Source organism: Shewanella woodyi ATCC 51908, assembly GCF_000019525.1.
Classification (GTDB): domain Bacteria; phylum Pseudomonadota; class Gammaproteobacteria; order Enterobacterales; family Shewanellaceae; genus Shewanella; species Shewanella woodyi.
Map to the genome: position 1 here is coordinate 5536465 of NC_010506.1, position 115343 is coordinate 5651807.

A 115343-nucleotide genomic window follows, 5' to 3' on the forward strand; every position below is an offset into this window, starting at 1 on the left:
ATCCTAAGTGAGTCTGCACAGCTTGTTCAGGCTGCGCTATTGGAGCGTGGTTTAGAAACACCGATGCTACCGAGCGAGTTCAGCGCCGAAGATCGCAAAGTTAAGATTGAGCAACATATGCGTGAGATCTTAACTTTGATGTCTCTTGATCTCACTGATGATAGCTTGGCAGATACCCCAAAGCGTATCGCTAAAATGTATGTGGATGAGATCTTCTCTGGCCTAGATTATGCCAACTTTCCAAAGATCACTGTCATTGAAAATAAGATGGGATTCGATGAGATGGTTAAGGTCAATGACATCAGTCTAACCAGTACTTGTGAACATCATTTAGTGACCATAGATGGACTCGCCAGAGTGGCTTACTTGCCACGGAAAAACATCATAGGTCTATCGAAGATTAACCGTATTGTGCGATTTTTTGCCCAGCGTCCTCAAGTTCAGGAGCGGCTAACACAACAAGTTTTAGTCGCCCTACAGACACTGCTCGAAACTAAAGATGTCGCCGTTAAGATGGACGCGGTTCACTACTGCGTGAAATCCCGCGGCGTGATGGACTCAACCAGCTCAACCACAACCACAGCATTGGGTGGCATTTTTAAATCCAATCCAGCGACAAGAGCAGAATTTCTTAGTAACTAAATTTAAAAGAAGGTACTAGGTTCTAGGACGCTTCGCTCCGAGAGCGGCCTTCGGCCTGCTAGGTAAAGCAAAAGACCGAAGACGGAACACTCGCAGGCTCGTTCACAGATAACAGAACGGCCTTCGGCCTTACGGTAAAAGTCATAAAAAATGCCGCGATTATATTTAACTATAACAGCGGCATTTATCTTTTCAGTAAGCGTAGCGTTCCGTTATCCGTGAGCGCAGCGTTCAGTCATCTGTATGCTTTAAATCCCATACTGATCGCGATAAGCACTAACAGATTCAAGCTGAGCTTCCATACCAGGCTTTTCAGATAAGTAGTTGATCAAATCGCCTAGCTTAATAATAGAGACAATATCACAGCCGAAATCACGCTCAACTTCCTGAATAGCAGAAAGCTCGCCTTTACCTTTCTCTTGACGATCCAGCGCAATTAACACACCGGCAAGCTTAGCTTCATGGGCGGCAATAATCTCCATCGACTCACGAATAGCGGTACCAGCAGTGATCACGTCATCAACCAACATTACACGGCCTTTTAGCTCGCTCCCTACTAGGCTACCGCCTTCACCGTGATCTTTCTTCTCTTTACGGTTAAAGCAGTAAGGAATATCGATATCATGATGCTCACACAGAGCTACAGCCGTTGTCGTCGCAATCGGGATCCCCTTATATGCAGGGCCAAAAAGTAGATCATGCTCAATACCAGAATCCACTAAAGCAGCAGCATAGAAACGACCAAGGCGAGCCAGATCACGCCCCGTATTAAACAGGCCAGCATTGAAAAAATAGGGGCTTGTACGGCCTGATTTTAACGTAAATTCGCCAAATCTAAGTACCTGACGCTCTAATGCAAACTCGATAAACTCACGCTGATAGGCTTTCACAATCTCTCCTTAAAAATGTAGGGGTAACTCTTGTTCAATTTCACTTACAAAAAGGACCCCGTAGGGCCCTAATAACAAAAACAATGATTAGCTCAATGCAGCTTTCTGTACATCAACAATCTCACGAATACCGTGCTTAGCCAGCTCAAGCAAGCTAAGAAGCTCTTCATGGCTAAACGGCTCACCTTCAGCGGTACCTTGAATCTCGATCATCTTGCCAGTTTCTGTCATCACGACATTCATATCGGTTTCAGCTTCACTATCTTCGATATATTCGAGATCACAGATAGGCTCACCTTTATAGATACCAACACTAACCGCGGCAATCAGGAACTTAAGTGGGTTATTCTTCAAAATACCTTTGCCACGAGCCCAGTTTAGCGCATCAACTAGCGCAACGCAGGCACCTGTAATCGCTGCAGTACGCGTACCGCCATCGGCTTGAATCACATCACAATCGATCACTATGGTATTTTCACCAAGTGCCTTCATATCCACAGCTGCACGAAGAGAGCGACCAATAAGACGTTGGATCTCTTGAGTACGGCCAGACTGCTTACCGCGAGCCGCTTCACGATCCATGCGGCTATGAGTAGAACGAGGCAACATGCCATATTCAGCCGTTACCCAACCTTGGCCTTTTCCTTTTAGAAAACGTGGCACCCCTTCGGTGAAACTTGCAGTACACAGCACTTTAGTTTCGCCAAACTCTACCAAAACAGAGCCTTCAGCATGGGCTGTAAACTGACGTGTAATTGTCACTGGGCGAGATTGTGCTGGCGTTCTGTCATTTGGGCGCATAGGAAATTCCTGTATTCATAAATCTAATGGCAATTGAGCTACATGATTTTGAGTGGGTGATTTTGGATCGATATTATAGGGGGTTGTGCCCTTGGATGCCACGATATTCCGATCCATAACGTAAAGCTCGCCGAGATTACTTTGACGCACAAGTTTAGGGGTCTATAATCCCTGTTCACTTTGCCGTTTTAAACAAATTGGAATACAGACCCATGATTCAAAGCATGACAGCCTACGCTCGAATCGAGCACAAAGCAGAATGGGGCACAGCCTCTTGGGAAATCCGTTCAGTCAATCAGCGCTATTTAGAGACCTACCTGCGCCTGCCAGAACACTTCCGAAGCCTTGAACCTCTGCTAAGAGACCGTCTGCGTAAGCGCCTTAATCGTGGCAAAATTGAGGTGAATCTAAGATACGATCTTGCTGATAATAAAAACAGTGAGCTACAGCTAAATCAAGACTTAGCAAAGCAACTTGTCAATGCAGCCAACTGGGTGAAACAGGAAGCGGGTCAAGGTGAATTAAACCTAGTTGATATCCTAAAGTGGCCTGGCGTTATGTCTGGCAGCGAGCAGGATATGGATGCTTTAGGCAAAGAGCTACTTACCGCTTTTGATAGTGCTATCGATCAATTTATCGAAGCCCGTGGCCGTGAAGGTGAAGCGATTAAAACCATGCTACAAACCCGTCTCGACGCTATCGTTGAGCAAGTGGCTATCGTTCGTGAACATATGCCAACCGTCATGCAGTGGCAACGTGACAAGCTAACCAATCGTCTAGCTGAGATAACAGGTGAACTCGATCCAGCCCGACTCGAACAAGAGATGGTTATCCTAGCGCAAAAAATGGATGTTGCCGAAGAGATGGATAGGCTCGATGCCCATGTCGCCGAAACACAACGCATCCTCAAAAAAGGTGGCGCACAAGGCCGTCGACTCGACTTTATGATGCAAGAGTTCAACCGCGAATCAAACACCCTAGCGTCTAAGTCAATCAGTGCAGAAGTGACAGCAGCAGCGGTAGAGCTTAAGGTACTTATCGAGCAGATGAGAGAACAAATTCAGAACGTGGAATAACTACTTCTGAGCTTGTGAAAGTCGCTTTAAAAGACAAGCAGTAAAATATTAGAGAGCCCAGCTAATGCTGGGCTTTTTGTTTGCCCTTTTGGAGCATTGTTGTAAGCCCCTAATTTCTTAGACACTTATATTGTTTCTCAAAGTACTGATTTTCGAACTGCGCATCAAAAAGTGTACCTTGTTACACGTTTAAAGAGCGCAACCGCATACTTTCGCTAAATGTGTACGATCATTCTCTTTTAAGTAAAACAGTTGCCACCCGCGCCAATGGTGTAGGTTGTTACACTTTCATCTTGATTCATGACATACAAAGTACTAAAGTAACCATAAGTACACTTTCAATGGCGGTAACATGGTCACTCAACTCAATCCAAACACTTTAGGCAAACGAATCAAAGACCGCCGAAAGGCCGCGAACATGACTCAGGAAGTAGCCGCATCATTCTGTGGTGTTACCAAGAAGACCTTGATCAGAGTCGAAAAAGGCGAAGATGTATACTTTTCAACGATAGTGAAAATCCTCAATGGCCTTGGTATAAAGTTGACCTTCGATACTCCCAATAGCGAAAACAAATTAGGTGGCAGTAATGAGTGGTTCTAACTTTCACACACTTGAGATGCACTTTAGAGGCAGGGTTATTGGGACGATAGGTTTTGACATAGACACTGAACGATTCTCTATCGAATACACTAAAGCTTGGCAGGAAAATGGTTTTCCTATTTCACCAAAGCTCCCACTTGATGGCCAAGCTAATAGTTCTCAAATTTCCATTTATCTGACTAACCTACTGCCCGAAAATAAAGGGCTTGATCACCTTATTGAAGCCCTAGGTATTGCCAAAAGTAATACATTTGCTTTGATCAAAAGCATTGGATTCGATACCTCAGGTGCAATATTGTATCTGCCTGTGGCCACCAAGCCACCAGTAACCTCTTTTACCCCAATTAGTAAAGCAGATCTTATCAAGCGAATCGAAGATCCTGAACATTGGCCGATGGAAGTCTGGGACGGAAAACCACGCCTTTCCGTTGCAGGGGTTCAATCAAAATTAAACCTGTTCCACACCGACACAGAATACGGATTTGGTGAAGGTGAGCTGTGTTCAACCCACATCATTAAATTTGAAAAAAGCAATCAGCAGCACCTCGTACTCAACGAATTTATGACCATGACACTTGCCGACCTCATTGGTATGCAGGTGGCCAAAGTAGAGATATTGCCAATAGGGAAATACAAAGCGTTATCCGTCACCCGCTTCGATCGCATGTACGATCCTGAGCGTCATATTGTAATGCGTCGTCATCAGATCGATGCATGTCAAGCTCTGGGCTTTTCCGTCGCAAGAAAGTATGAACGATATCTTGGTAGTGGTCGTGACGTACGAGACATCCGTGAAGGAGTAAGCCTAGAAAAACTGTTTAGTATCGCAGAGCACTGCGCTAACCCTGCACAAGCCAAGTTTGACATGCTTCGCTGGACAATCTTTAACTTACTCGTCTGCAATGCGGATTCACATGGCAAAAACTATTCATTCTATGTCACTCCGAATGGGCTTGAACCGACCCCATGGTATGATCTTGTCAACGTGCAGATGTACCCTGATTTTGATCAAGAGCTTGCTATGGCTATTGGGGATGAGTTCGAGGCTGATAAGATCCACGCCTACCAATTAATGACATTTGCTGAAGAGTGCGGCATTAAGCAAAACATACTTGAATTAACCCTCAAGCAACTAGCGAAAGCAATTATCGGTAACCTGGATAAAGCGGCAAACCAAGCTGGGGAGCTTACGGATGCAGAATCCGAGTATGTTGGAGCTTACAAAGCAACGATTCAAGCACGATGTGAATACTACCTAACTCAGGTTGAAGAAATGAAGCACATTGAGCTATAGCGAAGTAACAACGCTAATATCAACACCATGCTACAAACCCGTCTCGACGCCATCGTTGAGCAAGTGGCTATCGTCCGTGAACATATGCCAACCGTCATGCAATGGCAACGTGACAAGCTCACCAATCGTCTAGCTGAGATAACAGGTGAACTCGATCCAGCCCGCCTTGAGCAAGAGATGGTTATCCTAGCGCAGAAGATGGATGTTGCCGAAGAGATGGATAGGCTCGATGCCCATGTCGCCGAAACACAACGCATCCTCAAAAAAGGTGGCGCACAAGGCCGCCGACTCGACTTTATGATGCAAGAGTTTAACCGCGAATCAAACACTCTAGCGTCTAAGTCAATCAGTAGCGACGTCACCGCAGCAGCGGTAGAGCTTAAAGTGCTAATTGAGCAGATCCAGAACGTAGAATAATCTGTCCAATGTTCGAGCAGCAATCACAACCAGAGATATGAAAGAAAAATCAAACAAATGAAGCCCACTAGGAATGCACAAAGCTAAATAGCTGCAGTAGTACTTTCTTTAATTCTCGAGTAAACAGCTATTTACCTCAACGAAACTTGATAACCTACTAACTAGAAACACTAATCAATCCGAAAATCTGGTGATAATCTTTGCCAATGGTTTTGCAAAGCTTCTTTATGCTCATTCAGCATTGGCAGTTCTTCAAGCATCTCAGGCCACATAGAGCGAGCCTTCTCCATCGTATCTAAAAGATGTGGTTTAATTGCTACCCATGGAACACCTACACTATTTGACCAATTTTCAAAATGCTCCATTGTCATTTCATACCACTGCTTAGATTTTGTCATATTCAAAGCAAGGTTATCATGCTCAATATATGGGGCTGTGAACACCACATCATAGAGCGGCGACAAGCGAGGAGAACGCTGATCTTGGTAGATAATGGTCCAGTTCTTTAAATGAGCATCGCCATTACCCAACAGTATATTAATCAGTAATCTTCTCGCCATTTGCTGCACATCATCTAAGCGATCATTACTAGTACGAAATAACACCTGCCCTAGCTGTTCATAATTAACTTTCTGATATTTATCTGAAGGGTATAAGCCGAAGATCTGAGCAAAATCTTCAGTATGCACTCGTCCTTCATGAGTACGATCAAAACGCTTTATACCATAAGCATATGTTTCATCGGGGAGCCTGATATTCGGTAGGCCTTCTAATTCATCGAGTTTAATCAAACGTATCTCTGGAATATTAGCACCAGCGGCTTCGGCTAACCTCATACAGGTATACTCATTAACAGACACACCTTTATGCACCGTTGAAGGCGTTTTAATAATCCACATATCTTCAGAGATTTCCTGATCAATGTGATAGTGCCCATCTACATGAGAAGATGAGAATTTCATCTGCACACCAGCAAGTGAGAATTTAGTATCTGCATGTTTAACGTTAATCTGCTGTGGCTCAGTAACTAAACGTTGCTCTAATGCCCAACTGGGCATATCTCCCGCCTTAATTGGCAACGCCACTAATGCACCTGGTAAATTAGTCCCTAAATAGGCCAAAATCGAGAACTCATTATTCACGTGACATTGAAGCGCTTTCGCCACAATCTCTCTTAAGATCCCCTCTGGTAATAAATTCGATAATACAGGGGGGATCTTTTCACTGCGGATTTGAGGCTTATTAAAATAATTAGGATCTTGAAGCTGCCTAAGTGTCAGCACTGGTCGCTCATGCTGACACATTGCAATATATACAGGGTTAAAACTAAGTATGTTCTTCCCACCAGCATAATGAGCAACAACGCCAATATCGATACCGTGTAGCTGAATATTCAACCCTTCAACTTGTTCTATTTGTTTGCTCATTTTTGATCCTCAGATCCAAACCAAAACCCTAAATCATCTGAATCATCTTCTAGCGATTCAACACTGGCATCGCTAGAAGCGGCCTCTAATTTCGGTTGTTGAATATTGCTTTCTTTAGGGGCAATGGTTAATTCCATATTCAAACCATCTAGAACACGTAACAGAGTAGACAACTTCATATCGCTACCTGCTTCGATACGCTGGTATTGCTGCTGCTTCATACCAATGCGCATATACATATCTTTTTGTTCCATCTGAAGCTGTTTACGTCGAGATGAAAGTAGTTTGGAAATTTGCTCAATCGTCATCACACCCAACCTTAAACAATAAAAAAGTTGTACACAAACGCATAAACAACATATTAGTTGTAAATAGTACCATAAACAACTTATTGGATGTATTTGACTCGTAGTACAACTTAAGAGTTGTATCGATACTTTAAGACTCGATAGTCAAAGCTTTTAAACTTTGGCAAGGTAGTTATGAAATGAAGCAAACTCTCCTTCACTGATAAACCAATCAGTGAGTATGTTGGAATAATTGAGAAAGTAGTAAAGCTGCCTTATCGGTAATATGTATAGATAATCGCATTTTCTATACATATTCGCCGTGACATGTATAGATTGAAGCATTTTCTATATATGTGACTAGATTGCCCATCCCACATGTCGATAAAAAGGCATTATTTAAACATGTATATTTTACATGTCGATAGAATCAACATAAAAACCAACTACAACACCTTTAACATCGGCTTTTGTGGGTAGGGGCAAGGAAAATCCCCGGGCTTAACATCGAGAAAATCATCAGGACTAATGCCACTACCAAAGCGGTAAAGGATGTCATGGATAAAACGATCTACAGGAAAAAACTCATGTTTTTTCCCACGATTCCCCCCTACTTTTTTAGGCTGCTGGTTAATGAAATGACTCAACTCCCACGCCTCCTCGCTGTCAAAACAGCTTGGATTGTAATCATCAAATAGTGAGCGTAGATAGTACTGTATCTCTGAAATGTGGGTTGCTATGCTGCGATCTAAGTTACGAAAAACATGAACCTTAGTTTGATCAAAATACCACTCTATGTTGTCGAGCACCTGCATACCGTCATCATCGTTTCGAATAAAGCCATTAGCCCTAAGACAGCCAACGGTGTGAAGTTTCCACTGGTTGTAAAAATCTTGCTGTAGCTGCTCCCAGTCAGGTTTCAGAGGATAATGAGTCATCATGCAGTAACGACTATTGGACTCCATAAACACCACCAGCCAACTGCCGTCATCATAGGGTTGCCAATGACGACCCGTTAACTGAATCACCTGCCCTTGCCAGCTCACACGATTAGCATTAGTAGTAATGGGTTGTACACCTGGGTTATTACCCTCAGCATCGGTTATCCGCTCAAATGGCTGTTTCAACATTTTGCACATAGAATTGGATAAACTTAAAAATAGCGCCATCAATGTTCACCAAAGTAGAATAGGTTTACCAAAATTACTCTTAACTTTAGCGATATTTACAGCTAACTCAACACGCAATAGCCAATTGCAGAACAACAGCCTATCCGCTAAGCGTTACACATACTGAAACACCTTCCTATTAAAAGTTTTTGGCACAAGTCTGAGCTTACTTCTACGCTTAATAAGCCAATAAATCGAAGAAAAAACTTGGCTCAGTTTTCGAGTGTGCCGTGCCTAAAGCCCATGCTCATAAAATGTTCATGACCCTTCAACTCATAAAATGGATCCTATATCCCATCAAGATCAATGGAGCGATTTGATGAATACCAAACACTTACTTTTCCTAGCATTCCCTCTTCTAACTCTTAGTGCCTGTGGGGGCAGTGACAATAATGACTCCACACCACCGCCAGAGCCGACACCTGAACCTGCTCAGATAGTGATGAGCGGTAAAGTCGCCGACGGCTACCTTGTGGGAGCTAAGGTCTGCCTAGATCTGAATGAAAACAAACTATGTGATGATGGAGAACCTAGCGCGATCAGCAGTGCAGGTGGCGATTTCTCCATTACTGATGCAACGCAAGAGCAGATAGACACCTTTCCACTTCTGGTTGAGGTAACTGCCGGAGTGGTCGATGAAGACACTGGTGAGGCTATCACCCAACCTTACACTATGACGGCTCCAGTGGGTTATGAGTTCGTCAGCCCCTTAACCACTATGGTTCAAAACGAAGTTGAACAGGGTAGTGAGCTAACCGAAGCTGAAACCAACTTACAAGCCCTTTTAGGCACCAGTTTAGAGCTCAGCCAAGACTATGTCGCCCAGCAGCTTAACGATGAACTAGAGGGAGATGTCCAAAGTGAATATGAGCGTCTTCATCAAGTCGCACAGGTAACTGCCCTGCTTATCGCTACCAATTTGGAGGCGATTCAAACGGCGGCTGATGATGCGGGCATTACAGCTGACGATATGGTTGGGCTAATTGTCGATCAGATCATTGAGGCCCTAGATGAGATAGTCACTGAGGTAGAGTTTGTTAACGAGCAAGGTGGGGAGTTTGATCCCACTGATGTTGTTGAGTCAGAAACTGTTACCGATGCGAGCACAGTATCGACGGACGATCTCGAAGGCCAAGTGCAGATCCGTGATACTGAAGCGACTGCGGCAGCCGCAAACTTAACCGAGCTTGTTAGTGGCGATGGGATAAACTTCTTCGATGATGGCTATTATGACAACATGCTACACCTTTCATATGGCACCTTAACCTATGACGCTGATACCGAAACAAGCTCCGAAACACTCTTCGAGCTAATTAACGGTGAGTTTGTCGAAGAGACAGAGATCAGTGATGAAGACGACCTTATCCTAACCGAGTCAGGCTGGATAGCCAGCAGTGATAACTTCATCATTAGCTCACTCAATGATGACGGCAGCATGACCTTAGTCAATTCAGAGCTACCGATACTGAGCGAGCTTATCTTCGCCGAGCAGATCTCTGTCACTGACCTTAAAATTAAACTCTTTCTATCGGAACAAGCAGACACAGATGTCTGGCATAAAATCATACCTGAAGCCGTCACCTTTAGCGCCGAAGCAGAGGCTTTCGAGTTAAGTTTCAGCAACATTAATGATGTCTACTCTATCTTCAATTGGGATGACTGCTTAGAGGATGACCTGTTTGAAGGTATGTGCAACAGTGTTTGGGCACATACAGCAGCAAGTGAAATAGATGGCCCAGCAACGACATTAAATAGCCTGATCTCAGCCAGCGCATCGGATGGCATGGTCAATAATATTGTCGGCCCTCATGTCGGCTGGGATGGCAGTCGCTCTATCATCGCCGAGATGGTCGAAGGTGGCGAAGTTAACTACTACAAAATTGAGTGGCAAGCACAAAGTGACTCAGGCGAAGTCAGTAGTGTCGCCTCCCTATTTGCAACAGGAACTTGGCGTGATGAAACCGTTATGGAGCAAAGATTGCTCCTATTAGCACTGCCTGAAAGTGTGCGCAATTTTGGTGACAATGATGATGGGGATATGGGAGAGCTACTATTCGCCGAATATGAGGGGGCAGTCAGACGAGGCGAGTTTATCGCAGCAGGTCTAGTATCCGATGACGACGAGTGGGTGTTTAACCTCACCGCTAAAAATGACATTTTAGAAAACCTAGATCTAACCTTACTCGACAATGTGATGCCACCAGAGCCCGACAACAGTGACTTTGTTTGCCGTGATGGCGATTCAGATTGGGATGAAGAAACCGACCAACCTAAGGAGGGAACCACACGTTCATACAGTGAATACCTCGCCCTCGTCGCTAACTGTAGAGATGGCGAACCTCAGCTGTTTAATACCGAGATGTTAGCGGGTAACAAGCTCAAATCTTTTGATTCGGATGGCGAGATAGAAACAATTCTGACATTCAACGCTGATGGCACTGGTAGCCATACTGATAATGACGCAGAAGAGCCTATGGTTGAAGATTATCAATGGACGGTCAATGACACAGGGGAGATAGTTATTGAAATTGGTAACTCTGCTGGCACCAATGATACTAGGGCGGTCATTAGTCTGATTAAACAAGATGGGGATCATTTCTCAGTCAAAGGTTTTCTTGAAGAGAGTGAATGGAGCCCAATGGACGGCACAGTAGGTGAAGTATGGAGCGACAAGTTGAAGTTATTCCCCCTTCCAGAACCTGATACTAGTCTCTTTGTATGTGGTGAAGGTGACTCAACTTGGAATGATGAAACCGATCAGCCTGTTACTGAAACCTTAGCGTCACTCACTGAGTACCAAGCCTTAGTCACAAGCTGTCGTGATGGCAATGAAGCTTCATTTAATACCGACATGTTAAGTGGTAAACAGTTAAAGAGTTTCGACTCAGACGGCAATGTTGAGACAATATTGCTCTTTAATAGTGATGGCAGTGGCACATTAACGGAAATGGATGATGGTGAAACAACAGTCGAAGAACTCACTTGGGAGGTGAATTCAATGGGTGAGCTCATCATCGACGTCCCCAATACTAGTGGCAGCAGCGACCTTAGCGTTGTGATAAGTCTCATCATTCAAGATGGCGATCACCTCTCGGTTAAAGGCTTTACCGAAGAGCCGGAATGGTCGCAAATGGACGGCACTGCTGGAGAGGTTTGGAGTGACAGTATGAAGTTATTTACCCCTTCCTAGTCATTCCTGAAAAGCTTACTAGCCCGTACTCAGTGCGGGCTTTTTTATGTTACTGTTTCTTTTTTACGATTCTTGGAGCCTTTATGTGCGGCCGCCTCAATATGATAGACGATCTGTTTATGCGCGCACTGATGCAAGACTTAAGCGTATCCAACCCCAACGAAATGCTCTTCGATCGCTTTAAGATGCCCACCAATGAAATAAGCATAGTCAGAGAAATTAACGGGATCAGACAGCTACAAACCGCAACTTGGTGGTTACTTCAAGATATGGGGTATGCAGGCTTTAAGCCCAGTAAATATACCTCATTTAATACCCGTTATGACAAGCTTAATCAGTTCGGTTCAGCTGGTTATGCCCCCTTTCGTGAAAGCAGGTGCATTGTTATTGCCAAAGGCTTTGGAGAAACAGAAAAGCGAGGGAGTACTGTAGAGTATTATGATTTTATCGCTCAAGACTCAGCGATCACATTAGGGGGGCTATTTCAGGAGTGGCAACACCCTAAAACTGGTGAGCATAAGATCTCATGCTCTATTATCACCAACCCGCCTCATCCTGATATGCAAGCTTTTCACAGTAAAGCGAGTCCATTGATATTACCGCAATCAACTTCTGTTCGTGATGCCTGGTTAGATCCTAACAATCATCAGGTCGAAATGTTCGAGCATTTACTAACACCTGCACTTCGGCATAACTTTTTAGTTCAGCAAATTGAAAAACCGAGCCTTTATAAAGTCATAGGTGAAGCACAACAGCTTCACCCATATGATGCTTAGCTTAAGGAGGGCTAATTAAAATACTGTGTTAATGCCTGCTCTTGGGCTAATAAACTTTGATACAAGGTAAACTGATTGGCCGCACGTTCAAGATTATGATTTTCATGATGAATATGAAAATATACGTCGCCATTAAGATGATCGGTTAAGAAACGAATCCCAATCATTAAACAGATAACCCGAGCGCCTAACCAAAGGCTTCTCTTCTCATCTTCACTGAGCACAGAGCCCAACTCACTCAAATATCCTCGACAGATAGCAGCGAAGATAGATTCTCGCACATGTACCTTATCCAGCGCCTTAGAGTCCTCCTCTTCCGGTGAGGTAAAGGTTCGCACCATATCACCGAAATCATACATCAAGTGACCCTTCATGCAGGTATCGAGATCAATAATCGCCAAGCTACTCATATCTCGCTTGTCATACAGCATATTGTTAATCTTAGTGTCGTTGTGACAGGTTCTTAGTGGCAAACTCGGTGAGATCTCGGCTAATTCTTGCAAAAGCGATTGCTGAGCAAACACCATATCAACCCAATCACTACAGGTATCTAATCGTTTATGTGTATCTTTGCTAACCGCTAACTCTAATTGAGCGATACGTCCTGGCAGGTGATGAAATTGAGGAATCACATCTTCAAGTACAGTAGCATCAAGATCGCTCAAGGCTGAGGAGAAATGACCAAAAGCCTTAGCTGCAGCAAACGCCTCCTCCTCATTGGTTACCACTTCAATACTATGACTATAAGGCAGGTAGTTAATTGCGCGCCAAAAACCATGCTCTTTAAGATCGACAGCTAACGCTTCATCTTGAGTCCGCAGTGGCCCAACGACTTTTAGTTGGTACTCATTACTCTCACATTTTTGCGTAAGATGAGCTGCAATCTTATGTGCGTTCTCTACTAAAGCATTAGGAGTCTTGAAAACATCAGTGTTGATCTTCTGCAGAACCAGTTCGCCTGAACTCCAACGAACCAAAAAAGTCTCATTAATGTGCCCATTACCTAACGGAGACACACTTGCGTCCAACGCTGGGACGCCAAAATGCGGCAGTACTAACTGCCTAACAAAATCAATCACTAATAACTCCATTACTCTTATTATTTAATAGCTTAGACAGTTTCTGTCTTACCCACACTGCATCCTGAGGGTAGGTCACACCAAACCAAGGCTCCTGAGCCGTCTTAACTCTGACACGCTTAGCGTCAGGCAAATTATTTATTAATGCCGCTTTAGACATACTATGCTGAACCACATCTGGGAGAAAGCACTCAGATTTGGCCTCCTGACCATAAACGGAAATAAACTGTATTAATTCCGCTTCAATCGCTAAAAAAATATCTTGGGTGAATCCCCAGCAGGTCATAGAGACGGGCACTGAAGGCGACAAGACTCCCCGCTCTCCTTTAGAGGTTCCAACTAACCCCTCATCAGAGCTCTGACGAATATCGGTCCATTCTGCGACACTCTGAAGTAGTCCCTCTTTGACTAGGCACACACCTCGATTAACCCCGCCATGCTCAGAGAGAGTCAAGCTAAGGGGATAAGCAACCAGCATCCAATCCTCTTTTGACTCATTCAGCCCAGATGCAAGCAGTTCAAAAGCCGTGTCACCATAGTAATCATCGGCATTAATCACCGCCATTCGACCTTTGACTTTCTTACGCGCACTCCAAAGTGCATGCGCCGTTCCCCAAGGTTTTTCCCTATGGTTAACATCGGAAAGATGAGCTAATGCAACCTCAGGTAAGTCGTCCATAGCCTGATAACAAAAATCATGGCTAAAGCCTGCATCAAGTTTATCATTTAAGCTGTCATTAAAAAGCGCTTCGATATCAGACTCTAGCTCAGGCCTTATCACTAACACTACGCCAGAGAAGCCAGCTCGACAAGCGGATACAATAGCGAGCTCCAACATAGTTTCATCATTAGGTCCTAGCGCTGCTAACTGCTTATCACCGCCGAAACGACTGCCTAACCCAGCAGCCATAATTACTAAAGTTAGCGCTTCATTTTCACAATCTGTTGTCATTCACTTAAATCATCATTATCAGTCAAAACATGACTGTGGCTCGCATTGAGCCGTGCAGTCTAAAGAGAAAATCTTGCTTTATCCAGTTATAAATAGGGGATAAATGCATCGCTTTTTGATAAAGCAGACTGGCTTCCCTTCAAACTGAATTCATAGCCACACAACTTAACCTCTCCTCTCAATGCAATATCGGTAATAATCTTCCCAGTATCAAGAGGAGTAAAGCGCGCTTCAATGCTGGTGTCAGCCATCATCTCAACAATCATAGGGCGATACTCACTGCCATTATTAAACACTAAGTTAGCACAGCTTCTATCTCCCTTGGCCGTGGCCAAAGACCAGATAACACCTGGATTATCAGCCTCGCCCAGCCAGCGCATAATAAGTAACTTATCCTCTAACACTAAACTAAATCCATCGGGAAGTGTCACCTCATCGCGTTCAACTGGATTTTGGGCTGGCATTTCAACCTGCTCTGGCTCAACAGACTCCTCATCAGAGCCGCCCCATATTGACCATAAACTGCTTAACACCATCAGAAAAAGAGCGCCGCCAAGCACAGCTGTTAATAGTTTCTGGTTTTGCTTAGCCCAAGTAAGCCAAAGCTCGAATGTCGCCCTGCTCTTTTGAGGCGAAGCATATTCCGTTTCTTGATAACTTACTTGCTCTTGCTCCTCCTCATAAGCCCCACCTCCTAAGGTGGGCTCAACTCTGGAGCGGCTGCGCTCTCTGCGCGGCACAACTAAAGGGCCAGAGTAACCCTGTTGATACAGTCCACCGCCAACCTTTGACTTTTGAGCCGATAAAAACACCGTCATTAAACCAGCTATCACGCCACAGGTCAGCGACGCCATAGCACTACCGCTATAGGCCAAAGAGAGAGAGAAAAACATAAATGGAAGCAAGGTAAGCGCTGCAAGCCAACTCGGACGCTCTATATCCCTAACCCGCCTTAATGCACTCAAACCAAGTAAAGGGGCAAGTAGCAGAGCTAAAAATATCAACGCCCCACCGCCACCTATCAGCACGAACCCCAAGAGCAAAGTTAGATAAAGTGAGCCGCTTATGGCTGAGAATCTCTGCCAATTATCCCGGCCTTTTATACAAAAAAGAGACTTATACTGCATTAAATTCAACACCTAAGAGTTAGTTCACGGAGAAAGGGACTAGTATTACTGCTCCCAGTAAATAGCTATTTAACCATTAGCCCAGGGGGAGCATTACTAATACACCTTAACTGAGGATATATTTCAGCTGACAACAGCCTAACTAATTTACCCATCAAAGTCAGTGCTGGTATAAGGTATCCTTAGCTAAGTTAGTCTTAATCACTGCCAAGAAGGCAAAATAGCGCAACAGAGACTAGGCCAAAGAGACGCTAACTTGTATAATGTCTGTACCCAAACTACTTCAAGATACAGAATTCAGCATGTCGAGAAGTGACAGAGTTCAAGGCATGAAATAGCAGTACTAGTAATTCTAATTCAATATTTCATAACGTAGAAGCATGTTGCTTCTCGCCTTTCCCTTCGGGAGCTCCCGTAGAATACCTGCACTGTGTTAGTGATATCGACAAGGGAACACCATTCTCTCAATCACTGTCTTGTTCAGCTATCCTACGGTAGCTCTGAAACGGGCATATTGAGGTAGCTTGGGTACAACTCTCCCAATGACGGGTGAACCTAAATCTTTTTGTTTTAGCTTTTGGATACTTTGCAAATGACCGCACGCGGAAACCTATTTATCGTATCGGCGCCAAGTGGCGCGGGTAAATCATCACTCATCTCCGGACTGCTAAAAGACAAGCCGGCAGATAAGCAGGTATCGGTTTCTCATACGACCCGACAACCGCGTCCTGGTGAAGTTAATGGCCAACATTACCACTTTGTCAGCGTTGAGGAGTTTAAGGCGTTAATCGCCGAAAATGCCTTTTTCGAATGGGCAGAGGTGTTCGGTAACTATTATGGCACCTCACGTAAAGTCATTGAACAGACGCTAGAGCAAGGTATCGATGTATTCCTCGATATTGACTGGCAAGGAGCTCAACAGGTCAAGAAAGTGATGCCTGAAGCGATCGGGATCTTCATTCTTCCCCCATCAAAAGCTGAGCTTGAGAGACGCTTAACTGGCCGCGGCCAAGATAGCGCAGAGGTGATTGCTGGGCGTATGGCTCAAGCCGCTTCAGAGATATCTCACTATGATGAGTATGATTTCATCATTATTAACGATGATTTTGATACCGCACTTGGTGATTTTATCGCTATAATTCGCAGTCAACGCTTAACTGGCGCTGGTCAAATTCATACTCACAATGATATGCTTAATGATCTATTGGCAGAATAACTGTCTTAGTGTACAATTTTGCGTCATTTTTTCATCCTAACACTGGAGTTCCATACATGGCTCGCGTAACTGTAGAAGACGCCGTAGAACAAATCGGCAACCGTTTTGATATGATCCTGGTTGCAGCGCGTCGTGCTCGCCAAATCGCCGTGCAGGGCAAAGACCCTATGGTTGAAGAAGAGAACGACAAGCCAACGGTTATCGCTTTACGCGAAATCGAACTTGGTTTAGTCACAGCAGATACTCTGGACGCAGATGAGCGCCAGACTGTTCGTGAACGTGAGGCGGCTGAAATAGCTGCTGTTGCTGCGATTGCTGAAGGTCGTAACAACGTAATCTAAGGAGTATTACCACTTGTATCTGTTTGAAGGTCTCAAGGAGTCTGCATCAGGGTATTTAGAACCTGATCAGGTAGAATTACTCAAGCAGGCCTATCAGGTGGCGCGTGATGCCCATGAAGGTCAAATGCGCACAAGTGGTGAACCTTATATCACACACCCGGTTGCGGTCGCCCGCATTCTGGCCGATATGCGTCTCGATCATGAGACGCTTATGGCTGCTCTCCTGCACGACACCATCGAAGACACCCCTGTCACCAAAGAGGAGCTGGCTGAGTTATTCAGTGAATCTATTGCCGAACTGGTTGAGGGCGTCTCAAAACTCGATAAGCTAAAATTCCGCGATAAGAAAGAGGCCCAGGCCGAAAACTTCCGCAAAATGATGATGGCCATGACCCAAGATATTCGGGTTATCCTTATCAAACTAGCCGATCGTACCCACAATATGCGCACCCTTGGGGCTTTAAGGCCTGACAAGCGTCGTCGTATAGCGCGGGAAACCTTAGAAATCTATGCCCCGATTGCCAACCGTCTCGGTATTCATAACATCAAGACCGAGCTCGAAGATCTTGGCTTCCAAGCCTACTACCCAATGCGTTATCGCGTACTTAAAGAGGTAGTTAAGGCCGCACGTGGCAATCGTAAAGAGCTCATTCAAAGTATTGAAGCTGCAGTTCACACTCGCCTCGAAGACACTAAGATCCCAGGTACAGTGAAAGGCCGAGAGAAAAACCTCTACTCCATCTATAACAAGATGTGCAGTAAGGAGCTTCAGTTCCAAGAGGTCATGGATATCTACGCGTTTCGCGTCATAGTGGACTCCATCGATACCTGCTACCGAGTCTTAGGTGCAATGCATGCCCTATACAAGCCTCGTCCAGGTCGATTTAAAGATTATATTGCTATCCCTAAAGCCAATGGCTATCAGTCACTCCATACGTCACTGTTTGGTCCTCACGGCGTTCCTGTTGAGATCCAGATCCGTACCGAAGATATGGATCAGATGGCAGATAAAGGGGTTGCAGCGCACTGGATCTACAAAAAAGGCAGCTCAGCTGAGCAAGGCACAACGACACAAGTTCGTGCACGTAAGTGGATGCAGAGCCTGCTTGAATTACAACAAAGCGCCAGCACCTCATTTGAGTTTGTTGAAAACTTTAAGACAGAGCTTTTCCCAGAAGAGATCTACGTATTCACCCCTGAGGGTCGAATTTTAGAGCTTCCTGTTGGCGCAACACCCGTCGATTTTGCTTACGAAGTGCATACCGATGTGGGTAATACCTGTGTTGGCGCACGAGTCAATCGTCAAGCATACCCGCTAAGCCAACCTCTGATTTCAGGCCAAACCGTTGAAATTATTACGGCTAAAGGCGCCCGCCCTAATGCGGCATGGCTAAACTTTGTGGTCACAGGTAAGGCTCGCGCTAAGATACGTCAACTGCTGAAAAGTTTAAAAGAGGATGACGCAGTCATCTTAGGTAAACGCCTACTGAATCATGCGCTAGGTGATACCAAACTAGATATGATCACACCCGAGCAGATTGAGAAAGTTGTCAGTGACACCAAGCACGACACCCTCGAAGAGCTACTGGTCGATATCGGTTTAGGTAATGCCATGAGCATAGTCATTGCCCAACGACTTAAAGGCGATCAGGAACAGATCGAGCCCCATGAGCATAAAGAATCTAACATGATGCCGATCCGCGGTGCAGAGGGGATGTTAGTCACATTCGCCAACTGCTGCCGACCAATCCCAGGTGATGCAGTCATCGCCCATGTGAGTCCAGGTAAAGGCTTGGTTGTTCATATGGAGAGCTGCGCGAATATCCGTGGCTATCAAGGTGAGCCTGATAAATATATTCCTGTGCAGTGGGATAACGCCGAAGGTGTTGAGTTCCAAGCTAACTTACGAGTTGAGATTGTGAACCATCAAGGTGCTCTGGCCAAGATCACCTCGATTGTAGCTGCTGAAGGTGCCAATATTCATAACCTAAGCACAGAGGAGCGAGACGGCAGAGTCTTCCTCATCAATTTACGAATCTCGGTCACTGATCGAATTCATTTAGCCAACGTGATGCGCCGTATCAGGGTACTACCTGAAGTATTACGTACATCCCGTAATCGATAATCAAATATAAGAGAGAGAGTTATGGCGAACAAAAGCATCATAGCAACCGATAAGGCACCACAGGCGATCGGCACATATTCTCAAGCGGTTAAAGTTGGCAGCACCGTCTATCTTTCAGGTCAAATCCCGCTAGATCCTGCAAGCATGCAGATCGTAAGCGGTGAGTTTAATGCCCAAGTTGTTCAAGTTTTTGAAAACTTAACTGCAGTATGTGAAGCGGCTGGCGGCTCACTCAATGATATCGTCAAGCTCAATATTTTTATGACAGATCTCAGTAACTTCGCTACCGTGAATGAGATAATGGAGCGTTACTTTGACCAACCTTTTCCGGCACGTGCTGCCATTGGTGTAAAGCAACTTCCAAAAGATTCTTTAGTAGAGATGGATGGAGTCATGGAGCTCTAACCTCCCGACTCATTCATACTTTTGGGCGCTACGGCGCCCTTTTCTATTTTTTACTCTTTAGCAAAAGATAACACCATGAGCCCAGAACGTTTTGCCCGCATCAATAAGATGCTAGATAATCGCCAACCCGATCTCACTCTCTGTCTCGATAAAGTTCACAAGACGAATAATATCGCCGCCGTTATCCGCACAGCAGACGCTGTAGGCGTTCATCAAATACATGCAGTCTGGCCAGATATTGAGATGCGAGTATCAGGCAACACAGCCTCGGGCAGTCAACAGTGGGTCAAAACCATCAAGCACTACCATATGGATGATGCCCAGCAGGCCTTTCGTGCCCAAAATATGCAAGTTCTAGCCACCACATTTTCAGAAACCGCAGTGGATTTTCGCGAGATAGATTACACCCGCCCAACCGCCATCATTTTAGGCAATGAGCGTGATGGCGTCAGTCAAGAGGGAATTGCTGCGGCAGGTCAGCACATCATTATCCCTATGATAGGCATGGTACAGTCACTCAATGTATCTGTTGCTTCAGCACTGGTGATGTATGAAGCCCAAAGGCAGAGAACGGCTGCCGGCATGTATGGGACGCGCAAGCTAGATGAGGCTTATTGCCAGAAGATGCTATTCGAGCAAGGCCACCCAATCTACGCCAAGGCTTGTCGACGTAAAAGCATTCCCTACCCAGCAGTCGATATGGAAGGCCAGATTGTCGCCAGTGATGAGTGGTGGGAGAGAATGCGTGCACCAGAGGTTGAGTCAGCTTAAATAGCCTAAGCTGGTCTGGTCTTTCTTTAGGGGTTAAACACTTGTCGGATAACAAGTTTCAAGTATCTTTGTGGTTGGTTTCATTGGGCTGATTTGGTACTTGCTACTGTGCTAAATACCATAGCTTCATGTTTATCTATCACCTGCCGTGGGCTTAAGTGCAAACACTTCTGTGACACGCCGCAAGCACAATCCCTGTGGGCTCTGCCGTGACATCCCTGTCACGGAAGGTCACAGCCGCGTTTACACCTGAATGTTTGTCTCTTCGATTTAGGATCAATTGGCTACGACCCCTTTATTGATTTATAAAATGAATAACTCTACAGCCTCAACACCCCTGTTCAACGGTGAGGGGCTTCTTCCGAATCCGTTGCAACGGTTTGTTAAGTTCCTTATATGTAAAAATTAGCATTGGCCAACTCGACATTCGAACCTGACAGATCAATTATTTCACCACATACCCACATTGGATGACCTTCATCAAGGAATTTTAACTTTGAGATATCCTTTTCTTTGCTAACCTCGATATATGCACCGTATAGTGGTCGTTCTGTATCCAGGCGAATTCTGTAACAGTCCTCTTTTTCAGCAATTCCTTTATATGCACATTTCCACTGTACTTTTAGACCAAAATAGCTTTTCTCTCGGTGCTCCTTATCAAAAGGCTTTGCGCTTGAGATATCTGCATCAATTTCCGTATAAGAAGGAGAAGTATTGTATTCATCAACATCAAAAGGAGGTGGCGTGTCATATTCATCAATGCGGGCAAGAAAAGGATACATTTGATGCATAAAGTCTTTACTTGGGCTAGATGAAGAGTCATCTTTTCTCGCGCAAAGCTCCGCTGTATTACTGTCAATTTCTTTTACTGTAAGAAAAACCTTAGACTCTAACTCAGTAAGGCGGTTCTCGAAGTCTTCAACATTAAGATTCTGTTTTCCACTTTCCGGCTTCAAACCAAATATTGAGTAGAAAAGCGCAACGATACAAGCAGCAACCTCTAGAATAAGTCCTTTTACAAGCCACTCTCTTTCAGCCTCAGTTGGAGTACCAAAGCCAAGAAATACAACACCTAGGGTACCTAGAACCGCTAAGGAAAAGAGAACAATGAATACCCAAAACAGTATCCATTTCATTAGTTGAGTTGATTTATCCACATTACCTCTATTGAACTTAACATTTGTATATACGGCTTGCGCGTTTTGCCAAGCCATGTTGAGAAAGCGTGCACAGTAAAAAACCTAAAAAATTCATTAATAACAGATCATTAAACACTTACATGCAAGATTGCATCCGATACACTCTCGGACAAAACTTAGTCGCACACTTTGCTGTCTTGTTATCTCAGCAACTCAAGCTCGCACGCTTTCATCTAACTGAATTTACGCCTCTTTATCTTTTCACTCAATAGCAAACCGTGAACTGATTGGGCAAAATTTAGAGATTAACCGCACAAAACCGATACTACTGTATAAAAGTGCAAACACTGATGAACTTAGAGGTTTTCGCTAGACAGAACCCATACCTTTCTAACTGATGAGGAAAAGTATTACAAAGAGGTCAGTACTGCATAGGGCAAATTATTTGAGGTAACACAAAGGGACAGAAATGATTTACGAAGCCTTACCTAATACAGCTAAATCGAAGAGAAAAATTTCCAAGTGCAGATGCGGCTGTGACCGTCCGTGACATGGACGTCACGGCCGAGACTATAGGGATATACTTGTGTCGTGTCACAGAAGTAACTGCACATAAGGTCGTTCTTTCACATCCATGTGATCACGACATTGGTGCATCTGACCCATAGGGATATGGGAAATGTCTTATGTATGTAGGGAACATTCAAGACCATGCACGGCACCCGCAGGAGGCGATAGATCACAATGAAGGTATAAGCTTCAAGCACACCTGCAAATATCAACTAATCCAAAATCTTCAAGCTGGAGCCTGAAACTAGTTCAGGATGACGGTTCACCTTACAGAATGTATTCAACCTTCATTCCAAGGCTGACACCCATTTGTATCGACTCCCTTCACAATTATTCAAACCATTTGTCATAGATCACATTTTTCGCCATACTCAAAGCGGCTAATCAATAAAAACTAAAATCAACAACATTCCCTTTGAAAGTAACTAATTAATCATGGAGTCGCTGATGGAATCGACAATGAAAACCCCTGTTGAGATGCTATCCCAGTGGGTCGACAAGCAGGGTGATAAAACCTATCTAAGGCAGCCCATCAACGGCCAATATCAAGACTTTACTTGGCGAGATGTGCAAGAGCAGATGCAGAAGATTGCAGGGGCGCTAAGGCATTTAGGCCTAGAACCCGGTGATAAAGTTGCAGTGCTGTCAAAGAACTGCGCCGAGTGGTTTATTACAGATCTTGCCCTTATGCATGGCGGATACATCAGTGTCCCTATCTATCCAACTGCCAACGCCGACACTATTCGCTATGTGCTTGAACACAGCGAAGCCAAAGCCATCTTTATCGGTAAGTTAGATTACTGGGCCGATCAAGAAGCGGGCGTCGGTGGTGATATTCTCAGAATGGCGATGCCATATGAGACTATGCCGGCACAATACTCTTGGCAGAGTTTGCTTAAACTAGGCCAACCATTGATTGATGCTCCCTTTGCAACACCAGAGCAGATCATGACCTTAATCTATACCTCAGGGTCAACGGGTAAGCCTAAAGGCGCCATACAGACATTTGCTAGCTATGGCTGGACCTGTAACGCCGTTGTACGCGATCTTAAAACCGATGTCGAAGACAGACTCATCTCCTATCTGCCACTCGCTCATATTACTGAGCGTGTCGCGATGGAGGGCTCATCCTTCTATTCAGGCAGCAGCGTGGCCTTTGTCGAGAGTCTAGACAGCTTCGTTGCTGATGTGCAGCGAGCAAAACCAACGGTATTCTTCTCTGTGCCACGACTCTGGAGTCTATTCCAGAAAAACATTATCGATAAGATTGGCTACGATAAGCTAAATTTCCTGCTTAAGCTGCCCATCATCAGCGGTATAGTGAAGCGGAAAATTCATGCAGGTTTAGGCCTTGAACATTGTCGTCTGCTCGGTTCTGGCTCTGCACCTATCCCACCTTCATTGATCGCTTGGTACCACAAAATTGGTCTCAACATCAGTGAAGCCTGGGGCATGACAGAGAACAGCGCCTATTCCATCATCAACTACCCTTTCGATGCCAGCAAAATTGGCACCGTAGGTCGGGCCGTTGAGGGAAGTTTTATCAAGCAAGCCGAAAGTGGTGAGCTGCTGGTGAAGAGCCCAGGCTTGATGACGGGATACTATAAACAAGATGAGGTTACCGCGGCGTCATTCGATGAGGAGGGCTTCTTCCGCACAGGCGATCTCTGCTCCATCGATGCCGATGGCTGCGTCTCTATCACAGGGCGAGTAAAAGATAACTTTAAGACCTCCAAAGGTAAGTATGTTGCCCCCGTGCCTATCGAGCGCAAACTAGCCCAAGATCCACATATCGAACTGTTATGTGTTATCGGCTCTGGTCTGCCCCACCCTATTGCTCTGGTGCAACTCTCCGAAGGTGCAAGGCTGCAGCCCAGAGAGGAGGTTCGCAGCTCACTTAAGGCTACGCTTGAGAGTATCAATCCTAATCTCGAGTCCCATGAAACGGTCGACGCCATTATCGTCGTGACTGAGCCTTGGGATGTGGACAACGATATACTCACACCGACACTGAAAATTAAGCGCCATGTTTTAGAGAAGAAGTTCAGTGACACTGTCGATGGTATTCGTGGCGGTAAGGTACGCTGGGAGGAGGAGCTTTAGGCTCTAGCAAGTCGTTAATTTTAAAGCACGCTTTAAGCGTGCTTTCTCTTTTAGCTTATTAACAATATACCTTAATGAATTAAGATTAATGCTGGCTTAGCTAAAGTTTATTGCCTTGTTATCAAAAATCCTTAAGCTAGCGTATCCCAAATTCTATCCTGCTTAAAGATGAACCAAATATGTTAATTTTACTCGCTATTGTCGGTGGCTTTGTCATCCTAACTTTAGGAGCAGAAGCACTAGTTCGTGGTGCTAGTGCTATCGCCCTAAGGCTTGGAATTGCCCCGCTTATCATTGGCTTAACTATTGTAGCTTTCGGTACAAGTGCACCAGAATTGGCCGTTAGTTTAAAATCGGCAATTGCAGGTAACAGCGGTATTGCACTGGGTAATGTCATAGGTTCAAACATTGCCAATATTGGCTTAATCTTGGCCATTACAGCCTTGATCCGTCCAATACAGGTTCAATCTCAGATGGTAAAGCGTGATATCCCAATTATGATCGCAGCTTCGATGCTGTTCTGGGGACTTCTGCTCGATGGTCAATTGAGCTTCTGGGACGGTGCATTACTGACAACACTGCTAGTGTGTTACCTCAGCTTTAGTTACTTCAGTAGTAAAAACAGCAATGATGGTGAGGAGTTAGATACGAGTCCACAACACCCTATGCTATCGGTACTGTTTATCATAGCTGGTATTAGCATGTTAGTTGGCGGCGGCATACTCTTCGTCGATGGCGCCGTAGACTTAGCAAAAACCTTTGGGATCAGCGAAGTCATTATCGGCTTAACGATTGTTGCTATCGGTACTAGCATGCCTGAACTTGTTACCTCTATTGTTGCGGCTCGCAAAGGGGAGAGCGATATCGCCATAGGCAATATCGTTGGCTCTAACCTGTTTAACATTTTAGGCATATTGGGTATTACAGCCCTTATTCACCCTATCGCAGCGGCAGGCATTCAAGACTTTGATCTGCTTGTGATGTTACTACTGGCACTAATAGTCCTTCCCTTTGCCTGGACCGGATTTAGAATTGGTAGACGTGAAGGCGGGATCCTTTTACTGGGTTACCTCTCCTACATTAGTTATCTGGTCGTTCAGGCTTCAGCCTAAACAATACCGCTCCAGTAATACAAAAAGCCATCGACATACCGATGGCTTTTTTAATTCTGTCAGTTAATGACATTTGTCATACCGATCTCATGACCTTTGTATCTGCAATAAAACCTCGCCTATCTCCATAATTGTTCTGTACCCAACAAAAGGAGATTGACATGAAAACATCTATTATTATCGCTAGCATCGCCCTACTACCAAGTCTGACTCACGCTAATGAGATCCCAGCTATCGATACAGCTTCAAACACCATGAATGTTGCAGCGCTGCAAAATCTCAGTCAGCAGACACAAAACTATGACAGAGCTTATGCAAACTATCGGTTAGCCATTACTGCTAACATTCTCGGTCAAAGTGAAACTGCTATAAACGCACTAACATCAGCACAAGCAACACTGGAGAACTTGGACCAAGCTGATGCTGAGAACTTAGCCCTTCTCGCCTCTGTCTACGGCATGCAGATAGCATTAGATAACTCTCAAAGCGCCCATTTAGGCCCTAAAATTGGGCAGATGCTTGCACAAGCTCAGTTACTGGATCCTACCAACCCTCGTGTTGTACTAGTGCAGGCGATATCCGCCTTCAACACACCGATTAGTTTTGGTGGTAGTATGAAAAAAGCAATGGAATTAAGCAGTAAAGCTATAGCACTTTATGAGGTACCCTGTGATGAGATCTGTTGGGGCCACGCCGAAGCTTACACTTGGCGTGGACTAGCAAAACAGAGCACTGGAGATAGCCAAGGCGCGATCGCCGATTGGCAAGCGGCAATTGAGGTACAAGCTGATTACGGCTGGGCAAACTTTTTACTTAAACAAAATCAAATCGCCGCCAATTAATAATAACGATAAACACCGCTAAGGCGGTGTTAATTGCACCCAGCTGAGTGATCCGGAAAAAACAATGAACAATACAGATACCGCCTCAACAAAAACGACTCAAACCAGCGAAGATAAACTGTCTTGGGTCTACCTGATCAATCTGGTTTTCTACCTGATTCCGATTATCGTCGGTAATATGCAAATCTGGGAGATTGGAGTAAGCCTGCTGACCTTAATCCCCTTTGTCTACTGCTACTTTTGGGCATATCGTAGCCCAAGAGACAAGGCTCATATTCCAATCTTGGCGATGATCGCCTTAGGTATATTGATTACGCCAATCAACACAGGTTCCTTATCCCTGTTTACTTTTGCGGGCTTTTTTATCGGTTTCTACTATCCACTTAAGACCGCTACTTTCTGTTTCTTTGCCCTGGTAGCCGCCCTCGGTGCACTTAACTTATATATAGGGATAGAGCACTACTATTTTGTGACCTATGGCAGCTTACTCATCGCGGGCGTGGGCCTGTTTGGTATCGCTGAGCGAAAACGAGTTGAAGCCAAGTGCCGAGAGCAGCAAAGCCAATCAGAGATAAGTCAGTTAGCCGCTATGTTAGAGCGTGAACGTATCGCCAGAGATCTGCACGACATCATGGGCCATAACCTCTCCAGCATCTCCCTTAAGGCTGAATTAGCCCAGAAACTGCTGGATAAAAATCAACAAATTCAAGCGCAGGAGCAGCTCAAGGAGTTAAACCAAATAGCCAGAGAGAGCCTAAGCCAGATACGTCAAACCGTCTCTGGCTATAAACATAAAGGGCTGACATCAAGCGTCATGCTGCTGTGCCAAACGCTACGTGACAAGGGCTTAAGTGTGAGTTTAGAGGGCGATGTACCTCAGTTAAATTCCAAAGTGGAAACACAAATTATTTTAAGTTTAACCGAGCTTTGCAACAATATTATTCGCCACAGTCAGGCCGACCTCTGCTCCATCTGTTTCAGTGAATCTGCAACAGATATCACCCTAGAGGTTATCGATAACGGCAAGCTTAAGCAGCTCACTGAGGGCAACGGATTAAACGGGATTAGAGAGAGATTAGCTGAATTTCAAGGTCGTTTAGATTACGATCTAACACAGGAGTGTCGTTTCAGCATAATATTGCCCAAACAAGGAAACCTAATCGAATGAGGATATTACTGGCAGAAGATCAAGCTATGGTCAGAGGCGCACTGGCTGCTTTACTCAGCTTAGATGGCGAGTTTGAGGTCATTCAGGCCTGCGATGGCGATCAAGCGCTATCGCTGCTAAAGGCGCAAACCTTTGATCTACTGCTAACCGATATTGAGATGCCTGGCTTTACCGGACTGGAGTTGGCTCAGTGGTGTCAGCAACAAAACAGTACCATCAAGGTGATTATTCTCACCACCTTTGGCAGAGCCGGATACATTAAACGCGCTATCGAGTACGGTGCAGGTGGCTTCTTGCTCAAAGATGCCCCTTCGGAGAGTTTGATACAGGGGATCAAACAGGTTATGGCAGGTAAGCGTGTTATCGATCCTGAACTGGCTATTATGGCCGTCGGCGAAAATGATCCCCTCAGCGATAAGGAGCGCAAAGCGCTTCGCTTGGCCAGCGAAGGTAAAACCACCTCAGAGATAGCCGCGCTGCTGTTTATCGCCGAAGGCACTGTGCGCAACTACCTCAGTGAAGCCACTAGCAAGCTTCATGGTTCCAATCGCATTGATGCAGCACGTATTGCCAAACAGAAAGGTTGGCTATAACCTCAAGCAGACTAATGCCAACCAGTATAAGAAGTGCTTAAGATTGCCATCATCCATTTATCTGATAGTATATGTATATAAATACAGTGTTTGAGCATTAGTTTTAGTTCACGCTCAACAATAAAATGGTATAGGCCTTGAATAGACTCGATCTTGTTCCTGTCACTGAACTTAATGGTGTTGCCAAAAAAATGGCTGAACGCTTAGCTAAGCTCGGCATAAACACAGTACAAGATCTCCTGTTTCACCTACCACTTCGATATGAAGATCGCACCCAGATCTATCCCATCGCCTCACTTTATCCCGGAAGCTACGGCACCATAGAAGCCGTGATCCAATCAAGCCAGATTGTTCAAGGCCGCAAACGCATGATGACCTGCACAGTGCGTGATGATACTGGCTCAATGGTACTAAGATTTTTTAACTTCTCCATGGCTCAGAAAAACGGCCTGCAAAATGGCACTCTTATCCGTGCTTATGGTGAGATCCGCCGTGGAAAACAGCAACCAGAGATCATACATCCGGAATACAAGCTGGTCAGTGAATATGACTCTGCAGCCCTCAGTGATACCTTAACCCCTGTGTATCCAACAACCGAGGGACTAAAACAAGCCAGCTGGATCAAGTTAACCGATCAGGCCCTGTCACTGCTGGAAAATGGCGGCCTGCAGGAACTACTTCCACCCCAGCTTCAGCCCAATAATTTAAGTTTGAAAGAGGCGCTGCAACTGCTGCATCGCCCCCACACTGGCGTGGCCCTGTTTGAGCTTGAGCAGGGAAACCACCCTGCGCAACAGCGGCTCATTCAAGAGGAACTACTGGCCCATAACCTCAGTATGTTGAAGCTAAGACAGCGTAGTAATCAAGATAACGCCATCTCTATGCCTGCCACAGGACAACTGCTCAACCCTTTTCTGAAAGAGCTTCCTTTTAAACCCACTGGCGCTCAGCAAAGAGTAGGCGCGGATATCTGCCGCGATCTTGAAAAACCATCACCCATGATGCGTCTTGTTCAAGGAGATGTGGGATCAGGAAAAACCTTAGTGGCAGCTCTCGCCGCACTACAGGCGATCGAAAATGGCTATCAAGTTGCCATGATGGCGCCCACTGAACTGCTTGCCGAACAGCACGCCATTAATTTCAGCCAATGGTTTGAACCGTTAGGCCTAAAAGTTGGCTGGTTAGCGGGAAAACTTAAGGGCAAAACAAGAGCTCAATCCTTAGCTGATATAGAAAGTGGCGATGCCCATATGGTGATCGGTACTCATGCTATTTTCCAAGATAAGGTGATCTTCAATAAGCTGGCGCTGATTATCATAGATGAGCAGCACAGGTTCGGAGTGCATCAGCGTTTGGGGCTCAGAGAGAAAGGGATAAGCCAAGGGTTCCACCCACATCAGCTGATCATGACCGCCACTCCGATCCCCCGCACCTTAGCGATGACAGCCTACGCCGATCTCGATACCTCAGTGATCGATGAGCTGCCACCGGGACGCACACCAGTCACAACCGTTGCCGTATCGGATGTTCGCCGCAGCGAAGTGATTGAACGTGTTAGACAAGCGGTGACCAATGATGGCAGACAAGTTTACTGGGTCTGCACCCTTATTGATGAGTCTGAAGTGCTTGAGTGTCAAGCAGCGGAAGATACCGCTGCCGAGCTTTCGATTGCTCTGGCCGAGCTAAAAATAGGTTTAGTTCATGGCCGAATGAAGTCCGCTGAAAAACAAGCTGTCATGGCCGAATTTAAAGCCGGAAACCTTAACTTATTGGTCGCTACAACCGTGATCGAAGTGGGCGTAGATGTGCCAAATGCCAGCTTGATGATAATAGAGAACCCTGAGCGACTAGGACTGGCGCAGCTCCACCAACTAAGAGGCCGTGTCGGTCGAGGCTCTATCGCCAGTCACTGTCTACTTATGTATAAAGCCCCTCTGTCTCAGATGGCCACAAAGCGTCTAGGTGTACTCAGGCAGAGCAATGATGGCTTTATTATCGCACAGAAAGATCTTGAGATAAGGGGCCCAGGCGAAGTACTCGGCACTAAACAAACTGGGGTGGCAGATATGAAAATTGCCGATCTGATCCGCGACCAATCACTCATTCCCCATATTCAAAAGCTAGCCGTTCATGTGATGGAGCAAGCTCCCGATAATGTCGATGGCATAGTGCAGCGTTGGCTTGGGGAGCGTGAGCAGTATGTACAGGCCTAAAAACCTGAAATTATGAACACCTTAGGTTAATTATTTTTTAATTAGCCCAACTTAGCTAGACAAGGGCGTTGATTATTGCACAATGGTGACTAGCCCTTATTAATGCCAATTCCATCAAGTCGTTCGTTCAAAGGATGCTAAATGCAAGTCAATCAAGAAGATAGAATCGCGCCGCAGGAAAAGTCTGCAGGAGCTAATGCCCTCGCCATCGTGGCTATCGTTGTTGTATTACTGCTGTCAGGTGGTGCTTACTACTACTTTAGCTCCCAAGAACCTGTGCAACCTGAAATCGTTGAGGTCGTCGAACTGCCAGATCCAGTTCCTGCTGAGCCTTTGCCAACAGAGGCACCTATCCCAGAACCTGTGATAGAGGTAGAACCTGAGCCAGTGGTGATTGAGGAGGCTCCAGTCGTCCCAGAGGTTGAACCTCTGCCAAGCTTATCCCAAAGCGATGAGTTTGTGAGCATCAAAGCCGTTGAAATGGCCGATGGTATGAAGATAGAACCCCTTATGGTTGAGCAAGATCTTGTTAGGCATTTTGTGGTTTTTGTGGACAACTTAGCTCAAGGTGAGCTCGCCCGCAAAGTCAGCCCCATGAAAGCACCAAACCGAGTGTTTACTGTTTCTGAGATCACCAACAAGACCTATTTGAATCCAGACAGCTACCACAGATATGATCTGTATGCAGACTTAGTCAGTGGTCTAGATGAGGAGCAGTTGGCAAAGACCTATCAAGAGCTAACTCCCCTGTTAGGAGAAGCATTTGAAGAGCTAGGCTATGGTGATATGAGCTTTAATGATCGCATGGTTGAAGCCATAGATGTCATGCTCGATGCTCCCATCATAGATAGCCCAATAGAGCTTGATGGCGTCAGTGTTAACTATCAGTTTGTTGACCCACAACTTGAAGCCCTACCCAATGCACAGAAACTGCTGATCAGAATGGGTCCAGAAAACAGCAAAAAGGTGAAGGCTGCACTGCGCAAGCTGAAAAAGCACTTAGCAAACTAACTCAAGGCGAATGGATGATGCAAATTCATTCAACCTAGAGGTGTCAGTCAAGAATGCTCCAACCCGATAACCTGCAGCTTGTTAGCTGCAGGTTAACTAAAATGAAACCCTCTACAAATCCCCCCACACAACAGCAACAGCTGTTACTCAAAACACTTCATAAAGACCACTTTATTAGTGTAGAATAACCTCTGTATCAAGATACTCTCCACCAATGGCAGCTGATTATTGCGTGGCTGATATGCATATTTTACCGGCTGTAACGCCGAAAACGAGGCTGTGCAGTGCAATTAACATTTAATATATGCTCTTGGGGAGCCTGGTCACCTCAATATCAGCAGGCTGAAGATTGGAAGCACTGGCTTGAATCAGCCCCCATTCAAGAGGAACTCCCTCACTCTCCTAAGTTAGCTCAAGTCCCCGCAATGCAGCGTAGACGTTATAGCAAGCTAACTAAGATGCAATTGGAAGCCGCGTTTCAATGTGATGCCCCGACCCCATGTCGCTCTATTTTTGCCTCAAGACATGGCGAGCTCAATCGAACCTTAGGCTTACTCGATAATCTGGTAGAGCAGGAACCACTCTCACCCACGGCATTTAGTCAATCAGTGCATAACACAGCAAGTGGGATCTACAGTATTTTAAAGGGAGATCAATCCTCCTCTACATCCATTGCAGCCAGCGAAGAGACCCTGTTGCAATCCTTTATTGAAGCCTATGGGCAACTGCATCAAGACCCCGCGCCACTTATGCTCGTTTTTGGCGATGAGCCCGTACCTGAGATCTACTCCCAATTTACCGATGAAACAGGTCTTCCAGTCTCCATGGCGTTTGTCTTAAGCCCAATCAATAACGCGAGCAGTAACGCCACACTCAGCATAAGCTATTGTGATAATGAGGCATTGGCTTCAACTCAGGCCTTGAGCTATGGCGCCCTTCTCCATGGCTTAGCTAACCAGAGAAACGTCTCAGGTACACTATCTAACCATCTGTGGAAGCTTAGTTTTGAATGATTCAGTATTAGCGTCTAGCGCTTCTACCTCACCTCGGCTAACAGGCTTAGCCTATCTGCCTCGCTGGTTAGGTGGTGTGAGTTGCTATATCGCTTTTGGACTGGGTGGCTTGTTAAGCTCACTGACTATTTTGCCCCTGTTAAGGTTTTGGCCTGGGACAACAGAGCAAAGAGTTAGTCGAGTACAAAAGGCCGTACATCATATGTTCCGCGGCTTTGTTCAAATGCTTACCTGGGCTGGTGTCATAAAGGTAACCCCAGTTAACTTAGAGCGTTTGAGCTTAGCTAAAGGTAAGGTAGTTATCGTTAACCACCCGACATTAGTCGATGTGGTTGTTTTAATCAGTTTGATGCCAAACGCTGGCTGTATTGTCAAACAAGGGCTCTGGCGTAACCCCTTTATGCGTGGCGTAGTCGCTTGTGCAGGCTACATTCCCAATCGAGGAGCAGAGCTGCTGCTAAAAGACTGTAAACGGGTGCTAGACAGCGGTACTAATCTAATTATTTTTCCAGAGGGCACTCGAACAGTCCTTGGCACTAAGATCAATCCTTTTGCCAGAGGAGCTGCCAATATTGCCCTAAGAACCCACACGGATCTTGTGCCTGTGGTTCTTCGCACCGACTCTCCAGGTTTGACGAAACAGGAGGCCTGGTATCAAATACCCCGTCGCACAATAGGGATGCACGTCGAAGTAGGCGACCCCCTGTTACATATCAGGTATGATGCTCAAGAGGGAGGTGATGCCAAGATGGCGCGCCAACTCACTCGAGACCTTGAAGATTATTATAAAAAAGAACTTAACTAAATGATGAACTTACATAACGATATAAAACAACTAATCATCGATTGCTTAGATCTAGAAGATGTCACCGTTGATGATATTGAAACAGAAGCGCCCCTATTTGGTGAAGGCTTAGGTTTAGATTCAATCGATGCTCTCGAGCTTGGCTTAGCGATTAAAAAAGAGTTCGATGTCAAAATCGAAGCGAACTCGGAAGCCACAAAAGCACACTTCTATAGCGTTGCCAGCTTGGCTAGCTTTATTGAGTCCCAGCGAGCTTAGGAGACATTATGCAAAGCCGTGAACAAATTCTTGAAGCCCTAACGCAGATCTTGGTCGATGAGTTTGAGATCGATGCTGAGGATATAACTCCAGAAGCTTCACTCTACCAAGAGCTTGATCTCGACAGCATAGATGCGGTCGATTTAGTGATAAAACTACAGCAGATGACAGGTAAAAAAATTAAACCTGAAGAGTTTAAAGCCGTTCGTACAGTGGATGACGTTGTCACAGCGATTGAAGGGCTAGTATAAGCGCCAATGCCGTTATTTTTATGACCAACAGCTGTTTAAGCTAGTGAAGAAGCCGATGCGCCTCTTTTCACAAAAAGCTCTGCAAATAGTCACGAGTGTAGTCTTACTCGGCTACCCTTTGGCCGTGTATTTCGGGCTCAACTATCTGCCTGCTGGCACCATAGCTATGGTTCTGTGTTCGCTGCTGATATTACGTTTAATCGTACAAAAACAGCAGGTAAAGTCGATGATCTTACCTGTAGCTGTCGGCATAGGGTTAACCGCAGCCAGTGCGATAGCGAAACGGCACGATTGGCTACTCTATTATCCTGTGGTGATAAATCTCAGCATGCTCGCCCTATTTGCTTATTCGCTAAAAATAGGCCCCAGCATGGTAGAGCGGCTAGCAAGACTCAAAGAGCCAGAGCTTCCTGATGAAGCGACGCCTTACTTGAAAAAAGTCACATTAATCTGGTGTGGCTTATTTGTTTTTAATGGCAGTGTAGCCCTTTATACCGCCTGCTATACAAGCTTAGAAACATGGACACTCTATAATGGGCTGATCGCCTACCTGCTTATCGGTTCGCTACTGGGTGGCGAGTGGTTATATCGAACTATATGGTTAAAAAAGTCATGACAGAGCTATTAAAATCTTGGTTATCCAAGGGGCCTTCCAGCCAACAACTTATCAGCTTCAATCACCATGATATCGTCACAGGGGCCGTATTTACTGGCCAAGTGGCACATCTGCACCAGCAACTAGTTCAATCCCCCTCAAAGCGTTGGTTATTAGCCAGTGAATCGAGCGACCTGTTTGCCGTCGGCCTATGTGCTGCAATGCTTGCAGGCAAAGAGATAATACTGCCAGCCAATACCCAAACTGGCAGCTTAAGTGAAATTACCCATGAGTTCGATGGTGTCATATCTGATCAAGCAATATGTGAAGGTAAATGCTTCATCATGCTGAAAAAGGATCATGCTTTAGCAAGCGCTACTTGGCCGGTAAGCACTCAATTTGGTGAGCTTATTCTGTTTACATCAGGAAGCAGTGGTCACCCTAAAGCTATCCACAAAACCCTTAATCAACTCGATGCCGAAGTAACAGTGCTTGAGCACACCTTTGCCAAACACTTGCCTCAATGCAGTGTGATCTCAACGGTTTCTCATCAGCATATCTATGGCCTTTTGTTTAAAATATTGTGGCCACTGGCTGCCAACCGTCCATTTTTAAGTGATCTAGTGGAATACCCAGAGACCTTAACTTACTACACCAGTCTTTTTCCGAACCTATGCCTTATCAGCAGCCCAGCTCAGCTCTCCCGTCTGCCCGATGCACTGGATAACGAAGCCCAACTGAGAGCACCAAGTTTGGTCTTCAGTTCAGGTGGACCACTAAATTACGATTCGGCTCAGGGGATCGCCCAATGCTACGGCAAACAGCCTATTGAGGTCTTTGGCAGTACAGAAACCGGTGGTATCGCCTTCCGCCGCCAGACTCAAGAAAATCAGGCTTGGCAGGTGTTCCATGGAATTGAAATTAAACAAGATAAAAAAGACTCAGCGCTTAATCTAAAATCGCCCTATCTGGAAGATGCCAACTGGCTAAGGTGTGAAGATCAGATAGAGTTGGTCGACGAAGGCTTATTCCATCTGTGTGGACGCTTAGATCGCATCATTAAGATCGAAGAGAAACGTGTCTCTTTGGTGCAGATGGAAGCACTACTTGAAAGTCACCCATTGATTGAACATGGGGCACTGGTTATGTTAACTGAACCAAGAACTCAACTTGGCGCAGCCATCACCCTATCAAAGCTGGGAAAGAAAGCCTTAGAGAGCGAAGGAAAATTAAGCCTAAACAATCACTTTAAGGCTCACCTGCTAACCCAATTTGAACGGGTTACCCTACCTAGACGCTGGCGCTACCCTGATACGCTACCGCTGAACAAACAAGGTAAACGCGTTCAGGCCCAGATACTTGAGTTATTCGATCATGATTAAATCCAGCTTACCTAAAATCCTCTCGAGCCACACTAGCGATGAGAGTATTGAGTGGCGTCTGCGCATCGATGCCGATCTGCCTTTTTTTAATGGCCATTTTCCTGAGCAAGCCGTGCTTCCAGGTGTCACTCAACTCGATTGGGCTATTCGCATGGGTTGCCAGCACTTTGGCTACCCTAACGATGTAGCCACCTTAGAGGTGCTTAAGTTTCAACAACTGATGTTGCCAGACTCAGAGGTCACGCTGCAGATATCTCTAAACTCAGCAAAAACTAAGCTGATATTCAGCTATTTTGATGGTGATAAGCGTTTTGGTTCAGGGCGTATCGCCCTGAGTGCTACAAGTCTGGCTAAGGTAGAGATTCGCTGATGTCACTGGCCTTAGTTATTCCCAACTATAACCACAGAGTCGCGATTGAGCAGACCCTTCAGGCACTCGCTCATCTCAATCTCCCCTGCTACTTAGTTAATGATGGTAGCGACGATAAAACCTGCCATCTCCTGCTTGAGCTTGATGCCAAATACCCTTGGGTGACCTTAATTCACCACCCTTTTAACCGAGGTAAAGGAGCTGCGGTCACAACGGGACTAAGAGCGGCGTATCAAGATGGTTTTACTCATGCCCTGCAAGTCGATGCCGACGGTCAGCACAATTTAGATGATATTCCAGCCATGATAACTAAGTCTGAGCTACATCCTCAGGCCTTGATCTCTGGATTGCCGCAATATGATGAATCAGTCCCTAAAGGTCGCTACTACGCTCGCTACCTCACCCATTTTTGGGTCTGGGTTGAAACCTTAAGTTTCGATATTCAAGATTCTATGTGTGGCTTTCGCGTCTATCCTCTGGCGGCTACCGAGCACCTATTTCTAACCGAGTCCCTAGGTGAGCGCATGGATTTCGATATCGAAATCTTAGTTCGTTTACATTGGCAAGGGGTTGAAGTACTCCACCTACCAACTCAGGTTATCTACCCAGAAGATGGTGTTAGCCACTTCCAAGGGCTGTGGGACAATATTCGCATATCTAGCATGCACACTCGCCTAGTGTTTGGCATGTTAAGGCGCTTGCCCCAGAGAGTATTTAAACAGAAAGATAATCAACACTGGTCAAGGATCAGTGAACGCGGCAGTTATTGGGGGATCAAACTACTTGCTGCCAGCTATAAGCTAGGCGGTCATTGGCTTTGCCGCGCTATCATGTACCCAGTGATCTTCTACTTCTTCCTGACAGGTCGTCATGCCCGTGAAGCATCACAAACATTTCTTAAGCAGGTAAAGGCATTCGATCCAGAGCACCCTCAACTCCAAGAGGAGGTAAGCTGGCGTCACAGTCTTAAACATTTTATCACCTTTGGTAATGCCGCACTGGATAGAATTGATGCCTGGTGCGATCGCATCCAGCTTAGCCAGATAGAGTTTCCCAACAGAGAGCTATTAGCAGAGCAACTCGAAGCGGGACAAGGTGCCGTGTTACTGGTTTCTCATTTAGGCAACCTTGAACTGTGTCGCGCCATCTGTATTAATCAGAAGCAAGTTAAAGTGAATGTGATGGTTATGACTCAAAATGCGGAAAACTTTAATCGCGTTTTGAAGCAGTTAAACCCAGATAGTTCACTCAATCTGATCCAAGTGACTGAACTTGGACCAACAACCTCCATGCTATTGCAGCAGAAGGTGGAACAGGGTGAACTCGTTGTCATTGCCGGAGACAGAACCTCGACCAACACTCAGGGTCGTGTCGTTTACTCCCCCTTTATGGGCAAAGAAGCGCCCTTCCCTCAAGGCCCCTTTATTCTTGCAGGTTTATTAGATTGCCCGGTTTATTTGATGTTCTGTCTAAGAGAGCAAGGGGTTTATCATGTCCATCTGGAAGCATTTTCAAACACATTAAAAGGGCCAAGAAAAGGCCGTATGCAAAGGCTCGAAGAAGCCGTCCATCACTACAGCGCACGACTCGAATATTATGCACGGCGAGAGCCACTGCAATGGTTTAATTTTTTTGATTTTTGGCATAAGGATTCAGAGATCCAGCGGACCAAACATCAGGGTGAAGATAGGACTGGTAAATAGATGACTCAGACGAACCAATCAAGCTCAAAGGATATGATTGTCCACTTTGGCCATAGGGCATTAAGCCTAGAAGATGTGGTTGCTGTTGCTAAGGGCGCTAAAGCAAAGCTTAAAGAGAGCAGTGATTATCAAAGCTATATTCAAAAAGGCGCAGACTTTATCGATAGCCTGCTCAGCGAAGAGGGCGTTGTTTATGGCGTCACCACAGGTTACGGCGATTCATGCACTGTCACTGTTGGGCTCGATCTTGTCCATGAGTTGCCTTTGCACCTCACCCGCTTTCATGGCTGCGGTTTAGGCGAGATCCTCTCTCCGATGCAATCACGTGCCGTTATGGCTTGCCGCTTAAGCTCACTAGCCGTAGGTAAATCTGGCGTAAGCTATGAGTTACTACAAAGAATTGAAACCTTACTAAACCTCAATATCACACCTGTGATCCCCGAAGAGGGCTCAGTTGGCGCCAGCGGTGACCTAACCCCACTCTCCTATCTAGCCGCAGTGTTAGTGGGCGAGCGTGATGTGATCTACCAAGGTAAACGTCAGCCAACGGCGGATGTCTATGCCGAGCTCAATATCACCCCATTAAAACTACGCCCTAAAGAGGGATTAGCTCTGATGAATGGCACAGCTGTGATGACGGCACTTGCTTGTTTAGCCTACGACAGAGCCCAATATTTGAGTCGATTGGCTAGCCGAATCACTGCCATGGCATCGCTAGCCTTAAAAGGTAACTCAAATCATTTCGATGATATCTTGTTTGCCGCTAAGCCCCATCCAGGACAAAACAAGATTGCCGCTTGGATACGTGAAGATCTCAATCACCACGAGCACCCAAGAAACTCTGACAGATTACAGGACAGATATTCTATCCGCTGTGCACCGCATATTATCGGCGTGCTACAAGATGCGCTTCCCTTTATGCGTCAGTTTATTGAAACCGAGCTAAACAGTGCCAACGATAACCCCATCGTCGACGCCGAAGGGGAACATATCCTCCATGGCGGCCACTTCTATGGTGGTCATATTGCATTTGTAATGGACTCGATGAAGAACACAGTTGCCAATATTGCCGACCTTATCGATCGTCAGATGGCATTAGTTATGGACCCTAAATTCAATAACGGCCTTCCTGCGAACCTTTCCGGTTCAACTGGAGCAAGACAAGCGATCAACCACGGCTTTAAAGCGGTGCAGATTGGCGTCTCAGCATGGACGGCTGAAGCATTAAAAAATACCATGCCTGCCAGTGTTTTCTCTCGCTCTACTGAATGTCATAACCAAGACAAGGTCAGCATGGGCACCATAGCGGCTCGTGATTGTATGCGAGTACTGCAACTGACAGAGCAAGTTGCGGCTGCAGCGTTATTAGCCATGTCACAGGGCATTAACCTGAGAATTGCACAAGGTGAGTTATGCCAATCATCACTGACACCTTCCGTTGCTAAGACATTAGAGCAGGTTAAAGTGGATTTTGAACTACTTACCGAAGACAGACCCTTAGAGCCGATTTTGAGACAAACAGTCGATAAGATCCAACAAGGCCAATGGGAAGTCTGCTCATGAAGGCTTTGCTAACCACAGAGCTTGAGGTGTTAATCCCTTTCCATGATGTGGACTCCATGGGGATCACATGGCATGGCAACTATCTCAGGTATTTTGAGATGGCTCGCTGTAAGTTACTCGATGAGATCCAATATGGTTACCGTGAGATGAAAGCCTCTGGCTACTCATGGCCCATCATAGATCTGCAGGTGAAGTATGTGCAGCCCAGCACCTTCGATCAAAAGGTGAAAGTAATCGCCTCTCTAGTCGAGTGGGAAAACCGCCTCAAGATCACTTATCAAGTCAGAGATTTAGAGAGCAATAAGAGGCTGACGAAGGGATATACCATACAAGCTGCCGTTGAGATGCCAAGTAATGAGATGTGCTTCGTGACTCCTGATGTGTTCAGAGAGAAGATTGCGCATTTAACAGGTGAGAAAGTAAGTCTACATGCCGACATCAACAAGGACACTAGCCTATGATCTCAGCTTTTCGACCGCAACAGATAACAAACAGGCTGACAGGGCTTAAGCTAAACACAACTTTGCTTATCACCTTGTTAGCAGTGCTCTGTGTTCAAACGGTACAATCTGCCTCATTTGATGCTCTTTTTGAATCAAGAGCTGACAATCAGCAGCTGGAAAAGCTAACGGATAGACTCGAGCTTGGTGAGAATGCCCAGGGGAAATTTACTCAATATCGCCAACTTAAAGTACTTAAAAAGCCCCTAATCAGTCATGGACAGTTTGCATTTGATTCAAGTTTGGGATTGGTATGGCAGCAGACTAGGCCATTTCCTTCGACATTAGTACTCAAGGATGGCGAGCTAATACAGATAGATAGCTCAGGTAATCGCCAAATTACTAAGGCCAGTGAAAGTCAGGGAGCTGGCGCCTTGGCTGAAACCATGCCCAAGCTATTAAAAGCACTGTTAAGCGGTGAAATAACAGCCCTAAATGATCAATTTAATCTCTATCTAATACACTCCAAAGAGTCTACCACCAGCAGCTCCTTGCAGGTCAATGGCTGGCAGTTAGGCTTAGTGCCAAAAGATCCTTTAATGCTCAAAGTGATCCCTCAAATGGTACTTCAGGGGGAAAATCAGCTACGCAGCTTAACCCTGCTTAGTAGCAATGGTGATACCAGTCGCATCGAATTTGAACAGATAAATAGCGATCCTTTAGATGAGGAGATGAAGCAGCTTATCTCTCCACAATCAGTAATGGAACAAGCTAAGCCACTAGCATCACAAGATGGTCTACCAGAGCCAAAACCTAAGCAGAAACCATGATAGATAAGCTTGCCGTACGACTGAGCCAGTGCTCAGCTAAGCTCAAATTTTCACTTTGGTTACTGCTGCTCTGCTTAACCTTAATCACTGGGCTACAGCTTTGGCAAGGTGGAGCTAAGATCCAAAGTGATATCTTAGCTATGTTACCTAAAATACAGGAAGATCCCTTAACACAAACCGCATTAAATAGGGTGGATCAAGAGCTCTCCAATAGCATCTATCTAGCGTTACTATCTGACAGTGAGGCTCAGGCGGTTCTCGCCGCTCAAACCTTAATATCTAACCTTAATAGCGATGAGAGAAACACTTTTACCCAAGTAAGAAGTGCAGATCTTAATCAAGCAGAAGCGCTAAACAGTTACTACTTCAACCATAGATTCAACCTGCTCACCCCCACGCAAGAGGCGCTGCTTAATTCGAATAAACTGGACAGTTTAATTCTTCAAACTCAGCAGCAGCTCTACAATGCTTTTGGCTATGCAAACAGTGGACTTATCGCTAAAGATCCTCTGTTGTTATATCCCGCCAACCTACAGGCGATGGCACCTAAACAAACACTGAAAGTCCAGCAGGGAATTCTAATCGGCGTCCAGCATGCCAGTGATATACATACTCAAGATAAAGTCGCAGCGATAGTGATGGCCAAAGGCGTTGGCAGCGCGTTTAACCCCAATATTCAACAGCAACAGATAAGCGTACTGCAACAGGCTTTCGATGAGATCCACCAGCAAGATGCCGATATAGAGATACTCAAAGCGGGCGCCCTGTTTCATGCAAGTGCTGCCACTCAAAGTGCTAAAACAGAGATATCCACCTTAGGAGTAGCCTCACTTATCGGGGTTAGTTTGTTAGTCTGGTTAGCATTTCGCTCTGTGATGCCACTGGCCATCGCCCTGCTTACCATAAGCACAAGTCTGTTAATCGCCGTGGTTGCCACCTTAGCTATTTTTTCAGAGCTTCACCTATTAACCTTAGTGTTTGGTACTAGCCTTATTGGTATCGCCATCGACTATAGCTTTCACTTCTATTGTGAGCGGCTCACGCAACCTAAATCTAACGCAACACAAGTGATCCAACATATCTTTCCAGCGATCACCTTAGCCCTGATAACCAGCGTGCTTGCCTATTCAGGTATAGGACTTGCCCCCTTCCCGGGGATGCAACAGGTGGCCGTTTTTTGCGCCGCAGGGCTTATCGCTGCTTACTTAACTATTCTACTGGCCTACCCTCTTTTAGCATCGGGCAAACTGCCAGAACGCTCAGCGCCTCTAGAGTTTGCTGAACATTACCTAAATACATTGAGCCGTTTTCAAGCCCAATTGAAGGGTAAAAAATCCCTACTTTTACTGATAGTGTTGATCACAATCGGCTCTCTAGGACTCACTAGACTGACCACAGATGATGACATTCGAAATCTTCAGCAGAGTCCAGAGTCTCTACAGCTCGAGGAGCAACAACTAAGGGCAATGCTCAGTGGCGGTACCGATAATCAATTCCTACTTGTCAGGGCTGACAGTGAAGAGTCACTTCTCCAATCCCTTGAGCAGCTAACACCTAGACTTAACAAGCTAATAGAAAAAGGGGTGATTGGTAATGCTTTTAGCCTGACAAGTTACCTGCCGAGTCAGCAGCAGCAAGCTCATAACTACCAGCTACAGGCAAAGATCTACCACAAACTCGACTATGTTTTGGACAACCTCGGGTTGGATGAAGCACTTCGCCCTGATCTCAAGCAGAGCTATAACCGAGCCGCAGGAAAATATATTGATGCCAGTTCCTTTATCAACTCAGATGCAGGTCAGCTGTTCGCTCCGCTTTGGATAGCAGCCGATGAACAACACGATGAGTTTGGTAGCATAGTCTTACTGGGGGGGATTACCGACCTGCCAACTTTGGTTAAACTCTTTCCCCATGGTAGCGAGATACAACTTATCGATAAAGTCGGAGATATCTCTGATATTATGGGGAAATATCGAGAGTTAACCTTAATCTTATTAGCCATCGCCATGACCATCGCAGCCGTGATATTCAGTAGCCGATTTAGCATTAAGCTAGCAGCTTTGGTCGTCGCAGTACCGGCACTTTCAGCCATATTAACCCTATCTCTACTTGGGTTAATCGGCTCGCCTCTGACTCTTTTTCATGCCTTGGCCCTAATACTTGTTTTCGGCATAGGCGTCGACTACAGCCTCTTCTTTGCGGAGTCTAAACAGCAGAGCAGAGGCGTGATGATGGCGGTCTTTATGTCGGCATGCTCGACAATTTTAGCATTCGGCTTGCTGGCATTTAGCAGCACACCCGCCATACACAACTTTGGACTCACACTCCTGTTAGGGATAGTCTTTACCTTTGCACTCTCCCCATTTATTCAAATTTTCACAAGGACCATTAAGTGATGCAAACAGCCTCAGCAACACAGGGCAAGCAAGCCGATATCGATGTTGTTATTATAGGTGCAGGACCATCGGGAAGCATCGCCGCTAGCCTGCTACATCAAGCGGGGAAACGAGTCGTGGTTATTGAGAAGCAACATTTCCCACGCTTCTCTATCGGTGAAAGTTTGCTCCCTTGCTGCATGCAGCTCATTGAAGAAGCCAATATGCTTGATGCCGTCAACGCTGCTGGATTTCAGTTTAAAAATGGCGCAGCTTTTCGCTATCGAGATCAATACATCAATTTCGATTTTACCGACAAGTTCACCCCAGGTCCGGGAACAACGTTTCAGGTAGAACGAGGCAACTTCGATAAATTACTAGCCGATACTGCCGCCGAGCAAGGGGTTGAGATCCGTTATGGTGAAACCGTTGAATCGGTCGATCTTAGCGCGGATCCCACGCTAAGCATTAGAGATGAAGCCGGTAAGCTTTACACTATTGAGGCTAAATACCTACTCGATGCCAGTGGTTTTGGCCGTGTATTACCCAGATTACTCAATCTGGAAAAGCCCTCTAATTTAGCCAACCGCAGCGCAGTATTCACCCATATTCAGGATAATATTGGTGATAAAGAGGTCGATGGTAAGCCTTTCGATCGCAATAAGATCCTTGTGAGCGTTCACCCTAAAAACAGAGATATCTGGTACTGGTTAATTCCCCTCAGTGAAGGCAAGTGCTCACTCGGCGTAGTGGGAGAGCCTCACCTGCTTAGTGGTCTGGAAGATAACTTAGAAGAGATGCTGTTGGATATGGTCAAACAGGAGCCCGGTCTAAACCAGCTACTGTCCGATGCAGAAGTACTTAGGGAGTGCGCCCTGCTAAAGGGATACTCCGCTAACGTCAGCACACTAGCAACCGATAAGTTCGCTCTACTGGGTAATGCAGGTGAGTTTCTTGACCCCGTTTTCTCCTCTGGCGTAACCATTGCGATGCAATCAGCTTCAATGGCGGTTAAATGTATCGCCAGACAACTCAATGGTACTCCAGTTAACTGGGAGCAAGAGTACAGTATCCCACTAATGCGAGGTGTAGATACGTTCCGCACTTATGTTGAAGCTTGGTATGATGGACGCTTTCAAGATGTGATCTTCTATGATGATCCCGACAATAAGATTAAGCAGATGATCTGCTCTATCTTGGCAGGTTACGCATGGGATGAGAGCAATCCCTTTGTAAATGACTCAAGAAAACGCTTAAACCTGATAGTAGAGCTATGTAAATAAATCAGTTTACGCTAAATGGGATGGTGGCTATGAACGGAATAGATAAGGGACAAAAAAATAGCAAGAGTCATGGGCTAATCATGTTGGCTCTGCTACTTGTGCTGTCTCTATCTGCCTGTAGTCAGATGTTGATGAGGCAGACCTGTGCCAGTTTAGCTATCACAAAGAGCGACTGCCTGGCCCCTTTACCAATATCAAATAAGCCAGAGACGGTAGAGTCTTTAGCCAATAAAAATACTAAAGAAAATAAGGACACAGAGAGCGAGTTATGATGAGCAAAACACGTCAGCGACGCATAAGATGGTCATACCTAATCTCACTCATCTTAATCCTATTTACCACGGCATGTAGCCATACTCTACAGAGACAGACCTGCGTCGCCTTGGCCAATGAAGTCAACTACTGCTTAGCGCCGATTCCAGCCAATAGCCAGATACACTCTCTCACTCAGCAGGTATCAATTGGCGTCGATGAAGAGCACCATGAGCTATTAACTCAGCTTGAGCTAGATAAACAGCAACTCACTCTAGTGGGCTTAGCGCCCTTAGGACAGGCCCTATTTACCTTAGTCTTCGATGGCAACACCCTGAGCAGCCAACAAAGCATGCTATTAGGTGATGAATTTAAAGCGGAATATCTGCTTGCGCTCATTCAATTAGCTTACTGGCCAACGGAGGACGTAAATTCATATTTACAGGGAGCAAGCCTAGTTAGCCAAGCCTGTGATGCAGCCAGATGTCGAACCATATATGCTAGCCAAAATGAGGAGATAATAGAGATAAGCTACGATCAAATCGATCCATGGAGAGCGGTGATAGAGCTTGCGATACCACAGGCAAAATTTAAACTCAAAATAACCCCAATTTAATTTCGTTATCGGCATTCCCAGCCATAACGACCGACGTTTGATGAAGATATAATGACAAAAATAGCTATCTCACACATGGGGTTATGTACTCCCTTAGGTCAGGATCAGAAACAGGTTCTCACGCGCTTAATCCAAGGAGATACTGGCGCTATGCTCCATCGGGACAACTTGATCCCCGAATCCAACACCTTAGTAGGAGAGGTCAGCGAACCACTTCCTCAAATTCCTGCCTCACTATCAAAATTTGAGTCCCGTAATAACCAACTCCTGCTCAGTGCTGCCAAGCAAATAACCGGTGCGGTCATGCAAGCTTGCAAGCAATATGGCCCACAACGTATCGGCATAGTATTGGGCACCAGCACCTCGGGTATCGCCACAGGTGAGGATGCATTAGCCCATAATGCCAAACACAACTCATTTCCTGACGGTTATCACTACTCCCAACAGGAACTAGGCAACAGCAGTGACTTTTTAAAGGCTTTATTTAATATCTCTGGCCCCTGTTACACTGTATCGACCGCGTGTTCCTCAAGCGCAAAAGTATTCTCCAGTGCCAGACGCCTATTAGAAGCAGACCTGTGTGATATGGTCATTGTTGGCGGCAGCGATAGCCTGTGCAAACTAACCCTTAACGGTTTTAACTCACTTGAGTCAGTCTCTAAAGGGCACTGCCAACCCTTTAGTGCCAACCGAGATGGGATCAATATCGGTGAAGGAGCGGCCCTGTTTACCTTAGAGCGAGGAGAAGCAGAAATTATGCTCGCAGGTATTGGTGAGTCCAGTGATGCACACCATATCTCAGCGCCTCACCCTGAAGGTCGTGGGGCAGTTTCAGCCATCAAGGCGGCATTAGATGATGCACAGATCCCGCCACAAAAGATCAGCTACATTAACCTACACGGCACTGCGACCCGTAAAAATGACGCTATGGAGAGCCGTGCACTAACCCAAGTTTTTGGCGAACAGACTCCTCCTTGCAGCTCAACTAAACCCTTAGTCGGCCACACTTTAGGAGCTGCTGGCGCAATCGAAGCTGCTTTTTGTTATCTCCTGCTCTCATCACTCAATACCGAGCAGCGTCTGCCGCCGCAGATCTGGGATCAAGACTCAGATCTTGATGACCCTAGTCTGCCATTAGTGAACAAGAACCAAACTGCTGAGCTTCACTATTTAATGAGTAATTCATTCGCCTTTGGCGGCAGTAATGCCAGCCTAATTTTCTGCCGTGGTAAGGATTCAAAATGAGCCAGGAAATAGAACTACAAACATTTGAGCTACCCACTCCCCTGTCTCAACTGTCTGTCGCAGAAGTCGTGCCCCACAGGGCGCCGATGATCCTTATCGATGAGCTTGTTGCCCATGAGGCAGACAGCCTAATCACTCAAACAAACATCACCACCGATAGTCCCTATTTCGACGAAACACTCAACGCAGTGCCCAACTATGTGGGCATCGAGTACATGGCCCAGAGCGTGGCAGCACTCGCCGGAGTTGAAGCCAAAAAACGTGGTGATATTATACGGGTAGGCTTTCTGCTCGGCAGTCGAAAGCTCAAGATGCATATACCTAACTATCAACTGGGTGAAAGCTACCGCACCCATGTCAGTCGCCTTTATCAAGAGGAGTCTGGACTCGCGGTTTTCGATTGTCAGATTTTCCACCATGACACTTTAGTGGCCGAAGCCAATGTTAACGTGTTCCAGCCTCAGGACACCCAAACCTATATTTCAGAGAGCCAAGGATAGAGAGATGAATAAAAGAGTACTAATAACTGGCTCGAGTCGCGGTATTGGCAAAGCTATCGCCCTGCAACTGGCAGAAGCCGGATTTGATATCGCCCTGCATTTTCACAGTAACAAAGTTGCCGCAGAGCAAACAAGAGAGGAGCTCAATAGCTTAGGAGTTAAGGTCTCTTTTCTGCAGTTTGATATCGCCGATCGTGAGGGAGTTAAAGCCGCCATCGACAGTGATATCGCTCAGTACGGTGCTTACTATGGTGTGGTTCTTAACGCTGGCATCAACTGCGACACCGCCTTCCCAGCGATGACGGAAGATGAGTGGGACAGCGTTGTACACACTAACTTAGATGGTTTTTATAACGTTATTCATCCAACGGTTATGCCGATGATCCAGACTCGCACTGGCGGACGGATAATCACCATGGCCTCTGTATCGGGTATTGCTGGTAATCGTGGTCAGGTCAATTACAGCGCCTCAAAGGCGGGGATTATTGGCGCAACAAAAGCCCTATCTTTGGAGCTTGCTAAGCGTAAAATCACCGTTAACTGTATTGCGCCAGGCTTGATCGAAACCGATATGGTCGCTGACATTCCTAAAGATATGGTCAAAGAGCTAGTACCAATGCGACGTATGGGTAAACCATCAGAGATAGCAGGACTCGCTAAATTTTTAATGTCGGAAGACGCTGCCTATATCACCCGTCAGGTGATCTCTGTCAATGGCGGCATGATCTAATGAAGCAAGCATTAAGGTTTTTACATAAAGAGGTAACCCTATGAGCAGACGTGTCGTGATCACCGGATTTGGCGGGATCTCATGCTTAGGTGACAATTGGGAGTCGATGGCAAGCAGCCTAAAAGCCCAGAAAAACTTTGTTGTAACTATGGACGAGTGGGATAAGTTTGACGGCTTAAACACTCGACTCGCCGCCCCTGTCACCGACTTTGAAAAGCCTGCTCATTACTCGCGAAAGAAGATCCGCTCTATGGGTCGTGTCTCTCTAATGGCCACCCGCGCCAGCGAACTTGCCCTAATCGATGCAAACCTACTAGACAGCCCAGTTGTTACCTCGGGCGCCATGGGGGTAGCCTACGGCTCCTCCACTGGTAGTACTGATCCCCTTATCGCCTTTGGCGATATGCTCAAAGAGGGGGATATGTCAGGTGTGACCGCCACTAGCTATATCCGCATGATGGCACACACTACCGCGGTCAATGTCGGTGTATTCTTCGGCCTCAAGGGACGAGTTCACACCACCAGCAGTGCCTGTACATCCGGCAGCCAAGGGATAGGCTATGCCTATGAAGCGATTAAATATGGCCAGCAGGACCTGATGCTTGCTGGCGGGGGTGAAGAGTTATGTCCCACAGAAGCAGTAGTATTCGACACGCTTTTTGCCACAAGTACCAAAAATGAAACTCCTGAATTAACACCTCGCCCTTTCGACAAAAACCGTGATGGTTTAGTCATAGGTGAAGGAGCCTGCACTTTAGTGCTTGAGGAGCTTGAACACGCGACGGCCCGCGGCGCTAAGATCTACGCAGAGATAGTTGGATTTGGGACAAACTCAGATGGACTACATGTAACCCAGCCTAATTCAGCAACGATGGAGATAGCCATCAGACATGCACTCAAAGATGCAGGCTTGCCGCCAGAGTCCATCGGCTATGTTAATGCTCACGGCACAGCAACGGATCGTGGCGATATCGCTGAAACACAAGCCACTAACGCAGTCTTCGGCCCTACTATGCCTATCTCGTCACTGAAAAGTTACACCGGCCACACCTTAGGCGCTTGCGGAGCACTCGAAGCATGGTGCTCTGTTGAGATGATGAATGCAGGTTGGTTTGCCCCTAGCCTAAACTTAACCGACATCGATCCTGAATGTGGTGAGCTCGACTACATCAAAGGTGAGATCCGCCATATCGAAACCAACTATGTGATGAGTAATAACTTTGCCTTTGGTGGCATTAATACCTCGCTTATCTTTAAGCGCTGGAGCTAAAAACAAAATGTGATCGTTATTTTTTAACCAGACGTATAGCGCAATGCAACCTAAATTATAAAGGAACATGCTATGCAACGTCTGTTTTCAAGTTTCGTTCTTACCGGTTTACTCACCCTTGTAGGGTGTAGTAGTGACGACAATAATACTGTGCCGGCTCCGGTTGATGTGTCACAAATTCGTGTAATTCATGCGAGTGCCGATGCGCCAATGGTAAACATAACCGCCAACAATCAGACACTACTTTCTGATGTCGATTATGCTATCTCTTCAGGTCTACTTAGCATCAACTCCGATAACTATGAAATCACAGTTGATGCTCAATTGCCTAATGGAGAAACAACAACAGTATTAACCACAGATCTAGTGGCAGAAAAAGATATCGAATATACCGCAGTGGCCATTGGAAATGTCGCAGGGGAATCACTAGATTTAGCATTAATTGCCAATGCTACGAGTGACATTGCTACTGGATACACCCGCGTTCAAGTACTCCACGGTGCTGTAGCCGTTGGCATGGTTGATATCTATGTAACCGAAGTCAATGCCGATATCAGCAATATGGCTCCTACACTATCAGTTGATTACATGGCAAACACTGATCAGTTGGAGATACTCGCTGGCAAGTACCAAATTCGAATTACTGCCGAGGGCCAAAAAGAAGTTGTTTACAACTCAGGAGATGTAACTCTAGAGGCTGAAACCGATTACTTACTCACTGCAATAACTAACGTCTGGAGTGGAGACTCACCAGTAGCACTGCTTGCCGCACTACCTGACGCACAAGTATTAATACAGGACAAAGATGCTGGAACCAACCTACGTGTCATTCATGCCGTCGCCGATGCGCCTGCCGTTGATGTATTCCTCGATGGCAACACAACACCTGCTGTAGATATGCTCTCTTTCAAACAAGCCACCGGATTTTTGAATGTGCCAGAGGGGGCTCACACTGTAACGGTCGCGGCAGATGCTGACAATTCAGTCGTGGTTATTAATGCCGCAGAGGTCGAATTAGAACAGGGAAGAAGTCACTCAGTATTTGCTGTCGGCTCCTTAACAGATTCAGACATCTCACCGTTAGTGGTAGTCGAAAATCCACGTCGAATCGCCACAGCAGCAAAACTCAATGTCACCCACACGTCATATTCTGCAGGAAACGTTGATATCTATTTAACTGCTACCAATGACATAAGTGATGCAACACCAGCGTTAAGTGACGTGCCTTTTAAAGCAACTTCTGGTGCACTATCGATTGCTGCAGGTGACTACGTAGTTAGTGTCACGCCGCACGATAGCAAAACTGTTGCAATTGGTCCTCTAGCAGTCACCTTAGAGGCAAATGGGGTATACAGTCTTGCAGCCGTAGATAACACCGGAGGCGGAATACCACTAGGTGTAATATTAATGGATGACTTCGTAGATAACTAAATCCCACGAAAAACAAAACGGAATATAGCTTTCAGTTATATTCCGTTTTATACATTAAAAACTCAAACCTTACTGGTAGGCAAGCTGATAAAACGTCCTTCAAAAATGGCACATTTTTTATCACCGCACCATAACTCAACCATTAACGGTATACGAACCCGTTTACCCCTTTGAAGCGCCGACAAATCAGCATCAGGCCACTCTGTTTTCGCCACAGGGTTAACATCAATCGGAGCTAAATAACGTATTTGCCCCTCGGCTAACACGATATCTCCCTCCACTTTGGCTAAACTCTGCTGCAACCACACCATGCCCCAGCCAGTGAGTGTCGCTAACGTGTAGATACTGCCAGCAAACATGGTTTTGTGAAGGTTGATATTTGGGGCTAATGGCGCAGATACAGCCAATGACTCGCCATCAAACGCAACAGGGGCTATCTGCATAAACTCGCTAACGGGGATAGTTTTATGCCAGGTATCCGTTAGCTTAGCTAACTGCTGTTCATATTCAATATTGGTAGTGTTTGATTCGATACTCACATCTACACCTGAAGATTAAATGTCACAGGCCCATCATTAACTAGACTCACCTGCATATCGGCGGCAAACTCACCGGTTTGAGTCGTCACACCTTTAGCTTTACAAAACTCAACAAACGCATCATATAAAGTTTTAGCCTGATCCGGCGTACCCGCACCAGAAAAGCTAGGCCTGAGTCCACGTCCCGTGTCGGCGGCTAGAGTAAACTGAGAAACCACTAACAGTGAGCCACCTGCCTGCTCTAGGTTAAGGTTCATCTTGCCGTTCTCATCACTAAAAACACGATAACTCATCACCTTAGTGGCCAACTTCTCCATCTTAGCCAAGTCATCCTCACGCTCAACACCGAGTAGAACCAGTAGACCTTTGTCGATTGCACCGATAGTGACACCATCGACATCCACTTTAGCCTGGGAAACACGTTGAATCAGGGCTATCACCTTACTCACTCTCCGATAAAATAATGATTTGAATGAAAAAGCGAAGACGCACGCTTTGCTTACGGATAACGGAACGCTCGCAAGCTCACTCACGGAAAAACAACTTTCCCATCTTTTCCGTAAGCGCAGCATTCCGTAAGTGACATAGTCACGCCTGTCAGGCCTCTCGGCTTGTACCGTCTTAGCCTTTTCTAGGACCTGCCTTCCATGCTTTTCCTAGAACCTAGAACCTTTGCTAGCTTTTCCTAGGCTCTTTTTAAATCCCCTGCATCACAGGAATGGGTTTAATCATCTTTTCCGCGCCTTTAGGTAATGAGTGACCTACTTGACGCAAACCTTCATCTGTCCACAACATAAATCTGCGGATCTCTTCGAGCTCAATAGTATCAACAAAGGTTGCAGCGCCCTGTACCTGAATCACCGCACCATTTTCACGCAGGGTAAATTTCGCAAAATTAAGCTTATGGTTGAGTGTACCGATAAGCACTAATAGATCTTTACTGCCCACCAGCTTAGGGTGTACGGCATAGAAACGATTCATCAAGATGCGGTCGATCCCATTAGGGTTAATGCTAGGTTGAAGTAAAAATTGGTTATCATCAAACAGTACAGCAACGCGATCTGAGCCAGCCATCTTGGCCAGATAATTTTTCTGAATAAGGGCTTCATAGAGTTTTTTAGTGGCATCACTGTTACTCATATCCCCCAAAGTCACCTGCTCAGGAGCCATACTCGCCTTAGGCGTTTCGTCACTATTTTCGGTCGCAGCACAAGCGCAAAGAGAGGTAAGAAATCCTGCGATAATGAGTTTTTTCATTGTATCTATTTTCCTTCTATATTACGTATCCGTTACGCTACCTGCCATCTTCCTTACGGCACAGACGACTTCATCAAACATCTTATCATTGGCTAAAGCGTGGTACCCGCCTTTAATCACCGAATAGGTTATCATTTTCTGACCATATTGAGAGATAAACTTCTCACCGATCATCGTTGGACAGACCCAATCCATTTCTCCCTGTAGTATCATGGTATTAGCTTTGATTTTACCCGCCACATCACGCATCAATCGATAGGAATTGAAGTACTGATTACCAGCAAAATGTAACTCGATTCTGGCTAAGCTTTTACCAAAGGAGAGACTCGCTTCAGATGGCTGGAATCCCGGCAGAGATAAGCTTAACTCCCAGATTAACCAACTATTGATATAGTCATTGTGGATCTCGATTTTCGGATTATTAAAGCCATCTTGATAATCACTAAACAGGGTCTGTAGTGAGCGTGTATAGGCTTGGTGGGAGGTAAATGCGAGGTACTCTTGAGGGAAAAGGGTCGATGCTCCATCAGGGCCATATAACCAACGAACTCCCTCGTCACTTGGCACAAATAACCCCCAAAATACTTGTGAGATCACTCTATCAGGAAATAGACCACTGTAGATAAAACCTAAGGTTGCACCATATGAGCCACCGACGACACACCAGCTTTCGATATTGAGCCTAAGGCGCACCGCTTCAATATCTCTTAGTAAGCACTGCAGATCATTGTGCCTCAACTCCCCTTTAGGTTTAGAACGACCAGCACCGCGCTGATCTAACATCAAGATGCGAAAACTGTCCCTATCAAATAGTTTCAGCTCCTCACCTGCACAGCCGCCACCTGGACCTCCATGTAGGTACAGCAAGGGAATACCATTTGGATTGCCATACTGAGCTAGGTGGAGCACATGTCCGTCACCAACATCTATCCAATCTCTACGAAGAAACGCGGGAAGCGCTTGGCTCATTTAACTCGGCTCTCCTTTATCGACTCCTCTACTGGCTTCAACGACGGCTCTTGTGATTGCTCTTGTGATTGTTCTTGTGGCAGCTCAGAGATAGAAAAGCTCACATCAGGCACCTGACTCACAACCTCTTTTTCACCGTTTTTATCTTCAACTGCCGACTGCTTTTTATCTAAATACTCAGGCATAGCCGCGGTGATCACCGCCCCAAGCAACACGATCATCCAGGAGAGGTAGACCCACAAGAACAGAATTGGAATGGTTGCTAACGCGCCATAGATAGCTTCATAAGTGGGGAATTTTGTCAGATACAGTGCAAACCCCTTCTTGCCAAACTCAAACATCAAGGCTGCAACGATGGCTCCCAACAGCGCATGGAAAAATTTAACCTTAGTGTTAGGCACCACCATGTAGATCAACAGGAAAGTCGCCACCGAAAACAGCATAGGCAGCCTTTCAACAAGCAAGGGCACCACACCTGAGAGGTCTGAGCCATTAAAAACTTTAAGTGATACCACATAGGAGGTCGCCACTAAGCTTGCTCCCATCAACACTGGCCCTAATGTCAGTACCATCCAATACATGGAAAATGAGATCACCATGGAGCGCTTCTCTTTGGTGTGCCATATGCTATTAAGTGACTTGTCGATACTGGAGATCAGCATGATCGCAACCACCATCAGGGCTGCAATACCAACGGCAGTCCCCTTGGATGCGTTGTCGACAAACTCATTGATATAAACCTGAACACTATCACCAGCCGAAGGGATGAAGTTATTATAGATAAAATCCTCGATCTGGCCTCGGATCCCTTGGAAAACAGGGAAAGCAGAAAGCATCGACATGGTCACTGCAACCATAGGCACCAAAGAGAGTAAACTCACATACGCCAGATGGCCTGCGCGAATATTAATCTGATCTTCCGCTAATCGTTGCTTTAGATGTATCATGAAGTGCCAGATACTTAGCATTAAAGTTTGAAATTGAGTCAAATTGATCTTTTTTTTCACAGCGCTCTCGATTCGATAATTAGAGTGTTGGCGTTGAATGCTTATATTCGTACAATAAAGCTTATAACCTAAGATTTACAAGTGTAAGGAATAAATAGATGTCACAACAAGGATCTGCAGGCAATGTGATTGCCGCAATCGCTAGTTTTTTCTTTGTAGGGCTAGGACAGTTAGTCCAAGGCCGCATACTGGCTGCAATTATTTTTTGTCTAACCACCTATGCTGCATACGGTATTGCCACTTTCACTTTTGGCCTATTTTTAATCATCGCGTTACCTTTACACCTATGGTGTATTATCGATGCTGCTAGATATAAGGCTGACTAACTAACCTATACCCAAGCTACCTCTCGATGCTGAATCCTGCACCTTGAAGCAGTTTGGATATATACTTAATCGGTTTACATGGGCATAAACAAGGACACCCTACCTGATGAAAAAACATATTTTAATGGCCATCGTTTCCACCAGCCTTCTGTTAAGCGGCTGTCAAAGTGCCTACTATGGGGCTATGGAAAAAGTGGGTTACCACAAGCGCGATATTATGGTCGACAGAGTCACTGACGCTAAAGAGTCTCAAGAGGAAGCACAGGAGCAGTTCAGCTCAGCTTTAGAGGAGATGCAGGCACTATTGAATCACGATGGTGGTGACTTAGAAAAAGCCTACAACAAGGCGAAAGATGAATATGAATCATCACAGGATGCGGCCGATGATGTTAGTAACCGTATTGAAAAAGTAGAAGATGTCGCCGATGCCCTATTCGATGAGTGGCAAACAGAGATAGGCGAGATAAGTAAAGCCAGCCTACGCCGCAACAGTGAATCTAAGCTTCGTGAAACTAAACGCTCCTATGAGCAGTTAGTCCGCACCATGAAGCGTGCAGAAGGCAAGATGGCGCCAGTGTTAACAGCCATGAAAGACAATATGCTCTACCTAAAGCACAACCTCAATGCTCAAGCCATAGGCGCAATTAAAGGCGAATTTGCCAGCCTACAAACCGATATTACAGGCTTAATCAAAGAGATGAATAAATCTATCGATGAGTCGACTAAGTTTATTGCTTCTATAGAGGGTAAGTAACTCACCTCAATTTATGCCAAAGGCCCTTTTAAAGGGCCTTTTTCTTTCTCGCCTCACCTCAAAAAAATAAACCCTTCCAATTGTTATAAATTTGTAACAATATTGACACTAATCAAGGATAGATTGTGTGTATGGTTTAAGGATCTGATACTGGTTATGGAAAACCCCATAAAGTTTAAATGGTTGCATCTACTGTGCTCGTTAGCAGTCTTAGTATCCTTGCTGACAGGTTTTAGAATTCATCTATTAAACGGCTATGACACATTATTCCTGTTATCTCCTATCCTCCCTCAAGGGCAACTTCACAACTGGCATCTCTTAGCCGGTATCTCAATCGCCCTATTAATCCCGCTCTATCTCATTTTTGGCCGCACACATGCGAACGGTAGACGTTCACGAGCTGGACGCTACCATCGAAATGTTCACCGTTTAGCTTACCTATTCATTCCAGCGACCCTTATTACAGGGAGCATGCTTTGGTTAGGAGAGAGTGATTTAACATGGCGGCAATGGCATTTTTACTCTGTCCTAGGCTTACTCATCTACATCCTATTACATGGCTACATCTACTTTCTTCAACTAGGTAAAACACTTCTCTCTGCACTTTTTTCCCGCCAAATGCTCACTTTGAACGCCAGCCTCTTTATCGCCCTATTTGGTTTAGCTGTTACCGCTATCTGGGCATTAACAAGTAACTTAGCTCCCCACAAACTGACAGCTTTGAACATTAATCCCCAAACCCATATAGATATTGATGGGAAAGCCCTTGAACCTTTCTGGAAACAAGCCCCAAAAATTACCCTTATCACAGACGGGGGAGCAAACTTTGTCGATGGCCAAACACCTGTCAGCATTCAAGTTGCAGCAAATGAAACAGAGTCCTATTTTCTTTTCCGTTGGCGCGATACAACTCACAGCCTAGAGCATCTTCCTTTAGAGAAGCAGCAGAGTCGATGGTGGGTACTACAACAAGGTTTCCATCGATTTGATGAACAAAAATTCTATGAAGATAAGTTTGCAGTCATGTTGTCTTCAAGCTGCGGTCAAGGAGGAGATGGAACCGTTCATCTAGGACCAAAACCATTAGCGGACAAACCGGCAAACTGGCATGGAAAGGGCTATCACGCCAGCACCGATGGACGCGTGCGTGATATCTGGCACTGGAAGGCGGTAAGAACAAATGACATGTTCCAAGCCGATGATAACGCGTTTACCCCTCCTTTAGCCTCCCGCTCAGGAGAGAGGCGCTATACAGCAGGTTATCATGCTGATGGTAAAGAGAGTGGCGCTTATGTCGCCAATTGGAGCTGGTACTCAAAACAGTCTGTAGAACCAAAGCGGCTTCCCCTTCATGAAAACACCAGTAAGCACCTCTTAGCTTGGTTTGACTCAGAACCTTACCAAGCCAATAAAGATAACTACCCAGAGGGTGCACGGTTACCCTCTACTCTCTATCGCTCTAACCGCTTTGAGGGCGATAGAGCTGATGTCAGAGCGAGAGCTGTGTGGCATCAAGGGTTCTGGACCCTAGAGCTTGCACGTAAACATGACACAGGCTCAGAACTTGACGTTAAACTCACAACAGGTACCTGTGTATGGGTAGCTGCATTTGATTCAGCACAAATCGCCCACACACGTCATCAACGCCCCATAAAACTGAATTACCTATCACGATGAAATTCAAGAGAGGAGCGTACAGGCGCTTTACCTTAAGCCTATTACTATTAACGCTACTACTTAGCGGTCTAATGCTACTGCAAACCGAGCCTGCCAACTCCAGCATCGATGAGAGATTAATTAAGCTCTCGGCTCAAGGAGAAACACTTGCCCCTTGGCAAGGGCCATGGGCTTGTATTCACGACACCCTTACCGGTTTACTTTGGGAAAACAAAACCAATAACGAATCGATACATGACGGTTACTGGAGCTACTCCTGGTTTAATGAGGGCAAGGGCCAAACCAATAGTGGAGATTGTTATTTTGAAGCCCAGCGATGCGACACCCAAGACTTAATCAGACGCACAAATGAGGAGAAATTATGTGGGATCACAGGGTGGCGGCTTCCAACCAAAGCTGAGCTCAGTAGTTTACTTGAGCAACAAGACCGCCCCCAAGCTCCTCAACTACGAACCGATTTCTTTCAGCAGATCAAAGCTGGAGATTACTGGAGTGCTCAAGGATCAATGCCACTAGAGGGTCATTATCAGCACTTAGGCCAAGGAGCCAGCGCCATCAATTTTTACCAAGGGCGATTTCATAACCTTCCCTATCGCAATGCCGCATTTGCCATTTTGGTCACAGATAAGTGGCCAAAATCGCAATATACCGCGGGAGTGACCTCTCGCACTGTTAGCAAGCCAAAATAGGAAAATAATAATGAAAATACTCACCCTGAGTATCCTTTTGGGTTTGTCTGTAACGGCTCTACAAGCCAATGCAGGCAGCCAATATCACCGTCTCATATGGGACTCCACCCCTCAATCAGAAGCAACAATAGGTTTCACACCATCAGGAAGTAGCAATCACTACCTTAAATATGGATTCTCAACTAACGAGCAAAACTGGACAACGAAAGCAGTCACAAGCAGTAAAACATTCGATGGCAGCTTGCAGAGCCAGTTTATCAAACTTACAGGGCTCACAAGTGACAGCGCTGTCTACTATCGGATCTGTGATGATGCTGGATGTGGTGAGCGCTTATGGTTTAAAACAGCCCCCACTACTAGCACACCTTTTACGGCGATTGCAGGCGGAGATACCCGTACCGGTTGGACAAACCGTCAAAATGGCAATCGACTAGTAGCTAAGATCCGTCCGCTGTTTATCATGCACGGTGGCGACTACACCAATGCCAACAGCGCATCTGAGATGAAAAGTTATTTAGCCGATTGGCAACTCACCTTTTCCGATGACACCATTGATGGAGTTGGCTACAAGCGAATCTACCCGTTTATCCCAACTCACGGTAACCATGAGGACGATAATTTTAAGACGCTTTGTGAAGTATTTGGTGCAGATTACGACAGTAATGGTGTTTGTGACGCAAAAGATACCTATGGCGCAGTCAATATCTCTCCACTGCTTAGGGTCTATACACTCAACAGCCAATTTCAAAATAGTGGTTGGTCGAGCTACGCCAGTACGATGAATAGCTGGCTATCTCAAGATCTCACCTCTCAAGGCTCCTCAGTTAAATGGCGCGTCGCTCAATACCATAAACCTATGTACCCCCACTACTCAGGAAAGTCAGATAACCTGACACTGGTTAACTGGTGGTCAAGTTTGTTTTATAACAAGAAGATGAATTTGGTTGTGGAATCAGATACCCATATCAACAAGGTCACTGAAGCACTTGAGCCCAATGGCTCGAACTTTAACGCCACCACTAATGGTGGAACGGTTTATGTAGGTGAAGGCAGTTGGGGAGCACCAGCTCGTTCAGCCAACGATCCTAAATCTTGGACCATAGATCTTGCCAGTATTCAGCAATTCAAAGTCTTCAGTGTGACCGCTGAAAAACTCTCGGTGCGCACCGCACAGTTTAGCGCCAGTGCTTCGACCTTAAGTCGAAGCCAGCGTGCAGCCGATCCCTTAGCACTACCGAGCAATGTTGATTGGTGGGTAGCCAATAGCATAGGTGAAGAGCTCAAACTGATAAGAGCGTCTAACCAACTTACCGTCATTGACAGTGGTGGAACCGATCCCGTCGACCCACCAGCAGGGGGAGTCTTAGAAAAAGGCGTTGCGCGTACAAACCTCGCTGCCGCTAAAGGGGCTTCGCTCAATTTTTCTTTTGATGCACCGGCTAATGCTGAAAACCTCAGCTTCACGATGGCAGGAGGCACAGGTGATGCAGATCTATACGTGCGATTTCGCAGCTTACCAACGGGCTCAAGCTACGACTGCCGCCCCTATAAAAATGGCAATAATGAAAGTTGCAGCTTTGCCACGCCACAGGTTGGAACTTACTATGTCATGCTAACAGGATACAGCAGCTTCTCTGGCGTCAGCTTAACTGCAGACCACACCAATACTGGCACTACACCACCAGCCGGTGGTGGAGACAGCTTCGGCAACCTCAGTGCCAGTAAAGGCAACTGGTATCGCAATGAGATCACCCTACCAGCGGGGGCAAGTAAACTCACCGTCGCTATCACCGGTGGCAGTGGCGATGCCGATCTCTACCTTCGACATGGCGCAGCACCAAGTAGCAGTACATATGATTGCCGTCCATACAAAAACGGTAATACTGAAGAGTGTGTCATCGATAACCCCCAATCTGGAGCTTGGCATATAGGCCTTTACGGCTATGCTAGCTTCTCAGGTGTCACCATGAGTTATCAATACCAGTAAGCGTTATCACCTCTAAGAAGCCATAAATACTCAGTTATTTATGGCTTCTTATTTAAAAACAACACACTTACTTTAGGTTGTGCTAAATAAAATAGACAATACAGTAAACTTAAGTGTGATCTTTAAGTAACCGTAGTAACATAAGCGTTACACACTACCATTTAAGAAGTGATGAGCTAGCCTCTAAAATGAAATTTAAACTCTTCTCTATCCTCCTCATTCTCGCTATCTTTTTTGGCGTTATTATCTCTTCTGATCACAAACAGAAGCCAAACTTCTATAAAGTAGACATTCAGGAGCGGGCACAGATAGAGAAGATCTACGCGCTGATGAATGAGCAGAAATACGATCTTGCCCTGCCCTTGATTGAGATAAGCTTACCCAAACTGCTCGCTAAGCAGTCCAACGATGGCTCTATGATTGCCTGGCTCTATGATATGAAAGCCCATGTGATGGCTTCTCGCTATCACTTCCACTACGCTATTGAAGCCATCACTAAAGCTAATCAACATAAAAGCGATCTGCGTTATCGTAAATTAAGGGAGGAATGGTTAGAAGAGATAGACGCTATGCAAGGGGAAAGGCAGTTAAGGACAAGCTATATCAGTGGCCGTAATGCTGGGTTATCTCAATCTCTCACCAATGATATCCATATCGCTTATATCTATATTGATGACAACCGCAGCAGTAAATGGTCTGGAAAACAGAGAATTAAAAATCAGGTTTCAGTAGATAAGGTTCTGGATTGGTATAAGCAGCAAGCTAGCCACTACGCCATTGACGAGCTGGATTTCAAGGTGCGCTACTTTGTTGTAAATAGCCCAAAAGGAGTCGGTAAAGAGTGGCTTAGAGACCCTGCAGCCTTTCGGCAAATCCTCAACAACCTGTTCAAACGCCTCTCCTTTCGAGGCATTGGCGAGTTTATTTAAGATATCAAAGGGGAGAATAAAAACAGCCAAGTCGCCATCGTCTTTCACTCCAATTATGACGGTCGCTCTTTTGCGATGAGCTGCCCTGCAGGCAGCCGACTTTATCAATGCCAATATGAATATGTGATGTTAACTGAGAATATCAACAATACCAGACTTGGCTGGGCCCGACCTCAAGTACAAGCCCATGAAGTATTACACCTCTTTGGCGCCAAAGATCTCTATAACATCGCTGAGTCTAAAGATTACGCTGTCACCGATATCATGAACTACTACAGCAGAGACATAAAATACGCCACCATTGACCCCATTTCAGCATGGGCCATCGGCTGGCACAAACAACCTTCAACCCCATTCAACATTGAGAAATAATATGGAAATCACCTCCCTAGAGCAGAACGTCATCTTTATGCTAATTAACTTAGGCTACGCTGTATTAAGCCTATTTATTAGCGTTATCGCACTGGTCGTTATCGACCGCTTTATCTTCAAAGATGTCGACTTTATTCAAGAGATCAAGAACGGCAATATCGCCGTCGCCATCTTCCAATCTGTGATCTTGTTATTCATTGGTGTGGTGGTGTCATCAGCAATGAGTTGAAGCTAGCCTTCAAATGAAGGCTAGTTACATTTTTATATATTAATTTTTATCTGAGTTGGTATTTGGTTACGTTGTTGAAGGTCATACCTTCATTGTGATCTATCGCCTCCAGCGGGGAATGTGTAGCTACTTCTGCGAGACGCTGTGAATATATCCCTATACGCTCTACGACTTCATCCCTGAAGTCGAAGCTCGCAGCCGCACCTACACTTGGTAATTTTTTCTTCGATTTAGCTTTACTAGGTAGGAAAACACAACTGATTTTTGTCCCAAAACTTGCTAGCCTTCGAATGAAGGCTGATTACATTTCTTGATCAATATTCAGTTGTTTTGTTATTTGGTGGTGTGTTTGAAGATCGTACCTTCATGGTTACCTATCGCTTGCAGCGTACTTATGTGTAAGTAATCTCTCGGTACGCTGTAAACCCATCCTTGGGCGCTCTGCGATTTCATCCTTGAAATCGAAGTCCTCGAGCTCACTTACACCAGTTCATGAGTCTCTTCGATTTGGCTTTATCTCTTTATGCATTAGTGTCAGTAATTTACCCTATGCAGCACTGACCTCTTTGTAATACTTTTTCTCATCAGTCGGAAAGGTATGGGTTCCGTCTAGCTAGCGACAACCTTTTAGTTAACCAGTGCTTGTATTTTATACAGTAGTATTGGTTTTGTGCGGTTTATCTCTAAGTTTTGCGCAATCAGTTCACGGTTTGCTATTGAGTGAAAAGATAAAGAGGCGTAAATTCAGTTGGATGAAAGCGTGCGAGCTTGAGTTGCTGAGATAGCAGGAAAGCAAAGTGTGCGACTAAGTTTTGTCCTAGAGTGTATTGGATACAATTTAGCTATGCATGTCTCAATACGTTGTATTAATGAGGTATATAGTGTTGATGCCCGTGCACGCTTTCCCAAGAGAACTTGGCAAAACGCGCAAGCCGTATATACAAATGTTATATCTCAAGTTGCATACTTATAATTACATGATAAAATTGATTTTTTTCGATGACAGGTGCCTAAATTGAATATTGAAGTGCCGGATGAACTGATTCAAAAGGGGATAAGTTACCTCTTAGAAAGTCCAGTTCTGTTCGGTTTAACAGTGTTATGTGGCGTGAGTGGGCATCTCATATTTTTTATGATATTTACCTATTTTAGTGACCAAGATGCCACAAAAACTTATCTAAATACCATGTTGGGTAAAATCTCGCTTGGTGCGCTCCTCTATGCCGTGGTCGCACTACCGATCTATATAGTTGAATATGGCTCAATGAGCATTGAGTACACCAAACTCATGGCGATTGTCCCATCAGCAATTATCATTGGTCTTTTTCTTCAAGCTGGTTTTTTTGGTGTCTTTATATATAGAAAAGGGAGTGCTAGCGCATGAGTAGTGCAAAAGTCATTAACGTAGTTAGTGGTAAAGGTGGTACGGGAAAAACGCTCCTTACAGCAGTGCTAGCTGATATCCTTGGGAATGAGGGTTACTCTGTTTTAGTTGTTGATCTTGATGTTTTTGTTCGAGGTTTAACCTCACTGTTATATTTTCATAGAAAAGAGACAATTCAGTTAACTCAAGAAGACAAAATGTCGGTGGCTGAATATTTCATTGACAAAGGTGATGTAGAGGTTTCTGGGAAATCCAAGTTTTCGAATGAACGTTATCGTTCTTTTGATGTTATTCCATCAGTTACCAGAGTAGATGAAGTCCTAAATTTTAAAGATATCATGCCGGATGACAAGCAAGAAGCTAGAGAAATTATCTCGTCAATGCTAAAGCGTCTTGATAAAGGATATGATTTTATTATATTCGATAGTCGTGCTGGCTATGATGAATTGATTTCTGCTACACACTTTTTATCTGATATTACGTTGTGTATTGAAGAAGAGGATGATATTTCAAAAATAACATCCGATAACTTGGTTAAGCAATTGGAGCAGGACGCTAATGTTCCTATCTTCAGACTAACAAATAAAGCTCGTGGAATAAGATCTGAAAATGACTTGGCATCTCGAGGAATTGACTATTTGGGTAAAGTTCCATTCGATATGGATGTGATGGAAAGCTTCGGTACAGCTTACTTTTGGGATGATATCAGCCGAACATTATACAAGTCAGCCTTAGCTCGTGCATGGAATAACCTGTCGTCCAAACTTCAGCTTAATAAACCGGTGACTGAAAATAGAATTAACCTTATTGGTAGTGAGAGGTTGGAAGAGCGACTTCAGTTTATTAGCTTGAAAGATAGGGTGGTATTCGTTTATAGCTTAATGATTACAATAATTGGCTTATCCTACGGCATATTTGGTGCAAAAGGTTTATCTGTATTTTGGAATGAATTTGGTACTAGTCAGAGTCTCGCATTAGTTATTGGTATATCGGGTGTATTTTCTTCTATGTACCTTTTACTCAAACGGAAACGATAGAGATATAACAAAGCATTTAAGAGTGATTCCCAACGCATGGCATTTTTCATTCCATCGTTGGGTTTCGTGTTTATGGCGCTATGGTTTAGGCTTGGTGGCAGCGTTGCTCACACCTTAATGCGGCGTTAGTTGTTTTAAGAGGAAGTATTGAATGCAGTGGATATCTGCTTATAGTCGTTTGTTTAGTATGTTGGATAAAACAGGCTCACCTGCTTACCATAGTGGCTCAGCCTTCATTAAGGTCGTTCAACAGTTTGACCGTGGCTTGCCAGATTATTCGCTCTACATTGAAGAAAGAAACAGGCTGAAACAGAGTACAACTCGTCGAGATTTTTACTGGGACATTCTCCAAAATCTCGATGAATCAACACGATTCGAAGTGTTTCGTGGCTTTATAGATATTGTCGAGCCACATTGTCCAACTGAAGCTCAAGATCTTCGAGCATATATGTTTGGTAACGGTAACCCTGTTCCCAAGGCTACTATTCCAAACCATCAGTGGAGTTCTGATAAGCTCAATTCGACACTGTCTAAAATTGACAATGCAATAGATACGGCAAACTACAACAATGCAATGACTTTGGCATACACGTGTCTGGAGGGGTTGTATAAATCCTATGTTCAGAAACATGTTCCAGCTAGCAGCAATGTCACTGACTTAATACCGTTGTCCAAGTTGGTTCGAACAGACATTGATTCAAAGCTCTCAGCAGTAGGTAGTTATCCAGTTCAAATGGTGACAAGTATTTCTACACTTACCAGTGCAATTGCAAACTCTAGAAATAGCTTTAGTGATTCACACTTTGATCATGATGCTAATAAATGGCTAGCTATCTATAGTCGAGATTTGGTTAACTCTATTGGACGTTTGTTATTGCATTTTCTGTGAGCCAAACAACTAACAATCAATTCAAGCAGATTCGCAACACTTGGCACTTTTGGTTTGAATCAGCTTTAGTGTCTACGGCAAAATGGTTTAGTTAGGTGGCAGCGTTGCTCACTACTTAATTGGGCGTTGAGGCTGTAGAATTATTCCCAAGCTGAAATGATGAATGAAATTTACGTTCGGAGAAAGCGTAAAAGCAATTGTTTAGAAGTATACCGCCTCAGAATTCACGTAGCTCCGCGTTTTGGGACTTAATTTTTATCATTTTTGAGCCTATTTTTTCTAGAAGAGAAATTCTACAGGCTCGTTATGCGAATAAAGGAAAATTTTCGATGACGATAAGCGTGTTTTTAAGTCATAACCATAGCGACAAGGATTTTATAAGAAAGCTTGCGAGAGACTTGGAAAGCCATGGTGTTCGTTATTGGCTTGATGAAGCGGAAATGAAAATAGGCGATTCACTGATACAGAAAATACGAGAAGGTATTGATTCTGTAGACTTCTTCGCCGTTGTCTTATCTCCTAATTCTGTTGAAGCACCTTGGGTCGTGAATGAGCTTGATGTTGCTATGAATCAACAGATAAACGGAAAGCCTATTAAAGTACTCCCGATTCTGCTTAAAGAGTGCGAGCTTCCCGGATTTCTGGTTGGGAAACTGTATGGGGACTTTCAGAACGAAGCTCAGTACGAAGACTCATTTAGAATACTCATTAACAGTATCGGTTTGGTCTTCAATAAAAGTGTTATGAACTCTGAAAGAAGCTCAAACAGTCTTGGTACTGCGCTAGATAAAGCTTTCTTGAAAAGTTTGCCTCTAATGTCAAAACCTTTCCACAGGCCATTTCAGTATATGGGGATGCCCATCCACAAGGCTGAAGCAGAGGTTGGAGCCGCTGCGAACTCTGTAGGTAACATTATCGTCGAAAATGATGATTGTAGAATGCTCCTAGAGGCTGAAGGAAACTTTATTAGCTATGTAGAAGTTGATCTGAAAGCCACTGCTCCGCATTACCAAAATCAAGAATTCGACTCTGAGCCAGTCCTTGGTGCTTTGAGTATTGGATTGACGGAACTTGATTTAGAAAGGAAGAAGACCCATTATCACACCTACTATGACCATAGAAGAAAGCTCAAAGTCAGTGTCTCATGCCTTGGTGATGGAGAACCGCTCACCGTAGCATTTAGTTCCAAATACTATGGAATGTAAATCGCATAACAAAGCATTGCAGCGGATAAACCGCTGAATGCGGCGTTATGCGTAAGGAGAATTGAAGTTTGACGAAAATACTTGCATGGTCAGTAGTCTTTATAGCCGCCATATGGACCATTGAAGCTCCTGATTTTGAGCCTATTGTGGCTTTTGTTGCATCATTGCTAACAGCCATTACTCTCCAAGTGAAGAAATCCAACGATAAGCAGGAGACTGAAGCTTCACCGACAATTGAAGAAAGCGATAATACTTTTGAGGTTGCAGAAGAAGAAAAAACTCCGGAAGTAAATCCCGTATTTAAGTTGGCGGAACGTTTTTTGGAAGTTTTTGAATCTCATGGTGTTCATCTCAATGAAATACCTAGATGCATCCCAGAAAAGTTTGGGATATCCCTTGTAGAGTTAGCCAATAAGGATAAGCTTATTGAAAAGTTAACTCCCGATCTAATCGATTGGTTCTGTTCAATATTTAATATTCGAAGAGACTGGTTAGAAGCAAACGGGAACTATATCTACGATACAAAAAATTACTATAAGAATGAACATAGCTTACTTAGACTTTTAAAGGATCTGAAAGAGCAACACCATAGCTCTATGAGAGTTATTGCCTATAAAGATGTCAAAGAATTAGATAGTGGTGGCGAGCGTCCTCAAGATGTCAATCTATTGATAGTCATACCTGCATTTAAAATTGATGACAGGTTAGTCATGAAGTATATCCCTACTTCAACTCAATGGGATTGGGGGTATTGGCGCTCTCGATATCAATTCAAAGGTATAACTAGAGTCTGCTACAAGAAGCTCGATTTAACATTTGACGGTTACAACCTAGATTCAGAAAAGATGGCGGAATTGTCCTCTGGAGGAGTATTTCCAAAACTCATTATTGATGAAACACCAATGGGCTATACCTGGTATCCAGATGATTACACCGACAAGGAAACGGAGAGTCGGTGTGCCAAAGAAACTCACGAAAACCGTTCAATACTCGATTATATAGACGAGCAACGGTATGCGGATGTGTTTACTGATAACGCATAACAAAGCATTCTAGCCGACGCCACGGCGCTGCTGAATGCGGCGTTATATTCACAAAGCTTAAAAATCAAGTCCGTACTATCTCCGTACAAGTTGCGATTTGATTGTTTAAATCTTATACTCAAGTTAATTACGGAATTACTCCGTACAATTGGAGGTTTTATGGCTACTGCAAGACTTGATATCCGTTTGGATGAAGAAATCAAAGCTAAGGCTGAGAAAGCTTCAGCTTTACTTGGTTTAAAAAGTTTAACTGAATACGTTGTTCGTTTAATGGACGAAGATTCAACTCAGGTGATTTCTGAACATGAAAGCATCACTGTTGAAGCAAATGTATTTGACCAATTCATGATTGCTTGTGACGAGGCTAAGGCTCCGAATAAAGCATTACTCGAAGCTGCGGCATTTACTAAAAGTGGTGAATTTAAGTGAGTTATGCCAAGACTTTTAAAGAATTGGATAAATCACAACACGATAGAGCATCATTTGACTGTGGCGAAAAAGAGCTAAACGACTTTATCCAAACTCAAGCAGCTAAACATATGCAAGCAGGTATTAGCCGCACTATGGTTTTACCTGCTTCTGTGCCACTACCAAATCAAAAATATCCAATTTGTTCGTTTTATAGCATCGCGCCAAGTTCAATTAGCCGTGATACGTTGCCACAAGCGATGGCTAAAAAATTACCGCGCTATCCCATTCCTGTTTTCCTTTTAGCTCAACTGGCAGTTCATAAAGAATTTCATGGCAGTGGATTAGGTAAAGTTAGCTTAATCAAAGCCCTAGAATATCTTTGGGAAATTAACTCTCATATGAGAGCTTATTCCATTGTTGTTGATTGTTTAACTGAGCAAGCAGAGTCATTTTACGCAAAATATGGTTTCGAAGTTCTTTGTGAAATCAACGGCCGTGTAAGAATGTTCATTCCGATGAAAACAGTCGGTCAGTTATTTACTTAAACGAAAGAGTGAATATAACAAATGCATCAAAAGATATGCAGGGTCAGTGTAAACTTTAACTGATACCCATACATTTACTAATCCCACGATCCAACTTTAGACTCCCTGCTCTAACGCATTTCTGTCCAGAAATGAGTTACAACATAAATATCAATCGAAGTGATAAACATTCAGGTGTAGATGCAGCAGTGAGCTTCGATGACATGGCGAGGTATCACGAAGTGATACTCTTCGAACGAGAGGCTCGGATGCCGAGCTGGCAGTTAAACAAGGATGTTGTTTGTCATCGTATACAAGAAAGCATGCTGCAGGCAATAAACATCAATAAAGCCATGCTTAACTGACAATAACCAAAAACCAAACTCGTCCAATGAACCCAATCAAAAAGAGACTTGGAACTTGCTATCAGGCAAGTCAGCAAGTTTTTGTTCAAAAATGGCTTACCCCCGCCAAAACCCGTCAGATGAAATCCATACTTTCACAGCCTCTGTTCGAAAAGAATTTAGTGGTAGCTAGAGTATTGATAACCTACAGGGTTATAGTTATGTTAATGTTCAGTATTGTCTAGTTATGATTTTCATCTACAAATTAAGAGTCTAATAATAAAGGATTATTTATGAAGTTACTCTCCACGAGTGTGTTAAGTACTGTTATCGTCTCAAGCCTGCTTCTAGCGGGTTGCAGTGGTGGCGGGTTAGTCGATGAAACAAATTCAGGTAATACAGGCGGTGGCTCTATTGGTTCGGGCTCTGGTGGTAGTACGCTAACCTGGGTCGAGGGAGAGTTTACTCCTTACCCAAACCTTGCGAATCAATGTGTGGCCAATAGCACAGGCTCAGCGTTGAATGAGAAACTATGGCTACGTTCGTGGAGCAATGACACTTACCTCTGGTACAGCGAGATCCCAGATAATGACCCAGCGCCTTATAGCGTTAGCGAGTACTTCGACATCTTAAAAACCACTGAGCTTTCTGAGACTGGGAATGAGAAAGATAAATTCCACTTCTCCATGTCAACCGCTGAGTGGGAGCAGCTTAATCAATCTGGCGCTTCAGTCGGTTACGGCCTGAACTTTCATCTACAGCAAGCTAGTGCCAGTGTAGACAGAAAAATCACCGTCACCTATACAGAGCCTAACTCCCCGGCGACCTCTGCCAATATTGAACGCGGTGCAGTCATAGTCAGCATCAATGGTGTCAGTGTTAAAGATGCCAATGACAGTGCAAGTATTAGCCAGCTCAATCAAGGCCTTTTCCCCGAAAGCAACGGACAACAAACTCGCTTTACACTGCTCGATCTCGGTGCCAGCCAAACCCGCGATGTCACCCTAAGTGCGCAGACAGTGATGTCAACACCCGTGCAAAACGTTGACCTTATTCCAACGGATAACGGTACCGTGGGCTACATCCAATTTAATTCACATATTGCGACAGCAGAGCGTGGTCTCGTCGATGCAATAACTAGCCTTCGCAGCAACAATGTGAACGACCTTGTACTCGATCTGCGTTATAACGGTGGTGGGCTACTCGCTCTTGCCAGCCAGTTAGGCTATATGATTGCAGGTGAACAGGCCACCCAAAACCGTATTTTTGAGCGCAGCACCTTTAACAATAAATACCCAAACACCAACCCGGTTACTGGCGAAGCATTAGCACCAATGCCTTTTATCGATGAGAGTATCGGCTTTAACACTGACTTACTTGGTGCGGGGCAAGCACTACCATCACTCAACTTAAATCGTCTCTATGTGCTGACCACGAGTGACACCTGCTCAGCCAGTGAAGCCCTAATGAACGGTTTGCGCGGAATTGATATTGAGGTTATTCAAATCGGTGACACAACATGTGGTAAGCCCTATGGCTTTTACCCAACTCCCAACTGCGGCACCACCTACTTCACTATTCAATTTAAAGGGGAGAACAATAAAGGGTTTGGCGACTACTCTGATGGGTTTATTCCTAGCACCAGCCCTACTTTAGCCAGCGAGATCTCAGGCTGTGACATTGGCGATGATTTCTCCAAGCCTTTAGGTGATGTTAATGAAGCCATGCTATCGGCAGCACTGTTTTATCGCGACAATAATCGCTGTCCAGCTGTCAGTGCAGCAATGGCTAAAAGCGCACCTAAGCCGCAATTTATTGACCAAGGCTTTATGCTACAAGACACCCGAATGCAAAATGTATTGTTCAATAACCGTATCTTAACTCAGGTAAAATAGTGATCATGAAGAGATCAAATCTCGTAAAGACGCTACTAAGCCTCACCCCATTACTCTTAATGGGGTGTAGCCTACAAGCCGACGATAGTCAGCAACCCGCACCGTTACCCGCATTGGTCAGTGCTCCTAGCCCAGAGAGTATCGCGGAGTTAGAAGCGGCTATCGCAAGTTTACTCAAGATAGAGCGGGTCACCATTGCCGATGATGCGTTTACTCGCAGTAGTCGTTTATCGCTTGAACGTTCACCTCATAAAGCTCCAAATGGTCAATTGATTATGGGGCGTAATTTCGAGTTACCGCAAACGGTGCAGCTGTGGATAAGCGCTGAGATATGTTTTGTCACTGATGCCGATAACCATCGCAGTGCCCCCCTCACCCATACCCAATGTAAAGCCGAGTAGTGCTTGAATTAGCCGATACGAAAAGGGGAGATGAACGCACTATCGACGAATGTGGGCTAACAGTTTGAATCGTTAGCCCGCAATAAATACAATACAGAAACGGTATTAGTAGTCTTACCCAATACTAAAGCTGCCAAATAAACCCAACTAATAAGATTACTTGAGTTTAATCAATAACATGAAAATAGGGAGGATAGCTTATTTTGTTCAGCATTAACTTTACCTTTCAGCATTATTTTTTTTTCACCAGCCTTATTGCAATCCCATTAACACTTTTGACTATTTTGGGTCGATTTATTTTGGTAAAAATGGGCTATATCGGTGTTGATATTACATTTACTTGGCAGAGGCTCATTGCAGAATTCGCTATTATTCTTGTCGGCAGCTATGTTCTGGTATGCGCACTGGCCATGTTAACTTTAATAGTAGGACTCTTTCTATCTGAGTAATCCCCCACAACAAATTAACCTGAATCTAAGGAAGCACTCAGGTTTAATATGGCAGCGTATTTACCCTATCTTTTGAGCACGCTCTTTAATCACTGGTGATGCAATTGCACTCTGCGCACGTATCAGTTGCAACTCATAGGCACCTTGATTGAAGGTTTCCAGTAATACAGCATCCACTGAGGCATTAGTGCGCTCAAACGCCTCAACAGCGCTGTAGCCAGCTTGCAAGTTAGCTAGCATTAGGCCACTGATAAGGTCGCCCACACCGACGGGTTGCTTGTCAAACTCATACAGCGGACGGGAGACTAAGTAGCTGCCGCTCTTGTCCACCAGCAACATCTCAAACTGCTCTTGATTGGTGGCAGCCTTAGCAAGGTGTTTCACCAGTATCATCTCAACGCCTGTTTTGAGCAGGCTTTCACAAGCCTGTACCACCTCATCAAGTGTCTGCAAGCTGCTGTCAGTCAGGGTCTCTAACTCCAATAAATTAGGCGCAATAATATCGGCAGCGGCCAAGGCTTGGGTTTTAAGAAACTCCTGCACACCAGGTGCGACTATACAGCCCTTCTCTGGGTGCCCCATAACAGGATCGCAAAAATAGATCGCCTGAGGATTGACTGCTTTTAGCTGTTTCACTGCAGCAACTATTTCACCCCCTTGCTCTGCACTTCCCAGATAACCACTTAAAATGGCATCACAGGTTTTCAGCTCACCAATGTTATCTAAGCCCTGCACTAATTCGGTGATCTGCCCTGACGGCATAACCATGCCTTTCCATCCTTGTGCATATTGAGTGTGGTTAGAGAACTGCACCGTATTGATCGGCCACACTTCCATGCCGAGACGACGCATAGGAAATACTGCGCTACTGTTGCCGGCACAGCCAAATACCACATGGGATTGAATGGATAGGATCCGCTTCATGGTCACAACCTTTAATTCTGTTAACGAGTAATAATGGAGGTACTTAATAGCTGTCAGTTAACAACCACCTAAGATTTTCAGAGATATTATACCAGTCAGTATAAGAAGTTGATCTACTCAGAGTGTTTTTTGGCAAACTAATTCAAGGCGAATGGAGGATAGAATGGTTGTTTCCCTTGTGAGTTCATTCAACGCAGAAGTAGGCAGCCAAAAACACTCCTTACAGGCGATTTTTAGCGGTACTGATACTGCGACTTTTTATAAGCAAAGAGGGAGCTTAACCCTAGTTTCACTATGCTCTTCACTCGTTGCAAACCACATGGATGTGGTGAATGTCATTAATGCAGGAGCAATTAAAGACCTTGCCTCAGGACCGCTAAATTCTAGCTGAGCGATCAAACCTTTATACTGATTGGTATTACTCTTACGCTAAATTAGTATTCACCAACGTAATCGGCTTGTGACGAATCACTAAAGGTTTATAGTATTGACCTTGTCATATAGCTAAAATGCCTTATCTAAACTAACGGTCTCTAACTCCTTTTTTAGCATTCGATTAAACCAAGCAGGTCCAATCCAGCTGTAGATCACAATACCAAGCCAGAACATTGAGACTACCTCACCAACACTTTTATGGCCAAGATCTTCAAGCACAATTGAAGCAACCTGAAACAGTAAAAAACCTGATATAAGAAGCACAACCATTCGGGTATTACTACCATTTGATAGCCAATTATTTAAACGCCACCAAACTCCCATAACAGGATTACTTCTCGCTTTTATCTGAGTAAAAAGCCGTAGTGCAGGAGCATAGTCAGGGGCCTGCTGAAGCGCCCAGATAGCATGTTCTCTTGCTTCTTGAACTTGGTTTTTTTTCAATAAAACTGTGCCCATACCAATTAGGCCGTTAATATTTTGAGGCCCTCGCTGTAACGCGTTTTGATAAAACTCTGCCGCTTCATCAACTTTACCTAACTGAAGCAAAATATCTCCATACTCAGTTAAAACGTCACAATTGTTAGGGGCTAACTCTAACGCATGTTTAATCGTTTTAAGTGCCTCTTGGTATTTATTCTGTTGAAAAAATATACGACTTTTAAGCAAGTGATACATTGCATTGTCAGGCTCACGCTCAATGGCATTATCTAAATGCTCACTTGCCAAAGCAAACTTCTGATTTACTAAGTAAGCGTAACCTAATGTATAGTGTCCATATGAAGAGTCTGGCGATAACGACAGCCCAATTTCAGCTTCATACAGCGCTGCTGTACGGCGCTTTGTTTCTATGAGTGCAAATGAAAGATAACTATGTAAGAAGCCATTATCAGGCTCTAAAGATAATGCCTCCCTTAAACATTCTATCCCTCTAGTGTAAGCACCAAATTGAAAGTGTTGTTCGGCACTATCAATTAGTTGACTAATGGATACGTTGCTGTCCATGCTTATCCTCCCCACACTAAATTCACTAAAAAAAGCTGCAACGGCTTTCCTATCACAAATGCCAGAACAAAACCGATAACCGGACTTGCTACATGTCCATTAAAGTGCTCATACAGTTCAAAACTATCACTTTGCAAAACAAGAAGAATGTAACTAAAAACAAACTGTACAGTGATACCAAATAGATAAAAATAACGTACATTTGCATCAACAAAATAACCTGAATTCCAAAACGATGCCCCAAACTGATAGACACCAATAAAAGCTGCAAATGCAACAAAGATTGTTAGTATCTCCTTTAATCGATTTGGGCCATTTAAAGCAAAGCTATTAAATAAATACCATAACCAACTAAAAACTGGCCCTCCGAGCATTGCAGACAGTAAAGGCCACATTGGATTAACGGTATAGTTCGATAACCTACCTGCTCTGGGTTCATCAATAATTTGATAGCTAGCCATATCTACTTTCCATGTTTACGCAAAAAAGCCAGCACTTCATTGTACTGTCCAGAATCATTAGCATACTTAGCATAGTTACGTGCCATAGTAAGCCACTCAAGAGTAGTTGGATTAACCTCTTTTAAAGCTTCTTTCACGAAAGTCTGATTAAGTGGTACCTCTTCTCCACTTTCAATTGAATGGTCGATAGCCTCATCAACCGCGGTTTCAACTAAGTTCATCAGATCTGCACCGGAAAACCCACTAGTGAGTCGTGCAATTTTTTGGGCATCTACGCTTTCTCCACCCGGACGATCTTTCAATAATCCTTTCAAAATATCGGTACGTGCATCTACATCTGGCGGAGCAATAAATACAACACGATCAAAACGTCCTGGGCGCCTAAATGCTGGATCAAGTGCCCATGGAACATTGGTAGCCCCTAGAATTAGTACACCGTGATTATTTTGAGCAAATCCATCAAGCTCAGATAAAAACTGACTGACTAATTTTGCAGAGGTTGCTTCGCGAGTATGCTGACGCTTAGCAGCAAGGCTCTCTATCTCGTCAAAAAATATTACAGAGGGGGTATTTTGCCTAGCCTGCTCAAAAATAGCGTGAAGCTTCTTTTCAGACTCACCGATATACATATCGAGAATGTCAGAAATAACCACATTAATAAATGTGGCATTACACTCACCAGCAGTCGCTCGAGCTAACAATGTTTTCCCACAACCAGGAGGACCAAAGAGTAAAATACCACCACCTACTTTCTTTTTAAATCTTTGAAAAAGCGAGGGCTTTTGAAAAGGAGTGATAATTTTTTTCCGAATCTGTTTTTTTACATCAGCTAACCCACCTACCTCCGAAAAGGATATCACTTCCTCTCTAGGCTTTATCAATCGAGTAACTTCTACCGCATCGGTATCATCATTAGCTACCACCGTCAGCTTTATTCTCTTGCTATTGTCTAGAGCATCTTTCGCAACTCTAAGCTCTCTTGCAAAATCAATATCTTCAAGTGACGAATTTTCTTTAACCGCTTCAACATAAAATTCACGAGCTAATGAGAATTCATTAAGAATCTGATATGCCTTGGCTTTAAGTATTTTAACTTCAGGCAAGTTACTAGACAAAAATAGGAGTGCATTTTCGCCATCTCCACTTTCAATAAAGATCTTTGCCGCAAGGATCTGGTGCAGCTCCTGCTCAACTTGACAGCTCTCAACCTCCTTCAACAAACTTAAAGCTGTTGAGAGTTGCTGATGTTCATATAGAGCTTGAATCAATGTGATCCGCAAGATGAAGTTGTCTGGTGACAAGCTCAACGCCTGTTCCATTGAGTTGATATAGTTATTATCCATAATGACCAAAATAGTGAGTGAATATCCATCATCATTCTGATTGTCGCTGATTTACTACGCTAATGGAAGCCACTCTCTTCAATCAAAAATCTATAATGTAAATACTCTGGCCTTTAGAAAATGAAGTAAAACGGGAATAGTTAAAACTACTTTTAATGAATAGAATCTACATAAAAAAGCCCTGAACATCTTCATGTTCAGGGCCTTCAAATACTTAGCTCATGGAGCTGAAGCGAAACGATTACTTGCGGTTATGACGCTTACGCTCGTTTTCAGTCAAGAAACGCTTACGAACACGGATGTTCTGTGGCGTTACTTCTACTAGCTCATCATCATCGATAAACTCAAGCGCTTGCTCAAGTGTCATTTCGATATGTGGAGTTAGTACCTGTGCTTCATCAGTACCAGATGCACGCATGTTAGTTAGCTGCTTACCTTTCAAACAGTTAACTGTTAGGTCGTTAGCACGTGCGTGTAGACCAACCACTTGACCTTCATATACTTCAGCAGCGTGAGTAATGAATAGACGACCACGCTCTTGTAGACCGAATAGTGCGAAGGTTAGTGCTTTACCAGTAGCGTTAGAGATCAGTACACCACGTGCACGTTGACCGATATCGCCACCTTTCACTGGACCGTAGTGGTCAAATGAGTGGTAGATAAGACCAGTACCAGAAGTCGCTGTCATGAATTCAGTTTGGAAACCGATTAGACCACGGCTAGGGATAACGAAGTCGATACGTACACGACCCTTACCATCTAGCTGCATATCTTTCATGTCACCCTTACGAGTACCAAGCTTCTCGATCACTGTACCTTGGTGTTCCTCTTGAACGTCAACAGTTAGTGTTTCGAACGGCTCACACATCTCGCCATCAATCTCTTTCATGATAACTTCTGGACGAGAAACGGCTAACTCGTAACCTTCACGACGCATGTTTTCAATCAAGATAGATAGGTGAAGCTCACCACGGCCTGATACGCGGAAACGATCTGGGCTGTCAGTCTCTTCAACACGTAGTGCTACGTTGTGAACAAGCTCCTGCTCTAGACGCTCAAGGATGTTACGTGACGTCACGTACTTACCTTCTTTACCCGCGAATGGAGAGGTGTTTACCTGGAAAGTCATTGTTAGTGTTGGTTCATCAACAGACAATGGAGGTAGCGCTTCAACAGTAGTTGTTGCACAAACAGTGTCAGAAATCTTTAACTGACCAAGACCAGTAATCGCAACGATGTCACCAGCATTTGCTTCAGAAACTTCGTGACGCTCTAGACCCATGTAACCTAATACTTGGCCCATTTTACCGTTACGCTTGTTACCTTCAGCATCAATGATAGTCACTTGCTGGTTAGTCTTAACACTACCGCGCTTGATACGACCAACACCGATAACACCTACGTATGAGTTGTAGTCCAGCTGCGAAATTTGCATCTGGAAATCACCTTCTGCATCAGCATCAGGAGATGAAACTTTCTCGATGATCGTTTCAAACAGAGGTGTCATATCACCCTCTGTTGTTTCTGGATCAAGAGAAGCAAAACCGTTTAGCGCTGAAGCATAAACGATTGGGAAATCTAACTGCTCATCAGTCGCGCCTAAGTTATCAAACAGATCGAATACTTGATCGATAACCCAGTCAGGGCGAGCACCTGGACGGTCAATCTTGTTGATAACAACAATAGGCTTAAGGCCTTGAGCAAATGCTTTCTTAGTTACAAAGCGAGTCTGTGGCATTGGGCCATCAACCGCGTCAACAAGAAGCAGTACTGAATCAACCATAGAAAGAACACGCTCAACTTCACCACCGAAATCGGCGTGACCAGGAGTATCCACGATGTTGATGCGGTAGTCGTTCCACTTGATGGCAGTATTCTTTGCCAGAATCGTGATCCCACGCTCCTTTTCAAGATCGTTCGAATCCATCACCCGCTCAGTGGCCTCTCCTCGAGTCTCAAGGGTTCCGGACTGCGCCAGCAACTTATCAACTAGGGTAGTTTTACCATGGTCAACGTGTGCAATAATGGCGATGTTACGTAAATTCTCTAACACAGATAAACCTCTTACCATCAAAATATAGGGGGTATTTGTAACAGCTCAAATAATAGCTGTTGCAATAAAAAACGTGCCATTCTACTCTAGCGGAGGGCTCTCGCACAGGATTATTTTTTAGTCAGCTATGAATAGTCAGTTTTATTTCATCCGCACCAGGATGGTGAGCGCACCATTATCGGGCAAACAACGCACCAAACTAGTGCAAAACTTCTCCTCCCTAAAACACAAGCTTCAAGAGTTATCATTACAATCAATTAGTTATAAAAATGGCACGACTCTGGCTTATTGATTGTCAGAATCGCGATAAGCGCTAATTAAATTAAAAATAAAAGGGATATCCCTTTACTCTACTCGGAGACTCAGAATGTCAGCTGAATTAGTTTTACAACAAATAGAAGAACTGGAAGTTAAGTTTGTTGATTTGCGTTTTACCGATACGATAGGTAAAGAGCAACACGTTTCAATCCCTAGCCACCAAGTGGACGCTGATTTTTTTGAAGACGGTAAGATGTTCGATGGCTCTTCAATCTCAGGTTGGAAAGGCATCAACGAATCAGACATGGTGTTAATGCCAGATCCTGAAAGCTTTGTACTCGATCCTTTCACTGCAGAGACAACAGCTAATATCCGTTGTGACATCCTTAACCCAGGCACAATGACAGGTTACAACCGTGACCCTCGCTCAATTGCTAAGAAAGCTGAAGATTACTTACGCTCAACAGGTATTGCTGACACAGTATTAATTGGTCCTGAGCCAGAGTTTTTCCTATTTGATGATGTGAAGTTCAGCTCAGATATGTCTGGTTGCTTCTACAAGGTTGATGCTGAAGAAGCAGCATGGAACTCAGGCACTAGCTACGAAGATGGTAACAAGGGTCACCGTCCTGGTGTTAAAGGCGGTTACTTCCCAGTTGCTCCTGTTGACTCTTCACAAGATATCCGTAGTGCAATGTGTCTTGTACTTGAAGAGATGGGCCAAGTGGTTGAAGCACATCACCATGAAGTGGCAACAGCTGGTCAAAACGAGATCGCAACTCGCTTTAACACACTAACACTTAAGGCCGATGAAGTTCAGGTACTTAAGTATGTTATCCATAATGTTGCTCACGCTTACAACAAGACAGCGACATTTATGCCTAAGCCAATCGTTGGTGACAACGGTAGTGGTATGCACGTTCACCAATCTCTAGCAAAAGATGGCGTTAACATCTTTGCCGGTGACAAGTATGGCGGATTGAGCGAAACAGCACTTTTCTACATTGGTGGTATTATCAAGCATGCTCGTGCTATCAACGCATTCGCTAACCCATCAACGAACTCTTACAAGCGTCTTATCCCGCACTTTGAAGCACCAGTAATGCTTGCATATTCTGCAGCTAACCGCAGTGCTTCTATCCGTATCCCAGTGGTACCAAGTGCTAAGGCTCGTCGTATCGAACTTCGTTTCGGTGACCCAATGGCTAACCCATACCTCGCCTTCTCAGCAATGTTGATGGCAGGCCTTGACGGTATCCAGAACAAGATCCACCCTGGTGAAGCGATGGATAAAGATCTGTATGACCTACCAGCTGAAGAAGCTGCTGAGATCCCAACCGTTGCAACGTCGCTTGAAAATGCACTTGAGTGTCTAGATGCTGATCGTGAGTTCCTAACACGCGGTGATGTGTTCAGTAATGACTTTATCGATTCATATATCGCACTTAAGTCTGCTGATGTTGAGCGTATCAACCAAACAACTCACCCTGTTGAGTTCGAGCTTTACTACAGCTTATAATCCCTAAGCGATATCTTCTAAAAGCCCTAATTTATTAGGGCTTTTTTGTTTTCCTTCCCTAATCTAAAAACTGTTACCTCTTTCAATCATTGCCCCTGTCTCGTTGGCGATTAACTCTTCTGTCTACTAACCTAATAACTAGATTTAACTTACTAAGAATGCTGCCATGCTAAGATTCACAGTCAGTCTGTTCATCTCTCTTCTACTTGTTGCTTGCAGTCCCAAACCAGTAACAAAAACAATCACCATCGCCATCAATCCTTGGCCAGGATACGAATTACTGTACCTCGCCGAAAGTAAAGGTTTTTTCAAACAAGTAGGGCTAGATATTAAGCTCTCTCAGACAGCCACACTCTCCGATGCTCAGCGAGCTTACATAAGTGGCCGAGTTGATGGTTTTGCTAGCACCATAGTCGAAGCAGTTCAGGCACAAGAGTTTGGTGGAGACCCCTTAAATATAGTTTTGCTAGCAGACTACTCCAATGGTGGCGATCTCATTGTAAGCCATGAAGACTTTAAAACATTGAACCAACTCAAAGGACAAAAAGTGGGTTGTGAGGTGAGCTCTCTGGGGATCTATATCTTAGCTAGAGCGCTTGCGGTATACGATATGTCCCTAGACGATGTGGAGATCGTTAATATGGAACAGGGCAATGCTCTCCAAGCGTTAAATAGTGGCCACATTGATGCCATGGTCACCTATCCCCCCTATTCATTTGAAATTTTAAACAGCACCAGCCAAAAGAGTCACAAAGTTTTTACCACAGCAGAGATCCCAAATGAGATATTAGATACCGTTTCCTTTTCACAAAATGTGATAAAAGCCAACCCAGATTTAGTGCCTAAGCTACAACAAGCTTGGCAGCTAGCTTATGACTATCTTGAACAACACCCAGATGAAGCCATTCAGTTGATGGCTGAACGAGAACTTATATCAGTTGATGAGTTTAGTCAGTCACTTGCTGACATCTATTTATTAAGTAATCCAGAGCAAAATAAATTATTAAAAGAGAATAAGAAGCTAACAAACCTTGCTCAATCAGTTTGTGACACTCTCAATAAAGTCGGTGCATTTGACAGTTCATGTGAGCATATAGAAACGCTTTTCTATACTGGGATTTAATATGGAAAGCCCGTCTCCCGATACAGAGAATCAACCTCATACCATAAGGAGCATCGCATTAAAGCTTAACCTAAGCACTCTGTTTATAGGTACATTACTCTGTGGCATTCTGGCTATATATTTTTTTCAAGAGACGCAAGAGAGAGTAAAAGAGCAGGCTAGCATTGAGCTTACTCAAATCACCGACACATTAAAGCTCGCACTAGAAACCAACTCCCAGCTCTCCAATATGATCCGTATTGTGGGGGTCTTAACAACCAATAAAAATATTGATCGCCTTTCGGTGATTAAGTCATCTGATATGAGAGTTAATGCCGATAGTTTAACTCAATATAATGGAAGGTTAGCTAAAGAGGTCTTTCCCGCTCCTATTATGGAGCTGTTAACTAATCCAGCAAGAGTTCATGATCAACAATCTGGTGAGTTTATTGGCAACCATTTACACCATGCAGTTCAATTTCACTTAATCGATCCTGAAGTAAACCGCCTCAGGCCTTACATCATCTACTTCAAATATGACAAAACCCTATTAGAAGCAGGAATCAATCAAACTCGTAATAACTACCTGCTTATTGTCATATGTGCATTTAGTTCACTTCTGCTTATTAACCTATGGATACATAAAGTGGTGGTACTCACCCCACTATCTCAGATCACAGCTCAACTTAAGCACCAAGCTGGACGCAATATCAGCCCAAAGCCCCTAAAAATCTCTACAAGGGATGAGTTCAGTATACTTGCCAATAGCTATAACCACTCTGTTCATACTCAGCTACTGCAAAAAAAGGAGCTGGAAAAATCTCACCGCCATATAAAGAATATGACTAGAGTGCTTCCTGTACATTTGATCTATGTCGATACCAAACAAAAAATTCAATTTATTAACCGTCACAGCCTTAACTGGTTGGATTGTGAAAGCAATGAGGTGTTGAACCGCACCTGTGAGGCGATCATCCCCCCTAAACTTTTTAAACTTATGGCTCCCTTCATTGAACAAACCCTTAAAGGAGAGACATTAACCTTTGATGCTGAGTTCCAACACCTCAATAGTGAGGAGCTCAACTTCCATATCACTCAAGTACCAGACATTGATGCGGATGGGAAGATAAATGGTTTTTTTGTCTGCATAGAAGATCAGACTCAAACAAGGAACAATGAGAAGAAAATTGAAAAGTATGCTCAGGATCTTGAGTTTAATAACTGGGCTCTGGATGAAGCCCGTGAAGAGGCTGAGGCCACAGGAAGAGCGAAATCTGAATTTCTTGCTTGTATGAGCCATGAGATCCGAACACCAATGAATGGCGTGCTAGGCATGCTTAGCCTGCTAAGCAGAACTGAGTTAGATCAAGATCAGCAACACCACCTAGAGATAGCCCAAGGTAGTGCTAAGTCTTTGCTTACTCTAATCAATGACATTCTGGACTTCTCTAAGATTGAATCAGGAAAACTCAATCTTGAGTCTATCGAGTTTAATCTGCATCAAACTTTAGATGAGCTAATACAGCCATTAGCCATTCGAGCGCAAGAGAAGAGCCTTGAATTAACACTAGACATAAGCCAGATCAAACCCGCGAATATTACTGGAGATCCAGGGAGAATCACCCAAGTCTTAACCAACCTAATAGGGAATGCCATAAAGTTTACCCCTAAAGGCAGCATTATCGTAACCGGAAAGCTGACCGCTAAAAATAATAATCATCGCCTGACTTTTTCAATCCAAGATACAGGCATTGGGATGAAGCAAGATAAGCTCGAAAACATATTTCAAGCCTTTAGCCAAGCAGACAATTCAACCACTCGACACTACGGTGGAACAGGGCTAGGACTCTCTATCGCAAAACACCTCAGCCACCTGATGAATGGAGATATCTCAGTTACCAGCAAAGAGAATATAGGCAGTCACTTCGTAGTAGACCTTGAGATCCAACTACCAGACTCCAACTCAATGAAACAAGATAACTCCATACTCGACCTCAATAAGCTCCCCGTATTGTTACTAAGCAAAGCCTCGTTTGCCGATAATATACTTGAGAAGATTTTCAGAGAATTTAATGCAGATATTGAGAGACTAGTCGTAAAGGGAAATGACAAAACTATTGATTTGAGTAAATTAACCAACCCTCATCCCCAATTGATTATTTTGAGCCTATCAGCAGGAGAACAAGCTATCAGAGCTGAGCTAGAGAAGCTAAACAGTGAACCATTACTATCAAACATTACAACCTTGCTAAGTTACAACTCAATAGATGCACCGATTATTCATCACTATTTACAGAAGCAGATCTGTGGAGCCTTCACTAAACCAATCTCACAAATCAGACTTGCCTCCCTGCTCACCAAATACAATCAAGCACACACCTCCTCTTCTCATGAAGTTACAGTGGACTCTGGCGATGACTGGCTTCTAACAAATCACTTCACTCCCACTCAGCCTAGGCTGCTTTTGGCCGAAGATAATATGGTCAATCAGCTTGTTGCCGAGGGGATCATCAAGGAGTTTGGTCTAGAAATTGAGATAGTTAACGACGGTATTCAAGCTTTGAAAGCTTTATCTGACTCTAGTCAAGATAACCCCTACCATCTGATTTTCATGGACTGTCAGATGCCTAAACTAGACGGTTACCAAACCACAGCCAAAATTCGTGATGGTGAAGCGGGGGAGCATTACAAAAACCTCCCCATCATAGCAATGACAGCAAACGCTATGGTTGGTGACAAGGAAAAATGCCTAGCGATCGGCATGAATGACTATATCTCCAAGCCACTCGAGCCAGAACATATCAAGACAGCTTTACTTACTTACCTCGCTCATCTCACAAATAAAAATGAACAACGCCATTCAGGCTAAAGCTGTAAACAACTGCCAAATTTGACTCCTAAGATTACCCGCTATAACGTGTTAACACATCGCCAAAATAAACAGTACAACGGATAAATTATGTGGCATAGCATTAGGGCCTATCAAACATCAATCATATTACTTTTAGCACTGATGCTTGGTGGAGCTTTAGGCTTAACCCTTCCCGAAGTAGCATTGAAATTAAAGCCTATAGGCCAGATTTTCCTCAATTTACTCTTTATGATTATCGTGCCCTTAGTTGCTATTAGCGTGACCTCCTCCATCGCTAGAATGACAGACCTTAAGCGATTGGGCGTAATATTAGTGGCCGTTATGCTTGTCTCGATTACCATGGCGATCGTTCCCGCTGTTGGTATCCTTGGATTAGCAATGGCATTTGATCCTGCACAAGGGGTGACACTGGATCTGACCCAAGAGATCCAAACTGGGCAGGGAAGCATGGACTTCGTCTCATTGTTAACCACCAATGACTTTGTTGGTTTACTCTCAAAATCAAACATCCTTGCCTTAATCATCATGTCGGTGATTTCAGGCATCGCTATTGGACAATCTGGCGAAGATGGCAAACGCATCTCATCTATGCTTGATAGTTTGAACACTGTCATTATGAAAATAGTGTCTATCTTGATGTACGGCGCCCCCATTGGGCTTGGAGCCTATTTCGCTTCAACCATGGCCAGTCAAGACCCAGAGATAATCACAACGTTTGCACATACCATAGGCCTATTTTTTATTGCTTCTTTTATCTACCTGACATTGGGCTCAAGCTTATATGCATGGTTAGGTGGTGGAGCAAAAGGGGTCCATCAGTTCTGGCGTAATGCGATAGAACCCGCTGCAACTGCGTTAGGAACCAGTTCATCATTGGCCAGTTTGCCAGTGAATATAAGAGCAGCGAATAAAATGGGCATTAAGGAGGAGATTGCAGACATATGCTTGCCGCTGCTCGTTAACCTAAACAAAGGTGGCGCTTCGATGATCACTGCCCTAAAGATTATCTTTATCTACTCATTACTAGGATTAGAGTTTACCCATGAGGTCTTTGCCATCACTGTTTTAATCTCGGTTTTATCCGCATTTGTTATTGGAGGCGTACCAGGAGGTGCGTTTCTTGGAGAGATATTTATTGTCACAACCCTTGGTCTACCTCTAGAGACGATACCTATCTTAGTGATTATAGGCGCTGTTACTGACGCGCCCTCAACCGTGATCAATGTGGTACACGACCTCAATGCAACACAGATTATAGAGCGATTTACACAGAGAGAGAGTAAAGATCAGGAAGTTGTCGTATGAAGAGCTTACTAGCCATTGCAATAATAGTACTATTCTTCCCCCTTATTGGTTGTCAGGTAAGCCAACACAAGCAAACATCAGATAAGAATAAAAGCAGCATATCTGAGCCGATACATAAAGGAGTATATGTTTGGGGTCATGAAGTTAGCTCTTATCAACCTTGTGGAGAACATTTAACCTATTGGGTGACAGCAACGCCAGCCAGTGATGAGTTAAACCAGCTTTCACTCGCCTTGAGTGAAACTCGCAATGCTCCTTATCAACCTATCTATATCGAAGCCGCGATTCATCCAATAGATCGCAACAGCCATCCAGCGTTTTCCGATGGGTTTGCTGCTGATTACGACGCTATTATTGAGATATCCAATGTCTATATGAAACTCACAGAGCTCCCATCTAGCTGTAAGCTTAAGTAGCTAATTGGGGTTCCATCTCTATTTCTCAAATCCACACCATGGCTTTGCAATGAAAAAAGCCCAAGCTAGCGACGTTAGCTTGGGCTTGCTGCAACGCTAAAAAGCGAAGGTTCTACTTTAATATCAAGTCAGTCATTCCGACTTAGTTACAACTACCGTTATTGCTCCACACTGCCCATTGTCCAGAGTTATCAGCTGGATTTTGGTTTTGTGTCCACCAGTTAGCGGTATATTTAACATTGTTATATGCCACCTGATCGCCTGTGTTATATACAGTTGAAGCCGACCAGCTAGCTAAACCATTGCACCCCTGCACACCATCAGCTACTGCAACCGTTTGTACCTGTGTATGACTTAAGCCTTGAGCATCTTCAACTGTTAAGCTCACTTGGTAATCACCGCTTGCACCAAAAGTGTGCACAGGATTAGTTTGGTTAGAAACGCTACCATCACCAAACTGCCAAGCATGACTAGAGACAGCGTTGTCATCTGTAGACTGACTACTAAAGCTTACGGTCAATCCAGATGCTGATGCACTAAAGCTGGCCACAGGAGGCTGATTAGGATTACTGCCACCACTGCACTCGCCACGATCGGCCCACACATTGGAATAAACGTCAGGCTGCGCACCCGTTGACCACCAAGTAGCCTCATATTTGCTACTGCTATATGAGACTAGATCGCCGATGGCGTATGAGGTACTTGCATTCCAAGCGCTCAATCCATCACAACCTTCACCGCCACCGCTGCCAATCGACACTGTTGCCGACTTACTACTGGTTTGATTAGCCGTATCAGTTACCGTCAGAGTCACACTAAAGTCACCATTACTGGTATAAGTATGCACAGGGCTTGCTTGAGTAGAACTTGTTTGATCGCCAAAGTCCCAATAATAGCTGCTAATGCCATTATCATCGCTAGAGGCATTACTAAAGTTCACCGTACTGCCATTGACTGCCACATTAAAGTTGGCGACTGGCGGCTGATCTACCCCACCTCCGCCACCACAACTACTGGTCAGTAAGTAATCATAAGCGGCTTTGGCTTTTACGATGCCATAACCGTAAGAAGTATCCCGGCCAGCACTGCCACGATCTTCAGCAGTGGCGTTTAATGCACTACGAATTTCAGCGGGTGTACAGCTTGGGAAATGACTCCAAACCAAAGCTGCAACCCCGGCAACATGGGGCGTCGCCATCGAAGTGCCACTAATCGATTTATAACCCCCATTATTCCAGGTTGAGTTCACATCAACACCTGGCGCGGCAATTTCTACCTGTGAGTTATACTGCGAAAATGACGCTTTAGTACCTGAACTATCAACAGCAGCCACTGACATCACTTCATCATATGATGCAGGATAAGACAGAGTACTGTTGCCATCATTCCCCGCAGCAGCAATGCTCAACACGCCTTGACTGGTAGCATTGGCAAACGCTTGTCGCTCTGCAGATGATGCAGCACCACCACCTAAACTCATACTGATCACATCCGCACCTGCCGCCACACATTGGTTAACAGCAGCAACCATGTCTGAACCATAAGCCCAACTTCCACTGTCATCAAACACCTTAACAATGTGCAAGCCGACTAATCCCGACGGGTTAACGCCAACTACGCCTTGATTATTACCACCAATAGCCGCAATGGTGCCCGCAACATGGGTACCATGGCCATTGCCATCACTGTACCAGTTACCGGTATTATTGCTGCCATAACCATCGTCTCCAGTTACGCCCGTACTGGGCAGATCACTATGGCCCCGGGTATAGCCAGTATCAGTGATACACACCTTTCGATTGGCAGTTTGACTATCCGAAACTAAATTAGCCTGCACCATACCAATACCATAAGGTGATGATTCGGCCATCAGGTAACGCTTAGGGTCAACCTCAACCAGCGCAACATTCGGATCTGCAGATAACGCTTGGTATTGCTCACTATCGAGCATAACTGCCATTGCATTGATTTGTGGCAACGGCAAAACGACCTCGGCGCTAACACCTGCGGCGGTTTGTTGCATCAAATCAACTTTGGCTTGGGTAAACACAGCTGGCGAAGATTTGCCCTGCTGTAAGCTAATAATACTGCGATCGGTCATCTGCACTATAAAGCGCTGTGCTTGTTTCTGATCAACAGTGGATTGCACCAAGTTTTGGCTTTGAGCATTAACGGCAGCGGCAACTAAGCTCAGGGTAAAAGCTGCTGCTAAAGGGAGTTTCTGTTTATTTATTGTTTTCATTATGTACCTTCACATTGTGTGAAGCTCGCTGTGAAAACGCGACAACTAAACACGTCAACAGGAGCCGTGTATTTACATGTCAAACAAGTAATGCGAATAACTAATTATTCACTTTACTCGCATTTAATTAAGCGTAACTTTATTAGTCAGTCAAACTAATTATCAGTAACTTACTGTAACGACCAGCTAAATAATTGACATGTAAAAAATGCGTAAATATTTAGATACGGTTAGAACAAATATTCTACAGAAATGAATTTAATATTATTAATCAATAACTTATAACACACACTTAAGCAGCTTTAACCTTAGGGATTATAGCTGTGTAAAATTCAAGCAACGAAAATATCATAACCTAATAGAATTACATATAAATCAAGGGTATAAGCCAACTGTTCTGCTGTCATATAAAACTGGTAACCGTTGGCTTCATTTAACATTCATTGATTTCAGTTTTAAGTCTCATCCATATTCATAAACTTGATTGGCTATTTTAGTGAATAAACTAGTTAGCTTTTACCATGATTTTTAATCTAAAAACGGCTAATCTATAAAGGTTTACAAACATGCTACAAAGGACCTTTTATGCGCTTACTTCTCACCTTTTTTCTGCTGGCATTTACCTTTGCATCTTCTGCCGCCGTGTATAAATGGGTCGATAAAGATGGCAAAACTCACTTTTCAGATAAGCCAATTGAAAACTCAGAAGAGGTTGAGTTCAAAAGTAATACCCAAAACCAAATAACGCCTTCCCCAATTCAAGCTATTTCCAGAAACGCAGATAACAATGAAGAGTTAGCCCCATCGACACAGTACTCCGTAAGGATTCAATCTCCTAAAGAGGAGGAAACAATAAGAGAGAACAGTGGTGATGTCACAGTAATGGCACGTATCTCCCCAGATTTAAAACCTGATCACCTTTTAGTCATCCTCATGGATGACAAGGTTATGGGTTCCGCTCAAACAACGCCTATCTTCAGCCTTAAGAATATTCCTCGTGGTGAACACACCTTTGTTATCAAAGCGGTGGCTCAAAACGGCAAACAACTTGCATCGTCACCACCAAGAAAGATCTATCTTCACAGAGCAATTGTGAATAACAGCAAAAAACCGACACCATTTGGTAAAGGGAGTTAATTAACTCTCTAAAATACATAAGGTTAATCTGTCAGTTCACCTAAATTGCTTCCTTAAAAGATAGTTGCAGCTTGCACTAGTTTGGTGCACCATAATGGTGCAATTAGGCCAATAGGAATACTGATGGATACAAAACACCTGCTCAATAATCTGGTCACTGCTGTGATTGTGATCGATGCAGATCTAAAACTCTGCTACGCAAATGCGGCTGCAGAACAGCTATTAGGTGTCGGAATTCATCGCTTAACAGAACATTTCCTTGCTGATAATTTTCGACTTATTGGTGTTAGTAATGAACTACTAACAGAGTCTATTAAGGAAAATCAGGGGTTAACGGTTAATACTGCTTCATTAATTACATTTGATAATCAGCATCATACAGTTGATATTACTCTTTCTCCTCTAGAACAAGAGCAGGGTCTTGCGTTGCTAGAGCTGCGTCAGGTCGACCAACAACTGCGTATTCACCAGCAGCTAACCCTTGATGCTCAGCAGCAGGCTGCGCAGTACCTAGTACGAAACCTAGCTCATGAAATTAAAAACCCGTTGGGCGGTCTTCGTGGTGCAGCACAACTATTATCCAGAGAGCTACACGATCCCCAACTCAATGAGTTTACTGATCTCATCATTGAGCAAGCCGATAGGTTACGAAACTTAGTTGACCGTTTACTTGGCCCGCAAAAGCCGACTAAACATAGTCTGCATAATATCCATGAAGTTATTCAGAAAGTACTAAAGCTTGTTTCTATGGCGCTCCCAGAAAATATAGATTTAGAGCAAGATTATGATCCATCTATACCTGATATCCAGATGGATCCTGAGCAACTACAACAGGCGATACTCAACATAGTACAAAATGCCGTTCAAGCCTTGGAATGCGGTGGTGGGAATATTCTTATTAAGACACGCACGCAGCATCAGGTAACAATAGGAACCGAAAGGCACAAGTTAGTACTAGCACTATCGATTATAGATAATGGCCCTGGGGTAAAACCTGAGCTATTGGACACTCTCTTCTACCCTATGGTCACTGGACGAGATAATGGCTCAGGGCTAGGTTTATCAATCTCGCACAACTTTGCCAGATTGCATGGAGGTAGAATCGACTGCCAATCAACCTCTGCTGGAACAGAGTTCACCATTTTACTGCCAATTGAAAACAATAATTAATCCACAGCAAACTAAAGAACTGTGTAAAAGACCTAAAGGATAGATGAGTATGAATGAACAGGTATGGGTACTCGATGATGATAGCTCTATTCGCTGGGTTGTTGAGCGGGCATTAAAAGGGGCAGAGATAAGCAGTACCAGCTTCGCTGCTGCTGAGTCACTTTGGGATGCACTAGATCATGGTCAGCCTAAAGTCATTATTTCAGACATTAGAATGCCAGGCACAGATGGGTTAACACTACTTGAGCGAATTCAGGTTCACTACCCTCACATACCGGTCATCATAATGACTGCGCATTCTGATCTCGATAGTGCGGTCAATGCTTACCAAGCAGGCGCATTTGAATACCTGCCCAAACCATTCGACATTGACGAAGCGATTGCACTTGTGGAGAGGGCCTTAACCCACTCCAATGAACAGATTGTAAAGCAAAACGATGAGCTAACGGTAAAAGCGCCAGAGATCATAGGCGAAGCACCTGCTATGCAGGAAGTGTTCAGAGCTATTGGCCGCCTTTCACGCTCCTCCATCAGCGTACTAATTAATGGACAATCTGGAACAGGTAAGGAGCTTGTTGCTGGCGCCCTTCACAAACACAGCCCACGCAAAGAGAAGCCTTTTATTGCAATTAACATGGCAGCGATCCCTAAAGATCTTATTGAATCTGAGCTTTTCGGCCACGAAAAAGGCGCATTTACAGGGGCAGCAGCAGTAAGACAAGGGCGATTCGAACAAGCTAATGGAGGCACGCTTTTCCTCGATGAAATTGGTGATATGCCCCTCGATGTTCAAACCCGTTTACTGCGCGTATTAGCTGACGGGCAGTTTTATCGCGTTGGCGGTCATTCGCCAGTTCAAGTGGATGTAAGGATCATAGCTGCAACCCACCAAGACTTGGAGCTTCTGGTTCAAAAGGGAGAGTTCAGAGAAGATCTCTATCATAGGTTAAACGTCATACGCGTCCACTTACCGGCGCTCTCACAACGCAGGGAAGATATTCCACAGTTAGCACGTCACTTCCTAAGCTCCGCGGCTAAAGAGATTGCCGTAGAACCAAAATCACTCACCAAGGAGACGGCAGAGAAGCTCTCTCAGCTCCCTTGGCCAGGGAATGTAAGACAGCTAGAAAACACCTGTCGGTGGTTAATGGTGATGGCCTCAGGGCAGGAGATTTTACCTCAAGATCTCCCCCCTGAGCTTTTACAAGAACCGAGTCAAACCAACTCATTATCCACAGGTGAGCCTGCAGACTGGCAGGAATCATTGAAGCTTTGGATCGATGAGCGACTCACTGCTGGAGAGAATGACCTCCTCACTGAAGTGCAGCCGGCTTTTGAACGTATTCTGCTACAAACTGCTTTAGCCCACACCAATGGTCATAAGCAGGAAGCCGCCAAACGTTTAGGTTGGGGGCGAAACACGCTCACCCGAAAACTCAAAGAGTTATCTATGGATTAATAGCGCTAAACTACCCTCACCTAGCCTACTTATTAAAGTAGGCTTTTTCATTTCAATTAAGCAGTCTTCCTATCGCACATCGACTCAACACCGATAGAAAAATAAGCCTAGAAACCTTGACCGATAAAGCCTTCCCTTGCCCCAGCCACTAAGGCATTTGTTAATCCTAAACATCAAATCTCGGAAGTGTTGATTATGCAGGATGCAATTATCGACCGACATTGGGAGTAGGCAGAGACGCCTGTCATGGACAGCTTCAGGCAAGCCCTCCGCGTTACGTAAGTGTATAAAGCTTCGCTTCATGAGCACACATACTTCACCCTATAACCGACATGGATGTAGGGAATGCAGTAAATGCAGGAGCTATTTACTGCCTATCACATGGGGGTGAAAGTAAGCCGTTTTGAATACGAAGTATTCAGGCTTGCTTGAACGCGGAGAAGCTTGCCTTCGTAGCGGGGGAGCCCGCTCAGCGACGGGTCGACATCGGGGTAAGCATTGCACGTACGTGCTTAAGTGGAGCAGCCACCTGATATCAGCACTGGTAAATTCGAGACGTAAAGTTAATAATTTTACAAAGCCCCAAAAGCAAAAAAGCCACCTTAATAAGGTGGCTTCTCTACTACTCTTTACGAGTAAATTAGGCGCCTGGAAATGACCTACTCTCACATGGGGAGACCCCACACTACCATCGGCGCGATTGCGTTTCACTTCTGAGTTCGAGATGGGATCAGGTGGGACCACAATGCTATTGTTTCCAGACTAATTTGGTAAATTTAGAAAGCTTTAAATAATTGTCTCAAACTTAAATCAAGTTCGTATTCTTTTGTGCTTATGAAGTAATCACACTAGCTACTCATAAAACCCATCTGGGTTGTATGGTTAAGCCTCACGAGTCATTAGTATCAGTTAGCTCAACGCCTCACAACGCTTACACACCTGACCTATCAACGTCCTAGTCTCGAACGGCTCTTTAGAGGGATTAAATCCCTAGGGATGACTCATCTTAGGACTCGCTTCCCGCTTAGATGCTTTCAGCGGTTATCGATTCCGAACGTAGCTACCGGGCAATGCTATTGGCATAACAACCCGAACACCAGCGGTTCGTCCACTCCGGTCCTCTCGTACTAGGAGCAGCTTCCTTCAATCATCCAACGCCCACGGCAGATAGGGACCGAACTGTCTCACGACGTTCTGAACCCAGCTCGCGTACCACTTTAAATGGCGAACAGCCATACCCTTGGGACCGACTTCAGCCCCAGGATGTGATGAGCCGACATCGAGGTGCCAAACACCGCCGTCGATATGAACTCTTGGGCGGTATCAGCCTGTTATCCCCGGCGTACCTTTTATCCGTTGAGCGATGGCCCTTCCATTCAGAACCACCGGATCACTATGACCTACTTTCGTACCTGCTCGACGTGTATGTCTCGCAGTTAAGCTGGCTTATGCCATTGCACTAACCGTACGATGTCCGACCGTACTTAGCCAACCTTCGTGCTCCTCCGTTACTCTTTGGGAGGAGACCGCCCCAGTCAAACTACCCACCAGGCACTGTCCTCAACCCCGATTCAGGGGCCAGAGTTAGAACATCAAAGCTACAAGGGTGGTATTTCAAGATTGACTCCACAAGAACTAGCGTTCCTGCTTCAAAGTCTCCCACCTATCCTACACATGTAGGTTCAATGTTCAGTGCCAAGCTATAGTAAAGGTGCACGGGGTCTTTCCGTCTAGCCGCGGGTATACGGCATCTTCACCGCAATTTCAACTTCACTGAGTCTCGGCTGGAGACAGCGTGGCCATCATTACGCCATTCGTGCAGGTCGGAACTTACCCGACAAGGAATTTCGCTACCTTAGGACCGTTATAGTTACGGCCGCCGTTTACCGGGGCTTCGATCATGAGCTTCTCCGAAGATAACCCAATCAATTAACCTTCCGGCACCGGGCAGGCGTCATACCGTATACTTCCTCTTGCGAGTTTGCACAGTACTGTGTTTTTGATAAACAGTTGCAGCCACCTGGTATCTGCGACTCCCAACAGCTTAGAGAGCAAGTCTCATCACCGTCGGGAGCGTACCTTCTCCCGAAGTTACGGTACCATTTTGCCTAGTTCCTTCAGCCGAGTTCTCTCAAGCGCCTTGGTATTCTCTACCCAACCACCTGTGTCGGTTTGGGGTACGATTCCTACTAACCTGAAGCTTAGAAGATTTTCCTGGAAGCATGGCATCAACTACTTCAGTCCCTTAGGACCTCGTCATCAACTCTCAGCCTAATGTTCACCCGGATTTGCCTAAGTGAACAGCCTACAGCCTTAAACGCGGACAACCAACGCCGCGCTAGCCTAGCCTTCTCCGTCTCTCCATCGCAGTTAGCAGAAGTACGGGAATATTAACCCGTTTCCCATCGACTACGCCTTTCGGCCTCGCCTTAGGGGTCGACTCACCCTGCCCTGATTAACATTGGACAGGAACCCTTGGTCTTTCGGCGAGGGAGTTTTTCACTCCCTTTATCGTTACTCATGTCAGCATTCGCACTTCTGATACCTCCAGTGTGGGTTACCCCTTCACCTTCAACGGCTTACAGAACGCTCCTCTACCGCTTGCACCCAAAGGTGCAAACCCGTAGCTTCGGTGTATTGCTTAGCCCCGTTAAATCTTCCGCGCAGGCCGACTCGACTAGTGAGCTATTACGCTTTCTTTAAATGATGGCTGCTTCTAAGCCAACATCCTAGCTGTCTAAGCCTTCCCACATCGTTTCCCACTTAGCAATAACTTTGGGACCTTAGCTGACGGTCTGGGTTGTTTCCCTTTTCACGACGGACGTTAGCACCCGCCGTGTGTCTCCCGAGTAGTACTCATTGGTATTCGGAGTTTGCAAAGGGTTGGTAAGTCGGGATGACCCCCTAGCCTTAACAGTGCTCTACCCCCAATGGTATTCGCTCGAGGCGCTACCTAAATAGCTTTCGAGGAGAACCAGATATCTCCCGGTTTGATTGGCCTTTCACCCCCATCCACAAGTCATCCGCTCATTTTTCAACATAAGTCGGTTCGGTCCTCCAATTGATGTTACTCAATCTTCAACCTGCCCATGGATAGATCACCGGGTTTCGGGTCTACACCTTGCAACTAAACGCGCAGTTAACACTCGGTTTCCCTACGGCTCCGCTATTCGCTTAACCTCGCTACAAAATGTAAGTCGCTGACCCATTATACAAAAGGTACGCAGTCACGGTCTCAAGAACCGCTCCCACTGCTTGTACGTATACGGTTTCAGGTTCTATTTCACTCCCCTCACAGGGGTTCTTTTCGCCTTTCCCTCACGGTACTGGTTCACTATCGGTCAGTCAGGAGTATTTAGCCTTGGAGGATGGTCCCCCCATGTTCAGACAAGATGTCACGTGTCCCGTCCTACTCGTTTTCACGTAAAGTTAGTTTTCATGTACGGGGCTATCACCCTGTGCCGCTGAGCTTTCCAACTCATTCCACTAACACCCTCTACGCTTAAGGGCTAATCCCCGTTCGCTCGCCGCTACTAGGGGAATCTCGGTTGATTTCTTTTCCTCCGGGTACTTAGATGTTTCAGTTCCCCGGGTTTGCCTCATTAACCTATGTATTCAGTTAATGATACTTACTTATGTAAGTGGGTTTCCCCATTCGGACATCGTTAGCTCAAATGCTTGTTACTAGCTCGCCAACGCTTTTCGCAAGTTACTACGTCCTTCATCGCCTCTGACTGCCAAGGCATCCACCGTATACGCTTAGTCACTTAACCATACAACCCAAATAAGTTTCACAAGGAAACAAACTCTACCAAGCGGGTAAGCTCAGTCGTTGTATCGCAACTAATGGTGTTTACTTTCGCCAAAAGAATACTCATGAACTCATTACCCTAAGGTAAATCCTTCGGCACTTGATTTAAGTGTTTGAGAACTCAATTATTTATTTCGCATTAATCGTTAAATTAATACTATCAGCTTTCCAAATTTTTAAAGAACAAGCATCGCCGTAAAGGCGTGCCACTCGCTCTAACAAGAACAAGTTATCTGTGTGAACACTCAACAAACATCGAGTTAGTCGTATAGGTAAGGAGGTGATCCAGCCCCAGGTTCCCCTAGGGCTACCTTGTTACGACTTCACCCCAGTCATGAACCACACCGTGGTAAACGCCCTCCCGAAGGTTAAGCTATCTACTTCTGGTGCAGCCCACTCCCATGGTGTGACGGGCGGTGTGTACAAGGCCCGGGAACGTATTCACCGTGGCATTCTGATCCACGATTACTAGCGATTCCGACTTCATGGAGTCGAGTTGCAGACTCCAATCCGGACTACGACCGGCTTTCTGGGATTAGCTCCACCTCGCGGCTTCGCAACCCTCTGTACCGACCATTGTAGCACGTGTGTAGCCCTACTCGTAAGGGCCATGATGACTTGACGTCGTCCCCACCTTCCTCCGGTTTATCACCGGCAGTCTCCCTAAAGTTCCCGACATAACTCGCTGGCAAATAAGGATAAGGGTTGCGCTCGTTGCGGGACTTAACCCAACATTTCACAACACGAGCTGACGACAGCCATGCAGCACCTGTCTCACAGTTCCCGAAGGCACCAATTCATCTCTGAAAAGTTCTGTGGATGTCAAGAGTAGGTAAGGTTCTTCGCGTTGCATCGAATTAAACCACATGCTCCACCGCTTGTGCGGGCCCCCGTCAATTCATTTGAGTTTTAACCTTGCGGCCGTACTCCCCAGGCGGTCTACTTAATGCGTTAGCTTGGGAGCCCAGTAACTAAGTTACCAAACTCCGAGTAGACATCGTTTACGGCGTGGACTACCAGGGTATCTAATCCTGTTTGCTCCCCACGCTTTCGTACCTGAGCGTCAGTCTTTGTCCAGGGGGCCGCCTTCGCCACCGGTATTCCTTCAGATCTCTACGCATTTCACCGCTACACCTGAAATTCTACCCCCCTCTACAAGACTCTAGTTTGCCAGTTCCAAATGCAATTCCCAGGTTGAGCCCGGGGCTTTCACATCTGGCTTAACAAACCGCCTGCGTACGCTTTACGCCCAGTAATTCCGATTAACGCTTGCACCCCTCGTATTACCGCGGCTGCTGGCACGAAGTTAGCCGGTGCTTCTTCTGCGAGTAACGTCACAGCTAACGGTTATTAACCGTTAACCTTTCCTCCTCGCTGAAAGTGCTTTACAACCCGAAGGCCTTCTTCACACACGCGGCATGGCTGCATCAGGCTTTCGCCCATTGTGCAATATTCCCCACTGCTGCCTCCCGTAGGAGTCTGGGCCGTGTCTCAGTCCCAGTGTGGCTGATCATCCTCTCAGAACAGCTAGGGATCGTCGCCTAGGTGAGCCATTACCTCACCTACTAGCTAATCCCACCTAGACTCATCTAATCGCGAAAGGCCCGAAGGTCCCCTCCTTTCCCCCGTAGGGCGTATGCGGTATTAGCAGTCGTTTCCAACTGTTATCCCCCACGACTAGGCAGATATCTAGGCATTACTCACCCGTCCGCCGCTCGACAGCAAAGTAGCAAGCTACTTTCTGTTTCCGCTCGACTTGCATGTGTTAGGCCTGCCGCCAGCGTTCAATCTGAGCCATGATCAAACTCTTCAATTAAAGTTTTTTGTTCTCATCCGATTAAGAATGAAGAACGGCTCAATGAATTATACTGTTTATATAGCGAACCGAACTAAGTTCGATTCTATGAACACTCATTCATCGAGTAATATTTTGATTGCTTACATCCCGAAGGACAAGAAAGCAATTTCGAATAACTCAACACCTGTGAGTGTCCACACAGATTTCTTGTTTTGAATTGTTAAAGAGCATCACACTATTGTGTGGCCGTTGACGCTTGGTCGTTGGCTTGAGGAGGCGTATTCTACACTCTCCGTGGTTGGCGTCAAGCGCTTATTTGAAGAAGTTTTTCAAGCGATGATTTCTTAATCAGCAGAGTGAAACACTCTCGTAAAAGAAACAAAACCCGAAGCCCTTAAAGCGTTTGTCACCTGAATCAAATCTCCGAGGAGTTTTGATTCAACCTCGACTCTTTTTAATAAACAGAGAAGAGGTACTGACTTGCTGCAAGTCCCATTCTATCTAGCGTTTGCTAAGAGCGATTGGCCTGCTGTGCCGTGTCAGTGGATGCGCATTATAGGGATTACTCGCAACTGTGCAAGGGCTTTTATTGAGAAAAATGCGTTTAGCGCTTTAAGTGTCTTTTTATCACTCAATACGCTTGATATAGATACAATTTTGGAGTTTAAGATACAAAAAAGGGGCTTAACGCCCCTTCTATCTATACATATTCCTGCATCTTTACTGTTTATCAATAAAGCCCTGTATTAGGTCTGCCGCTTGTTTGTCGTCCCAATCAACAAAGGTACGAACAAATGCGATGAGCTCGCCTTTACTGTTTAAGATAAACGTCGCTGGAATTGTATCAAGTGGAAATACCTCTCTCAGGTTTTGCGTCTCATCATAAAACGAGTTAAAAGACTCCATTCCTAACTCTTTAAGAAAAGGCTCAACCTTACCCTTTCCTTCGAGATCTATCGAGATAGGTAAAATTTCAAAGTCCTGTTTATCGAACTTTTCAGACAAGCGTGAAATAGCTGGAAGCTCACGTACACATGGAGGGCACCAAGTTGCCCACATGTTTACCATCAGGACTTTCCCTTTATACTGACTAAAATCTACAGCTTTACCCTGTTCATCTTTAAATGGGACTGCAGTAATAGGAAAAGGCTGAGGCAAGATGCTAATAAGCCCGACATTAGTCTGACTTTCACCTTCTGCCTGTTTCTGCATACCTGGATATGCAGAAACGGTACTAATAGAAAAACAACTAGCAACTAATAAAGATACCTTAAGCAAATCAGCGATTAGCTTCATTTATCATCTCGCTTAAGTAACTTATCTAACTCTTTTTGCTCTTCTACGCTAATCTCTTGCTCATCGACTTCAGTAATACGTTGTTTGCGTATAAACATAAAACCAATAAATAGACCAAACATTAACAGTGCAACAGGTCCTAACCATAGTGCGTATGTCTTAGCTTCCATTCTTGGCTTATAAAGCACAAATTCGCCGTAACGACTGGTCATAAACTCAATCACTTCGTCATCATCTTTACCAGCATCCACCATTTGATAAACTTCAAGACGTAGATCTTGAGCTACTGGAGAATTTGAATCAATTAGGTTCTGATTCTGACATTGTGGGCAGCGCAGAGAGTGCGCTAATTCCAATGCTCGCTTCTGATTATCCATCGACTTAAATTCATAAGTGTCGACAGGAGTTGCTACTGCCCCTGAGATCAAAGTCAGCGATAAAAGCAGTGCGCTGCATATTTGAACCATATACTTAATCATGAAGCACCATCCAATTTAGCTGCAGCCTGAAGTTCTTTAATCATAGGAAGTAAGGTTTCACTCCATATCCTTTGATCGATCGGCCCCGCATAACGGTAACGAATAATGCCATTATGATCGATTAAGTAACTTTCTGGTGCACCATACACACCAAGATCCAAACCTAAGCGACCATCATGATCAAAGATATTCTTAGTATAAGGGTCACCTTCACGATTTAATTCGCGAATCGCCAGTGGACGCTCATCACGGTAGTTAATACCATAGATAGGCAGAATACCTTGACGTGCAAAGCGCATTAAATAGGGGTGTTCATATTTACATGATGGACACCAAGTTGCCCACACATTCAATAGAGCAACCTCACCCTTTAAGCTTTCGTTAGTGATTATCTCATTTCGGTCCTCTAGACGCTCAAGTTGGAAAGCCGGAACTGGCTTTCCCTCAAGTGCAGAGTCTAGCTTTTGAGGATTAAGGAAGAGTCCCTTATAAAGGAACACCCCCATCACCAAAAATAGTACCAAAGGAATAAATAGTACTAGCCTCTTCTTCATACTTGCCCCAATTCAAGTTAAGCCGTAGCTAATTTTGCTTTCTTAGCATCAGACTTCGATGCTTCTGTTACTTTTTTTGCACGGTAGCGTTTATCTGATGCGGCAAAGAATCCACCCACCATCATAAAGATGCTTCCGAACCATAACCAGCGAACGAACGGTTTGTAGTTCAGGCGTACTGCAAACTCTGTTCTGCTAATAGGATCACCCATGGTGACATACAGATCACGGAACAAGCCCCAATCAATCCCCGCCTCTGTCATGTCCATAGTACGAACATTGTACTGGCGTCGATCAGGTCTTAATAGGGTGACTAGGTCGCCATCTTTTGTGACTTCAATCTGTCCCTGTTGAGCCGTGTAGTTAGGTCCTACAACGTTTTTCGTCTCGATGTAGTTAAAGGTATAACCAGCAAGCTCTTGTTGGATACCAGGTCCCATGCGAACGCTCTTTTCAATTGAGTAGTTCGATACCATGGTGCCACCGACAACTGATACTGCGATACCTAAGTGGGCGATGATCATACCTAGCTGACTACGATTGATACGCGCTAAGCTCAGTGAACCATCTTTCGCCTTCATCATGTCATAACCAGCACGCAAAGTTGCTAAAGTAACCCACACTGCGGTAGCGATACCTAACATAACCCAAACGTTGAACTTACCGTCCGCCATAAATGGCGCTGCAATACCGACAATCGCTGCAATAACCGCAGGAACAAGCAACTTAGCCTTTAAACTACCCGCCTTTGATTTTTTCCAGCGAATGTTAGGGCCTATACCCATAAAGACAAATAGAACCAGAACAATAGGTACGAACACAGCATTAAAGTATGGAGGTCCTACAGAGATCTTACCCATATTAAGAGCGTCGATAAGCAGCGGGTAAAGGGTTCCAAGAAGAACGGTACCACAAGCTACAGTCAGTAGAATGTTACACACTAACAGCATAGTTTCGCGAGATTTAAGCTCGAAACGAGCAGGGCTCTTCATCTCACTGGCCCGGAATGCAAACAGGGTCAATGAGCCACCAACCGCCAGCCCTAAGAGGAGGAGGATAAACATACCTCGACTTGGATCCGCGGCGAATGAGTGAACTGACGTTAACACACCAGAACGAACAATGAAGGTACCAAGCAAACTTAGTGAGAAGGCAAAGATTGACAGTAGTACAGTCCAGTTACGGAAAGCAGCACGCTTCTCGGTGACGATCACTGAGTGCAGTAGTGCAGTACCAATCAGCCAAGGCATAAATGAGGCGTTTTCGACTGGATCCCAGAACCACCAACCGCCCCAACCTAGCTCGTAATATGCCCACCAAGAACCTAGAGAAATACCGCCTGTTAGGAATACCCAAGCAGCAAGTGTCCATGGACGACTCCATCTAGCCCAGGCTGAGTCAAGGCGTCCGCCCATCAGTGCAGAGATAGCAAATGCAAAGCTAACAGCAAAACCAACATAGCCTAAATAAAGCATCGGTGGGTGGAAAATAAGACCCACATCTTGCAACATAGGGTTAAGATCTCGTCCCTCCATTGGCGTCGGGAATAAGCGCTCAAATGGACTTGAGGTCAAAATCATAAAGAGAGTGAAACCTATTATGATCAAGGCTAATACTGACAATACTCTGGCAGTAAAGACCTCCTCTAGCCCCTTACTGAAATAAGCTACCGCCGCAGTCCAAACAGACAGAGAGAATACCCAGAAAAGCAGAGAACCTTCATGTCCACCCCATACTGCAGCAATCTTAAAGAAGATAGGTAATTGAGAGTTTGAGTGATGGGCAACATACGCGACCGAGAAATCATCGATAGCAAAACTGTAGCCTAAAACGATAACAGATAAGAAAATAAAGAAGAACATGCCATAACTTAATGGCCAAGCATAACGCACTAAGTATTGGTCTTTACGTGCAACACCAATTAAAGGAACGCTAGCCAATAGAAAGGCAAATGCCAAACCTATTATCAGCGACAGGTGTCCTAATTCAGGGATCATGGGGTTTCCTCAGTCCTATTGATGAATTGAATTAACAAATGCTAATTCAACACATATGAGTTTGCAGCTTACACTACTCAAGGTACAAATTTTGAGTCATTTTAGTATTTGCTATTGTATCTGTCTGCCTCTTTCGAACAAATATGGGTTGCTAGTCTCATTCTTCGTTAACAAAAACCAAGCATATCGTTATAAAAAGCAGTCAATTTTAAGCTCTGACTCTTACTTGAAACTTAAGTTTCAACCAATTTTCAAAAATAGAAACGAACTGTGAACCAGTCCCCAACTATCACTTTTTACGCTAGATAAGTCCTTATATTACTGTTCAATGAATAATCTTTCCGTATAATCCTATCCCTACTCCTGCGGTATATCCGCTTTTTTCTAACTAATGTGAAAAAGAAATAATGACCACTCTTTGGATTTTTATTGCGCTTTTCTTATTAGTCAGCCTAGTGCTGATTTGGTTTCCTCACTTTCGACAGCAAAAGATGCTGCAGACGGAAGAAGCTGGGGTACGTAAACAAACAAACCTCGAACTATTTAACAATCGTCTTGCAACATTAGAGAAAGAACTTGAAGATGAACAGCTAGATCAAGTTGAGTTCGACGCCCTCAAAAAAGAGCTTGAGATAAGCTTACTCCAAGATATGAAGCAAGGTAGTAGTGATGAGTCTCTTGTCACTAAGATGAAACCAAAAGGCTTACTATGGCCTGTGGTTATGTCTGTTGCCGTATTAGGTATCTCTGGATACTTTTATACCAGCTTAGGCGCCTACGCTAACTTAGACAAAACAGAGCAAGCTAGCCCACATGCTGGCATGACTGCAGATCAAGTTATGCAACAACGTCTACAGATGATGGAAGCGCAAGCTAAAGCTGAGCCTGAGAACAGCCAGTTACTCTTTAGCCTTGGCCATAGTTACATATCTGCCAACCGTTATGATGACGCGATAAAGACTTTCGATAAAGCAATGGTATTAGTAGGCACACACGCTGAGCTACTCGGACCAAAAGCGACAGCCATGTACTACAAGGCAAACCAGCAGATGACACCTGCGGTACAAGCTATTGTTGATCAAGCTCTGTCTCTGGATCCTGAAGACCCATCAACACTTCTGTTAGTAGGTATGGATTCATTCTTTACTGCTAATTATCAGAAAGCGATAGATTCATGGCAGATCATTCTCGATAGCGACCGTAAAGATGTCGATCGTAGTGCCATCATTAATGCTATCGATAGCGCTAAGATGAGAATGCAGGCAGATACCGGCGAAATGCCAAATGACGCAGCCCATGCCAATGTTCAAAACACGGCTAAGACTGTTAATGTCGAAGTTTCAGTATCAGATGAACTAGCTCAGCAGGTTGGCAGTTCAGACATGCTATTCATCTTCGCTCGCAACACTGAAGGCCCTAAGGTGCCATTAGCTGCAGTTAAAGTCTCCGCAAAATCGCTACCAACAACAATCACATTGGATGACACGACCTCTATGGGCGGCGATGTGAAGTTAAGTGGAGCTAAGCAAGTTGAGATTATTGCGGTTCTGTCTAAACATGGAACGGTTAAACCACAATCAGGCGATCTTAAAGGTCACCTTGCAATGGTTAATGTCGGTGATACCGCTCAGCTAATTATCGACACTCAAGTCAAATAATTACTGACATGATTAAACTAAAGGTCTGCATTTGCAGGCCTTTTATACCAATCAGTATAAGAAGTTGATCTACTCAGAGTGCCTTTTGGCAAACTAATTCAAGGCGAATGGATGATGGAATGGCTGTTCCCTTGTGAGTTCATTCAACGCAGAAGTAGGCAGCCAAAAACACTCCTTACAGGCGAGTTTTAGCGGTGCTGATGCTGTGTTAACGAGCTAAACCGTAGAATAACTATGCTCTTCACTCGTTGTCTTGCCTCAGAACCGCTAAACTCTCGCTGAGCGATCAAATCTTTATACTGATTGGTATTATTGCCTATGCATTCTAAAGAATATAAGGCTGAATTTCAGGCATAAAAAAACCGGCTAATTGCCGGCTTTCTTACTCTTAATAAGAGCAATGACAAGATTACTTTGACATGTAGTCAATAGCATTCTTGTAATCTTCATCTGTACAATCAGTACACATGCCACCTGGTGGCATAGCGCCTTTACCAGTTTTGATTGTAGAGACTAGAGTATCCATACCTTGAGCAAGACGAGGGGCCCAAGCCTCAGCATCGTGTGCTTTTGGAGCGCCAGCTACACCCATGCTGTGACATACTTGACATGCCTTATCGTAGACAGCCTTACCTTCTTGTGCAGAAACGCTTGCAGACAAAGTCAGTGCTGCTACAGCAGTCATTGCTAACAGTTTTTTCATGTTCGATGTTCCTAATGCAAATTCGTACAAAGCTCAACGCTGCCCTTTTCCTCATCACTTCGAGTAAGGCAGACTATTATTCTAGCTATTCAAGAATACAACAAACTTGCATAAATCGCACCTTTTATGACTTTAATCAAAGTAAGAACGCTAAAAGCACAAAAGAGATGAGATATTCGGTACTATATTAGCAAAAGTTGAAAAAGTTCCACCTCTTTTGTTAAAAGGTTTCATTTTTTGGAAGCATATCAAATTGCTGACACTAAAAGTCAACCATTACTAAACCCATAAAAGGGATTGTGATAATATCATTTGTGTTAACTTTCGGCTTGATATAGAGGATTCAGTGGTAGAACAAAACAGCTCAAAAGCCCTGCTCTCGGCCAATCAATTGACCTGCATTCGTGAAGAACGAATTCTGTTTGATGAACTCAGTTTTGAGATCACAGCCGGTGAAATTGTCCAGATTGAAGGTCCAAATGGTTCAGGTAAGACTAGCCTACTTCGTATTTTAGCAGGTTTATCACGCCCCTATGCTGGTGACGTCCATTATCAAGGTGAGAATATCACTCGGGTAAGAGATGAATTTAACGACGACCTCCTCTACCTAGGCCATCTCGCTGGCGTAAAAAGCGAGCTCACTGCCGAAGAAAACCTTAACTTCAATTTAAGGATAAGCGGTTATGATGAGTTCGAAACTGGAGATATCTTAGCCAAGGTTAACTTAGCCGGATTTGAAGAAGCGCTAGCTGGTCACCTTTCAGCGGGACAGCACAGACGTACAGCACTAGCAAGGCTCTGGCATACTAACTGTAAAATATGGCTTCTGGATGAACCTTTTACTGCAATTGATAAAAAGGGTGTCGAAGAGTTAGAGCACTTATTTCTTGCCCACTCAAAGCGTGGTGGATGTGTCGTACTAACCACACATCAAGATATGGGCATTATCGGTGACGATATACTTCGTAAAATAAGTCTTGAATATCGATTTGTATAGGGTTGATAAATGAAAAAAGGCATCAGTTTCAGACAGGCATTTTTCACGCTTTTAAAGCGTGATCTTCAGATTGCTATTCGACACAAAGGGGACATATTTAACCCTTTACTGTTTTTTATCTTAGTAGTGACATTGTTCCCGCTAGGTATAGGCCCAGAGCCTCAAGTACTATCAAGAGTTGCACCAGGTGTTATCTGGGTCGCAGCCTTGCTCGCCTCCATGTTGTCACTGGAGCGACTGTTCAAAGCTGACTATGCCGATGGCAGCTTAGAGCAGATGTTATTAAGCCCTCAGCCACTCCCTTTAATGGTACTGGCAAAGGTATTGGCACACTGGCTTTTAACAGGTGTTCCACTCATTTTAGTGGCGCCATTATTAGCAGTGCTTTTGCATTTAGACGGTAACAGCTACGGAGCACTCATTGCGACCTTAGCACTTGGCACACCTGTATTGAGCCTACTTGGCGCCATAGGTGTAGCACTTACGGTAGGCTTACATAAAGGCGGTGTATTACTAAGCCTATTAATCTTACCTTTGTATATTCCAGTGCTCATATTTGCCACCACGGCAATTGATGCAGCTGGTCTTAATTTACCCTATAGCGGTCATCTCGCGATTATTGGTGCGATGCTGGTCGGTTCATTAATATTGGCACCCTTTGCAATAGGTGCTTCGTTAAGAGTGAGTACTAACTAAGATGTGGAAATGGCTACATAGTTACGCGGATCCAGAGCGCGCTTATAATCTCTCAGGAAAACTTTTGCCATGGTTCTCCATGCTCGCAATCTCCTTGATTGGTATTGGCTCTGTGTGGGGGCTCGCCTTCGCTCCTGTCGATTATCAACAAGGTGACAGTTACCGAATCATCTTTATCCATGTCCCAGCTGCCTCCATGTCAATGTCAGCCTATATGGCGATGGCAACCTCAGCATTTATCGGCTTGGTATGGCAGATAAAATCAGCCGATTGGGCAGCAGCTGCAATCGCACCAATAGGCGCCGTTGTCACCTTTATCGCCCTAATCACTGGCGCTACATGGGGCAAGCCTATGTGGGGAACTTGGTGGGTATGGGATGCACGTCTAACATCAGAACTTGTACTACTCTTCTTGTACTTAGGTGTGATTGCTCTCTATGCTTCGTTTGAAGATAAAGTACTTGCAGCGCGTGCAGCAGGTATTCTTGCAATAGTCGGTGTAATTAACATTCCTATTATCAAATACTCTGTGGAGTGGTGGAACTCGCTACATCAGCCAGCCACGATTAAGATAACAGAGAAGTCTTCAATGGCGGCAGAGATGCTATACCCATTACTAATTAATATTCTAGGCTTTGGTCTTATGATAGGGGCTATCACCTTGGTACGCTTCAGAGCAGAAATTCTCGCAAGAAATAGTATGCGCCCTTGGGTAAGGGAACTAGCTATGACCGAAGGAGTCAAATAATGCAGTTCGATTCATTAGCAGATTTTTTCAATATGGGTGGCTACGCCTTTTATGTTTGGCTAGCTTATGGTGTGACATTTTTTTCATTAGGTACTCTAGTCATTTCAAGTTTACGCCAGAAAAGAAAGGTGTTAACTGAAATAGCGAAGAAGATACAACGTGAAGATCGTTTAAAAGCAAACCGGAGTAATCAACAGTGAATGCCAGACGTAAAAAGAGACTCGCTCTCGCTACAGCTTTAATTGGTGGCGTTGCCGCTATCGCATCACTTCTACTGTATGCGTTAAATTCAAATCTAAACCTGTTTTATACGCCAACAGAGATAGTACAAGGCAAGAAAGATACAGGGGTTAAGCCTGAAGTCGGTCAACGCATCCGTGTTGGTGGCATGGTAACTGTCGGCTCTATGGTTCGTGATCCCAATAGCTTACATGTGGAGTTTGCTGTCCACGATGCTGCCGGTGGTGAAGTGATTGTCACTTATGATGATCTGCTACCGGATCTATTCCGTGAAGGGCAAGGTATTGTCGCTCAAGGCGTGCTAATTGAAGGCGGTAAACTAGAAGCAACCGAAGTTCTCGCTAAGCATGATGAAAATTACATGCCCCCTGAAGTCGCTGAAGCCATGGGTCAAAGCCATGAAAAGCTAGACTACAATGCAGAGCAAAAATCGGGTTATTAAGCCCTACTAACCTAAAAGGCCTCAGTCGAGGCCTTTTTTGTGCCTAGCTTGCAATACCATCCCGTCTAATTTGTACCTATAGAAAGGCTTTGGCAAAGCTAACTAGTCTATTACCTCCTCGTTATACTTTTACTTGTGCAGTACAACCTTCTTGCAGCTAGCATTCTTATTTGAGAGTTATACCAAGAATACCTATGGGGAAAACGACAATAGAGATATGGTATCTATACTAGGAAGTGAACATAGATACGGCTATTTCCACTTTAGAGACAAGAGAGCCTCTGAATATATAGCTGAAGAGCCTTAGAGGGCCAACAGCGCTATGAATTCAATCTAATAGCATATGTGTGGTAGTGATGCGGTTAAGTTGCTTTACAAGCTGTTTGAGCGAGCTGAAACTATCATTGTATTTTTGGACTCGATACTACCGAAAACACCTCCGAAAAACACACCGAAAGTTTCTAATGCAGTTCAACAACAGTGAAACACCTATCGTAAATATTGTGCAAAGCCCGCGCTCTGATAGGCATTACAATAGGAGCCTTAAATTAGACTTTGTGCTTTTAATAAATGCAGCACATGAATAAAGAGCTTCGATGCTCCGAGAGGTGATACACAGTTAGGAATGGAATGATTAATGTCATTCATTAAATCATGGGCAGTTGGAACGACTATTTCAGGCATAAAAAAAGCCGGGCTAATGCCCGGCTTTTTTACAATGAAAACCTTAATTACTCAGCAGAGTCATCAGCTTCAACAGCTTCAGCATCTTCTGGGCGACCAACTAGTTCAATATACGCCATAGGCGCTTTATCACCAGTACGTAGACCGCACTTAAGGATACGGGTATATCCACCAGGACGTTCCTGGTAGCGTGGACCCAATTCATTGAATAACTTACCTACGACTTCAGCGTCGCGAGTACGAGCAAATGCCAAACGGCGGTTTGCAACGCTATCACTCTTAGCAAGTGTTATTAGAGGTTCAACTACGCGACGCAGTTCTTTCGCTTTAGCAACAGTAGTCTTGATCACTTCGTGACGGACTAATGAGCTAGCCATGTTACGGAACATAGCTTGGCGATGACTGCTGTTACGGTTCAGTTGACGACCACTCTTACGATGGCGCATGACTAATCCTTATTACCTAATTCTGTACAGATCTGGACTTAAAGGTCGTCTGCTAAACTAGCTGGAGGCCAGTTTTCAAGACGCATACCTAACGACAGTCCGCGAGACGCTAAAACATCCTTAATTTCAGTAAGAGACTTCTTACCTAGGTTAGGAGTCTTAAGCAACTCAACTTCAGTACGTTGTACCAGATCACCGATATAATGAATCGCTTCAGCCTTCAAACAGTTAGCTGAACGTACAGTTAGCTCTAAATCGTCGACAGGACGTAGCAAAATCGGATCGAACTCCGGCTTCTCTTCTTTCAACTCTGGCTCAGTAACATCACGAAGCTCAACAAACGCATCTAGCTGTTCAGCTAAAATGGTTGCACTGCGACGGATAGCTTCCTCAGGATCGATAGTACCGTTTGTGGTCATATCAATAACGAGTTTATCTAAGTCAGTACGCTGTTCAACACGTGCAGCTTCTACATTGTAGGCTATACGTGCTACTGGCGAGAATGAAGAATCCACCAACAAGCGGCCGATAGGGCGTTCGTCGTCTTCAGTTTGTGCACGGGCTGATGCCGGTACATAACCACGACCACGCTCTACACGGATACGCATGCTGACATCATTATTACCTGTCAAATGACAGATAACATGGTCAGGATTCATGATGGTAACATCACCATCATGCGTGATATCTGCTGCAGTAACAGGGCCTGCGCCTGACTTACTTAACGTAAGCATAGCTTCGTCTTTTCCTTCGACCACTACTGCTAAACCTTTAAGGTTTAGTAGGATCTCAAGAACATCCTCTTGAACGCCTTCCTTGCTACTGTATTCATGCAGTACACCATCGATCTCTACTTCGGTTACCGCGCAGCCTGGCATTGACGACAATAGGATACGACGCAACGCGTTACCTAAAGTGTGACCGAAACCACGTTCTAGCGGCTCAAGTGTAACTTTGGCACGTGTTGGATTAACCTGCTCGATATCAACGAGACGCGGTCTAAGAAATTCTGTAACAGAACCCTGCATTGTGTCCTCTCTTTTGTATTAACTTTACTTAGAGTAAAGTTCGACGATGAGCTGTTCGTTAATTTCCGCAGATAAATCACTACGCTCTGGTAGACGCTTGAAAGCACCTTCCATCTTAGTGTTATCAACTTCAACCCATGTTGGCTTTTCGCGTTGAGAAGAAACTTCCAAAGCAGCAATAATACGTGCTTGCTTCTTAGACTTCTCACGAATGCTAATTACATCATTCGCAGACACTTTGAATGATGGAATGTTAACAACGCTGCCGTTTACCATAATAGACTTATGGCTTACTAGCTGACGTGCTTCTGCACGTGTAGCACCGAAGCCCATACGGTATACAACGTTATCAAGACGGGTTTCTAAAAGAGTAAGTAGGTTCTCACCAGTGTTACCTTTAGTACGTGCAGCGTCTTTGTAGTAGTTACGGAATTGCTTTTCTAGCACACCGTAAGTACGACGAACTTTTTGCTTCTCGCGTAGCTGAACACCATACTCAGACAGACGGGTCTTACGAGCGCCGTGTTGTCCAGGTGCAGTTTCAAGCTTACACTTCGAATCGATTGCTCTCACGCCGCTTTTTAGGAAAAGGTCTGTACCTTCTCTGCGGCTGAGCTTGAGCTTTGGACCCAAGTATCTTGCCATGTTCTTTCTCCAACTATCCTATTTAAAAACGACGAGTTATACGCGACGCTTCTTAGGAGGACGACAACCATTATGAGGGATAGGCGTCACATCGGTAATGTTAGTTATCTTATAACCAACCGAGTTTAGTGCACGAATCGCAGATTCGCGCCCTGGACCTGGACCCTTTACAAAAACTTCAAGGTTTTTAACACCGTAATCCTGAGCAGCAACACCTGCACGCTCAGCAGCAACCTGTGCAGCAAAAGGAGTAGATTTACGTGAACCACGGAAACCTGAACCACCAGAAGTTGCCCAAGATAGTGCATTACCTTGACGATCAGTAATGGTAATAATTGTGTTGTTGAAAGAAGCATGGATATGAGCCATGCCATCAGCAACCTGTTTACGTACACGCTTACGCGGAGAACGTGACGGACTTTTAGCCATATTGGATTACCCCGTTACTTTCTAATTGGTTTACGTGGACCTTTACGCGTACGCGCATTGGTCTTTGTACGTTGCCCACGAAGAGGCAGGCTACGACGGTGACGTATTCCACGGTAACAACCAAGGTCCATAAGACGTTTGATGTTCATGGAAACTTCACGACGCAAATCACCTTCTACAGTGTATTCGGCAACTGCTTCGCGTAGTGTATCAATTTGAGCTTCGCTCAATTCCTTGATCTTAGCGTCTTCAGCAACAGAAGTAGCCGCGCAGATTGCTCTAGCACGAGTACGGCCGATGCCGAAAATACCAGTCAATGCAATGACGGTATGCTTATGATCAGGAATGTTAATGCCAGCGATACGGGCCACTATGCACTCCTAAATAGTTAATGGTTATCTGTGAAAAGCCCGGTAGGATACTCGACAGATAACGGTTTTGCAAATAAAATTTTGTTCAGCCCGAACAGGGCTGAACAAATGTTGTTAGCCTTGACGCTGTTTGTGTTTAGGTTCAACACAAATCACGCGTACAACGCCACTACGTTTGATGATCTTGCAATTACGGCAGATCTTCTTCACGGAAGCTCGAACTTTCATTTCATCACTCCGAGAAAACTTTCTTAGCGACCAAAGCGATCTAAATTCGCTTTGTTAACTAGGTTAGCTTTCTTCATTACAGATTCATATTGATGAGACATCATATGGGTCTGAACTTGAGCCATGAAGTCCATGATTACGACTACCATAATAAGTAGTGAAGTACCGCCAAAATAGAACTGTACTTTCCACGTAATTAACATGAACTCCGGAATTAAACAGATAAAGGTAATGTACAATGCGCCAGCTAATGTCAAGCGAGTCATAACTTTATCAATGTAACGCGAAGTCTGTTCTCCAGGACGGATCCCGGGAATAAACGCACCACTCTTCTTCAAGTTATCTGCTGTCTCACGCGGGTTGAACACCAACGCAGTATAGAAGAAACAGAAGAAGATGATTGCTGACGCATACAATAATGAGTAGAGCGGCTGTCCTGGTGACACAGCAAGTGAAAAATCACTTAACCATGATAAGGACTCATTTTGACCAAACCACTGAGCCAGTGTGCCTGGGAACAAAATGATGCTCGACGCAAAAATTGGTGGTATTACGCCTGCCATGTTTATCTTCAGAGGTAGATGTGTACTCTGCGCTGCAAACACCTTACGGCCCTGCTGACGCTTAGCATAGTTAACGACGATACGACGCTGACCACGTTCCACAAATACAACGAAATAAGTTACGGCAAATACAATAACAGCAATCAACAACAATACGAGTACGTTCAAGTCACCTTGACGCGCCTGCTCAGCCGTTTGGCCGATAGCAGATGGTAGGCCAGCAACAATACCTGCGAAAATTAATATCGAGATACCGTTTCCTATGCCTCGTTCGGTGATCTGCTCACCTAGCCACATAAGGAACATAGTTCCTGTCACTAGACTCACAACAGCAACAAAGTAAAAACCAAATCCAAGATTTACTACTAAACCTGGAACTAAGTTTGGTAAACCTGTTGCGATACCGACTGCCTGGAATGTACCCAGGACCAATGTGCCATATCGTGTATATTGACTGATCTTCTTACGACCAGATTCGCCTTCCTTTTTCAGTTCGGCTAATGCTGGGTGTACCACAGTCAATAGTTGCATGATAATCGACGCCGAAATATACGGCATGATACCTAATGCAAAGATAGAAGCACGTTCAAGGGCACCACCAGAGAACATGTTAAACATGCCTAGGATGGTCCCCTTCTGCTGATTGAACAGCTCTGCTAATACAGCAGCGTCAATACCAGGAATTGGTACAAACGAACCGGCTCTAAAGACGATAATTGCACCAATCACGAACAGGAGGCGAGTCTTCAGTTCTGAAAATCCACCTTTCGCGCTTTTTAAATCAAGTCCTGGTTTTGCCATCGACGTATTATTCCTCGATCTTTCCGCCGGCAGCTTCAATAGCTGCACGTGCACCTTTGGTTACCTTAAGACCTTTTACGGTCACTGGGCGCTCAATGGTACCTGAAAGAACGATTTTAGCAAACTGTATGTTGCGAGTAACAAGATTCGCATCTTTCAGTGTACTCAAATCGACAACATCACCGTTAACTTTAGCTAGTTCACTAATACGAACTTCGGCTGAAACCATCGCTTTACGCGAGGTAAAACCAAACTTAGGCAAACGAATCTTAAGTGGCATTTGACCACCCTCGAAACCGATGCGAACACCGCCGCCTGAACGAGACTTCTGACCTTTGTGACCGCGGCCACAAGTTTTACCAGTGCCTGAACCGATACCGCGACCTACACGCTTAGCAGCTGACTTAGAGCCTGCTGCTGGAGATAGAGTATTTAAACGCATTATTAATCCTCCACCTTAACCATGTAGTAAACCTTGTTAATCATACCGCGAACAGAAGGAGTATCTTCAACTTCGACAGTGTGATTAATACGGCGTAGACCTAGACCTAATAGAGACGCACGGTGCTTTGGTAAGCGGCCGATAGAACTTTTAGTCTGAGTTACTTTAATTGTTTTAGTAGCCATGGTGCATTAACCTCGAATTTCATCAACATTCAGGCCACGCTTAGCTGCGATTTGTGATGGTGACTTCATGTGCACCAACGCATCGACAGTTGCGCGAACGATGTTGATCGGGTTAGTAGAACCGTATGCTTTCGACAGAACGTTATGAACGCCTGCTACTTCCAATACGGCACGCATTGCGCCACCGGCAATAATACCGGTACCGTCTGATGCTGGCTGCATGTATACACGCGAACCAGTGTGACGGCCCTTTACAGGGTGGTGCAGAGTACCATTGTTCAATTCAACAGAAACGATGTTACGGCGAGCCTTTTCCATCGCTTTCTGAATTGCTGCAGGTACTTCACGCGCTTTACCATAGCCAAAGCCAACTTTACCATTACCATCACCGACTACAGTTAGTGCAGTGAAGCTAAAGATACGTCCGCCTTTAACTACTTTAGAAACACGATTTACTGCAACTAATTTCTCTTGCAGATCGTCTTTTTGCTGTTGAGCTTCAAATTTAGCCATTTTTCATCATTCCTTAGAACTTGAGGCCAGCTTCACGAGCGGCGTCTGCTAGAGCAGCAACACGGCCGTGATACTTGAAACCGGAACGATCGAATGCAACTACAGTTACGCCTTTTTCGATAGCACGCTCAGCAACGGTTTTACCCACTACTTTAGCTGCATCAACGTTACCTGTGTACTTTAGCTGCTCTGTTACCGCTTTCTCAGCAGTAGAAGCTGACGCCAAAACCTGTGAATCAGGGCTAATTACCTGAGCATAGGTGTGACGTGGTGTACGATGTACAACCAGACGGTTAACGCCCAGCTCTTGGATCTTCTTACGACCGCGTAGTGCGCGACGCAAGCGAGATGTTTTCTTATCCATATCGCGTTACCTACTTCTTCTTAGCCTCTTTACGACGTACTTGTTCGTCAGCGTAGCGAACACCTTTACCTTTGTAAGGCTCTGGTGGACGGTAGCCGCGAATCTCAGCTGCTACTTGACCTACAAGCTGCTTATCAGTACCAGTAAGTACGATTTCAGTTTGAGAAGGACAAACAGCTGATACGCCGTCTGGGAGTTCGTGTACTAGTGGGTGAGAGAAACCTAGAGTTAAATCAACGCCGTTACCAGCGATTTTCGCACGGTAACCAACACCAATTAACTGAAGTTTCTTTTCAAAACCTTCTGTAACACCAACAACCATGTTATTGATTAAAGCTCGAGCTGTACCTGCTTGAGCGTTAGTTTTAACGCCTTCAACAGAACTACACTTGATTTCGTTATCTTCAACAACAACGATAACATCAGTGTTAATTACTCGAGTCAAACTACCTTTAGTACCTTTTACGGTGATAGTTTGTTCGTTTAAAGTCACTTCTACGCCTGCAGGGATAGCGACTGGTGCTTTTGCGACACGAGACATTGCTAGCTCCTTATGCTACGTAGCAGATAACTTCCCCGCCCATGCCATTTTGGCGGGCAGTACGATCAGTCATCAAACCTTTAGAAGTGGACACAATAGCGACACCCAGTCCGCCCATAACCTTTGGTAGTTCGTCTTTACCTTTGTAAATACGAAGACCAGGACGGCTAACGCGCTGGATAGTCTCAACGACTGGCTGACCTTGGAAATACTTTAAAGTGATTTCAAGAACAGGCTTGGCTTCATCTGCTACGGCGTAGTCAGTGATATAACCTTCTTCTTTAAGCGTTTTCGCGATAGCGATTTTTAGCTTAGCAGAAGGCATAGTTACTGAAACGTGTTTAGCAGCTTGGCCATTACGAATACGGGTTAACATATCCGCTATAGGATCTTGCATGCTCATATAAGCTTACTCCGTGACAAGTGGTTACCAGCTGGCCTTGCGTAGACCAGGAACTTCACCGCGCATAGTAGCTTCACGTAATTTAATACGGCTTAAGCCGAATTTACGTAAGTAACCATGTGGGCGACCAGTTTGACTACAACGATTGCGCTGACGCGCTGCGCTAGAGTCACGTGGTAGACCTTGCAACTTAAGAACTGCATCCCAACGGTCATCATCAGATGTAGTTGGATTGTTAATGATAGCCTTAAGAGCTAGACGCTTTTCAGCGAACTTAGCCACGAGCTTGGCACGTTTTACTTCACGTGCTTTCATTGAACTTTTTGCCATTACGCTACCCTTATTTCTTGAATGGGAAGTTAAAGGCTTCAAGCAGAGCTCGGCCTTCTTCGTCATTCTTCGCAGAAGTAGTGATTACAATATCCATACCGCGGATCTTATCGATTTTATCGTATTGGATCTCTGGAAAGATGATTTGCTCACGTACACCCATTGCGTAGTTACCACGGCCATCGAACGACTTAGTGCTCATGCCACGGAAATCACGAATACGCGGGATTGCGATATCAACTAAACGCTCTAAGAATTCCCACATACGCTCACCGCGCAGTGTAACCTTACAGCCTATCGGGTAGCCTTCACGGATTTTAAAACCAGCCACTGACTTACGAGCTACAGTCACTACTGGCTTTTGACCTGCGATAGCAGTCATGTCACGAAGCGCATGCTCCATAACTTTCTTATCTGCTACTGCTTCGCCAACACCCATGTTAAGGGTGATTTTCTCAATCCGAGGGACTTGCATGACACTGGTAAAACCAAACTTCTTTTGAAGTTCAGGGCTAACAGTCTCTTGATATTTATCATGCAGTTTCGCCATCGTTTACTCCAATTACTTAACGAGTTCACTGTTAGACTTAAAGAAACGAACTTTCTTACCGTCTTCTAGTCGGAAACCTACGCGATCAGCTTTGCCAGTGGCAGAGTTGAAAATCGCTACGTTTGATGCTTGTATCGGTGCTTCTTGCTCAACAATACCGCCAGCTACGCCCAATTGTGGGTTTGGCTTCTGGTGTTTCTTAACAAGATTAACGCCTTCAACAATTAATTTACCAGTAGGAAGAACCTGAGAAACTTTTGCACGTTTCCCTTTATCTTTACCTGCTAGTACTACTACTTCGTCTTCGCGACGGATTTTAGCTGCCATTTGAAGCTCCTTTACAGTACTTCAGGGGCCAGAGAAACAATTTTCATAAATTGTTCTGTACGCAATTCACGCGTCACTGGGCCAAAGATACGAGTACCAATCGGTGCATTGTTTGCGTTAAGCAAAACTGCTGCGTTCCGATCGAAGCGAATGACAGAACCGTCTGGACGACGAACGCCTTTCTTAGTACGAACTACAACCGCGCTATAAACATCACCTTTCTTCGCTTTACCGCGAGGAATAGCTTCTTTAACAGAAACCTTGATGATATCGCCGATACCGGCATAACGACGGTGAGATCCACCTAAGACCTTAATACACTGAACTCTACGAGCGCCACTGTTGCAGGCAACATCTAGAGTCGATTGCATTTGGATCATTGTAAATGCTCCGCTAACGTTACTTCACATCCCCACATTGGGGCTACTATTTGTCCAACTTTTGACGAATCTTTTGTCAAAATTGGCGCGCAAGTATAACACCCGATTTTAGGAATAGATAGTATTAAAATAAAAACGGCTCCATTGGAAGGAGCCGTTTCGGTAAAAGCTTAATAAAATTAAGCTTTAGTCACTACTTCAACCAGAGTCCAAGACTTAGTCTTAGACAGCGGACGGCATTCGCGAATAGTCACGACATCGCCAGCATTACACTGATTTTGTTCGTCATGTGCATGGATCTTAGTAGTACGCTTAAGGAACTTCCCGTATAAAGGATGCTTAACCTTACGCTCAATAGCTACAGTGATAGACTTGTCCATCTTGTTGCTAAGTACACGACCCTGCAAAGTACGGATAGTATCAGACA

113 protein-coding genes, 3 rRNA genes and 1 pseudogene (2 of these 117 only partly in view) are annotated in these 115343 nt (G+C 44.8%); 71 read left to right on the forward strand and 46 right to left on the reverse strand.

Features of this window, described 5'->3' with window-relative positions; genetic code table 11:
• Window positions 1–642: the 3' portion of a GTP cyclohydrolase I FolE gene (gene folE / locus SWOO_RS23425; protein WP_012327141.1), read on the forward strand. 18 nt of this gene lie to the left of the window's left edge; only the last 642 of its 660 coding nucleotides appear in the window; its start codon lies beyond the left edge, outside the window; it ends in the stop codon at window positions 640–642.
• Between the two features lie 248 nt (window positions 643–890).
• Here the strand turns inward: folE and pyrE are convergent, their stop codons facing one another.
• Together pyrE and rph are read right to left on the reverse strand one after the other, a co-directional pair.
• Entirely contained in the window at window positions 891–1532 is a 642-nt protein-coding gene (gene pyrE, locus SWOO_RS23430) for an orotate phosphoribosyltransferase (RefSeq protein WP_012327142.1), read from the reverse strand.
• Window positions 1533–1619: 87 nt separating this feature from the next.
• Window positions 1620–2333 (reverse strand): ribonuclease PH, encoded by a 714-nt coding sequence (rph, locus tag SWOO_RS23435; protein ID WP_012327143.1) that lies wholly within the window; start codon window positions 2331–2333, stop codon window positions 1620–1622.
• 212 nt (window positions 2334–2545) lie between these two features.
• Here rph and SWOO_RS23440 point away from each other — a divergent pair, with 212 nt between their 5' ends.
• The 4 genes and pseudogenes from SWOO_RS23440 to SWOO_RS23455 form a co-directional block, all read left to right on the forward strand.
• Window positions 2546–3409, forward strand: a complete 864-nt coding sequence (locus tag SWOO_RS23440; protein WP_012327144.1) for a YicC/YloC family endoribonuclease — start codon at window positions 2546–2548, stop codon at window positions 3407–3409.
• A gap of 352 nt (window positions 3410–3761) precedes the next feature.
• Window positions 3762–4010, forward strand: coding sequence for a helix-turn-helix domain-containing protein (locus SWOO_RS23445; protein WP_012327145.1), 249 nt, complete (start codon window positions 3762–3764; stop codon window positions 4008–4010).
• Window positions 3997–5304 (forward strand): HipA domain-containing protein, encoded by a 1308-nt coding sequence (locus tag SWOO_RS23450; protein WP_012327146.1) that lies wholly within the window; start codon window positions 3997–3999, stop codon window positions 5302–5304. Before SWOO_RS23445 ends, SWOO_RS23450 begins: the two co-directional genes overlap by 14 nt.
• 12 nt (window positions 5305–5316) lie before the next feature.
• Window positions 5317–5721: pseudogene (locus SWOO_RS23455) on the forward strand (YicC/YloC family endoribonuclease); the annotation flags it as partial.
• Between the two features lie 170 nt (window positions 5722–5891).
• Here the strand turns inward: SWOO_RS23455 and SWOO_RS23460 are convergent.
• From SWOO_RS23460 to SWOO_RS23470, 3 genes are all read right to left on the reverse strand, one after another.
• Entirely contained in the window at window positions 5892–7148 is a 1257-nt protein-coding gene (locus tag SWOO_RS23460; RefSeq protein WP_012327148.1) for a type II toxin-antitoxin system HipA family toxin, read from the reverse strand.
• Window positions 7145–7456: a helix-turn-helix domain-containing protein gene (locus SWOO_RS23465; protein ID WP_012327149.1), complete on the reverse strand. Its 312-nt coding sequence runs from the start codon at window positions 7454–7456 to the stop codon at window positions 7145–7147. The genes SWOO_RS23460 and SWOO_RS23465 overlap by 4 nt, the downstream gene beginning before the upstream one ends.
• A 425-nt stretch (window positions 7457–7881) precedes the next feature.
• Window positions 7882–8565, reverse strand: a complete 684-nt coding sequence (locus SWOO_RS23470) for an amino acid adenylation (RefSeq protein ID WP_229377270.1) — start codon at window positions 8563–8565, stop codon at window positions 7882–7884.
• 358 nt (window positions 8566–8923) lie between these two features.
• Here SWOO_RS23470 and SWOO_RS23475 point away from each other — a divergent pair, with 358 nt between their 5' ends.
• Together SWOO_RS23475 and SWOO_RS23480 are read left to right on the forward strand one after the other, a co-directional pair.
• Window positions 8924–11794, forward strand: a complete 2871-nt coding sequence (locus SWOO_RS23475) for a hypothetical protein (RefSeq protein ID WP_012327151.1) — start codon at window positions 8924–8926, stop codon at window positions 11792–11794.
• Between the two features lie 83 nt (window positions 11795–11877).
• Window positions 11878–12570, forward strand: a complete 693-nt coding sequence (locus tag SWOO_RS23480) for an SOS response-associated peptidase family protein (protein ID WP_012327152.1) — start codon at window positions 11878–11880, stop codon at window positions 12568–12570.
• 11 nt (window positions 12571–12581) lie between these two features.
• Here SWOO_RS23480 and SWOO_RS23485 read toward each other — a convergent pair whose 3' ends face one another.
• From SWOO_RS23485 to SWOO_RS23495, 3 genes are all read right to left on the reverse strand, one after another.
• Window positions 12582–13649, reverse strand: a complete 1068-nt coding sequence (locus SWOO_RS23485; protein ID WP_012327153.1) for a phosphotransferase enzyme family protein — start codon at window positions 13647–13649, stop codon at window positions 12582–12584.
• Window positions 13642–14601 (reverse strand): NTP transferase domain-containing protein, encoded by a 960-nt coding sequence (locus SWOO_RS23490; protein WP_012327154.1) that lies wholly within the window; start codon window positions 14599–14601, stop codon window positions 13642–13644. Before SWOO_RS23490 ends, SWOO_RS23485 begins: the two co-directional genes overlap by 8 nt.
• An 86-nt stretch (window positions 14602–14687) precedes the next feature.
• On the reverse strand, window positions 14688–15728 hold the full coding sequence (locus SWOO_RS23495) for a hypothetical protein (RefSeq protein WP_012327155.1): 1041 nt from the start codon (window positions 15726–15728) through the stop codon (window positions 14688–14690).
• A 592-nt stretch (window positions 15729–16320) separates the two neighbouring features.
• On the opposite strand from SWOO_RS23495, the gene gmk reads away from it, so the two are divergent.
• The 5 genes from gmk to trmH all read left to right on the forward strand — a co-directional run bounded on the left by gmk (window position 16321) and on the right by trmH (window position 20586).
• A complete protein-coding gene (gene gmk / locus SWOO_RS23500; RefSeq protein WP_012327156.1) occupies window positions 16321–16944 on the forward strand; it encodes a guanylate kinase in 624 nt (207 codons plus the stop codon).
• Between the two features lie 56 nt (window positions 16945–17000).
• Complete coding sequence (gene rpoZ, locus SWOO_RS23505) at window positions 17001–17285, forward strand: DNA-directed RNA polymerase subunit omega (RefSeq protein ID WP_012327157.1); 285 nt, start codon at window positions 17001–17003, stop codon at window positions 17283–17285.
• A gap of 13 nt (window positions 17286–17298) precedes the next feature.
• Window positions 17299–19410, forward strand: a complete 2112-nt coding sequence (gene spoT / locus SWOO_RS23510) for a bifunctional GTP diphosphokinase/guanosine-3',5'-bis pyrophosphate 3'-pyrophosphohydrolase (RefSeq protein WP_012327158.1) — start codon at window positions 17299–17301, stop codon at window positions 19408–19410.
• Between the two features lie 21 nt (window positions 19411–19431).
• A complete protein-coding gene (locus SWOO_RS23515; RefSeq protein ID WP_012327159.1) occupies window positions 19432–19815 on the forward strand; it encodes a RidA family protein in 384 nt (127 codons plus the stop codon).
• A 75-nt stretch (window positions 19816–19890) separates the two neighbouring features.
• Entirely contained in the window at window positions 19891–20586 is a 696-nt protein-coding gene (trmH, locus tag SWOO_RS23520) for a tRNA (guanosine(18)-2'-O)-methyltransferase TrmH (protein ID WP_012327160.1), read from the forward strand.
• Window positions 20587–20978: 392 nt separating this feature from the next.
• On the opposite strand, the gene SWOO_RS23525 is transcribed toward trmH, so the two are convergent.
• Window positions 20979–21743 (reverse strand): hypothetical protein, encoded by a 765-nt coding sequence (locus tag SWOO_RS23525; protein WP_229377271.1) that lies wholly within the window; start codon window positions 21741–21743, stop codon window positions 20979–20981.
• A 999-nt stretch (window positions 21744–22742) separates the two neighbouring features.
• Here SWOO_RS23525 and SWOO_RS23530 point away from each other — a divergent pair.
• The 27 genes from SWOO_RS23530 to SWOO_RS23660 all read left to right on the forward strand — a co-directional run bounded on the left by SWOO_RS23530 (window position 22743) and on the right by SWOO_RS23660 (window position 50249).
• Entirely contained in the window at window positions 22743–24398 is a 1656-nt protein-coding gene (locus tag SWOO_RS23530; protein WP_012327162.1) for an AMP-binding protein, read from the forward strand.
• A 179-nt stretch (window positions 24399–24577) separates the two neighbouring features.
• On the forward strand, window positions 24578–25510 hold the full coding sequence (locus tag SWOO_RS23535) for a calcium/sodium antiporter (protein WP_012327163.1): 933 nt from the start codon (window positions 24578–24580) through the stop codon (window positions 25508–25510).
• Window positions 25511–25671: 161 nt separating this feature from the next.
• The gene (locus SWOO_RS23540) at window positions 25672–26352 is read left to right on the forward strand and encodes a tetratricopeptide repeat protein (protein WP_012327164.1); all 681 of its coding nucleotides are present in this window, start codon (window positions 25672–25674) and stop codon (window positions 26350–26352) included.
• 64 nt (window positions 26353–26416) lie between these two features.
• The gene (locus SWOO_RS23545; protein WP_012327165.1) at window positions 26417–27520 is read left to right on the forward strand and encodes a sensor histidine kinase; all 1104 of its coding nucleotides are present in this window, start codon (window positions 26417–26419) and stop codon (window positions 27518–27520) included.
• The gene (locus tag SWOO_RS23550; protein WP_012327166.1) at window positions 27517–28113 is read left to right on the forward strand and encodes a response regulator transcription factor; all 597 of its coding nucleotides are present in this window, start codon (window positions 27517–27519) and stop codon (window positions 28111–28113) included. The genes SWOO_RS23545 and SWOO_RS23550 overlap by 4 nt, the downstream gene beginning before the upstream one ends.
• A gap of 137 nt (window positions 28114–28250) precedes the next feature.
• The gene (gene recG, locus SWOO_RS23555; RefSeq protein ID WP_012327167.1) at window positions 28251–30326 is read left to right on the forward strand and encodes an ATP-dependent DNA helicase RecG; all 2076 of its coding nucleotides are present in this window, start codon (window positions 28251–28253) and stop codon (window positions 30324–30326) included.
• Between the two features lie 141 nt (window positions 30327–30467).
• Window positions 30468–31337, forward strand: a complete 870-nt coding sequence (locus SWOO_RS23560) for a DUF3014 domain-containing protein (protein WP_012327168.1) — start codon at window positions 30468–30470, stop codon at window positions 31335–31337.
• 284 nt (window positions 31338–31621) lie between these two features.
• Window positions 31622–32350: a beta-ketoacyl synthase chain length factor gene (locus SWOO_RS23565; protein ID WP_012327169.1), complete on the forward strand. Its 729-nt coding sequence runs from the start codon at window positions 31622–31624 to the stop codon at window positions 32348–32350.
• Window positions 32343–33155 carry a lysophospholipid acyltransferase family protein gene (locus SWOO_RS23570; RefSeq protein ID WP_012327170.1) on the forward strand — a complete coding sequence of 271 codons (813 nt, stop codon included), beginning with the start codon at window positions 32343–32345 and terminating at the stop codon, window positions 33153–33155. Before SWOO_RS23565 ends, SWOO_RS23570 begins: the two co-directional genes overlap by 8 nt.
• A gap of 3 nt (window positions 33156–33158) precedes the next feature.
• Window positions 33159–33413, forward strand: a complete 255-nt coding sequence (locus tag SWOO_RS23575) for a phosphopantetheine-binding protein (RefSeq protein WP_041418391.1) — start codon at window positions 33159–33161, stop codon at window positions 33411–33413.
• 8 nt (window positions 33414–33421) lie between these two features.
• Window positions 33422–33664 (forward strand): acyl carrier protein, encoded by a 243-nt coding sequence (locus SWOO_RS23580; RefSeq protein ID WP_012327172.1) that lies wholly within the window; start codon window positions 33422–33424, stop codon window positions 33662–33664.
• Window positions 33665–33719: 55 nt separating this feature from the next.
• Window positions 33720–34280 (forward strand): COG4648 family protein, encoded by a 561-nt coding sequence (locus SWOO_RS23585; protein ID WP_012327173.1) that lies wholly within the window; start codon window positions 33720–33722, stop codon window positions 34278–34280.
• Window positions 34277–35641, forward strand: a complete 1365-nt coding sequence (locus SWOO_RS23590) for an AMP-binding protein (protein ID WP_012327174.1) — start codon at window positions 34277–34279, stop codon at window positions 35639–35641. The genes SWOO_RS23585 and SWOO_RS23590 overlap by 4 nt, the downstream gene beginning before the upstream one ends.
• A complete protein-coding gene (locus tag SWOO_RS23595; RefSeq protein WP_012327175.1) occupies window positions 35634–36011 on the forward strand; it encodes an ApeI family dehydratase in 378 nt (125 codons plus the stop codon). The genes SWOO_RS23590 and SWOO_RS23595 overlap by 8 nt, the downstream gene beginning before the upstream one ends.
• Complete coding sequence (locus SWOO_RS23600; protein ID WP_012327176.1) at window positions 36011–37714, forward strand: glycosyltransferase family 2 protein; 1704 nt, start codon at window positions 36011–36013, stop codon at window positions 37712–37714. Before SWOO_RS23595 ends, SWOO_RS23600 begins: the two co-directional genes overlap by 1 nt.
• Window positions 37715–39277, forward strand: coding sequence for an HAL/PAL/TAL family ammonia-lyase (locus SWOO_RS23605; protein WP_012327177.1), 1563 nt, complete (start codon window positions 37715–37717; stop codon window positions 39275–39277).
• A complete protein-coding gene (locus SWOO_RS23610) occupies window positions 39274–39738 on the forward strand; it encodes an acyl-CoA thioesterase (protein WP_012327178.1) in 465 nt (154 codons plus the stop codon). Before SWOO_RS23605 ends, SWOO_RS23610 begins: the two co-directional genes overlap by 4 nt.
• Window positions 39735–40547, forward strand: a complete 813-nt coding sequence (locus SWOO_RS23615; protein WP_012327179.1) for an outer membrane lipoprotein carrier protein LolA — start codon at window positions 39735–39737, stop codon at window positions 40545–40547. Before SWOO_RS23610 ends, SWOO_RS23615 begins: the two co-directional genes overlap by 4 nt.
• Entirely contained in the window at window positions 40544–42943 is a 2400-nt protein-coding gene (locus SWOO_RS23620; RefSeq protein WP_012327180.1) for an MMPL family transporter, read from the forward strand. The genes SWOO_RS23615 and SWOO_RS23620 overlap by 4 nt, the downstream gene beginning before the upstream one ends.
• Entirely contained in the window at window positions 42943–44205 is a 1263-nt protein-coding gene (locus SWOO_RS23625; RefSeq protein WP_012327181.1) for an NAD(P)/FAD-dependent oxidoreductase, read from the forward strand. The genes SWOO_RS23620 and SWOO_RS23625 overlap by 1 nt, the downstream gene beginning before the upstream one ends.
• A 29-nt stretch (window positions 44206–44234) precedes the next feature.
• The gene (locus SWOO_RS23630; protein ID WP_012327182.1) at window positions 44235–44477 is read left to right on the forward strand and encodes a hypothetical protein; all 243 of its coding nucleotides are present in this window, start codon (window positions 44235–44237) and stop codon (window positions 44475–44477) included.
• Entirely contained in the window at window positions 44474–45073 is a 600-nt protein-coding gene (locus SWOO_RS23635; protein WP_012327183.1) for a DUF3261 domain-containing protein, read from the forward strand. Before SWOO_RS23630 ends, SWOO_RS23635 begins: the two co-directional genes overlap by 4 nt.
• A 51-nt stretch (window positions 45074–45124) precedes the next feature.
• Window positions 45125–46318 carry a beta-ketoacyl-[acyl-carrier-protein] synthase family protein gene (locus SWOO_RS23640; RefSeq protein WP_012327184.1) on the forward strand — a complete coding sequence of 398 codons (1194 nt, stop codon included), beginning with the start codon at window positions 45125–45127 and terminating at the stop codon, window positions 46316–46318.
• On the forward strand, window positions 46315–46818 hold the full coding sequence (locus SWOO_RS23645; RefSeq protein ID WP_012327185.1) for a hotdog family protein: 504 nt from the start codon (window positions 46315–46317) through the stop codon (window positions 46816–46818). The genes SWOO_RS23640 and SWOO_RS23645 overlap by 4 nt, the downstream gene beginning before the upstream one ends.
• Before the next feature lie 4 nt (window positions 46819–46822).
• Window positions 46823–47548, forward strand: coding sequence for a 3-ketoacyl-ACP reductase FabG2 (locus SWOO_RS23650; protein ID WP_012327186.1), 726 nt, complete (start codon window positions 46823–46825; stop codon window positions 47546–47548).
• 40 nt (window positions 47549–47588) lie between these two features.
• Window positions 47589–48818 carry a beta-ketoacyl-ACP synthase gene (locus tag SWOO_RS23655; RefSeq protein WP_012327187.1) on the forward strand — a complete coding sequence of 410 codons (1230 nt, stop codon included), beginning with the start codon at window positions 47589–47591 and terminating at the stop codon, window positions 48816–48818.
• Between the two features lie 72 nt (window positions 48819–48890).
• Window positions 48891–50249, forward strand: coding sequence for a DUF4397 domain-containing protein (locus SWOO_RS23660; RefSeq protein ID WP_012327188.1), 1359 nt, complete (start codon window positions 48891–48893; stop codon window positions 50247–50249).
• Between the two features lie 62 nt (window positions 50250–50311).
• Here the strand turns inward: SWOO_RS23660 and SWOO_RS23665 are convergent, their stop codons facing one another.
• The 5 genes from SWOO_RS23665 to SWOO_RS23685 form a co-directional block, all read right to left on the reverse strand.
• On the reverse strand, window positions 50312–50788 hold the full coding sequence (locus tag SWOO_RS23665; protein WP_012327189.1) for a thioesterase domain-containing protein: 477 nt from the start codon (window positions 50786–50788) through the stop codon (window positions 50312–50314).
• 2 nt (window positions 50789–50790) lie between these two features.
• Window positions 50791–51228: a D-aminoacyl-tRNA deacylase gene (dtd, locus tag SWOO_RS23670; protein ID WP_012327190.1), complete on the reverse strand. Its 438-nt coding sequence runs from the start codon at window positions 51226–51228 to the stop codon at window positions 50791–50793.
• 256 nt (window positions 51229–51484) lie between these two features.
• Window positions 51485–52045, reverse strand: coding sequence for a hypothetical protein (locus SWOO_RS23675; RefSeq protein ID WP_012327191.1), 561 nt, complete (start codon window positions 52043–52045; stop codon window positions 51485–51487).
• 21 nt (window positions 52046–52066) lie between these two features.
• Window positions 52067–53014: an alpha/beta fold hydrolase gene (locus tag SWOO_RS23680; RefSeq protein ID WP_012327192.1), complete on the reverse strand. Its 948-nt coding sequence runs from the start codon at window positions 53012–53014 to the stop codon at window positions 52067–52069.
• Complete coding sequence (locus tag SWOO_RS23685) at window positions 53011–54021, reverse strand: virulence factor BrkB family protein (RefSeq protein ID WP_012327193.1); 1011 nt, start codon at window positions 54019–54021, stop codon at window positions 53011–53013. Before SWOO_RS23685 ends, SWOO_RS23680 begins: the two co-directional genes overlap by 4 nt.
• A gap of 98 nt (window positions 54022–54119) precedes the next feature.
• Between SWOO_RS23685 and SWOO_RS23690 the strand changes: the two genes are divergently transcribed.
• The 17 genes from SWOO_RS23690 to SWOO_RS23775 all read left to right on the forward strand — a co-directional run bounded on the left by SWOO_RS23690 (window position 54120) and on the right by SWOO_RS23775 (window position 70117).
• Window positions 54120–54347: a hypothetical protein gene (locus SWOO_RS23690; protein ID WP_012327194.1), complete on the forward strand. Its 228-nt coding sequence runs from the start codon at window positions 54120–54122 to the stop codon at window positions 54345–54347.
• 106 nt (window positions 54348–54453) lie between these two features.
• Window positions 54454–55101, forward strand: a complete 648-nt coding sequence (locus SWOO_RS23695) for a DUF2959 domain-containing protein (RefSeq protein ID WP_012327195.1) — start codon at window positions 54454–54456, stop codon at window positions 55099–55101.
• A gap of 156 nt (window positions 55102–55257) precedes the next feature.
• Window positions 55258–56778 carry an ethylbenzene dehydrogenase-related protein gene (locus SWOO_RS23700; protein ID WP_012327196.1) on the forward strand — a complete coding sequence of 507 codons (1521 nt, stop codon included), beginning with the start codon at window positions 55258–55260 and terminating at the stop codon, window positions 56776–56778.
• Between the two features lie 71 nt (window positions 56779–56849).
• The gene (locus SWOO_RS23705) at window positions 56850–57467 is read left to right on the forward strand and encodes an Lcl C-terminal domain-containing protein (protein WP_195742834.1); all 618 of its coding nucleotides are present in this window, start codon (window positions 56850–56852) and stop codon (window positions 57465–57467) included.
• 10 nt (window positions 57468–57477) lie between these two features.
• A complete protein-coding gene (locus SWOO_RS23710) occupies window positions 57478–59454 on the forward strand; it encodes a pre-peptidase C-terminal domain-containing protein (RefSeq protein WP_012327198.1) in 1977 nt (658 codons plus the stop codon).
• A 188-nt stretch (window positions 59455–59642) separates the two neighbouring features.
• Window positions 59643–60383 carry a hypothetical protein gene (locus tag SWOO_RS23715; protein WP_012327199.1) on the forward strand — a complete coding sequence of 247 codons (741 nt, stop codon included), beginning with the start codon at window positions 59643–59645 and terminating at the stop codon, window positions 60381–60383.
• Window positions 60384–60509: 126 nt separating this feature from the next.
• Window positions 60510–60755 (forward strand): hypothetical protein, encoded by a 246-nt coding sequence (locus SWOO_RS23720; RefSeq protein ID WP_041417841.1) that lies wholly within the window; start codon window positions 60510–60512, stop codon window positions 60753–60755.
• 1 nt (window position 60756) lies between these two features.
• Complete coding sequence (locus tag SWOO_RS23725) at window positions 60757–60984, forward strand: DUF350 domain-containing protein (protein ID WP_012327201.1); 228 nt, start codon at window positions 60757–60759, stop codon at window positions 60982–60984.
• 1006 nt (window positions 60985–61990) lie between these two features.
• Entirely contained in the window at window positions 61991–62368 is a 378-nt protein-coding gene (locus SWOO_RS23730; RefSeq protein ID WP_012327202.1) for a hypothetical protein, read from the forward strand.
• Window positions 62365–63405, forward strand: a complete 1041-nt coding sequence (locus SWOO_RS23735) for an AAA family ATPase (protein WP_012327203.1) — start codon at window positions 62365–62367, stop codon at window positions 63403–63405. The genes SWOO_RS23730 and SWOO_RS23735 overlap by 4 nt, the downstream gene beginning before the upstream one ends.
• A 151-nt stretch (window positions 63406–63556) precedes the next feature.
• Window positions 63557–64294, forward strand: a complete 738-nt coding sequence (locus tag SWOO_RS23740) for a hypothetical protein (RefSeq protein ID WP_012327204.1) — start codon at window positions 63557–63559, stop codon at window positions 64292–64294.
• 329 nt (window positions 64295–64623) lie between these two features.
• Entirely contained in the window at window positions 64624–65499 is an 876-nt protein-coding gene (locus SWOO_RS23745) for a toll/interleukin-1 receptor domain-containing protein (protein WP_012327205.1), read from the forward strand.
• Between the two features lie 68 nt (window positions 65500–65567).
• Window positions 65568–66542 carry a hypothetical protein gene (locus SWOO_RS23750; RefSeq protein WP_012327206.1) on the forward strand — a complete coding sequence of 325 codons (975 nt, stop codon included), beginning with the start codon at window positions 65568–65570 and terminating at the stop codon, window positions 66540–66542.
• 159 nt (window positions 66543–66701) lie between these two features.
• A complete protein-coding gene (locus tag SWOO_RS23755) occupies window positions 66702–66971 on the forward strand; it encodes a type II toxin-antitoxin system TacA family antitoxin (RefSeq protein WP_005423939.1) in 270 nt (89 codons plus the stop codon).
• Window positions 66968–67498 (forward strand): GNAT family N-acetyltransferase, encoded by a 531-nt coding sequence (locus SWOO_RS23760; RefSeq protein WP_012327207.1) that lies wholly within the window; start codon window positions 66968–66970, stop codon window positions 67496–67498. The genes SWOO_RS23755 and SWOO_RS23760 overlap by 4 nt, the downstream gene beginning before the upstream one ends.
• A gap of 616 nt (window positions 67499–68114) precedes the next feature.
• Window positions 68115–69716 carry a S41 family peptidase gene (locus tag SWOO_RS23770; protein WP_012327208.1) on the forward strand — a complete coding sequence of 534 codons (1602 nt, stop codon included), beginning with the start codon at window positions 68115–68117 and terminating at the stop codon, window positions 69714–69716.
• A 5-nt stretch (window positions 69717–69721) separates the two neighbouring features.
• Window positions 69722–70117, forward strand: a complete 396-nt coding sequence (locus tag SWOO_RS23775) for a hypothetical protein (RefSeq protein WP_012327209.1) — start codon at window positions 69722–69724, stop codon at window positions 70115–70117.
• 509 nt (window positions 70118–70626) lie between these two features.
• Here SWOO_RS23775 and pdxY read toward each other — a convergent pair.
• Window positions 70627–71490, reverse strand: coding sequence for a pyridoxal kinase PdxY (gene pdxY, locus SWOO_RS23785; protein ID WP_012327211.1), 864 nt, complete (start codon window positions 71488–71490; stop codon window positions 70627–70629).
• 163 nt (window positions 71491–71653) lie between these two features.
• Here pdxY and SWOO_RS23790 point away from each other — a divergent pair, with 163 nt between their 5' ends.
• Window positions 71654–71881 (forward strand): hypothetical protein, encoded by a 228-nt coding sequence (locus SWOO_RS23790; protein ID WP_012327212.1) that lies wholly within the window; start codon window positions 71654–71656, stop codon window positions 71879–71881.
• 113 nt (window positions 71882–71994) lie between these two features.
• Here SWOO_RS23790 and SWOO_RS23795 read toward each other — a convergent pair whose 3' ends face one another.
• The 4 genes from SWOO_RS23795 to typA form a co-directional block, all read right to left on the reverse strand.
• A complete protein-coding gene (locus tag SWOO_RS23795) occupies window positions 71995–72930 on the reverse strand; it encodes a tetratricopeptide repeat protein (protein WP_012327213.1) in 936 nt (311 codons plus the stop codon).
• 2 nt (window positions 72931–72932) lie between these two features.
• Window positions 72933–73391, reverse strand: coding sequence for a hypothetical protein (locus tag SWOO_RS25675; protein WP_012327214.1), 459 nt, complete (start codon window positions 73389–73391; stop codon window positions 72933–72935).
• A 2-nt stretch (window positions 73392–73393) separates the two neighbouring features.
• Window positions 73394–74608, reverse strand: a complete 1215-nt coding sequence (locus SWOO_RS23805; protein WP_229377272.1) for an ATP-binding protein — start codon at window positions 74606–74608, stop codon at window positions 73394–73396.
• Window positions 74609–74975: 367 nt separating this feature from the next.
• The gene (gene typA, locus SWOO_RS23810; protein ID WP_012327216.1) at window positions 74976–76787 is read right to left on the reverse strand and encodes a translational GTPase TypA; all 1812 of its coding nucleotides are present in this window, start codon (window positions 76785–76787) and stop codon (window positions 74976–74978) included.
• Between the two features lie 367 nt (window positions 76788–77154).
• Between typA and glnA the strand changes: the two genes are divergently transcribed.
• From glnA to SWOO_RS23835, 5 genes are all read left to right on the forward strand, one after another.
• Window positions 77155–78564, forward strand: coding sequence for a glutamate--ammonia ligase (glnA, locus tag SWOO_RS23815; RefSeq protein WP_012327217.1), 1410 nt, complete (start codon window positions 77155–77157; stop codon window positions 78562–78564).
• A gap of 166 nt (window positions 78565–78730) precedes the next feature.
• A complete protein-coding gene (locus tag SWOO_RS23820; protein ID WP_012327218.1) occupies window positions 78731–79687 on the forward strand; it encodes an ABC transporter substrate-binding protein in 957 nt (318 codons plus the stop codon).
• A 1-nt stretch (window position 79688) separates the two neighbouring features.
• Entirely contained in the window at window positions 79689–82535 is a 2847-nt protein-coding gene (locus SWOO_RS23825; RefSeq protein ID WP_012327219.1) for an ATP-binding protein, read from the forward strand.
• A 90-nt stretch (window positions 82536–82625) separates the two neighbouring features.
• Window positions 82626–83843, forward strand: a complete 1218-nt coding sequence (locus tag SWOO_RS23830; protein ID WP_012327220.1) for a dicarboxylate/amino acid:cation symporter — start codon at window positions 82626–82628, stop codon at window positions 83841–83843.
• A complete protein-coding gene (locus SWOO_RS23835) occupies window positions 83840–84259 on the forward strand; it encodes a hypothetical protein (RefSeq protein ID WP_012327221.1) in 420 nt (139 codons plus the stop codon). The genes SWOO_RS23830 and SWOO_RS23835 overlap by 4 nt, the downstream gene beginning before the upstream one ends.
• A 142-nt stretch (window positions 84260–84401) precedes the next feature.
• Here the strand turns inward: SWOO_RS23835 and SWOO_RS23840 are convergent, their stop codons facing one another.
• Window positions 84402–86501: a S8 family serine peptidase gene (locus SWOO_RS23840; protein WP_012327222.1), complete on the reverse strand. Its 2100-nt coding sequence runs from the start codon at window positions 86499–86501 to the stop codon at window positions 84402–84404.
• Window positions 86502–87086: 585 nt separating this feature from the next.
• Between SWOO_RS23840 and SWOO_RS23845 the strand changes: the two genes are divergently transcribed.
• The 3 genes from SWOO_RS23845 (at window position 87087) to glnG (ending at window position 90267) form a co-directional block, all read left to right on the forward strand.
• Window positions 87087–87638, forward strand: a complete 552-nt coding sequence (locus SWOO_RS23845) for a DUF4124 domain-containing protein (RefSeq protein WP_012327223.1) — start codon at window positions 87087–87089, stop codon at window positions 87636–87638.
• Between the two features lie 123 nt (window positions 87639–87761).
• The gene (glnL, locus tag SWOO_RS23850; RefSeq protein ID WP_012327224.1) at window positions 87762–88808 is read left to right on the forward strand and encodes a nitrogen regulation protein NR(II); all 1047 of its coding nucleotides are present in this window, start codon (window positions 87762–87764) and stop codon (window positions 88806–88808) included.
• Window positions 88809–88851: 43 nt separating this feature from the next.
• A complete protein-coding gene (gene glnG / locus SWOO_RS23855; protein ID WP_041417845.1) occupies window positions 88852–90267 on the forward strand; it encodes a nitrogen regulation protein NR(I) in 1416 nt (471 codons plus the stop codon).
• A 646-nt stretch (window positions 90268–90913) separates the two neighbouring features.
• Here the strand turns inward: glnG and rrf are convergent.
• From rrf to SWOO_RS23890, 7 genes are all read right to left on the reverse strand, one after another.
• A 5S ribosomal RNA gene (rrf, locus tag SWOO_RS23860) occupies window positions 90914–91029 on the reverse strand.
• A gap of 116 nt (window positions 91030–91145) precedes the next feature.
• A 23S ribosomal RNA gene (locus SWOO_RS23865) occupies window positions 91146–94040 on the reverse strand.
• Between the two features lie 311 nt (window positions 94041–94351).
• Window positions 94352–95894: ribosomal RNA gene (locus tag SWOO_RS23870) — 16S ribosomal RNA — on the reverse strand.
• The 16S, 23S and 5S rRNA genes sit together here, the layout of an rRNA operon.
• Window positions 95895–96596: 702 nt before the next feature.
• A complete protein-coding gene (locus tag SWOO_RS23875) occupies window positions 96597–97172 on the reverse strand; it encodes a TlpA disulfide reductase family protein (protein ID WP_012327227.1) in 576 nt (191 codons plus the stop codon).
• Window positions 97169–97639: a heme lyase NrfEFG subunit NrfF gene (nrfF, locus tag SWOO_RS23880; RefSeq protein WP_374700170.1), complete on the reverse strand. Its 471-nt coding sequence runs from the start codon at window positions 97637–97639 to the stop codon at window positions 97169–97171. Before nrfF ends, SWOO_RS23875 begins: the two co-directional genes overlap by 4 nt.
• An 8-nt stretch (window positions 97640–97647) precedes the next feature.
• The gene (locus SWOO_RS23885; protein WP_012327229.1) at window positions 97648–98205 is read right to left on the reverse strand and encodes a DsbE family thiol:disulfide interchange protein; all 558 of its coding nucleotides are present in this window, start codon (window positions 98203–98205) and stop codon (window positions 97648–97650) included.
• 17 nt (window positions 98206–98222) lie between these two features.
• Entirely contained in the window at window positions 98223–100202 is a 1980-nt protein-coding gene (locus tag SWOO_RS23890; protein ID WP_012327230.1) for a heme lyase CcmF/NrfE family subunit, read from the reverse strand.
• 407 nt (window positions 100203–100609) lie between these two features.
• Here SWOO_RS23890 and ccmI point away from each other — a divergent pair, with 407 nt between their 5' ends.
• On the forward strand, window positions 100610–101860 hold the full coding sequence (gene ccmI / locus SWOO_RS23895) for a c-type cytochrome biogenesis protein CcmI (RefSeq protein WP_012327231.1): 1251 nt from the start codon (window positions 100610–100612) through the stop codon (window positions 101858–101860).
• Between the two features lie 409 nt (window positions 101861–102269).
• Here the strand turns inward: ccmI and SWOO_RS23900 are convergent, their stop codons facing one another.
• Window positions 102270–102563, reverse strand: coding sequence for a c-type cytochrome (locus SWOO_RS23900; RefSeq protein ID WP_012327232.1), 294 nt, complete (start codon window positions 102561–102563; stop codon window positions 102270–102272).
• A gap of 346 nt (window positions 102564–102909) precedes the next feature.
• Here SWOO_RS23900 and ccmA point away from each other — a divergent pair, with 346 nt between their 5' ends.
• Genes ccmA through ccmE form a run of 5 tightly spaced genes read left to right on the forward strand, consistent with a single transcriptional unit; the run spans window position 102910 to window position 105686 of the window.
• Window positions 102910–103560 carry a cytochrome c biogenesis heme-transporting ATPase CcmA gene (gene ccmA / locus SWOO_RS23905; protein ID WP_012327233.1) on the forward strand — a complete coding sequence of 217 codons (651 nt, stop codon included), beginning with the start codon at window positions 102910–102912 and terminating at the stop codon, window positions 103558–103560.
• A gap of 9 nt (window positions 103561–103569) precedes the next feature.
• Complete coding sequence (ccmB, locus tag SWOO_RS23910; protein WP_012327234.1) at window positions 103570–104256, forward strand: heme exporter protein CcmB; 687 nt, start codon at window positions 103570–103572, stop codon at window positions 104254–104256.
• Between the two features lies 1 nt (window position 104257).
• Window positions 104258–105004 carry a heme ABC transporter permease gene (locus SWOO_RS23915; RefSeq protein ID WP_012327235.1) on the forward strand — a complete coding sequence of 249 codons (747 nt, stop codon included), beginning with the start codon at window positions 104258–104260 and terminating at the stop codon, window positions 105002–105004.
• On the forward strand, window positions 105004–105204 hold the full coding sequence (gene ccmD / locus SWOO_RS23920) for a heme exporter protein CcmD (RefSeq protein WP_012327236.1): 201 nt from the start codon (window positions 105004–105006) through the stop codon (window positions 105202–105204). The genes SWOO_RS23915 and ccmD overlap by 1 nt, the downstream gene beginning before the upstream one ends.
• Window positions 105201–105686, forward strand: coding sequence for a cytochrome c maturation protein CcmE (gene ccmE, locus SWOO_RS23925; protein WP_012327237.1), 486 nt, complete (start codon window positions 105201–105203; stop codon window positions 105684–105686). Before ccmD ends, ccmE begins: the two co-directional genes overlap by 4 nt.
• Window positions 105687–106417: 731 nt before the next feature.
• On the opposite strand, the gene rplQ is transcribed toward ccmE, so the two are convergent.
• The 18 genes from rplQ to rpsQ form a co-directional block, all read right to left on the reverse strand.
• A complete protein-coding gene (gene rplQ, locus SWOO_RS23930; protein ID WP_012327238.1) occupies window positions 106418–106816 on the reverse strand; it encodes a 50S ribosomal protein L17 in 399 nt (132 codons plus the stop codon).
• Between the two features lie 38 nt (window positions 106817–106854).
• Window positions 106855–107844, reverse strand: a complete 990-nt coding sequence (locus SWOO_RS23935) for a DNA-directed RNA polymerase subunit alpha (protein WP_012327239.1) — start codon at window positions 107842–107844, stop codon at window positions 106855–106857.
• A 24-nt stretch (window positions 107845–107868) separates the two neighbouring features.
• The gene (gene rpsD / locus SWOO_RS23940) at window positions 107869–108489 is read right to left on the reverse strand and encodes a 30S ribosomal protein S4 (RefSeq protein ID WP_012327240.1); all 621 of its coding nucleotides are present in this window, start codon (window positions 108487–108489) and stop codon (window positions 107869–107871) included.
• A 36-nt stretch (window positions 108490–108525) separates the two neighbouring features.
• Window positions 108526–108918 (reverse strand): 30S ribosomal protein S11, encoded by a 393-nt coding sequence (gene rpsK, locus SWOO_RS23945; protein ID WP_012327241.1) that lies wholly within the window; start codon window positions 108916–108918, stop codon window positions 108526–108528.
• A 14-nt stretch (window positions 108919–108932) separates the two neighbouring features.
• Window positions 108933–109289, reverse strand: a complete 357-nt coding sequence (gene rpsM, locus SWOO_RS23950; RefSeq protein WP_012327242.1) for a 30S ribosomal protein S13 — start codon at window positions 109287–109289, stop codon at window positions 108933–108935.
• A 114-nt stretch (window positions 109290–109403) separates the two neighbouring features.
• A complete protein-coding gene (gene rpmJ, locus SWOO_RS26175) occupies window positions 109404–109517 on the reverse strand; it encodes a 50S ribosomal protein L36 (protein WP_011758355.1) in 114 nt (37 codons plus the stop codon).
• Window positions 109518–109540: 23 nt separating this feature from the next.
• Window positions 109541–110881 (reverse strand): preprotein translocase subunit SecY, encoded by a 1341-nt coding sequence (secY, locus tag SWOO_RS23955; protein WP_012327243.1) that lies wholly within the window; start codon window positions 110879–110881, stop codon window positions 109541–109543.
• Between the two features lie 7 nt (window positions 110882–110888).
• Window positions 110889–111323: a 50S ribosomal protein L15 gene (rplO, locus tag SWOO_RS23960; protein ID WP_012327244.1), complete on the reverse strand. Its 435-nt coding sequence runs from the start codon at window positions 111321–111323 to the stop codon at window positions 110889–110891.
• 2 nt (window positions 111324–111325) lie between these two features.
• The gene (gene rpmD / locus SWOO_RS23965) at window positions 111326–111508 is read right to left on the reverse strand and encodes a 50S ribosomal protein L30 (protein ID WP_012327245.1); all 183 of its coding nucleotides are present in this window, start codon (window positions 111506–111508) and stop codon (window positions 111326–111328) included.
• 6 nt (window positions 111509–111514) lie between these two features.
• Entirely contained in the window at window positions 111515–112021 is a 507-nt protein-coding gene (gene rpsE, locus SWOO_RS23970) for a 30S ribosomal protein S5 (RefSeq protein WP_012327246.1), read from the reverse strand.
• A gap of 13 nt (window positions 112022–112034) precedes the next feature.
• Window positions 112035–112385, reverse strand: a complete 351-nt coding sequence (rplR, locus tag SWOO_RS23975) for a 50S ribosomal protein L18 (protein ID WP_012327247.1) — start codon at window positions 112383–112385, stop codon at window positions 112035–112037.
• 10 nt (window positions 112386–112395) lie between these two features.
• Entirely contained in the window at window positions 112396–112926 is a 531-nt protein-coding gene (rplF, locus tag SWOO_RS23980) for a 50S ribosomal protein L6 (RefSeq protein WP_012327248.1), read from the reverse strand.
• A 10-nt stretch (window positions 112927–112936) separates the two neighbouring features.
• Window positions 112937–113329, reverse strand: coding sequence for a 30S ribosomal protein S8 (gene rpsH / locus SWOO_RS23985; protein ID WP_012327249.1), 393 nt, complete (start codon window positions 113327–113329; stop codon window positions 112937–112939).
• A 24-nt stretch (window positions 113330–113353) separates the two neighbouring features.
• Window positions 113354–113659: a 30S ribosomal protein S14 gene (rpsN, locus tag SWOO_RS23990; RefSeq protein WP_012327250.1), complete on the reverse strand. Its 306-nt coding sequence runs from the start codon at window positions 113657–113659 to the stop codon at window positions 113354–113356.
• A 10-nt stretch (window positions 113660–113669) separates the two neighbouring features.
• A complete protein-coding gene (gene rplE, locus SWOO_RS23995) occupies window positions 113670–114209 on the reverse strand; it encodes a 50S ribosomal protein L5 (RefSeq protein ID WP_012327251.1) in 540 nt (179 codons plus the stop codon).
• A gap of 12 nt (window positions 114210–114221) precedes the next feature.
• Entirely contained in the window at window positions 114222–114536 is a 315-nt protein-coding gene (gene rplX, locus SWOO_RS24000) for a 50S ribosomal protein L24 (protein ID WP_012327252.1), read from the reverse strand.
• Window positions 114537–114547: 11 nt separating this feature from the next.
• Window positions 114548–114916 (reverse strand): 50S ribosomal protein L14, encoded by a 369-nt coding sequence (gene rplN, locus SWOO_RS24005; protein WP_012327253.1) that lies wholly within the window; start codon window positions 114914–114916, stop codon window positions 114548–114550.
• 179 nt (window positions 114917–115095) lie between these two features.
• Window positions 115096–115343, reverse strand: the 3' portion of a protein-coding gene (rpsQ, locus tag SWOO_RS24010; RefSeq protein WP_012327254.1) for a 30S ribosomal protein S17. The gene runs 1 nt beyond the window's last position; only the last 248 of its 249 coding nucleotides appear in the window; the start codon is cut by the window's right edge — 2 of its three bases fall inside, at window positions 115342–115343; the stop codon is at window positions 115096–115098.

Excerpts from the sequence above, each read along its gene's own strand:
- SWOO_RS23725 (WP_012327201.1), top strand. The coding sequence starts at position 60,757 with ATGGAAATCACCTCCCTAGAGCAGAACGTCATCTTTATGCTAATTAAC.
- rpsE (WP_012327246.1), bottom strand. The coding sequence starts at position 112,021 with ATGGCTAAATTTGAAGCTCAACAGCAAAAAGACGATCTGCAAGAGAAA.
- rpmJ (WP_011758355.1), bottom strand. The coding sequence starts at position 109,517 with ATGAAAGTTCGAGCTTCCGTGAAGAAGATCTGCCGTAATTGCAAGATC.
- SWOO_RS23660 (WP_012327188.1), top strand. The coding sequence starts at position 48,891 with ATGCAACGTCTGTTTTCAAGTTTCGTTCTTACCGGTTTACTCACCCTT.
- SWOO_RS23490 (WP_012327154.1), bottom strand. The coding sequence starts at position 14,601 with ATGACAACAGATTGTGAAAATGAAGCGCTAACTTTAGTAATTATGGCT.
- SWOO_RS23610 (WP_012327178.1), top strand. The coding sequence starts at position 39,274 with ATGAAGGCTTTGCTAACCACAGAGCTTGAGGTGTTAATCCCTTTCCAT.
- rpsN (WP_012327250.1), bottom strand. The coding sequence starts at position 113,659 with ATGGCAAAAAGTTCAATGAAAGCACGTGAAGTAAAACGTGCCAAGCTC.
- SWOO_RS23825 (WP_012327219.1), top strand. The coding sequence starts at position 79,689 with ATGGAAAGCCCGTCTCCCGATACAGAGAATCAACCTCATACCATAAGG.
- SWOO_RS23740 (WP_012327204.1), top strand. The coding sequence starts at position 63,557 with ATGCAGTGGATATCTGCTTATAGTCGTTTGTTTAGTATGTTGGATAAA.
- SWOO_RS23580 (WP_012327172.1), top strand. The coding sequence starts at position 33,422 with ATGCAAAGCCGTGAACAAATTCTTGAAGCCCTAACGCAGATCTTGGTC.
- glnA (WP_012327217.1), top strand. The coding sequence starts at position 77,155 with ATGTCAGCTGAATTAGTTTTACAACAAATAGAAGAACTGGAAGTTAAG.
- SWOO_RS23445 (WP_012327145.1), top strand. The coding sequence starts at position 3,762 with ATGGTCACTCAACTCAATCCAAACACTTTAGGCAAACGAATCAAAGAC.
- SWOO_RS23900 (WP_012327232.1), bottom strand. The coding sequence starts at position 102,563 with ATGAAAAAACTGTTAGCAATGACTGCTGTAGCAGCACTGACTTTGTCT.
- SWOO_RS23575 (WP_041418391.1), top strand. The coding sequence starts at position 33,159 with ATGAACTTACATAACGATATAAAACAACTAATCATCGATTGCTTAGAT.
- SWOO_RS23585 (WP_012327173.1), top strand. The coding sequence starts at position 33,720 with ATGCGCCTCTTTTCACAAAAAGCTCTGCAAATAGTCACGAGTGTAGTC.
- SWOO_RS23875 (WP_012327227.1), bottom strand. The coding sequence starts at position 97,172 with ATGAAGCTAATCGCTGATTTGCTTAAGGTATCTTTATTAGTTGCTAGT.
- SWOO_RS23735 (WP_012327203.1), top strand. The coding sequence starts at position 62,365 with ATGAGTAGTGCAAAAGTCATTAACGTAGTTAGTGGTAAAGGTGGTACG.
- SWOO_RS23890 (WP_012327230.1), bottom strand. The coding sequence starts at position 100,202 with ATGATCCCTGAATTAGGACACCTGTCGCTGATAATAGGTTTGGCATTT.
- rpsH (WP_012327249.1), bottom strand. The coding sequence starts at position 113,329 with ATGAGCATGCAAGATCCTATAGCGGATATGTTAACCCGTATTCGTAAT.
- SWOO_RS23535 (WP_012327163.1), top strand. The coding sequence starts at position 24,578 with ATGTTAATTTTACTCGCTATTGTCGGTGGCTTTGTCATCCTAACTTTA.
- ccmI (WP_012327231.1), top strand. The coding sequence starts at position 100,610 with ATGACCACTCTTTGGATTTTTATTGCGCTTTTCTTATTAGTCAGCCTA.
- SWOO_RS23755 (WP_005423939.1), top strand. The coding sequence starts at position 66,702 with ATGGCTACTGCAAGACTTGATATCCGTTTGGATGAAGAAATCAAAGCT.
- SWOO_RS23470 (WP_229377270.1), bottom strand. The coding sequence starts at position 8,565 with ATGTTGAAACAGCCATTTGAGCGGATAACCGATGCTGAGGGTAATAAC.
- SWOO_RS23675 (WP_012327191.1), bottom strand. The coding sequence starts at position 52,045 with ATGAAAAAACTCATTATCGCAGGATTTCTTACCTCTCTTTGCGCTTGT.
- SWOO_RS23590 (WP_012327174.1), top strand. The coding sequence starts at position 34,277 with ATGACAGAGCTATTAAAATCTTGGTTATCCAAGGGGCCTTCCAGCCAA.
- rplN (WP_012327253.1), bottom strand. The coding sequence starts at position 114,916 with ATGATCCAAATGCAATCGACTCTAGATGTTGCCTGCAACAGTGGCGCT.
- SWOO_RS23475 (WP_012327151.1), top strand. The coding sequence starts at position 8,924 with ATGAATACCAAACACTTACTTTTCCTAGCATTCCCTCTTCTAACTCTT.
- SWOO_RS23935 (WP_012327239.1), bottom strand. The coding sequence starts at position 107,844 with ATGCAGGGTTCTGTTACAGAATTTCTTAGACCGCGTCTCGTTGATATC.
- SWOO_RS23595 (WP_012327175.1), top strand. The coding sequence starts at position 35,634 with ATGATTAAATCCAGCTTACCTAAAATCCTCTCGAGCCACACTAGCGAT.
- SWOO_RS23840 (WP_012327222.1), bottom strand. The coding sequence starts at position 86,501 with ATGAAAACAATAAATAAACAGAAACTCCCTTTAGCAGCAGCTTTTACC.
- SWOO_RS23625 (WP_012327181.1), top strand. The coding sequence starts at position 42,943 with ATGCAAACAGCCTCAGCAACACAGGGCAAGCAAGCCGATATCGATGTT.
- rpmD (WP_012327245.1), bottom strand. The coding sequence starts at position 111,508 with ATGGCTACTAAAACAATTAAAGTAACTCAGACTAAAAGTTCTATCGGC.
- SWOO_RS23915 (WP_012327235.1), top strand. The coding sequence starts at position 104,258 with ATGTGGAAATGGCTACATAGTTACGCGGATCCAGAGCGCGCTTATAAT.
- trmH (WP_012327160.1), top strand. The coding sequence starts at position 19,891 with ATGAGCCCAGAACGTTTTGCCCGCATCAATAAGATGCTAGATAATCGC.
- rplR (WP_012327247.1), bottom strand. The coding sequence starts at position 112,385 with ATGGATAAGAAAACATCTCGCTTGCGTCGCGCACTACGCGGTCGTAAG.
- secY (WP_012327243.1), bottom strand. The coding sequence starts at position 110,881 with ATGGCAAAACCAGGACTTGATTTAAAAAGCGCGAAAGGTGGATTTTCA.
- SWOO_RS23615 (WP_012327179.1), top strand. The coding sequence starts at position 39,735 with ATGATCTCAGCTTTTCGACCGCAACAGATAACAAACAGGCTGACAGGG.
- SWOO_RS23530 (WP_012327162.1), top strand. The coding sequence starts at position 22,743 with ATGGAATCGACAATGAAAACCCCTGTTGAGATGCTATCCCAGTGGGTC.
- SWOO_RS23645 (WP_012327185.1), top strand. The coding sequence starts at position 46,315 with ATGAGCCAGGAAATAGAACTACAAACATTTGAGCTACCCACTCCCCTG.
- SWOO_RS23700 (WP_012327196.1), top strand. The coding sequence starts at position 55,258 with ATGGAAAACCCCATAAAGTTTAAATGGTTGCATCTACTGTGCTCGTTA.
- rph (WP_012327143.1), bottom strand. The coding sequence starts at position 2,333 with ATGCGCCCAAATGACAGAACGCCAGCACAATCTCGCCCAGTGACAATT.
- pdxY (WP_012327211.1), bottom strand. The coding sequence starts at position 71,490 with ATGAAGCGGATCCTATCCATTCAATCCCATGTGGTATTTGGCTGTGCC.
- SWOO_RS23820 (WP_012327218.1), top strand. The coding sequence starts at position 78,731 with ATGCTAAGATTCACAGTCAGTCTGTTCATCTCTCTTCTACTTGTTGCT.
- SWOO_RS23680 (WP_012327192.1), bottom strand. The coding sequence starts at position 53,014 with ATGAGCCAAGCGCTTCCCGCGTTTCTTCGTAGAGATTGGATAGATGTT.
- SWOO_RS23695 (WP_012327195.1), top strand. The coding sequence starts at position 54,454 with ATGAAAAAACATATTTTAATGGCCATCGTTTCCACCAGCCTTCTGTTA.
- SWOO_RS23480 (WP_012327152.1), top strand. The coding sequence starts at position 11,878 with ATGTGCGGCCGCCTCAATATGATAGACGATCTGTTTATGCGCGCACTG.
- rplQ (WP_012327238.1), bottom strand. The coding sequence starts at position 106,816 with ATGCGCCATCGTAAGAGTGGTCGTCAACTGAACCGTAACAGCAGTCAT.
- SWOO_RS23440 (WP_012327144.1), top strand. The coding sequence starts at position 2,546 with ATGATTCAAAGCATGACAGCCTACGCTCGAATCGAGCACAAAGCAGAA.
- SWOO_RS23745 (WP_012327205.1), top strand. The coding sequence starts at position 64,624 with ATGACGATAAGCGTGTTTTTAAGTCATAACCATAGCGACAAGGATTTT.
- SWOO_RS23710 (WP_012327198.1), top strand. The coding sequence starts at position 57,478 with ATGAAAATACTCACCCTGAGTATCCTTTTGGGTTTGTCTGTAACGGCT.
- SWOO_RS23690 (WP_012327194.1), top strand. The coding sequence starts at position 54,120 with ATGTCACAACAAGGATCTGCAGGCAATGTGATTGCCGCAATCGCTAGT.
- nrfF (WP_374700170.1), bottom strand. The coding sequence starts at position 97,639 with ATGGTTCAAATATGCAGCGCACTGCTTTTATCGCTGACTTTGATCTCA.
- SWOO_RS23620 (WP_012327180.1), top strand. The coding sequence starts at position 40,544 with ATGATAGATAAGCTTGCCGTACGACTGAGCCAGTGCTCAGCTAAGCTC.
- SWOO_RS23460 (WP_012327148.1), bottom strand. The coding sequence starts at position 7,148 with ATGAGCAAACAAATAGAACAAGTTGAAGGGTTGAATATTCAGCTACAC.
- SWOO_RS23845 (WP_012327223.1), top strand. The coding sequence starts at position 87,087 with ATGCGCTTACTTCTCACCTTTTTTCTGCTGGCATTTACCTTTGCATCT.
- SWOO_RS23885 (WP_012327229.1), bottom strand. The coding sequence starts at position 98,205 with ATGAAGAAGAGGCTAGTACTATTTATTCCTTTGGTACTATTTTTGGTG.
- ccmB (WP_012327234.1), top strand. The coding sequence starts at position 103,570 with ATGAAAAAAGGCATCAGTTTCAGACAGGCATTTTTCACGCTTTTAAAG.
- SWOO_RS23545 (WP_012327165.1), top strand. The coding sequence starts at position 26,417 with ATGAACAATACAGATACCGCCTCAACAAAAACGACTCAAACCAGCGAA.
- ccmD (WP_012327236.1), top strand. The coding sequence starts at position 105,004 with ATGCAGTTCGATTCATTAGCAGATTTTTTCAATATGGGTGGCTACGCC.
- SWOO_RS25675 (WP_012327214.1), bottom strand. The coding sequence starts at position 73,391 with ATGGCTAGCTATCAAATTATTGATGAACCCAGAGCAGGTAGGTTATCG.
- SWOO_RS23770 (WP_012327208.1), top strand. The coding sequence starts at position 68,115 with ATGAAGTTACTCTCCACGAGTGTGTTAAGTACTGTTATCGTCTCAAGC.
- SWOO_RS23550 (WP_012327166.1), top strand. The coding sequence starts at position 27,517 with ATGAGGATATTACTGGCAGAAGATCAAGCTATGGTCAGAGGCGCACTG.
- SWOO_RS23450 (WP_012327146.1), top strand. The coding sequence starts at position 3,997 with ATGAGTGGTTCTAACTTTCACACACTTGAGATGCACTTTAGAGGCAGG.
- rplX (WP_012327252.1), bottom strand. The coding sequence starts at position 114,536 with ATGGCAGCTAAAATCCGTCGCGAAGACGAAGTAGTAGTACTAGCAGGT.
- SWOO_RS23775 (WP_012327209.1), top strand. The coding sequence starts at position 69,722 with ATGAAGAGATCAAATCTCGTAAAGACGCTACTAAGCCTCACCCCATTA.
- rpsD (WP_012327240.1), bottom strand. The coding sequence starts at position 108,489 with ATGGCAAGATACTTGGGTCCAAAGCTCAAGCTCAGCCGCAGAGAAGGT.
- SWOO_RS23465 (WP_012327149.1), bottom strand. The coding sequence starts at position 7,456 with ATGACGATTGAGCAAATTTCCAAACTACTTTCATCTCGACGTAAACAG.
- SWOO_RS23650 (WP_012327186.1), top strand. The coding sequence starts at position 46,823 with ATGAATAAAAGAGTACTAATAACTGGCTCGAGTCGCGGTATTGGCAAA.
- rplF (WP_012327248.1), bottom strand. The coding sequence starts at position 112,926 with ATGTCTCGTGTCGCAAAAGCACCAGTCGCTATCCCTGCAGGCGTAGAA.
- gmk (WP_012327156.1), top strand. The coding sequence starts at position 16,321 with ATGACCGCACGCGGAAACCTATTTATCGTATCGGCGCCAAGTGGCGCG.
- SWOO_RS23495 (WP_012327155.1), bottom strand. The coding sequence starts at position 15,728 with ATGCAGTATAAGTCTCTTTTTTGTATAAAAGGCCGGGATAATTGGCAG.
- rplE (WP_012327251.1), bottom strand. The coding sequence starts at position 114,209 with ATGGCGAAACTGCATGATAAATATCAAGAGACTGTTAGCCCTGAACTT.
- SWOO_RS23715 (WP_012327199.1), top strand. The coding sequence starts at position 59,643 with ATGAAATTTAAACTCTTCTCTATCCTCCTCATTCTCGCTATCTTTTTT.
- SWOO_RS23795 (WP_012327213.1), bottom strand. The coding sequence starts at position 72,930 with ATGGACAGCAACGTATCCATTAGTCAACTAATTGATAGTGCCGAACAA.
- SWOO_RS23635 (WP_012327183.1), top strand. The coding sequence starts at position 44,474 with ATGATGAGCAAAACACGTCAGCGACGCATAAGATGGTCATACCTAATC.
- SWOO_RS23600 (WP_012327176.1), top strand. The coding sequence starts at position 36,011 with ATGTCACTGGCCTTAGTTATTCCCAACTATAACCACAGAGTCGCGATT.
- SWOO_RS23560 (WP_012327168.1), top strand. The coding sequence starts at position 30,468 with ATGCAAGTCAATCAAGAAGATAGAATCGCGCCGCAGGAAAAGTCTGCA.
- SWOO_RS23705 (WP_195742834.1), top strand. The coding sequence starts at position 56,850 with ATGCTACTGCAAACCGAGCCTGCCAACTCCAGCATCGATGAGAGATTA.
- rplO (WP_012327244.1), bottom strand. The coding sequence starts at position 111,323 with ATGCGTTTAAATACTCTATCTCCAGCAGCAGGCTCTAAGTCAGCTGCT.
- SWOO_RS23830 (WP_012327220.1), top strand. The coding sequence starts at position 82,626 with ATGTGGCATAGCATTAGGGCCTATCAAACATCAATCATATTACTTTTA.
- SWOO_RS23515 (WP_012327159.1), top strand. The coding sequence starts at position 19,432 with ATGGCGAACAAAAGCATCATAGCAACCGATAAGGCACCACAGGCGATC.
- SWOO_RS23655 (WP_012327187.1), top strand. The coding sequence starts at position 47,589 with ATGAGCAGACGTGTCGTGATCACCGGATTTGGCGGGATCTCATGCTTA.
- glnL (WP_012327224.1), top strand. The coding sequence starts at position 87,762 with ATGGATACAAAACACCTGCTCAATAATCTGGTCACTGCTGTGATTGTG.
- SWOO_RS23605 (WP_012327177.1), top strand. The coding sequence starts at position 37,715 with ATGACTCAGACGAACCAATCAAGCTCAAAGGATATGATTGTCCACTTT.
- SWOO_RS23720 (WP_041417841.1), top strand. The coding sequence starts at position 60,510 with ATGTTAACTGAGAATATCAACAATACCAGACTTGGCTGGGCCCGACCT.
- SWOO_RS23835 (WP_012327221.1), top strand. The coding sequence starts at position 83,840 with ATGAAGAGCTTACTAGCCATTGCAATAATAGTACTATTCTTCCCCCTT.
- glnG (WP_041417845.1), top strand. The coding sequence starts at position 88,852 with ATGAGTATGAATGAACAGGTATGGGTACTCGATGATGATAGCTCTATT.
- SWOO_RS23630 (WP_012327182.1), top strand. The coding sequence starts at position 44,235 with ATGAACGGAATAGATAAGGGACAAAAAAATAGCAAGAGTCATGGGCTA.
- SWOO_RS23540 (WP_012327164.1), top strand. The coding sequence starts at position 25,672 with ATGAAAACATCTATTATTATCGCTAGCATCGCCCTACTACCAAGTCTG.
- SWOO_RS23640 (WP_012327184.1), top strand. The coding sequence starts at position 45,125 with ATGACAAAAATAGCTATCTCACACATGGGGTTATGTACTCCCTTAGGT.
- SWOO_RS23790 (WP_012327212.1), top strand. The coding sequence starts at position 71,654 with ATGGTTGTTTCCCTTGTGAGTTCATTCAACGCAGAAGTAGGCAGCCAA.
- rpoZ (WP_012327157.1), top strand. The coding sequence starts at position 17,001 with ATGGCTCGCGTAACTGTAGAAGACGCCGTAGAACAAATCGGCAACCGT.
- rpsK (WP_012327241.1), bottom strand. The coding sequence starts at position 108,918 with ATGGCTAAAAGTCCGTCACGTTCTCCGCGTAAGCGTGTACGTAAACAG.